The sequence below is a fragment of the Corynebacterium sp. HMSC055G02 genome (assembly GCF_001809065.1).
Classification (GTDB): Bacteria; Actinomycetota; Actinomycetes; order Mycobacteriales; family Mycobacteriaceae; genus Corynebacterium; species Corynebacterium jeikeium_D.
Genome location: NZ_KV795672.1, coordinates 115344 through 197330, shown reverse-complemented (window position 1 = coordinate 197330; position 81987 = coordinate 115344). Strand labels below are relative to the sequence as shown.

Genomic DNA, 81987 nt, shown 5'->3' with positions numbered 1-81987 from the left:
CGACGGTGTCGCCGACCTTCTTCAGCCAGGTGGTAATGGTGCCTTCGGTAACTGATTCACCGAGCTCCGGCATCTCAATAGAGGTCGCCATGTTTGTGCACTCCTCGAAAAGTTAAGAAATCTCGTTTTAAGACGGTTATTACAAATTAGCTTACAGGTTGAAAACTCTGCTTGCCCCGTGGGCTGCGCCCGCTTTCGACTGGTGCGTGGAATAGCTCATTCCAGCCATGATTCCAGCCGGGCGGGACGCAGTCGGATGACCGGCTACTTCGTTGCCAAATCCTCAATCACAGAGAACATCGTCCGAACCGGAACACCAGTGCCCCGCTTCGGGGTATAACCATACTCCCCGGTGGTGTTGAAGGCCGGACCGGCAACGTCGATGTGAACCCATTCAACATCCTCGCCAACGAATTCGCGCAGGTATGCAGCTGCAACGCTCATGCCACCAAAGCGAGAGTTCGTGACATTCCGCAGGTCAGCTACCGGCGACTTCAGGGCCTCTGCTAGCTCAACTGGAATCGGCATTGCCCAACCATTTTCACCAATGCTCTGAGACAGCTCTGCAACACGGTCACGGAACTCGTCGTTACCCAGGACACCCGGGGTGCGCTCGCCAAGAGCGACTAGCTGCGCACCGGTCAGGGTGGCGGTGTCAATCAGGTGAGTCGGATTGTCTTCGCAGGCGCGGACAATGGCATCTGCGAGTACGAGGCGGCCCTCTGCGTCGGTATTCAGAATCTCAATGGTCTTACCGCCGTACTGTGTGATGACATCGCCCGGACGGTACGCCTTACCGCCCGGCATGTTCTCCGCCATTGGAACGGTTGCGGTCACTGGGGTGGATACGCCTAGGCGAGCAGCCAGGACGACTGTGGCAATAACAGCCGCAGCGCCGCCCATATCGGAGATCATGTTCTCCATGCTGGCGCCCGGCTTCAGCGAAATACCGCCGGTATCAAAGGTGATGCCCTTACCGACCAGGCCCAGCGAATTCTCTGCCGACTCATCGCCCTTCCAGATCAGGCGCACCAGGCGCGGCCCGCGCGAGGATCCACCACCCACGGCATTGAGGCCTCCGAAACCGCCGGCGCGCAGAGCGTCGTCGTCAAGCACCTCGACCTCGAGCCCCGCGTCACGGCCCAGCGCTGCAGCAGCGTCAGCAAACGTCTCGGGGTAGAGGTGCGACGATGCTGTATTGACGAAGTCACGCGCGGTGGCAACGGCATCTACAATTGCCGAAGCGCGCTTTACGACGTCGTCATCAGCGCCCAACACAACCACCTTCTGGGTGGCCTCGTTGCTTTCTTCGTCGCTCTTCTGACCGGAGTAAGCGTAAGCGCCCAGCGCAAAGCCCTCGGCTGCAGCCTGCGGATCGATGGCGCCGAGAGTGTTAAAGACCACCTTGGCCTTGGTCATACGGCGCGCAGCGGCGCCGCAGGCACGGCGGATGTCCTCGGCATCCAGGTCCTCAGAACCCACGCCAACGCCCGTGACACTGTCGACATCCAGGCCAGCAGGAGCCGGGATGGTGGTCACGGACTCGGCCTTAGCGCTGGCGGAGACTGCCTCAAAGGAGGCGAGCAGCTGCTCTGCAACCGAACCGATGGCCTCGGGTGCGACCAGCTCGAGGCCATCCTCGCCGTCGATAAGCGCGACGAGGACCGCGTCGGCGTCCGCGGGCAGAGAGTTGTCGGCAGCGATGACCACGCGAGTGCCGATAGCCGGCAGGTAATTGGACAAAACAGCGGCGTTGCGAGAGGCACCGAGCTGTGCCGAATCATTGTTAGCGGGGACTGACATGTAGTTGCATCTCCTTGTAGTCGTACTATGTGGTACACCACCGTATCCCTATTTGCCGGTTCGTGTCCTTCACCCCTGGACAGCGGACTGACGAGCCAGCGCCACGACTATTGGAATGTACCCGCGCCTAGTGCCCGCGACGCTGACATTGCCCTGACTAACACGGTCTTTCGGGGGCGAGTATTGATACGACTCGATCCTCGACGGTTTAGGATGAAAGACATGTCTGCTTTGGAATTTGCAATCGAACGTAACCCGAATCCACTCTCTGATGCCGAGCGCGAGGAGATTTTGGCCAACCCTGGTTTCGGTAAGCACTTCACCGACCACATGGTCCGAATTGACTGGACTGCAGACAAAGGCTGGCATGGCGCCAAGCTGCAGGCATACGGTTCGATTGAAATGCAGCCGTCTTCTTCGGTCCTGCATTACGGGCAGTCGATTTTTGAGGGCCTGAAGGCGTATCGCATGCCGGATGGTTCCATTGTTACTTTCCGCCCGGAGCAGAACGCCCGTCGCTTCCAGCGCTCCGCTGACCGCATTGCAATGCCGCAGCTGCCGGAGGAGACCTTCCTCGAGGCAATCCGCCTGCTGGTTGAAGCCGATGCAGCATGGGTGCCGCCAGCTGGTGGCGAAGAATCCCTGTACCTGCGTCCAATCATGTTCTCCACCGAGAGCACCCTGGGCGTGCACCCGTCGAACTCTTACACCTTCCTGCTCATCGCTTCACCTGCCGGCGCGTACTTCTCCGGTGGCATTAACCCGGTGACCGTGTGGATCTCCCACGAGTACGTGCGTGCCGCGCCGGGCGGCACCGGTGCTGCGAAGTTCGCAGGTAACTACGCAGCTTCGCTGGCGGCTCAGCAGCAGGCAGAGGAAAAGGGCTGCGACCAGGTTGTGTGGCTGGACGCTGTCGAGCGCAAGTACATCGAGGAGATGGGCGGCATGAACCTGGCGTTCATCTACCCGGATGAGACTGCTGACGCTGGTGTTCGGCTGGTGACTCCAGAGCTGTCTGGTTCGCTGCTGCCGGGCATTACTCGGGCATCGCTGCTGCAGGCTGCTCAGGATCTGGGCATGAATGTCGAGGAGCGTCGCATTTCCACCGAGGAATGGAAGAATGATGCCACCTCCGGTGTTATGGGCGAGGCATTCGCCTGCGGTACTGCTGCAGTCATCACCCCGGTCGGGTTTGTGAAGTCCGCTGAGGGCGAGTTCGAGATCAACGGCGGCGAGACCGGTGAGTGGACCATGAAGCTGCGCGAGCGGCTGACCGGTATCCAGCACGGCGAGGTTGAGGACACCCACGGTTGGATTTACAAGCTCGTTGAGGCTTAGTTTCGGCGTAGGTCGGCTAAGAAAAATTTAATAGTGGTTACTAGAATTAGTACTTTCGCAGCCCCTGGTCAGTATTCGCTGGTCAGGGGCTGCGTTTTTGCTTTGCTGGCTCCCCAACGGCTGTGCGATTTTCTGATGGTTCATGAATTGTTCAGACGGCATTTGTTTAGCCGTTAAAAACACCTCTAGCGTGACCGGGGTCACTGTGAAAAACTACCAACACGATTGATTTTTGTAGTTGGGAAAACAGTTTGAGGCGCTGTGATGGTGGTAGTTCAAGACTTTTTTAAAGATAGTTTTTCGTCAAGTAGTTCAAAGCGCCTAAGGGTAACCATCGTCGTCACTCTGTTGTTGGCTGCGTGGACGATTGGGTTTAGTGCGATTCCGGCTCCGGTGGCGGCAGCCCAAGATTCGCCTTCGCCGTCCGGGGTGGAACAGCCCGCTCCTACGGGCGAAGGGGGTACGGGCGAAGCAAAAGCAGAGCTAATCATGGATCTGTCTGGTTCGATGCTTGCCGACGACGCCGGAGGCACCCGCCTCGATGCGGCAAAGCGCGCATCCACGGAGCTGATTGACTCCCTCCCGGATGATGCGCTGCTTGGCATGCTGGTTTATGGCCAGCGCGAATCCAGTGATGAATCCAACCGCGAACGTGGTTGCCAGGACATCGAGGTGCTGTCGCCTGTCCAAAAGGTCGACAAAGAAGGCCTGAAGAGCAGGATTGCCGGGTTGGAAGCTCAGGGCTACACGCCGATCGGCAATGCACTGCGTAAGGCGGCTGATGAGCTTGGCCCAGACGGTGAGCGGTCAATTATTTTGGTCTCTGACGGTATCGACACCTGCGCGCCGCCACCGGTGTGTGAGGTTGCGAAGGAACTGGCAGGGCAGGGTGTTGGCCTGACGATTCACACAGTGGGCTTCAAGGTCGATGAAGAAGCTCGCGCTGAGCTGGAGTGTGTTGCGCAGGTATCCGGTGGACAGAGCATGACTGCGGACGATGCTACCCAGCTTGCAGACCACATGAAGTTCTTGACTCAGCGGTCAGTGCAGGGCTACGAAACCACGGGTACTCCTTTCGAGTTCTCCGAGACTAAGGAAGGCGCGAAATGGCTCGGCGAGGGCAAGTACCAGACGACGCTGGTGCCAGAGGTTGCTCAACACGATCGCACCCCGCTCTACTACCGAATCGCAGTGCCGAAGGGACACAACGCGATTGTTACCTCAAAGGTGTTAGCGAATATCGATGCTGAGGGTAAGGGCCAGCAGGATGTCCGAACTGAAGTTGACGAAATCATCAATGAAACTGGCGGAAAATGCCAGGACGACGGTCGTATGGGGTCGCTGACTGGCGCCGAAGCTAGTGCCGATTCGTGGACTCCAACTTCGGCTGATGCAAGCATTCTTGCATGGGATAGTGACCGCATCGAATCCAGTTGCGATCAAACCAAGTGGCTCGTCGCAAATAACGTGTGGGTCTATGACGGTGATTCAGTAGCGGACTATCGTGATGAACCGGTGAAGGTCGAGGTTAGCGTCCAGTTTGAGCCAGTGCTGAAGAAGCAGGATGCTGACAAACTAAATGAGGGGCGGTCTTCTTCGACCGGCGACAAAGCCTACAAAAAGGCCACTTTTGGAGAGGCCAAGCCCGTAAACGGTGGCAATAACGCAGCCCAAGCGCCGGAAGTTAAATCTGGGGATACCATCTCTGACACAATCGTGCCCGGTGAACAGAAGTTCTACAAGATCCCTGTGGAGTGGGGTCAGCGACCAGTGATTGCTGCCCGCACTGGAAATTCGGAGCGCGATAATGCCGATTCCATGGGAGTTGCCCTGCTGAATCCGTTCGAGGTTTCCGTTGCGGATGGAACAATGCACTTTTATCAGGATTCCGAGGACCTGAACTTGTCAACAGATCGTCCGGTCGAATACAACAACCGAGAATCTAATGTTGGAGGACGACCTGTAGCCAACGCCGGCTACTACTACGCGACTGTCCGAATGGCTAACTATCGCCCGGATGAAGAGGTCAGTGGCATCGATCAGCCGTTCCAGCTCGCATTCCTCCTGGACAACAAGCCAACTAAGGGGCCTGACTGGCGACCGACTGACAAGAACGGCCCGACTCCATCCGATAAGCCGATTCTGGCCAAGGGAGAGTCGGAACAGGAAACGTCAAAGGACTCGTCAGAAGATGCGTCGAATGAATCTGACTCCTCGGATACGGATTCTCAGGCATCCGCATCCTCGTCGGACATGGAAGATGAGGGCATGAGCCCGTTGGTCATTGGCACCGTTGTAGCAGTGGTCGCCGTGTTTATCGGCATTGCCGGCGCAATCGTCTACCAGAACAAGAAGCGCAAGGAGTAGACAAACCGTAAGATCAGGAAGTTCCTGAGCAGGGGGGCAGGGTGGGGAAGGCAGCAAAATTGTGTCCGCTTGGCGTATCGCTGGCGGGCACATTTTTTGCTACTTAGCCGCAAGAACTGACAACTCCAAGAATTATGGGCTGCAGATGTGAAACTGTGTGAGTTTATGACACTTTCAGACCATTTTTCGAGCCATTTTTGACATAAACGCAGTCAGTAACTCGCATTGGCCCGCCGTCGCTAACATAACCGCAGTCACTAGCCCCACTGAACCCAAACCCCACTGAACCCAAACCTGGGAGTGCCACCCCAACAAAGAAAAGCGCGTCCCGTGCATCGCTGCGGCGGGACGCGCTTTTTTAATTAGCTGGGAGGCTAGAAGGTGTGCTCGTTCTTGGCGCCCCGGCAAACGGTCGGCGCAAAATAATTTGGGCGAGCCCCGAAACGAGCCTCCTGTACTCCGCCTTCCCGGCGGTGTGCCCTCAGAATACGTCCGCGTCAAAGCGACCGTCAATAGTTCTTTTTAAAGAAAACCCCAACGGGGGCAATGCGCGCATTTTCCCTGCTAGAACCCTATGGCAAGTGCCACGGCACAGACAGCGCACGCTATCTCAATGACTGCACCAAACACGTCGCCGTTGACTCCGCCAAACCTCTTCACGCAATGCCGCGTCAGCAGCAGTGTAACGCCAAAGCTCAGTGCACAAGCGACTACGCCCACGAGCCCAACCACCCAGCCCGACACAGCGAGCAGCAGTATCCACCAGCAGGTCACCGTGACTGTGGACTGAGTACCGGCAGTCAGAGAGCCGAAGCCGCTGTTCGAAAAAGGCGGAAAGCCGCGCCAGCAGGCAGTCGTTGCTGCCGCGCGAGAGGCTACAAAAGGCAAGCACAGCGCAACCACACCAGGCCACATCTGACCAGCAGACCACTGCGACAGCACACTAGCCACAATCACGGCAAAAGCAGTCGTCGTCGTCAACATCGTCAGCACGATGGAGCCCACGCCCATTGGGCCGGTGCTCGGATCGCGCAGCACCTCCCGCGCCCCCTCCGGCGGCTTATACGAGCCGAGGGCATCCGCCACATCCGCCAGCCCATCCAGGTGCATCGCGCGGGTCAACATCTGTGCCGCCACCATAATCAGGGTGCCGCCGAGGATCGGGGTGACGTCGTAAAGCGTGGGCGTGCCTGACGACGACGTTGCGAACAGCGCCGCCGTGATGAGAACTGCACCCGCGGCAGGAACGAGCCCAGCTACTGGCAGTGCGGCGATGGCGCGACGGCCGGTGATGCGGTCGAACACGCTCGCGCCTTTGAAAGGCAGGATGGTGAGCCAGGACAGGGCAGTGGTGATGGCCTCAGCGACGGCATTGCCGTGAGCAGAGGGATCGCCGTCGAGGTTGTCCTGGCGAGACGGGCCGGCTTTGTCGGACAAGTCGATTAGTCCTTGGTGCTTACGCCTGCGTCGGCGAAAGTAGCCATGTTGCGCAGGACCGATACGCCGGACTTGACCAGCGGTAGGGCAGCGACGGCGCCGGAGCCTTCGCCAAGACGCATCCCGTATTCGAGAAGTGGTTCCTTATCCAGGTGTCGAAGGGCAAGCGCGTGCGCGGGCTCTGCCGACTTGTGGCCGGCGACCCACCAATCGCGGGCGCCCGGAGCGAGCTGGTCAGCCAGCAGAGCAGCGGATGTGACAACCACTCCGTCCAAAATCACAGGAGTGCGACGAACCGCTGCTTGCGCCAAGAACGCGGCCATCACGGTCATATCCGGCGAGGAAATACGACGGAGCACCTCAACCGGGTCATTGCGCAGGCGACGCACGCGGAACATGGCATCGCGTACGGCAGCGACCTTGAGCTTCCACCCCTCGTCATCAATGCCAGTGCCTCGGCCGACGACGACCACCGGTTCGGAGTTGGTCACGGCACCAATCAGCGCCGCGGCTGGAGTGGTGTTTCCGATGCCCAGGTCGCCGGCAATGAGCAGGTCAGCGCCTTCATCAACGGCGGCGTCGGCAATCGCGATGCCCGTGCGGATGGCCTTATCGACCTCCTCCTCGCTCATCGCATCCTCGCGGTCGATAGAACCACAGCTGCGACGGATACGGTATGGCCCTTCGGCATCGTGGTCGAGGGAAATGTCCACACCGGTAACAGTGGCTCCCGCGATGTCAGCGATAGCGTTCACGCCGGCACCCTTTGCCTCGATATTGGCAAGCATCTGAATAGACACCTCGGACGGGTACGCGGACACCCCGCCCTGGGCAACACCGTGGTCACCAGCGAAGACATAAACACGACAATCGTCCAGGTCACGCGGAGGGCATTCTCCCTGACACGCCGAAATCCAAATGCCGAGTTCTTCCAACCGGCCAAGTGAGCCTGCGGGTTTAGTCAACTGCTCATGGCGCGCGCGGGCGGCCTGTTCAGTCTCTTCGTCAGGGCGTGCTACCGGTCCAAAATAATCCGCGTTCATACTCTCAAACGCTACCCGAAAACGATTTGTCTACCGACCATTGGTGCACAGTTATTCGCATTGCTAGGCAGACCGTCATAGGGGAAGCGGCGTGGAGTGAATCTAGTTCGCCGCCTTGACTTCCATGGGGCAGCCAGCCACAACTAGGACAACACGATCACAGACAGCTGCGAGCTGTTGGTTGAGAAGGCCAATTTCATCACGGAAAAGCCGCCCTGAGCGGTGTTCGGGAATGACACCGAAGCCCACTTCGGGCGACACAATGAACAGGTCGGAATCTGCGGGGAAGTTGCGCACGGCGTCGACAAGCGAGTGCGTCCACGGCGAGACGCTGCCCCTCGGCGCCTCCCACAGCCCCTGCACGTCGATGATGTGCGTCAGCCAGGTGCCGACATCGTCCAGCAGCATGCGCCGCTCCGGCGACGCGAGAGCTTCCACCGCATCGACGTCATCAACCGTGTGCCAGGCCACTCCGTGCTCTTTTGCCTGTGCTTGACGACGAATGCGGTGCTCCTCAACCCTGGAGTGAAAATCGCTATCACCGGGCCAGGGCCGTGCTGTTGCGATGTAGTGCAACACCGTTGAGGCTGCAGCATCTGAGGCATCGCCGGTTGAGGCTGCGGCGGTGGCCAGCAGCTCGTGCTCAGCCCATGAGGACTTGCCTGAGCGGGCGCCACCGAGAACCAGAGTGCGCATGGCAGATGAGGCTACTTGATCTCGTCGCCGATGTTGACCTGCGGACGCGGAGTACGCAGACGACGCGGCTGAGAAGCGCGGGAGTAAGCGTAGAAGCCCAGTCCCCAGGCCCCTTCGGTGGTCTTCGGGAAGCGCTCGCGCGTCAGCTTGATGGCACGGCGGCCGATGTAGATGCCCTCGATGATCAGGGCAATGATGAGAACCATAGCGATGAGAGATGCGATGTTGGCCAGCTTCGGCAGGGAAGTGCCAATCATCATAATCAGCAGCAGAATCAGCGCGAACGGGAGGAACACGTTAGCGAGGAAGCGACGGGAATCAACCCAGTCGCGGACAAACTTGCGCTCAGCGCCCTGGTCGCGTGGCAGCATGTAGCGCGGATCGCCGGCGGCCATGCGCTCGTCGGCAATGCGACGCTGCTCACGTCGCTCTGCTCGCTCGCGTGCCTTGGCGGCCTTGAGCTCTTCCTTGGACATGGAAGCCTTGAGCTCCTTGCGGCGCTGGCGAGCTTCCTTAGCGGTCAGCGGCGCCTCGACCGGGCCACGGCGGATGCCGCGTTCGCGCTCAACCTCGTTGCGCTTCGGAGTGGGGCGCCCCTTCTTGGGAGTAAAAGCACCGCTGTGCTTCTTCTCGGGCTGCTGAGACTCCGAAGCGGTGCCCTTGGCCCCGCTGGATGCGGTCGCGTCGGTGGCTACGTCTCCGGCGTTGGTTGCGTCAGCGTTAGCTGCGTCAGCTGCCTTGGACTTTTTGTCATTCTTTTTCCACGGTAGATTCACGACCCCAGATTATAAGGTCTCCAAGGTGCTTCCCTAATTAGGTTGCAGGTTGAGGGTCAGGGGCGGGGCAAGGGCGAGGTTTTGGGGATGACCGCCGCGGGGCAGGCGGGAAGAGTGCGCTTGTGGCGTGGGAAGCCGTGGTGTGGTTGCGATGTGGCGGCAAAAAGACTTTCGATAAAGAGAAAGAAAAAGAGAACCCAGAATTGGGAATTAAAGACTGGCCGGTAAGGTTGTGATAAATAATGACGTAGCCGACCTTGGGGTCGACTCGCATACTTAAACACTTCAACAAGGAGGACACGCGCTATGACTACTGCTCAGAGCACTGGCGTTACCCTGACCGAAGCTGCGGCTGCCAAGGCAAAGGCACTTCTGGACCAAGAAGGTGCCACCGACCTGGCACTGCGTATTTCCGTGGCTCCGGGCGGCTGTGCCGGCCTGCGCTACCAGCTCTACTTCGATGACCGCAGCCTCGACGGCGATGTCGCCGAAGTTTTCGGTGGCGTCAAGCTGGTCGTTGATCGCCAGTCGGTTCCGTACCTGTCCGGTGCCACCATCGACTTTGCTGACACCATTGAACAGCAGGGCTTCACAATCGATAACCCGAATGCCACTGGCTCCTGTGCTTGCGGTGACTCCTTCAACTAAGTCATTAGCTGAGCAGAGCTGTCAGCAGACGCTGTGAAAAGCGTCGGATAGTAAAAAGGCTCGGACCTCACTCTTGTTAACTGAGTGAGGTCCGAGCCTTTTCTATTGGTTGCCCCAGCGATGGTGACAGCCTGCCGGGGCAGGATGGGGCTGAATCGCGGGGACCGTCGTAAAGCGAGCTAGAGCTCGACGGGGTAGTCGCGCTGCTCGATGTCCGGAGTGATGCGGTCTTCGATGAAGATGCCGTGCCAGACCATGAAGGCCAGGATGGTCCAGAGGCGGCGGGAGTGATCGCGCTCGGTTGGGTGGTGCTCGGCGAGCATCTTGAGCACGGCGTCCTTATTAATGAACTCATCGGTCTGGGACTCGCGGATGATGTCCTCGGCCCAGCCGTGCAGTTCGTCGCCTGCCAGCCAGTGGCGAATCGGCACCGGGAAGCCCAGTTTGCGGCGGTTGAGGACGTGCTCCGGAACAATCTGCTCCATGGCGCGACGCAGTGCGTACTTGGTGGTGCCGTGAGAAACACGCATGTCCACCGGCAGCGTCTGTGCAACGTCGAAGACCACACGGTCGAGGAACGGCACGCGCAGCTCCAGGGAGTTGGCCATGGTAATCTTGTCGGCCTTGACCAGAATGTCGCCACGCAACCAGGTGAACAGATCCAAGTGCTGCATCCGAGTCACCGGGTCCCAGCCTTCAGACTGCGCGTAAATCGGTGCCGTGACATCGCTGTGGTCCCATTCCTGCTTGGCCCACGGCAGGACTTCCTGCAGCTGCTCAAAGTTAAAGGAACGAGCATTGCCGTAGTAGCGCTGCTCCAGCGGAGTAGTGCCTCGCTGCAGCAGCGACTTGCCGCGCATACCTTCTGGCAGAGCTTCGCCGACCTTAGCCAGACCTCGCAGCAGGGGAGAGGGAACCTTGTCGAACGGTTTCAGCGACAGCGGCTCCTTATAAATGGTGTAACCACCAAAGAGCTCATCTGCGCCCTCACCGGACAGTACGACCTTAACGTGCTTACGAGCCTCTGCGGCCACGAAGTACAGCGGCACCAGTGCAGGGTCAGCTACCGGGTCATCGAGGTACCACATAATCTTCGGAATCGCCCCGGCGAACTCCTCCGGCGAGACGACCTTCACAATGTGCTCGACGCCAATGGCGGCGGCGGACTCGGCAGCCACATCGACCTCGGAGAAGCCCTCGCGCTCGAAGCCGGTGGTAAACGTCAGCAGGTTCGGGTTGTGGCGTTTGGCCAAAGTTGCAATCGCAGTGGAGTCGATACCTCCCGACAGGAACGAGCCCACCGTGACGTCGGCACGCATATGCTTCTCGACGCTGTCCTCCAGCGCACGGGCAATGCGGTCAAAAACGTCCTGCTCAGTGCCCTTGGCCACTTGCTGAATCGGGAAATTTGGCTTGAAGTAGCGGGTCTGCTTAACTTCGCCACCAGGCGTAACGATGGCAGTGCAACCCGACTCCAGACGAACAATGTCAGTGTGCAGCGACTCCGGCTCCGGAACGTACTGCAGATCGACGTAGTGCTCCAGTGCGCGCTTATTCAGCTTCTTCGCATCGATGCCCATCTCCGGCGCAGCTTCGAGCAGGGACTTCTTCTCAGAACCGAAAATTGTGCCACGCTCTGTGGTGGCGTAGTAGAGTGGCTTAATGCCGAACGGATCGCGCGCCAGGAAAAGCTTGCGCTCGACGCTGTCCCAAATGGCAATGCCGAACATGCCGCGCAAGTGCTTTACGACGTCCGCTCCCCAGTGGTGGAACCCAACGACGATAGGTTCACCATCGCCGGAGGTATTAAAAGCATAGCCTTTCTTCTCCAGCTGCTCGCGAAGTTCGACGAAATTGTAGATTTCGCCGTTGAAGGTCATGGAGTAACGATTCGGCTGATTCTCTGGTCCCCACTGCAGCGGTTGGTGGCTGTGGGCAATATCAATAATGGATAGGCGGTTGAAGCCGAAAACTGCGTCCTCATCGTGCCACGTGCCTGCATCGTCAGGGCCGCGGTGCCGCATGCAGGGCAGGGCCCTTTCGACAACGGGAACGAGCTCCGCTGCGTCAGAATTTGCAGCCAGGATTCCGAGAAGACCACACATGCTTCGTGCGCGCACCTTTCGCTTAGTGTCACTTAATGGATTTTCGACAGCTCCGTAGCTAGCGGCTCAGCGCGACTGGTTGTCGCCTTAACCGGTGGCCGTGAAGGACCGCCGCGTGGCTGAGTAGCTGGGTTGAACCCCAGATTGGCGCCACATAGAAATGCTGCACCTACTTTAATGCCTTTTGGGGAAAAGCGAGAATGTCTGAGTTTGCCGTGTCTAGGGCTCGGGGCAAGGTTGCGCGGGACGGTGTGTGCGTCAGCGCGTGGCACAAACACTAAAAAATTCATAGACTTAGGAGCGTCAACAGGGTGTAACTGGTGAGAATGCCACCCCCGATAGGCGGGTCTTTCTCAGTATTTTATTAGGGCAGATATACTCAAAGGCACCCCACAGCCATATTTATTGTGGAGAAAGCTTAAGAATCGACTACTCTGCTTGGGTAGGACGAAACCTTAATCGGTTATCGAAAATTGTGTGGATCAGGAAGGCAGACACACGTGAATCAGCGTAGAAAGTTCGGAGTCGCCCGTAAGCTCGGCGTCCTCGGCGTTGCCACCGGTAGCGCAGCCTTGCTTGCCGGCTGCGATGTTAATCCTCCGGAGAACGGCTTCTTCAAGCTGCTCCGCTTTGGTTGGCCGGAAGGTGTGACCCCGGAAGCACAGTCCATGGGTAACTTCTGGGTTTGGACCTGGGTTGCAGCTTGGATTATCGGCATCATCGTTTGGGGCGTTACCCTTTACTCGATGGCAAACTTCACAGCTAAGAAGGCTGAAAAGAAGGGCAAGGGCGAGTTCCCGCGCCAGACTGCATACAACGTTCCGGTTGAGTTGTCTCTGACCATTCTCCCGATTCTGATCGTGATGACTCTGTTCTTCTTCACGGTTCAGACTCAGGACAAGGTCACTGCCCTGGATAAGGATCCGGAAGTTACCGTCGACGTCACCGGTTTCCAGTGGAACTGGAAGTTCGGTTACGCCAACATTTCCGCTGACCTGATGGGCGGCGAGGAATACAACGGCCGTATTGAGAAGCCGGCTGATGAGCAGTTCTTCACCGAGGGCGGCCACGAGGTTCCGTCCGCTGAGGATCGCGCAAAGCAGAAGGAGCACCCGGTTCACGGACGCTCCAAGGAGAGCCTCGACTACCTGCACTACGACGAGATTGAGACCCTCGGTACCACCGAAGAGGTTCCGGTCCTCGTTGTTCCGGAAGACACTGCAATCCAGTTCGACCTCGCGTCCGCTGACGTGATTCACTCCTTCTGGGTTCCGGAGTTCCTCTTCAAGCGCGACGTGTTCCCGCACCCGGAGGCTAACAAGTCCAACCGTGTCTTCCAGATCGAAAAGATTGACTCGGACAAGATTGCCAACCGACCAGAGGACAACCCGAGCGACAAGGTCAAGAACGCATTCGTTGGCCGTTGTGCCGAGATGTGTGGTACCTACCACGCAATGATGAACTTCGAGATTCGTGCTGTCTCCCGTGAGGCATTCACCGAGTACATCAAGTTCCGCCAGGAGAACCCAGAAGCTACTAACGCTGATGCTCTGAAGCACATCGGTGAGCCGGCATTCGCAGTCTCCACTTCGCCGTTCAACTCCGGTCGTGTCGACACCCGCGACATGGGTGATCGTGGTGCTAACACCATTGACCTGAACGCGACCGCCAAGTAAACCCAGCAAGATTCTTACTTAAAGGAAGTTCTCAAATGAAGTCTGCAGCAAAGCTCTTCTACGGACTTACCGTGTTCCTGGGGTTCATGGCTGTCGTCTACATCTTCGGCACTCAGTACCTCCAGGACACCGGTAACGTCATCAACGAAAGCCAGGGTCGCCTCGAGTGGGCTGGCGCAACCGGCCTGGTCCTCGCAGCTCTGATGACTCTGATGCTCGGTGGATACTTCCACTTCACTGAGCGCCGCTCCGACATCACCCCGGCCGACTTCGAAGAGGCAGAGATTGCCGACGGTGCAGGTACCCTCGGTTTCTTCTCCGCTAGCTCGATTTGGCCGTTCGTGATGACCATGGGCATCCTCCTCATGGGCTACGGCATCGCATTCATGGCCTACTGGCTGATTGTCCTTGGCGCGGTAATTCTGATCGTCTCCGGCACCAAGCTCAACACTCAGTACATCACTCCGCCGGAGAAGCACTAGTCCGAGTGCAATCAGACTGAACCACAGTCGTAGATAACCGAAAAGTCTCTCCCACTAACAAGGGCGTTAGTGGGAGAGACTTTTTTGTTTGGGCAAGTGGGGGAGAGAGATCCCAACCGGCGTTACTTTGCCGGTTAGGCTCCGCAGTCGGTAGGTGAGTGGTAAGTATGTGATTCCGTATCAAGCGAATTCGACGGGTTTCTGCCCCTTAGGCAGTTCGATGACCTCACCATCAGTCACCTGCAGATGACGCGCTTCGAGCGAGTTAATCATGCGGTGATCGTGGGTAATCAAAATAATTGTGCCCTCTGCAGATGCGATTGCGTCTTGGACCTGCTCAATCAGATCCACACTCAGATGGTTGGTAGGCTCGTCGAGCAGCAAGATCTCCGGCGGGTTGGCTACGACCAACGCTAACGCCACACGTCGTTGCTGGCCGATGGAGAGGCTTCCTACCGGGCGATTGGCATCCTCGGGGCTAAGCAATCCAAAGTCGTCGAGAGGCACGCGGGCATCGGGAGCAAGGTCGTACAACTCACGGGCGGACTTGTTTGGGTTTTCCCAGTCTTGTTCCTGAGCCAGCATGGCTACTCGACAGTTCTCGCCGATACGCACCTCGCCAGCCTGCGTCTCAACTTGCCCCATGATGGTCTTAAACAAGGTAGATTTGCCGGCCCCATTAGGGCCTGTGATAACGACCTTGTCTCCGGGACGAATAGTCAGTGAACCAACTCGAATTCGATCTGGGACGACCACACCGCGCATCTTGAGGTGAAAATCCTCATCGCTTCCCGAAGCAGCGCGCTTGGTCGGTAGGGGCGCCGTCAACGGGGCATCAAAGCCCAGTAGCGCCGGCGGACGCTCCACACCTTCCTCGGTCAGCTCATCCAGTCGCTGCTTAGCCGAACGCACGCGGCGGGCGATCTGCCGCTCTACACGACCGCCACGCCGGTCATAAGCCATCTTGTTATTGTCGGTCATTGCCCGACCTGGTGAAACCTCACGGGCGCCATTCTCGATGGTGTCTTCCAACCGATTGCGTTCATGCTCCTCGGAGCGCCACTGGTGCTCCCATAGCTCACGCTGGTGGCGACGGTGCTTTGCGTAGTCGGAGTAATTACCACGGAACAGCCCAATACCAGGGCGCCCCGGCACCAAGTCTCCAATTACAGTACAAACGGCATCTAGGAAGTCGCGGTCATGTGTTGCCACCACAACCACTCCAGGGTGGTTCTGAATGGTGTCAATTACGAGCTGGCGACCGCGTTCATCGAGATGGTTGGTGGGCTCATCGAGAAGCAAAATCTCTGGCTTTCGAATCAGCGTAATCGCGAGCCCCAGTCGCGCCCGCTGCCCGCCGGAAATCTCCGTGGTTAGTTGCTCTATCAGGGGAGCGCCGTCGGGAGCAGTACCGGTCAGGCCGAGGTGGTCGAGCACAATCTCTGCGTTATGTTCGGCGTTCCAGTCATCGTGAGCTATGACGTCCGAGAAGACCTTCGAGTACGCTTTCTCTGCCGCCTCAGACTCATCTGGGGTCTCTGCTAAGGACATCGCCTCAGCTGCCTCTTCCAACTCCGCTAGACGACGTTTCGAGGGGCCGAGAGCCTCATCGATAAGCATTTGCACCGTGGAGTCGAAAGGAGCTTCCAACTCCTGAGAGCCGAGCACACGCGTGCCAATATGAGTCACCGTACCGCTCGTGGGCCGACGACGACCCGACAGCAGCCAAAGAAAAGTGGATTTGCCGGCTCCGTTGTCTCCAACCAATCCGAGGACATCGCCGTCGGAAAGCGTGAGCGAGACATCGCGCAGAACAGGCGTGGCCTCGTAGTCGAAGTTGACACCGTTGGCGACAAGCTGTGTGGCGTTGTTCGAAAGGTCGGTGGTGGGGGAGGGACTGGTAGACATATGTCCATTTTAGTACTGGTAGACAGCAGATTTGTTATCTGACATATGTGGGGTGCAAGACGAGCGCGCAGGAATCCGGGGAACAAAAACCACCCCGGTCGACATCCGAAGTGGATGCGGACCGGGGTGGTCTTATTTGAGCGCAGTAGAAAACCTACCGCGGAGTTTTACTGCTCGAGCTGGCGACGCTCTTCAGCGTTCTGAGCTTCGAGGTCACGGAACATCTGAGCCTGCTGCTCGTGGTTCTCGTGCTCGATACGAGCTGCCTCTTCGGCGATCTCCGGGGAGTCCGGGCTGAAGAAGCTACCGCGACCCGGGCTACCAGCGGCGCCCAGTTCGTTCATGGTCTTCGGGACGTAAGCACCCTGGTACTCGAGCGGAACGGCGTGGCCGTGCTCGTCGACCGGACCCAGTGGCTGGTGGACCTCGATGAAGGAACCATCAGGTAGCTGGTTGATGATGCCCGTCTCGATGCCGTGCTCCAGGACAGCGCGGTCAGAGCGCTGCAGGCCGATGCAGATTCGGTAAGTGACGAAGTAAGCGATCGGAGGCAGGATGATCAGACCGATACGGCCAACCCAGGTCATCACGTTCAGCGAGATCTGGAAGTGGTATGCGATCAGGTCGTTACCACCGGACAGAGTCAGCAGGGTGTAGAAGACCAAAGCCATGGCACCCAGGCCGGAGCGAACCGGCACGTCGCGCGGACGCTGCAGCAGGTTGTGGTGGGCGTTGTCGCCGGTGATCTTCGCCTCGATGAACGGGTAAGCGAAGAGCAGGACAACCAGAACACCACAGAGCAGGGCGACCCAGAAGACTGCCGGGATCGTGTAAGAGCCCAAGTAAAGCTCCCACGGCGGCATGACACGGGCAGCACCGTCAGTCCACAGCATGTAGATATCCGGCTGGGAACCAGCGGAAACCTGCGCCGGGTTGTACGGGCCAAGGTTCCAAATTGCGTTGATCTGGAAGATACCAGCGAATAGCGCCAGGAAGCCGAACGTAATCAGGCCGAAGGAAACGGACTTGACTGCGAAGATCGGGAGAATACGAACGCCGACGACGTTGTTCTCGGTACGACCTGCGCCAGGGAACTGGGTGTGCTTCTGGTACCAGACCAGAGCCAGGTGAGCGGCAATCAGACCCAGCAGCAGGGCCGGGAGAATCAGCACGTGTGCAATGTACAGGCGCGGGATAATCATGTCACCCGGGAAGTCGCCGTTGAACATCATCCAGTGCAGCCAGGTGCCGATAATCGGCAGACCGATGATGATTGCGGACATAATACGCAGACCAACACCGGAAAGCAGGTCGTCCGGCAGGGAGTAACCCATGAAGCCCTCTGCCACGGACAGCAGCAGGAGGATGGAACCGATGACCCAGTTAGCCTCACGCGGCTTGCGGAATGCGCCGGTGAAGAAGATGCGGAACATGTGCGCCATGATGGACACGGCGAACAGCAGAGCACCCCAGTGGTGAATCTGGCGAATGAACAGGCCACCGCGAACCTCGAAGGAGATCTGCAGGGCGGTCTCGTAGGCGCGAGACATCTCGACACCGTTGAGCGGCGCGTAGGCACCGTCGTAAATGACCTTCGACATCGACGGGTCGAAGAACAGAGTCAGGTAAACACCCGAGAAGAGCAGGACTACGAAGGAGTAGAGTGCAATCTCGCCCAGCAGGAAGGACCAGTGGGTAGGGAATACCTTATTGAGCTGCTTACGCATGCCGCCAGACAGGGTGTAGCGGTCATCCATATTCTTAGCAGCGGTTGCTAGTTTCGTTGGATTACTCATGACTGACGCTCCCAGAATGCCGGACCGACGGGCTCAATGAAGTTGCCCTCTGCGTACATGTAGCCTTCTTCGTCAACGCTGATCGGCAGCTCTGGAAGAGCGCGAGCAGCTGGACCGAAGACCGGCTTGCCGTAGTGCAGTGCATCGAACTGCGACTGGTGGCATGGGCAGAGAATACGGTTCGTCTGCTGTTCGTACAGAGAAGTCGGGCAACCGATGTGTGTACAAATCTTCGAGTAGGCGAAGTAGTCGCCGTAGTGGAAGTCTTCCTGACCCTTGCGCAGGATTGCCTTTTCAGCGTCCTGGGAACGCAGACGGATCAGCATGACCGAGTTGCGGGAGCCGTGAATCGAGTGCATGTGTGCCTCGTAGACATCAGCATCCTTGGAGTACTTGTCGCCGTCGTTGACGTCCTCCTCCGGAAGAGGGAAGACGGTCTCCATGGAACCTGCGGACAGGTCCTCTGGGCGGAGGCGAACCAGGCGGGAAACGCCCTTAGTGGTGTAGCCGTGTACGCCCTCTTCAGCGATAGCGCCGGTGTCGCGACCCAGGTAAACCTTGTGGCCCTTCTCGACGAGAGTCCAGCCAGTGGTCCACAGGGTGCCGTCACCAGTGACGTCAACGTCGTGGCGTGGCTTCCACGGGTTCTTAATCATGCCGCCAAGCGGAAGGATCATGCCGATACCAGCCAGGACGGCGCCGGTACCAAGGAGGCCCTTGATAGCGGAGCGACGACCCAGGGTGGAGGTCTGCCAAGAATCGTTCAGCAGGGCAACGATGGTCTTCTGGTCGACCTCTTCGGACGGACCATCGTGGCGGCGCTGAACCGAAATCTCTTCCGGAATGAAGCGCTTGGTGAACTTAACTGCACCAATACCCAGGGTGACGATGCAGCCACCGATGGTGATACCCAGCAGCGGGGTGTACATAGTGTACAGCCACAGACCCTCTTCGCCGTGCCCCTTGTAGTGCCACGGGTAGAACAGGTAGATGGCGATGAATGCCAGGCCAAGAATGACCGACAGTGCCAGCCAGATGGTGACACCACGAGCCGCGCGCTTTTCAGCCGGGTCGTTGGCAATCGGGAAGCGTTCCTTGCGGTAAGCAATGGTCACGTCATCGAGTTCAGCACCCAGACGAGCGAGATCCGCATTGCTCATCTTCGACAGCTCTTCGGAGCTGTACTTCTTGTTTTCGTTATTACTCATCGGCGGGATCCAATCCAAAGAGCGGCCGCTACGAGAGCGACAATGCCTACAATCCACATGACAAGGCCCTCAGCAACTGGGCCGATGCCACCAATGCCCCAACCACCCGGGGTCGGAGTTTCCTTGGCGTTCTTGATGTAGGCGATGATGTCCTTCTTCTCGTCAGCAGACAGCTGGCGGTCAGAGAACTTCGGCATATTCTGCGGGCCGGTCAGCATGGCCTGGTAGATTTCCTGCTCATTTGCAGGATCCAGGACCGGTGCGTACTTACCGCTGGACAGTGCGCCGCCACGACCGGTGAAGTTGTGGCAGGATGCACAGTTCAGGCGGAACAGCTCGGAACCGCGAGCAACGTCAGCCTTGTCAAGCTCACCGTTCGGGCCAGCGTTCTTACCGCGTAGCGACTCCATAGCGATGGAGCCGTCCTCGTCGCGGACGATGCCGGCGCCGCCGCCATTAGCCTGGACGTAGGCTGCGATAGCCAGCGTCTGCTCTTCGGAGTAACGCGGGGTCTTACGTGCTGCCTGAGCCTCGTTGCGGAGCATCGGCATACGACCGGAGTGAACCTGGAAGTAAACCGAGCCTTCGCCGACGCCGATCAGCGACTTGCCGCGGTCCTTAACGCCCTGAAGGTTGGCGCCGTGGCAAGTAATACAAGCAACGTCGTAAAGCTCCTTGCCCTGCTGAATCATTGCGGCTTCATCCTGCTGAGCAGTAGCCGTCTGTGCATCAGGGGTCAGAGCATTAGCGAGGAAGCCCGCGCCGGTGAGGGCGAGAGCCATAGCCATAATGCCGGAGGCAGTACGGCGCATCTTGCGGCGGCCCTTTGACTTCGGGGCCGCAGCCAAGGACGTGGTGTCCTTGGTTTCGGAGGTAGTGTTTTCCATCTTTTTCCCTTTAATACTGTTCGTGGAAAGTGGATGGGCTGTAGGCCGTACTAAACAAAGGACGGCCAATACGGCCTACTGGATGAAGTAGATGGTGATAAACAGGCCAATCCACACGACGTCGACGAAGTGCCAGTAGTACGAGACCACGATGGCAGCAGTGGCCTGTGCCGGGGTGAACTTCGCCTTGGAGGTACGGATAAGCACCACAACGAAAGCCAGCACACCCGCGAGGACGTGGGCTGCGTGGAATCCGGTGGTGATGAAGAAGACCGAACCGTAAATGGAGTTCTGAATGGTCAGACCGTGGCTAACCAGTGTGAAGTACTCGTAAGCCTGGCCGACGAGGAAGATTGCACCCAGGGCGGTAGACAGTGCGTACCACTTACGGAGTGCGAAAACGTCGCCACGCTCGGCCGCGAACACGCCCCACTGGGCAGTGAACGAAGACGACACTAGGATCACGGTGATCAATAGTGCGTACGGGACATTGAGGTGGCCGGTACCCCAATCCCACGAATCGCCCTGGCCGTTCGCGCGTGACACGAAGTACATCGCGAACAGACCGGCGAAGAACATTAATTCCTGAGACAGGAACACAATCGTGCCGACACTGACCATATTCGGTCGGTTCAGTGTCGCAGCACGACGTGGTGCTGTCATACCTTGATTTTCAACTGCGCTCGTCACAACTAACAGTATGTACTGTTCTTAAGGAGTAGTCACGTTGCAACCCCCGTTTTTGTATAAAAATTCCTAAAATCCCAGGTCGCGAGGAAAGGTTTCTGAGAATTTCACTAATTTTTCCCCCTGATGGGAACTTTCCGGTGTCTTTATCCGACGCGGGCGAATTCGAGGGTTTGGTTGTGCTGAGTTGCGCGGTGTCCATCCCCTGGACTGCCAGGTTCACCTCCGGTGAACCTGGGTTAGCGATACTGCGACATCAGTTGTCGGTTAGTTTATCGCAGGTTCGGCTCTGTTTAATATCGTATTTTTCCAGTTGCCCCAATGGGGGTGAGATTTTCGGTGAACGCAAAAGGTGGACCTGGTGATGCGCTGGATATATGGGGGAGGTATCTTGTCTTATTACGTACATCACGGTGGGGTTTTTTTCAACAGCCCTGTGATGTGGTGCGCCTGGTGGGCGGGATAGCCAGCAGTACCTAGGTGCAGTTGTATTAATAAAGTACGAATACAGACTTGACTATCTAGTGGAAGGGAGTGGCGATGAGCGAGATCGGCGATAAGGGGGCGGTCGAAAACTGGCGCCATGTTCTCTCCACGATTGGCGCTGGCCGCGAAGTTTCCGGTGAGGGCATTCGATTCGCCATGGATCAAATCATGTCCGGTGCTTCCGGAGACGTGCAGACCGCAACGTTTGCTTTCGGTCTCCTCGCCAAGGGGATTACGGCTGCCGAGCTCGATGCTGCGGCTGAGGGCATGCTTTCATTTGCCCGCCCAGTTCATGATCCACAGCTCGCCGGTGTTATTGAGCGCGGTGCAGTCGATATCGTCGGCACCGGTGGTGATGGCGCAAATACCGTCAACATCTCCACGATGTCCATGATTGTTATCGCGGCCAGCGGTGTGCCGGTGCTCAAGCACGGTAACCGCGCGGCTTCCTCGAAGTCGGGCGGAGCTGACATGCTGGAGGCCTTTGGCATCGACATTGAGAACGGTCTCGTTACTTCTCCGGAACATCCGGATTTCTACGTGCGCTTCCTCTTTGCCGCTCGCTTTCATCCGGCCATGCGCTTCGCTGGACCGGTGCGTAAGGAGCTAGCGGTTCCGACAGTCTTCAACCTGTTGGGGCCGCTGACGAATCCAGCACGCCCGCAGGCGAGCTTGATTGGCTGTGCCTTCGAAGATCAGATGGAGACGATGGCGGACACCTTCGCCCGCCGTGGTCAGCGCGCGCTGGTGGTTCGCGGAAGCGATGGCCTCGACGAGATTACCGTTACTGGCCCCACCAAGGTCTTTATTGTGGAAAACGGTGGAGTTGCCGAAGATGCCATCGATCCACATGACTATGGCATGGAGTACTCCGAAATTGACGCGCTGCGTGGCGGTGACCCTGCTTACAACGCTGATGTTGCACGTCGCATTTGGGCTGGCGAGCTCGAAGGCCCGATTCGCGATGCAGTCATCCTTAACTCCGCCGCCGCAATCGCCATTTCGCGTGGTCTGAGTGGCCGTCCGCTAAAGGAAGCTATGGCCGACTCCATTGAAGAGGTCAAGGAAACGCTCCAGTCGGGGCTGTGCTTGGACATCCTTACCGCGGCGATGAAGGGTTAAGGTTCGCGTCGCGCTTCACGACGTGCTTGCTGCGCGTCAATTGCCCACTGAAGGTATTTTCCTGCGCCTAACCTAGGGTAGGAATACTCGCCTCCGGTGGGCTTTATTCGTACCTCCGGGCGCTGCAGCCATTTCCAGATAATACTGAGTTCATCAATCGATGCTCCTTTATATAAGGAATCATCTGGAGTGACTGTTTGGGCTGAACTCTCCATGAGCTCGATGATGTAGTTCATTTCCGCGCCACGTGGTGCGGTGCTGGCGCCGGCCAACCTGCCGTAGCGAATTTCCGCTAGATGCCAGCCGCCATTGCCATCGGGGAAAGCGGCTTGCAGAGATGGGATGGCGGCAAGCATGCTCAGGCGCTGCTGCTTGTCCAAGCTGATAATGAACTCCGCGGCGCGGTCACGTTGCACTGCCGCGCGTTGGAAGCGGTGTGCTTCGGCAAGTGCTGATATCTCTGCAATCATGTCTGCGATCTCGTCTGCGCCGGTGGTGGAGATCTGAGCGGTTGTTATCGCAAAGTCGTCGTTAAGCGCGGAGAACCTGTCGCGGATGGCAGTAGCGGTGTCGCGCGTGCGGAAAGGACCTAGGCTGCGGGCGTCGGTGACTGCCCGGCTAATCTTGGCAGGCCGACCGGGGCTAGTGGGGACGATGTACCAGCCGCGGGTTGGTTCGGTGCGTTGTCGGTTGTAGGGCGGACGGAGTGCAGAGATCAGACGAGCCTCGCGAATTTCTGCAGCGAAGCCGTGCGGGCACTCGATGATCTCGACGCGTTCGGCTAGAGAGACCATTTCCGTAATCTTGCGACGAGAATCAGTACCGTTGAAATACTGCAGAAGTCTACGTCGCAAATCGAGAGCTGTACCTATATATAAGGGGTCGTCATTTCTTGACCGAAAAACATAGACACCAGGGGTGTGCGGAGCTCCATCGGCAAGGTGCCGTTTAGCACGAACCTCTGGAGCGACGGTGGGCGAGTAGTGCACTAGCTCGGACGCTGTTTGTACTTCATCGCCAGCTAGTCTCTCCACGAGGTAGTGAAGGACGTCGACGGTTGCGATTGCGTCGTCAAGCGCCCGGTGGGTGGGGCGATTCGGAGAACCGACGTACCGTGCGAGCTGTGAGAGCTTGAAACTGCCAACTTGTGAGCGGTCGAGGACGCGACGCGCCAACGTGAGGGTGTCTACGACACTGGGGCTCGGCCAATCTAGGCCCAAATCTGTGCAAGCCTGGCGGAGGAATCCAATATCGAACTTGGCATTATGCGCAACCCAGACGCTTCCCCGGGCAAATTCGAGGAACTGAGTAATAACTGTGCCGAGCTGTGGGGCGGTTTCAACATCGGCGGTAGTGATGCCGGTCAGAGATGTGATGTGGTCGGGGATCTCCATACCGGGGTCGATGAAGCTGGAAAAGGTGCCAATTGTCTTACCGCCACGGGTTTTGATGGCCCCAATTTCAATGATGTGGTCGTTTTTGGCCTTCAATCCGGTCGTTTCCAGGTCTACGACGACAAAGGTGGTGTTGAAAAGAGAATCATCGACGGTGCCTTCGAGAGGGAAGTGCTGTTGTCCTGAATCCACGTCAATAATCCTATGCTGAGCGCTCCTAGTGGTGTTAAAACTGTGAAACTTGAGCAAATTGAGCTGTTGCAAGCTGGAGTGTGACATAAAACACGTTTTGAGCCCGCGATAAAAATGTGTCGACTTTAAGGCATTAAGTGTAAAGTTCTCGGCGGACTTCAAAATGCCAGGTAGTGACACGTTTATCAAACTGTTATTATTCCGCTATAGGGGGAGTGTTTAGTTGTAACAGCTTGGTAACGGTTTAGTTCTATCGATGGTAACAACCGGGCCTCGAGCGGTTTTCTGGACAAACGGCTAGACAAAACTTGATGCCATTTCGTAACCTTATCGAGACATTGAAACGGGGCCACTGAGTTGGTGCCGGTCATTGATAAGAAAACACAGAGCCTTATCGAAGGTCCTGAGGGTCTAAGTAGTGAGAGCCTCAGGGGATTCGAGCCGGGGACCCACCTCGAACCATGGGGTGAATCCCAAAGGGAAATCCCGGAGGGTAGGAAGTCTTCCATTCTTCCGAACCCGTCAGCTAACCCGGTCGGCTAAACAGGAAGATTTTGGAGTTTCAAAACAATGGGCAAGCACCACCGCCGTTCTAACTTTGCACGCAACGCAGTCGCATTTGGCGCAACTGTCGCCGGCGTTACCGCTCTCGCAGTTCCGACCGCTAACGCTAACCCGCTGAACGACATCCAGGGCGCACTGAACGGCTTCGATACCCCGCAGGTTGCAGGTATGCAGGATGTTGTTGGCAAGTTCAACGACATCGCAGGTGAGGTTACCTCCGGCAGCGTTGCAAACGTTGCAGCACCGTCCACTGGTTCGGCTATCGTCTCCGCTGCACGTTCCAAGATCGGTTCCCCGTATGTGTGGGGCGCTACCGGTCCGAACTCTTTCGACTGCTCCGGTCTGACCTCCTGGGCATACCAGCAGGTCGGTAAGTCGATCCCGCGTACCTCCCAGGCGCAGGCTTCCCAGGGTACCGCGGTCTCCAGCCCGGCACTGGGTGACATCGTTTCCTTCTACTCTGGCGCTACCCACGTCGGCATCTTCTCCGGCAACGGCAACGTGATTCACGCTCCGCAGTCCGGCGATGTCGTCAAGGAAGCTCCGATGAACTACATGCCGGTTCACAACTTCGTCCGCTTCTAATCTGTTTGAACGGATGACAACCTGCGGGGCCTTGATGCCCCGCAGAGCCTTGGCTCTCTTTTTACCGAGGGGGCACTGAGGCGAGCGCCCGGGTGCTGACGCTATGCGCGTCGTAAAGCACTATAGGGGCACTCGCCTCATTTTTTGTTTTTCTACTGCGGTTACGCAATGCGTGGAGTCGAAGGGCTATCCTGGTTACTCCCTTTGGATACCCCTTTGTGCTGGCGGTTTGTCGGTGTGTTGTTCCGCGGCAAGGCTGCTACAATTTGCTCGAATGCGTCAAGTGGTTTGATGTTTTGTTTTTCGGGGAAGAAATTTGAATACACAACTTGAAAAGGGTTTGGATTTGTCGCGTCACCGTGCCTCTCGCCGTCGCCACAACTCTCGTCGCGGTGTAGTCGGGCTTACGGTCGTGACTGGGCTAACCTTTGGCTCCGTAGGTTTGGCGCCGATTGCCTCTGCGCAGGATGAACAGCCAGCCCCGGATCTGGCTACTGCAGACGGCATTATTGCAGAGTTGGAGAAGATTTCTCGGGATACCGAAGCGGTTTCTGAGGAAGTTACCGAGCTGGATTCTCAGGTTCAGGCCAAGGAAGAGGAACTCCGGCACGCCGAAGGGGAACTGAAGCACTCTGAGGATCAGGTTCTCCGAGCACAGGATAATCTCAAGGCGCTCTCTGGTGAGATTTCCTACTTCGCGAAGAAGCGGATGCGTGGTGAAATCGTCGACCCATTGTCTGCCGCCCTGGGATCTTCCAGTGCTCAGGACGCTATCGACCGTGCCGGCTACATCAACAAGATGTTCCGCGACAACGATGAAGTCGTCAGCCGTGCGGTGCAAGCCCGCAAGGATGCCGAGGATGGCAAGGCCAATGCGCTGCGTCTGCAGGGCGATATCCGCAAGCAGCTCGATGACCTGGCCAAGCGCCGCGATGATTTGGACAAGCGCAGCGCCGAATTTGATGAGCGCGCCGAGCATGTCAAGTCCATGGTTGAATCGCTGAGCCCCGAACAGCGGGAAATCTGGATTTCCAAGAACAACCCAATTACCGAAGGGTTGGACAAACTGCTCGGATCTTCCGCCGCAGTTGATGCCGCGATGTCGAAGCTGGGTTCCCCGTACTCGTGGGGAGCTGCTGGTCCCTCCGCATTCGACTGCTCCGGCCTGATGTACTGGGCGTACCAGCAGATTGGTAAGTCCATCCCGCGGACCTCGCAGGCACAGCTCGCCGGTGGTACTCCGGTGAGCCGCGACCAGCTGCAGCCGGGCGACATCATCGGTTACTACCCGGGAATCACGCACGTGGGCATGTACATCGGCAATGGTCAGATTGTCCATGCTTCCGACTACGGTATTCCAGTCCAGGTCGTTTCCATCGACCAAGGTGGCCCGTACCAAGGCGCTGTCCGCTTCTAACTAGCGGCAGGTGACCTCGCGTCCTTTTAGTCAAGGTAGATAAACTCGGCTCCATGTCTGCGCGCGTACTGCTCATTACGAATGACTTCCCGCCTCGCGATGGTGGAATCGAGTCCTACCTGCGTGATTTCTGTGCTCGTTTGGATCCGGAGAACCTCGTAGTCCTCGCGTCCTCGCGAGCCCCCGAAGAAAAGCTCCGCGCCTACGACGAGTCGCTACCGTACCGTGTTTATCGCATGCGTGATTCCGTGCTGCTGCCACTGCCGCACGTAGCTCGTCGCGCCGCTCAGATTATTCGCACCGAACGCATTGACACCGTATGGTTTGGTGCCGCCGCGCCACTTGGTTTGCTTGCCGACGCATGCCGTCGCGCAGGTGCCACCCGCATCGTTGCTACCACTCACGGACATGAAGTGGGCTGGTCGATGCTGCCATTGGCCCGCCAGATGCTGAGGCGCATTGGTAAGAGCTCCGATGTTGTGACCTATATTTCCCGCTACACCCGTGGTCGATTTGCGGCAGCCTTTGGTCCGCAAACAGCATTTGAACGCCTGCCTTCCGGTGTCGATATCGAGCGATTTTCCCCGGACCCCGAGGCGGGACAGAAGATCCGGCAGCACCATGGAATCGGTGAGTCCCAGCCGCTTATCGTCTGTATTTCTCGGCTAGTGCGCCGAAAAGGCCAAGATATGCTGATTCGCAGCATGCCTAAGGTTCTTGAGCAGCACCCGGATGCCAGGTTGCTGATCGTGGGCGTTGGTCCGTTGAACCGAGAATTGAAAAAGCTGGCAGTAAAGCTCGGGGTCTCCGAGCAGGTTATTTTTGCCGGCAAGGTCTCTTATGATGACCTCCCCGCCTATTACAATGCGGCCAGCATTTTTGCCATGCCCGCCCGAACCCGCGGACGTGGCCTCGATGTAGAAGGCCTCGGCATTGTCTACTTGGAAGCACAGGCCTGCGGTGTCCCTGTCATAGCTGGCAAGTCTGGTGGCGCCCCGGAGACAGTTATCGATGGCGAAACTGGCATCGTTGTCGACGGGGCCTCGAAGCGCAGCGTCGCCACCGGGCTGGTTGAGATTTTGGATAATCCGGAGCGCGCGGCGGCGATGGGAGCCTGTGGTCGGGAGCATGTTGTGCAGTCGTGGACCTGGGAGGTCATGGCTGCTCGGGCTCGCCGAATTCTCCGAACCTGCGCAATCCCTTTATAATCAACTGTTATGTCCACCGATATTCCGATTCATCCGAACTCAGACGAGTCCGACGCCGCTGATCGCCCGGCTATCGGTTTTGATATTGGTGGAACAAACCTGCGCGCTGCAGTGGTCAGCGCTGATGGGCAGGTGCTGTATCGAGTTCAGACCAGTTCTGATGGCAGTGTGGATGCCATTGAACGTGGCATTGTCCAGACATCCGAGCGCTTGGTTGAACGCTTTCCAGATGTCAGCGCCATCGGTTTAGCTGTAGCTGGTTTTTTGGATTCTGACCGCCAGACGGTTCGTTTTGCCCCGCATCTGCCGTGGCGCGATGCGAACGTCGTCAAGCGTTTATCCTTGCTTCTCCCATGTCCGCTGCAGCTTGAGCACGATGCCAACTCGGCCGCCTGGGGTGAGTATCGCTTTGGTGCGGCTCGCGGTGCGGATAATTGGGTGCTGTTTGCGCTGGGTACGGGAATCGGCGGCGCGATGATGCAGGGGGGTGAGATTTACCGTGGCGCGTACGGCACGGCGCCGGAATTCGGCCACCTCACCGTTGTGCCGGATGGTCGTCCCTGCTCCTGCGGAAAGCGTGGTTGCTTGGAGCGTTACTGCTCGGGTACGGCGTTGGTTACCACCGCTCAGGAACTCTCTGAATCCGGTCGCTACTTCTCGCGGCTTACCGACGGGCTCGTGGCCGGCTCGGTAACTGGTACCGATGTCGTCTCGGCTGCTCGCCAGGGGGATGAATTGGCTCTAGCTGCGATTGATGACTTTGCTACCTGGCTGGGGCGTGGCCTGTCGATGGTGGGCGATGTCTTTGATCCGGAATTGATTGTTATCGGTGGCGGTGTTGCCTCGGCGTCTGATCTATACCTGGACAAGGCCAAGGCCGAGTTTGCCCGCAATCTCACCGGCGCTGGCTATCGTCCGGTAGCGGATGTGCGGGTCGCTGAACTAGGTGCGGATGCTGGGTTGATTGGTGCGGCGGATATTGCGCGCAGCGTTGTGGCTGCCGAGGGTGCGACATCGTCGTAAAGCGTCAATTTGGGGATTGCAGGGGAATTCGCCCGCGAAAAGGTGGGGGAATGGCTGCGGAGATGGATCGTCGGACCAACTGAACCTGTATAGTTTTAAACTGTGAATAATCGCTGGTACAAGTTCTTTAAGTACATCCTCATTGGCCCTTGGCTGCGGATCTATAATCGCCCGTACTACATCGGTGGTGAGAAGATTCCTCAGGAAGGTCCAGCGCTGATGGCGTCGAACCACCTTGCTGTGATGGATCACTTTTTCTTCCCACTGGTCTGCCGTCGTCAGCTGACGTTCCTGGCGAAGGCGGAGTACTTCACCACGCCGGGCTTTGTCGGCGGTATCCAGAAGTTCTTCTTCTCCTCGGTGGGGCAGGTGCCGATTGACCGTACCTCTGGTGATGCAGCTCGCGATGCGCTGAACGCCGGCTTGAAGGTGCTGTCACGCGGTGACCTGCTGGGCATTTCCTTGGAAGGCACCCGTAGTCCCGATGGTCGACTGTACCGCGGTAAAACCGGTGCGGCACGTGTCGCGCTGGAGGCCGGTGTGCCGGTGTTCCCAATGGCGATGATTGATACGGAGAAAGCCAACCCGATTGGTTCGTGGATTCCTCGTCCGGTGAAGGTCGGCACGATTATCGGCGATCCGATTGATCCGTCGGAGTACAAAGCCAAGTACAGCGATGAGTATGAAGCGGCCAGGGCACTGACGGATGACCTGATTAAGGAAATTCAGAAGCTTTCTGGTCAGGAATATGTCGATGCTTACGCGACTGATGTGAAGAAGTCCTTGGAGGCCGGCACCGGCTATCCAGCGGGAACCGAACCGGGTGGAGAGCTCACTACTCCGGCTCCGGGGCCGAAGCCGACCCCTCGTCGCTGGTTCCGACGCGCTCGCTAGAATAATTAGGCGCAGATAGTTTTCGCGACAGTGGGGCTGCACACTTCCTATGGCGATTCGGTGCATGGGTAAGATTTGCTCGGTAGGGCTCCACGGTCTTTTGGTCGCGAGGTAGCCGACGCGAGGCCGAGGCTGGAGAGGATTCCACACCGTGCGTTATTTTTATGACACCGAGTTTATTGAAGACGGCAAGACTATTGATCTTGTCTCCATCGGTGTCGTAGCTGAGGACGGCCGCGAATACTACGCGGTGTCTACCGAGTTCAATGAGAGCAAGGCCGGCCCGTGGGTGCGGGCCAACGTGCTCAATCAGCTGCCCAACCCCTCATCTCCGCTGTGGAAGAACCGGGACACGATCCGCGAGGAACTGCTGGCATTTTTCACCGAACCCGGTACGGGCAGCCCAGAGCTGTGGGCTTGGGTAGGCGCCTACGATCACATTGCGTTGGTGCAGCTTTGGGGTGATATGACCAAGCTGCCGCAGTTCATGCCACGTTATACCCGTGAACTCAAGCAGTACTGGGAGATGGCGGGCAAGCCACGGTTGCCGAAACAGACTGCAGGTAAGCACGACGCGCTGGCAGATGCCCAGCACAATCTGCTGAAGTTTCAAAAGATTGCACAGAAGTTGCCGCTTGATTAAGCAACGGAATTCGAATATTTGGTGACCTGACTAACACCCTTCTGGCAGGGGCACTACAATGAACTTCTGTGAGTTGGACTATTGATCTCCCTGTAGATGACCTGCCCGATCTGCCACCGCTTCCCGGAGACATGGCTGAGCGCTTTGCTGATGTCGTATCCCGCCAAGCCCTACAGCAGCCAAGCTGGGATGCCCGCGCCGCTGCAAACGTGCGTCGCATTCTCGAATCGGTGCCGCCAATTGTGGTCGCGCCTGAGGTTCGCAAGCTTCGTCAGGAGCTTGCCGACGTCGCTAATGGTAAGGCCTTCCTGTTGCAGGGCGGTGATTGTGCGGAGACCTTTGAGTCCAATACTGAGCCGCACATCCGCGCCAATGTGAAGACCTTGCTGCAGATGGCCGTTGTGCTGACCTACGGCGCATCCACTCCGGTCGTGAAGATGGCTCGTATCGCTGGTCAGTACGCCAAGCCGCGCTCGAAGGACATCGACGGCGACGGTTTGCTCAGCTACCGCGGTGACATGGTCAACGGTGTTGAGCCGACCGAAGAAGCTCGAGTTCACGACCCAGCTCGAATGGTGCGTGCCTACGCCAATGCCTCCGCGGCGATGAACCTGGTACGTGCACTGACAGGTTCGGGCACCGCTGACCTGCACCGTCTGCACGAGTGGAACCGTGAGTTCGTCAGCAACTCGCCGGCTGGCGCCCGCTACGAGGACCTGGCACGCGAGATTGATCACGCACTGCAGTTCATGGCTGCCTGTGGTGTTGCGGACTCGAACCTGCAGACCGCGCAGATTTACTGCTCGCATGAGGCGCTGGTTGTTGACTACGAGCGCGCTATGCTGCGCCTTTCTGAAAACGATGGCAGCCAGGAGCTGTTCAACCTCTCCGCGCATCAGCTGTGGATTGGTGAGCGCACCCGTGGCATTGAGGATTTCCACATCAACCTGGCTGCCATGATTGGCAACCCCGTCGGTGTGAAGATTGGCCCGACCACCACGCCGGAGGAGGCTGTCACTTACGCCGACAAGCTCGACCCGTTCTTCCAGCCTGGTCGCCTGACCCTGACTTCGCGTCTGGGCAATGACAAGGTTCGCTCCGTGCTGCCTCCCATCGTTGAGGCTGTGGAAGCTTCTGGTCACAAGGTCATTTGGCAGTGCGACCCGATGCATGGCAACACTTACTCGGCCTCCAATGGGTACAAGACCCGCCACTTCGACCGCATCGTCGACGAGGTTCAGGGCTTCTTCGAGGTGCACCGCTCGATCGGTTCACACCCGGGCGGTATCCACGTGGAGCTGACCGGCGAAGATGTCACTGAGTGCCTCGGTGGCGCGCAGGACATTTCCGATGTCGACCTGCCAGGCCGTTACGCATCCGCCTGTGACCCGCGTTTGAACACTCAGCAGTCGCTGGAGCTGGCCTTCCTGGTTGCCGAGATGCTGCGCAACTAGTTGCAACCAGCTCAGCTAGGTACAACTAGCCCAGCTGGTGCAGCGCCGCGTTCAGTGGAGCGCTGCACTTTTTACAGAGTGCTGACCGAAATGCGGTCGCCCGCCGTGGCCTTGGCGCCCGGTCGGGGTGACTGCAATACGATGCGATCCTCCTCGTTCGCAGAGACGTCGATGTCGAGCTGAAGATGCTGTTTCTCCGCTTCACGACGTGCCTGCGCAACAGTTTTACCCAGCAGCTGCGGAACCTTCACTGCTCTGGACACCGTCAGCGTGACAGTCGCATCATTGGGGTTAACCAAACGACCTGCACTCGGTGAGACTGCGTCGACACGGCCGTAGTCGCGCGAGGAGGAGGACGCGTCCTTTACTTCGCTTACCTCAATGCCCTCGCGCTGCAGAATTTGGCGAGCAGTATCCTCCGACTTGCCCACGACATTGGGCACTTCGATGCCGTTGTTAATGGTCAACGTCACAGAACTACCGCGTTCGAGGCCAGTGCCTTCCTCAGGAGACACGGAAAGAACCTCTTCCGGCTCAGCAGAGGAGGAGAACTCCGCCGATACCTCCCGGACTTCCAGCCCGGCCTTGCTCAACAGCTCACGAGCTTCATCCTCTTGAAGCCCCACGATTTTTGGCACCTTCACCGGTGCTGGCCCCTTGGAGTAATGCACAGTCACAACTGAGCCAACTTCGACGGTCTGTCCTGGAGCAGGAACCGCATATACCAAGCCGCCGGTGGAGACATCATCGGAAAAGACGGGGTCTCCGACCTCTTCTTTCAACGTCCGCTTAGCTAGGGCAGCACTGAACACTTCCTTTGAGTGGTTCGCGGGATATGCGGGCACAGTCGGGCGGCCGAGACTGACCAGTACGCGAACATCATCACCGCGGACAACCCGCGCTCCAGCCAGGGGGTCCGAGCCAATAATCTGGGACACTGCGACATCGTTGTCGTAGCGCTCATCAACCACCGGTTCAAAGCCCGCCTCACTGATTGCGGTCATCGCCTGTGGTTGCGACAGCCCAGTGATAGAGGGCACTTCGCCATAACGGCCAGAGCCCAGCCACCACGCGCCAAGCCCCATGCCCAACGTGGCAACCAGGGCGATAATCAGCCACAATGCACATCCACGGCGCGTCCGCTGTCGGGTAGCTCGACGGCTCTTAGGCGTCTGAGTCTGAGCAGATCGCGGCTGCGGATGCTGTGGGTGCTGTGGCCCCTGAGTGTCCGGCGGCAGCGGATATTCCGGAGCGCCTGGAACGTCGGCTGGTACGAGAGCTCCACCAGACGGCTCCGGGGATTCCCAGCCAGTGGGGTTGTACTCGTCATAGCGATCGAAAGTGCGTGTCCGCCCCGCATCCGGGTCGTCGAAATCATCGAAAACGTTTGGTGGTCCCGGTGGTCGGGAAGAAACGGGGCTACCGGGTGCGTCCGTCGAGAAGCCATAGCCGTCGTGACCGAAGCGCTCGGGTGCCGTCTCTGCGGTGCCGTGTCTGTCATCGAAATGGTCGTTGCCCGGTCGGTGGAAGTCCTCTGTGAGCCCCTCCATGGCGGCAGCGTTGGCGGCTGCTGAATTGACGGGCGATGGCACGCGGAATGGTGGCAGCGCGAGTTTGTCCGCAATGTCTTCGAGTGCGTCACCGAATTCCTCGGCCGTCTCAAACCGATCCTCCGGCCTGCGGGAACAAGCGCGGGCGACCAACTCGTCGAACTCCTCGGGAACGCCGTCGATGAGCTCCGAGGGTGGCGGGACATCTTCGTTCAATCGCTTCATGGCAACGCCGAGCGAAGAATCGGCGATGAATGGCGTGGTGCCGGTAAGCAGCTCAAAGAGCAAAATACCCGCCGCATACACATCGGAGGCAGGGGAGATGGATTCACCCGTGACCTGCTCCGGAGCCAGATAAGCGACGGTGCCGACGATGACCGAGTTAGAGGTCACCTTGGCATCAGCGGCCGCGCGCACTAGACCGAAGTCCGCCAGCTTCACTCGCCCGTCCGAGGCAATCAGCACATTTTCCGGCTTGATATCTCGGTGCACCATGCCGCGGGAATGCGCCACCGATAGGGCGCGCAAAACCGAGCGCATTACGACGGCAGCTGCATGTGGAGGCATCGGACCGCGCTGACGGAGCAGCTCGCGGAGGGTCCCACCGTCGACGAATTCCATAATGAGGAAAACATGCCCCGCCGGGTCCGTGCCCTGGTCGTAGACGTTGACGAGCGACTCGTCATTGAGGTGCGCGACCGCGCGGGCCTCACGTTCGAAGCGGATGCGGAAAGACTCGTCGTCGACAAAACGCGGATCCATGACCTTTGCGGCCACCCTGCGATCGAGCCGCAAATCGGTGGCGCAGTACACGGTGCTCATGCCACCGTGTGCGATGGTGGCTCCGATGCGGTAGCGACCATCGAGAATCTGCCCCTCGACAAGCTGCGACATAAACCAGCCTTCCCTGTTCCAATCAGTTGCTTCTAATAAGTATATGGGGACGTACCTACTGCAAGGCCAACGCGCTAAAGTGACCAGTGTGAGAAAGATTCCAACTTGCCACGATGTCCTGAGCGCCGACGAACCCACTCTTGCGCTGCCCGATGCCGCTGACCTCATTGGCGTCACCGTCACCCGAATTCACGCGTTGCTGCAGGAGGGTCGCCTTATTGCAGTCCACCGCGACGGCATTGCACAAATTCCCGCCCGCTTCTTTGAAGATGATGAGGTCGCGCGTTTTGTACCTGGCGCACTCGCATTGCTTGCCGACGGCGGCTACACGCGAGAAGAAACGCTGGAGTGGCTATTCACCGAAGATGAATCTCTGCCTGGACGTCCGGTGGACGCCCTGCACGGTCACCTTGCACGCGAAGTAATGCGCCGCGCACAGGCTATGGCGTTGTAAAGACCCGGACGGCGTCCTACGCCCGCCGTCCTACGCCCGCGATAGCTCCTGTCGTAATCGCCCGGCCACTGCTGTGAAAAGCAGCGGGAGGGCGATTTTTGCTTTTCGAGCGCGTCCCACTTGAGCGCGTTGCGCAAAGACGTTGTAGTTCATGCGCTCAATTTCGCCGAGAATGTCTGAGTAGAGAATCTCCGCGGCACGGATAGCCTGACGCCCTGGCACCTCTAACATGTCCACGCCGCTGCTGGCTTCGGCATAGAGTGCGCGGTTGCGAGCGATGAAGAAGGCCAATGCCTGACGTACCGCCGGGGTCGTCTGTCCCGTGGCGGCACAGTAGCCGATCTCCTCGGTACCCACTCCGAAGGCCTCCCACTCATTCAGTGGTAGGTAAATACGGCCACGGCGAAAATCCTCGGCGATGTCGCGGAGGAAATTCGTCACCTGAAAGGCTTTTCCCAGGAGCTCTGCGTAGGGAGTGGCTTCCTCCCGGGAGACCCCTGTGCGGGTGCCTAGGATGGGCATCATCTCAAGGCCGATGACTGCTGCGGAGCCCCACATATACGAGTCGAGTTGCTCCCATGTTTCAAAATGCGCAATGTGGCACGATGTGTCGGGCACGTCCATCAACATGGAGTGAACAAAGTCCGCAGAGAGCTGTGGATCGATGTCGTAGTCGCGAAAAGTCTGTGCGGCCGCCGAGATGACGGCACGGTCGCGGTCGCGGTGGACGTCGTCAAGCGAACCGATGACGACAGCTGAGTGGAAAAGCTCGCTTAAACGTGTGACCGTGGCTTCGATGTGCGTGGGGGAGCGGTCGGCGTCGGCGGGGCAGTCGACGTAGTCATCGACGATGCGTGCCCAGGCGTAGAGAGACCACACCGCACGCTGTTGGCGGGGTGCCAATAGTCGCGTGGCCAGGGAATACGTGCGACCGTGGGAGGCCATAATATCGCGGCAGAGCTCGTAGGACTGTGGCAGCGCGATGGTCGAGAGGGGCTGTGGGGTGGGCATGGACAACTATGCGACCTCGGTCGACCGCGACAGGGGCGCCACCGTGGAATCCGTGTCTGCGGCGGTTTTATCGTCGCGCCACGGGTACTTCCAGCTGAATTTTCCAGTGGTCAGCCAGCCGACGGCCAGCCAGCCGAGAACGGTAATGATAACCATCCAGGGCACGTCGTAGAAGCGGTGATTGCCGCCGCCGGCGAAGGACAGCGACAGGATGAATGTGAACAACACGGTGCCTTGAACCACCCATCGTGGCGGGCGAATCGTTCCCATGGGAGTCAATAAGCTGGCGTAGTACCAGGGAAGTGCCACGGCATTAAATACGCAGGCCACCACGTAAGCGGCAATCATGCCAGCGACATTGTTACGAGGGGTGGCTCGGAAGTAGAACCAGGAGATCACGAGTCCCACCAGCATGATGATAGAGGAGACCACGCGTGTGTGGCTGACGATGACATTGAAACCGATGTCGTCGTTGAACCACGCCATGACGCCCGAGATCACACCAGCGACCGCTGACGGTGCTGCCAGGGGGTTAATCACCTTGGTATTGCCGCTGATCTCGGAGATCCAGCCCCAGCTCGAGCCGGTCAGCCAGGTCACCACTGCAAGCGTGCCGACGCAGACTGCGACCAACACGATGCCCACACCGGCAATCGCCGGAATCTTGCGCAGCATCTCTTGAACCGTGGCGATGGGCTGGCGCCTGGTCAACACAATCCACACGACGAAGGGCAGCGCCAGGACAGCGGTGGCTTTCAGCGCGACGCCGATTCCGATGAGGACAGCAGCGACCAGGCCACCCCGCATGTGCTCCATGTGCAGTGCGGCGACTAGTGCCAGGCTGACCAATCCGACCATCAGTGCCTCGTTGTGCATACCCGCAATCAGATGCAGTAGCACCAGTGGATTGAGCACACCGAGCCACTGTGCGAAAGCCGGATTTGCTCCAAGCTCCCGGGCGATTCGCGGGATCGACCAGACAATGGCGGCGAAGCCCAGCAGACACACAATGCGGTAGAGAATCACGCCGACGGTGATGTTGTCGCCGACAATCCGCGTGATGACCTCGCCAATTCCCAGATGCAGCGGGCCATACGGGGTGGTGGTATTCCGCCAATCTGCGGATACCTCCAGCAGCATCGGCCCTGGATTGGCTGCAGCTCCCTCAGTGTAGGGATCAAACCCATCGCGGACCATCGCGCCCTGCATGAGATACGAATAGACATCGCGAGAGAACAGCGGTGCGGCCAGCGCGAGGGGAATTGCCCAGGCCATCAGGATTGAATTGAACCGACGCAACGTGGACTCATCGCCGCCAGCGTTCGCTGGAACCGCAGCGTCTGCTGCGTCGCCATCATGGGCAGAACCGGCCACAATGTCCCGGATGGTCCCCTTCGAGAACAGCAGTTCCCGCCCGATGCGCAGCCACGAGATAAGCAGCAGGGCGATACCTACCCAAATCACAATCTCACAGAAAATCTGACCGTGACCGTAGGTGATCCAGTCGAGTCCCAGAGCGTGGACAAGGCCGCCACGGTAGCGATTCGCACCGGAACCGTAGGAGCCCAGAGCAATGAGGATGCCACCGTAGACACCCAGCTGAGCACTCCGCGATAAATTCATGTCAACCTAAACAATCGATACATTGCTGATGCATTAATCCTAGTTGGTCAGTGACCACCGGCAGACATCCGGGAGACATTCATGAGCTAAGGCGTTTCAAACCGCTGTGCCGCAAGTCGTCCCGAAATCATGACCGTCGGCACGCCAACCCCCGGCACCGTCGTCGATCCCGCCAGCGTCAGATTCTTTGGCATCTTCGGAGAGAAGTTGCGGGGACGGAACGGCCCCGTCTGTCGGAACAGATGCGCCAGCCCAAACGGCGAGCCAACGCCCATGTCGCGTTCTTGCCACTGCTGAGGGGTATCGATCCGACCGACTCGCCACTTCGTAGAAATCCCGGTCAGTCCGCGCCGCTCCAGCTCAGCGGTTATTTTCGCAACGTAGTCCCCACCGATTCGTGACCAGATCAGATTGGCCGACTGCAAGTTGGGGCACGGCGCGAGCACACTGACGGGCTCCCACTGCACGCCGTTCGCATCTGTGACAATACGCTCCGGCGCGCTCACCGCAGGCCGGGTGACCAGCAATGATGGGTCCGACATTAGCTTTCCATGACGCGGTGACGAGATCTCCTCAAAGGTTTCGTTCCACTTTTCGCCAAACGAAATCAGGTGATGCCGCTTCGGCCACGTCGCAGTCTCCGAAACCGGAATCAGCCCGTGCGCCACCACCGCCGATGGAGAAAATCGAACTGGGAACAACCGTCGCGCTCCCGTCCGCTTTACGACGCTCCGAAGGCCTCGCCGCTTCGATGAGCTACCGGCGGCAGAGGTAGCCGCGTCGTGAAGCCAGCTCTGCACCACAGGTAAATCGGTCGTAGCGATGACGGCATCGGTGGGACGCTCGCCAGTTGCCGTGGTGATGGCGGAGACAAAGCCTGCTTCGTCAACTTTCAGCCCAGTGACATCAACGCCGAAGTCGATGGTTCCGCCAGCTCGACGGACGGCCTCGGCGAGCAACTCGCTGACGGCGCCTATACCCGAACCAAATGCGGGGGAGTGCGGATAGTAAACCCCCATCGAGGTATCCATGTGGGAAATGCAGCCGTAGACCGCACGGGCCTTAGCGGGAGGCACACCTGCGTAAAGCGCCTGGAAGCTGAAAACGCGAGCGAGATCATTATCTCCGAGGAAGGCACGAATCTTAGGTTCGAGGGCGCCGAAGGCACCGAGTCGGAGGAGCGTAGTGAGGTCGCGAAGCGCGCCGGGCCCGGTGAATAGGTCCGTAACGCGGTCAAAGCTGCGGGACATGAAGTTGTCGAAGCAGGCATTGAAGAGAGTTTGCAGCCACGTGCGAAGTTTGCGGTAACCGGCGACGGTGGAGTCAGAGGCACCGAAGCGCGCGAGTTCATCGGCCATCATGTCTTCGTTGGAAAACACGTCGAGTCCGCCGCGGGTGGCAAATTCCGCACGGTAGGTGGGCGTGATTGGGGAGGCCGAAAAACCCGGGTCGATATCGCGCGCGTAGAGGCCGACGGCGGCGAGGGCATCGTCGACAAGCGAGGGCATGGTCCATACAGTTGCGCCAGTGTCGAAGACTGCGGTGAGCGATTGCTCGTCGATATCGACTGTGATGGGTTCACTGGCGCAGCGTCCGCCGACGAAACTTCCCCGCTCGACAACGGTGACATCGTAGCCATCGGCGATGGCGTAGAGCGCGGCGGTAAGTCCGGACAGGCCTGCGCCGATGATGGTCAGTCGTGGTTTGGAGCCCTTATGAGGACGAGTGACCGCACGTCGCAGACGCGGGGAATTAATGGGGGCACGAGTGGGGGAAGCAGCGGGCATGACTACGCAACACCTGGTCTAATGCTGACGAGCGGTGGCGCGAACGCCCATAGCAATGAGGTTCTCGCGCGACGTTGCAGGCAGGTCGGCATTCTCGATAGTGGAGAAAGCGCGGCTGGTCAGGCGGTCAATTTCACGTTCGACGGCATCGGCAGCGCCGGAATCAGCGATGAGATTTCGTAGCTCATCAATATCTGCAGCAGACGAGACCGCTCCCAGACGTTCATCGATAAAGCGGGCCTTTTCAGGTGCGGAATCGAGGTAGAGGCTTAAAGCCTGGCCGACCAGTACGGTTCGCTTGCCCTCGCGGAGGTCATCGCCGGCAGGCTTGCCCGTGACTTCGGGATCGCCGAAAACACCCAGCTGATCGTCGCGGAGCTGGAATGCCACACCGATATCGCGGCCGAAGCTGCGGTAGGCCTCAACCAATTCCGCTGGGGCGCCGGCAATCGCAGCACCAATGTGGAGCGGCCGCTCGATGGTGTAGGCGGCGGTCTTGAACAGATTGATTTTCTCAGCGGTCTCGACGCGACTGTCCCGGCTGGCTTCGGCCGTGATATCGAGCAGTTGGCCGCCAAGTACTTCAGTGCGCATCGCCCGCCAGGGGACAAGTGCGCGGGTTAGCGCCTCCGAGCTGAGGCCTGAAGAGTGCATCATGTCATCAGCCCAGGTCAGGGCGACATCGCCAATGAGAATCGCGGCGGAAATACCGAAGCGGTCGGCGGCTCCATTCCAGCTATTGGCCTCGTGCTTGGCCTCGAATACCTTGTGGATAGTCGGTGCGCCACGGCGCGTATCAGCGTCATCGATGATGTCGTCATGAATGAGTGCGCAGGCTTGAATGAGTTCCAAGGCACTCACCGCGTTCATCACAGCCAGGGAATCCTCGGCTGGGGAGAAACGGCCTTCGAGGCCGCCTGCCCCCAACCACCCCTGCCAGGCGAAGGCTGGACGCACGCGCTTGCCCCCATTGAGGACGAAGGAGTGGAGCGAATCTATGGCCTCGGTGTACACCGCATCGACCGACGCGACATCGTCGCCACGGCTTTTGAGGTAATTCTCCAGCGTTTTGGTAACAGTAGCTGGTACTTCGCGGGGCTGTAGCGCGGCCAAATCCAGTTCTTCGCTCATGTGAGCCTCTCGTCGATGACGGGTAATGCTGACTCAAGAATAGGACACCGCTTAGTATGAGTGACTATGTCCTCAACAATGCCACTGTCGCCAGGCCGCCAAGTGACAATCCGCCAGGCGCTTTCAATGCCGAGCGCGGGCAGTATTCCCTTCTCGGTCGAGTTCATGCCCCCGCGTGACGACGCGGCCGAGGAACGTCTTCTCCGAGCAGCTGAGGCTTTCCATGATCTTGGTGCCTCCTTTGCATCCGTGACCTACGGCGCCGGTGGTTCTAGCCGCGACCGCACCCTGCGAATCGCCCAGCGCGTTTCGAGGCAGCCGCTTACAACGCTTGTGCACCTGACATTGGTAGAGCACACTGTCGACGAGCTGCGGGAAATCCTGCGCTCTTATCTCAGCGCGGGGCTGACGAATCTGCTCGTTCTGCGTGGTGACCCACCGGGAGACCCGCTTGGCCCTTGGGTGGAGACCGAGGGCGGTCTGCACTACGCCAGCGAACTGATTGAGCTAATTAAGGCCGAGCCGGAGTTCGAGAAATTTGAAATCGGCATTGCGTCGTTCCCGGAGGGACATTACCGCTCGCCGGATTTGGACCATGACACGCAGTACACGCTGGCCAAGCTGCGCGCGGGAGCCGAATACTCGATTACGCAGATGTTCTTCGATATTGAGCACTACTTGCGCCTTCGAGACCGCCTGGTGGAAGCCGACCCAGTGCACGGTGCCAAGCCCATCATTCCGGGGCTGATGCCGATTACATCGCTGCGCTCAGTGCGCAGGCAGGTTGAGCTCTCCGGGGCACAGTTGTCATCCGATTTGGAGGAACGCCTGATTAAGGCAGCAGATGGTGACGAGCAGGCCAATAAAGATGAGATTCGCAAGATTGGTATCGAGTTTTCGACCAACATGGCAGAGCGGCTCATCGCCGAAGGCGTGCCGGGGCTGCACTTTATGACTATGAACTTCGCTCGCGCCTCCCAGGAAGTTTTGCACAACCTCGGCATGGCGCCCGAATGGGGCACCGGCCAGGATATGCTGCGCGGCGGTTTTTAATTGCTAAAAGTCCTGCATGTCGCGAACTCTTCGCGCCCACAGGACACCTAGCACTGAGGCTAGGACACCGGCGGCTGTGGTCACACCGGCAAATAATAGGAATTGATTCCGCTTGGTGGATCCAGCCGGCGACGAAGCCCATACATTATGGTTCTCGCCACTGGCGAGCTGCCATTCCACCTTGTTCGGTTCGGTCTGGCGGCCATTGGAGTCAGTAACCTGCTCCGGGAACGCGACGACGAAATCAACCTTCGCGCCGGGCAGGTGAGTCAAATCCATGTGGCCGTTCATCGAAATCTTGCCGCCACCGGTACGGTCTAGGTCGATGTCTACGCGATCGTCGGAAAGCTGTCGGAGCGTATCGGTGAGTTCAATGAAGTGCAGCTCGTTGAACGAGACTTCCATCTTTCCTGTGGAGGAGTCGATTACTCCCTGCGAGACGCGGTCGGAGAGATCTTCCGGTACTTGCCACTGCTCAAATTGGGAACGGACTTCCTCCGTGGGTGTTACGTGAATTGTGCCCGAGACCCTGTCGTCGCCGGAAATGGTAATGCCAGCCTGTGCGTCAAAGCAGCCGCTGAGCGGCAAGATGGCGGCAATTCCGGCCATTGCTGTGGCAATGCGCAGAGGCGAAAGCCGTCGACGTGGTGTGGAAGGTTCACTCGGTGATGATGTCACGGGGAAGATCTACTCCTAGAACTGCGAAGGGACGGGAGTCCCCTGTGAAATAAAAGTTCCTTAAAACATCCTTGAAACCAAATTGGCGGTAGAGCTGCCATGCCCTATTGGCCTCATTCGGGTATTCCGGGGTTGACAACAGAACTCGCGTCTCTGGGCGGGAATCGACCAACTCGCGGAGCAGTCGTTTACCGAGTCCCCGCCCCTGAAAGCTGGGGTGTATGTGAATCTCAGACAGTTCGGCGTAGTTGCCCAAGAGCTTGACGACGTCCGGTAGCGAGCGCCCGTCCATGAGCAGTCCATCTCTTACCTGGCGATACCACCAGTGCGTGTCCAATCCTGTACGGCAGTAGCCGATGCCAACCAACCTGCAGCGCGGGTCGCGGAGAGCCTGGGCAGGGGAGAGCTCTTTGGGGTGAGCTATGGCTGCAGCAGCCATGAAGCCGGGTTGAGTGGTTTGCTTCTGCCATTCGTGGAGACGACCGGGCAAGATTGCGGGGTTGTACTGCATCGCGGTGATGTAGAGAGCCACTGCTTCTTGCAGGCGGAGATTGAAGTCTCCTGCTGTCATCGGAACCACGCTGTATTTCACAGTGACCAGATTAGCGACTTGGACGAACTTAGTTGTGAGATTACTGCAATAACATCGAGTCGAACAGGTGTGCGAAAGTGCGCATGGCGTAGTCCGGGCTTGGGGATAGATTGCAGTCAATCCCGCTAAGGAGAAGCGGAAAATCCGTGCTCATGTGAATGCTGTGTGAAAGGAGAAGCAGGGTGGTGGCAAGGTCGAACGTGGTGGAGTTTAGGGCGATTTCGCAGTCGGGTTCGGTCGCCCCGGTCGGTGTCTCAAGGCAATCGCTGGAGCTGCTGGGGCGGGCAGAGGCTCTGCTAGCGAATGCTCGGAATGCCAGCTCTGATGAGATGTTGGAGCTTTCCTACTGTGCGGCGCTGCGTTGCGCAGGCGCGCTGTTGAATCGCGACGATGTGTCGGTGGCTGGGGGTTCTGGCTCGGGCGCTCGTTCGGGCTCGGTAGTTAAGCGTCGTCGTTCGGCAACACAGAGTGCCTGGTTGCGTTTAAAGAAAGAGCAGCCCGAATTTGATAGCTGGGTCACCAAGTTTGAGCAGTTCACCGCGCTGCGTGAGGAAGTCCGGTTGGGTATTTCGCGTCGCATTGACTCTCGGCGGGCGCAGGAGTTGTGGGATTTAAGTTGTGCATTCTTGGGGGCTGTCCGGGCTGAGCTGGGTGTTCTGCCCGCGGCTGCGTAAGCCGGTGGGGGCGTGTTAGAGCGTTGCTTTCCTAAATAAATGGGGGATTGTTCGGATTCATGGAACAATAGAGGTGAGTCGCCCGTTGAAGGGGTAAGAATGAAGCTAACGGACGCCGCGTTAGCAGCACGTGGCCTGTAATTAACTTTGTTGTATCGGCATTGTTAGTTGAGGGGTCAAGGCTCGCCAGTATCGCGGTGGGCAATGCTCAAGTAGGCGATGGAGGAATTGTGGGACTATCTGAGCACGAACAGCGGATGCTCGACGAAATCGAGTCTGCACTCTACGCTGAGGATCCTAAATTTAGTTCGACGATGGCCGGAAATGCGTTCAGCTTTCCGGAGGAAAACAGCGCACCTCGTGGGTTTTCCATCCAGGTTTTTGCGCTCATGCTCCTCGGTCTGCTGATGTTGATTGGCGGCGTCGCTCTTTTCTCTGTGAGCAATTGGTTCATTGTGTTATCGGTTGCCGGCTTTGGCCTTATGTTCGGTTCCGGCGTTTGGGCTCTGACCGGCGCCGGTAAGCAGGAGAAGGCTAGTTCTGCTTCGGGGCTGAGCTTTGGAAAGTCTAAGTCCGGGGCGGCAAAGAGTCGTCGAGGGACCTCGGGTAGCCGTGGCTCCTCTGGTGATTCCACGTTGGAATCGCGTTTCCGTGGCCGCTTCGAGGGGCGTTAGGGGATAAGCCTCAAGAATTAACAAGTGAGGGCAAGCCAGCGATGGCTTGCCCTCACTTTTTTGTTTTTCTAGACGTGAATCGTCTCCACAAGATCTCACCCACTTTGCCCCACCCCGAGTCCCCACTTTCCCCCACTTAGCTATTGGGATGGAGGAATTCTTATCTGCGGTCGTTGTTGGTATCTCCGAAAGTTTGGCTCTGGCGACACAAAATTGCAGGTCAACGCACTAAGTCTGGCGACCAGGTTGAATCTGGATGGTTTTTAGCAGGTAAGTGGTGGGTAGTGGGGCGTAAACTGCTTTCTGTTAACAATGTGGTTGGTGTGGCGTCGTTATCGGCGTGGTCGCGGGTGGGTGCCCCACTTTTTATTCGCGCTTTAATTGTCGAGGTGATTCTTTAAAAGTCCAGGTCAATTGGGTTAAAGCAGATGTCCTAGCGGTGGGGTTGCGCTGATGCTGTGGCTATTTTTCTCCTTCTTGTGTTGATAGTGGCAGATAGTGGGGTAAAGTGGGGCATGATGTTGATTGAGGTTGGTCAACATTGCAGAAGTGAATATCCGATTTGCGCTTAAAGTTTGGCGAGATTTTGGCACAGCGGGAAAGCACAGCCCTCCGGCTCTGCTTGAAGGCAACGCCTAAATCCCTGAATTCGGTAAGCGTTTGTGCGTTGACATTGAGGTTGACACGGGGATAGGAGGCCAGTGACGCATGTTTCTGGGCACCTATACGCCGAAGCTTGATGACAAAGGGCGCCTGACGTTGCCGGCGAAGTTCCGTGAGGATCTCGCAGGTGGCCTGATGGTCACTAAAGGGCAGGATCATTCTCTGGCGGTGTATCCGAAAGAGGAGTTCGTCAAATTAGCTCAGCGGGCTACTAAGGCCTCTCGTACGAATGCCAAGGCGCGAGCTTTCATCCGAAATCTTGCGGCGAGCACCGATGAGCAGCGTCCTGATGGCTCGGGGCGAATCACGTTATCGATGGATCACCGTCGGTACGCGAATCTCTCCAAGGAGTGCGTGGTTATCGGCTCTATTGACTTTCTGGAGATCTGGGACAAAGAGTCCTGGGAGGCCTACCAGGCGGAGCATGAAGCTGATTTCTCCGAAGGTGAGGATGACTCGCTGTTCGGCGTTTTATAAACCGCTTGGAATAACCGAAAAGAGGGAATGTCCGCATGGACTCTGCCTGATAGCCCCTGGTGTACTTCCCCGATACCAGGTTCTGTCAGGCGGGGCCCTGTGAACATCCCCGCTTTTTGTTTTAAGCACCGATAGCAGCATTCCCAGTAGTGCTCATGAGGTGCGGTCTGGTTGCTGGCGCGGCACTCGTCGTTAAGCAAACCGGGAATACACTCGATAGATTCTCTGACCAGTGCGAACATACCCGGTGAGGAGGGGAAATGAACGGATCGGCACCTGCGGATGATCGCAAGTCCGGCGAGTTTGGTCATGTCCCCGTTTTGCTTCACCGAGTGACTGATTTGTTGCGCCCGGGCATCGAGGCACTGGGTGACGACGCAGTAGTTGTCGACGGCACTCTTGGTGCCGGTGGGCACACGGAATACCTGTTGGAGCAGTTCCCGAAGCTCTGCGTTGTTGGACTCGATCGCGATGACAATGCATTGCGAGGGGCAGAAGAACGTCTCGCGCGCTTCGGTGATCGCTTTGTATCCTTCCGTGTGCGTTTCGATTCGCTCGCCGAGGTGCTCAGTGGTGAGATTCCTGCAGCCGCTGGTGGCAGTGGCGCGGAGGACATTCTCGCCCGCGCCGCTGAGAAGGGCATTGCAGGTGCGCTTTTCGATCTCGGTGTTTCCTCGATGCAGCTTGACCAGGTCAATCGTGGATTCGCCTACCGAGTCGACGCCCCGCTGGACATGCGCATGGATGCAAGCCAGGGGATTACCGCAGCGGATGTGCTCAATACCTATTCGCACGGTGATATCGCGCGTATCCTATCGACTTACGGCGACGAGCGCTTCGCCGGCAAAATCGCCTCGGCAGTCCTGCGTGAGCGGGAGAAGGAACCGTTTACGACCTCCGGTCGTCTGGTCGAGCTGCTCTACGAAACCATTCCGGCGGCATCTCGCCGCAAGGGCGGACACCCGGCCAAGCGTACGTTTCAGGCTCTTCGTATCGAGGTAAATCGTGAGCTTGAAGCTCTGGAAAATGTACTGCCACAGGTCTGCAATGCACTCGCAGTCGATGGGCGTGCAGTGTTCATGAGCTACCAGAGTCTGGAAGACCGCATCGTCAAGAAGGACTTTGCGGAGCGCGTGAAGTCGACAACCCCACCGGGGCTCCCGATGGAGCTTCCGGGGCATGAACCGCACTTTGCTCTCATCACGAGAGGTGCGGAGAAGGCGTCGGCAAGCGAGATCGAAGACAACCCCCGAGCCGCACCGGTGAGAGTTCGCTGTATCGAGCGAATTCGAGCCGATTGACCCAAACCTTTCAACCGCACCAAACGCACCCTTAACGATCTAAGTACTGGGAGAACTTTCGAGCATGGCAACGACAATCACGGAGCACGCCCCCACCCGGCGCACCTCCCGCGGCGCATCTGCAACCGTCGCCGGTGCCAAGACGAAGACTCGTCAGCGCGGTCGCAGCGCCCGCACGAAACAGGATCTTTATCAGCGCCGGCGGTTTGGGCGCACAGGTTCTCAGCAGGTCATCTCGGTGCGTGGGCGTCGCGTTACGACGTCCTCGAGGGATAACCACAAGTTTGCCGGTGCGGCCGTGATGATCATTCTCGTCGTTGCCGGAATCGTGGCGGCGATGTGGCTGTCGGGTATTTCGACCTCGACATCCTTGCAGCTGGATGCTGCGCAGACCAAGGAAAAGGAGCTGCGTAACCAGCTGGAGGTGCTCGAGCGGGATGTTGCTTACATGAAGTCAACCGGTGCTATCGCGCAGCGTGCTGTGGAAGAGGGCATGGTCAATCCGGAGCAGCCTGCCGTTTTGACGACTGATCCGGAAGGCAAGGTCGTGGAAGTGCGACCGGGCGATGAGAAGCAGCAGAAGATTATCGACCTCAACAGTGAGTCGCCGAATGTTCCGCATGCGCCGTCGTCGAACCCGAAGGACACCGAGAATGTTCCAGGGATGCAGGCACCGGCCATTGAAGAAGCGCACCCACGTCCCAACGGGTTGCCGGCAACCGCTCCGTATGCGCCGCAGAACCATGAGCCCGCACCAGCACCTGCGCCGGCTCCGGCACCCGCGCCTGAGGCTGAAGCTCCAGCGCCAGCTCCGGAAGCGCCCGAAGCGCCAGCCTCGGTGCCGGAAGTACCGGAAGCACCGGCACCCGAGCCAGCTCCAGCACCGTAGGAACTTAGAAACTAAACACGGCCAAACTGGCCAACTGTCCGATATTCTGGCGGTTCCACTGTTTCTGGTCAGGCGACTGTAGACTAATTAATTCAGTACTCGCGATGGCAGGGAATACCGCCTAACGTTATCGCGCGCGGGAGAATCGACTTAGTAGAAAGCACTAGCGCATGATTCGATCTGAAGACGACTACCCCAACCGTGGAGGGGGGTATGACTTCGGCGAACGTGCTTACCGAATTACATCCCGTGAGCGCAGAGACCAAAGTCGAGTTCGGGATGGTCAGCGCAGCCGGAGGCTCGATGCTAATACCAACCGAAGCGTGCCCCCGCGCGAAAAAATGCGCATTAGTAATAAGGACTTCATCCGGCGTCGCAACTGGCTGCAGTTTATAGGCGCTATCGCAGTCGTAGTGCTGGTCTCCCGTTTGGCTTGGGTGCAGCTCGTCGCAGGTCCTGACCTTTCTGCGGCGGCACAGAATCAGCGCACGGTGGAAGTTGTTGATGCAGCTCGGCGCGGTGCGATTCTCGACCGTAATGGAGCTCAGCTTGCCTTCACGATGGAGGCACGCAGTATTACCGTGCACCCGAACACTTTGCGCAAGTGGATTGGGGACGCACATAAGCAGCGCCCGGATGATGTCGCTGCCTACGATGAACGCCTCGAGCAGATCGCCAAGGATTTGCCGAAGCTACTCGACGTGGCCGACATCGACGCGGAGAAGTCGGGAAGCAGTCGCCGTCGTCAAGCGGAACCCGAAACCGAGGAGAACTCGGTGATGAGCGCGCCGTCCCGGGTGAGCTCGAAGGACATTCTAGAGAAGCTGCGCAATGAGGACAGCACCTACGAGGTGCTCGTGCGTAATGTCGATCCGGACAAGGCCGCCGCCATCGTGGAAAAGTATCCGGAACTGGTGGCGGAGCGTCAGGATATTCGCCAGTACCCGAATGGGGCGACGGCGGCTAACGTCATCGGCAAGATTGGCATGGATGGCGTCGGCCAGTTCGGCTTTGAAGCCTCTCGTGATGCCACTTTGCAGGGTATTAACGGTGGCAAGACCATTGATATCGCCTCCAACGGCGTGGCAATCCCGGGATCCACGCGCGATGTTCACGCGGCTGTGGACGGTACGACATACGAGCTGACCCTGGACCTCGACATGCAGTACTTTGTCCAGCAGCAGGTCAACCAGGCGAAGGCCAACTCGGGAGCGAAAGATGCGTCGGCAGTTGTGCTCGACGCGAAGACCGGCGAAGTGCTAGCAATGGCGCAGGCGGACACGGCTAACCCGAATAAGGATATGGGGGCCGAGCTCGAAGAGGGGCGCACTATCGGAAACTCCGCTGTATCGAACCCATTTGAGCCGGGCTCTGTAGCAAAGATCATTACCGCCGCGGCCGCTATCGAAGATGGCAAGACCACACCGGATGAGGTTCTGCAGGTCCCGGGCACGATTGATATGGCGGGTGTCACCGTGCGCGATGCATGGGAGCACGGCACGGAAGCTTTCACGACGACCGGTGTATTCGGCAAGTCCTCCAATGTCGGCACCCTAATGCTGGCAGAGCGTTTGGGTCAGGACCGCTTCGCTGAGATGCTGCATCTCTTCGGGCTGGGGCAGTCCACGGGTATCGAGTTGCCCAGTGAATCGTCCGGCTTTGTGCCACAGCGTCCGCAGTGGTCCGGCGGTACATTTGCGAACCTGCCCATTGGTCAGGGTATGGCCATGACACTGCTGCAGATGACAGGAGTTTTCCAGGCAATCGCCAACGATGGCGAGCGCATCCCGCCGCGTATGATTCGTTCGACAATTTCCCCGGACGGCACGAAGACGGCAACAGAGCGCCCGGAAACAGTGCGTGTGGTTAGCCCGGAGACCGCCCAAACTGTGCGCGCTATGTTTGAAGGCGTTATGCAGTCTGATCCCACGGGGCAGCAGTCGGGTACCGCGGCCGGCAATAGTATTGAGGGATACTCGCTCACAGGCAAGACAGGTACGGCGCAGAAGTTTGACCCCGACACCGGCGCGTACTCGAATTCCAAGTACCACATCACGTTTGCAGGCATCGCGCCTGCCGACGATCCCCGTTTTGTCATTGGCATTATGCTTGACGAACCCCAGCGTGGTGTCCATGGTGACGGCGGTCAGTCAGCAGCCCCACTGTTTAAGGACATCGCCGCTTGGGCGCTTAACCGCTACAACGTACCGCCGTCGCCACCCCGCGAGGGCAAGTTGTTGCTGCAGCCGTAACGAGGTCACCACCACAATGAAGTTACCGCGACAGCACTAATACACAGACTTTTATTACTTTGGTTTCTGCAAAGTGAATCTCTTGAATTTTTCCAACCTGTTGTACACCAACGACTGACTTGAAAGAGGGAACAGCCAATGACCGCCACCCTTGCGAAATTGTGTAACCTCGCGCATGGCCGACTTGACGGCATTACCGAATCCGCGGCGGCAGGAGCGGATATCGCCGCAATCGAACTCAACGCTGCCGAAGTGCCTGAAGGCGGAATGTTTGCTGCCGTCCCAGGTACTCGCACGCATGGTGCGCGCTACGCGCAGCAGTCGGCTGCTACAGCGATCCTGACTGATGAGGAAGGTCTGAAAATCCTGCGGGAAGCAGGGGAGACTCGACCAGTCCTGGTTGTCGACGATGTCCGGGCCGTCATGGGGCACGTTGCTGCAGAAATCTACGATCACCCCTCGGATTCACTGACCATCATTGGGGTTACCGGCACCTCTGGCAAGACCACCACGACCTACATGCTGGAGGGCGCGCTCCTGGCAGCTGGATGCTCGACAGGCATCATTGGTACTACCGGCACGCGCATCAATGGCCGTGCCGTTCCGTCGAGCCTGACTACCCCAGAAGCTCCGGCCCTCCAGCGCCTGTTCCACCAGATGCTCTCCGAGGGGGTGACGCACGTTGTCATGGAGGTTTCTTCTCACGCACTGTCGTTGGGGCGTGTAGACGGAGTCAGTTTCGAGGTCGGGTGTTTCCTCAACCTCTCGCAGGATCATCTGGACTTCCACAAGACCTTGGAAGAGTATTTCCAAGCCAAGGCCAAGCTCTTTGATCCCGCAGGTCCGACACATGCACCGAAGGCTGTCGTGTGCATCGACGACGACTGGGGTGTCCGCATGGCAGATATCGCTGCCGGCGACCCGGATGTCCAAGTCACCACTGTCCATACTCAGCATCGCGTAACCGACAAGACGCCAGCTGCCGAGGTCTTTGCAGAATGGCACGCCGCTGCAGCCACTGTCGCCACCAACGGTGTCCAACATGTGGAGCTAACGCGAAATAACACTGACACAGTTGAGGTGGAAGTTCCTCTGCCGGGTGCTTTCAACGTTGCCAATGCCGCAGTCGCATGGGCTGTGCTCGATGCGATTGGGCATGCCAATCACGCGGCCAAGAGCGGTCTGGCACAGGTGCGTGTGCCAGGCCGCATGGAGCGCATCGATCGCGGACAGGACTTCCTGGCTGTGGTGGACTATGCCCACAAGCCAGCCGCAGTAGCTGAAGTGTTGGCCACCTTGCGTGCACAGACCGAAGGTCGCGTGCTGGTTGTCGTCGGCGCCGGTGGCGACCGCGATAGTGCCAAGCGTCCAATTATGGGAGCTGAGGCTGCATACGGTGCCGATGTCGTCATCATCACCGATGACAATCCACGCTCCGAGGTGCCCTCTGAAATCCGTGCGGCCGTGGTCGCCGGTGCGAAGGAAGCGGTTGCCAGCGGCAAGGCCAGTTCTGACACGGTTGTTGAGGAAATCGGCGATCGCGGCCAGGCAATTCGCCGTGTCGTCGAGCTCGCCCACAGCGGCGACAGCATCGTGGTGGCAGGCAAGGGACACGAAACCGGCCAGAATATCGGTGGCGTAATTCACCCGTTCGATGACCGTGAACAGCTGGCCGAAGCACTCACACAGCGACTGGAGGGATCCGCTGATTGAGATTGCTGAAATCGCTGAGGAAGCGCACCACCTGACATGCCTACCGCGAACCATTCGCGGTAGGCGAATAAAATCAAGAAATCATCCTTTACTAGGCGCCTGGAACTCTAACCAACAAGGACTATAGACATCATGATTGCCCTGACCGCCGCGGAAATCGCTCACATCGTGGGAGGTGAACTCGCCCACGTCAATGATGACGCCACAGTGACTCAGCCCGCAGAATTCGACTCCCGAAAGATTCGCGAAGGCTCGCTCTTCCTCGCCCTGCCGGGCGCGCGTGTCGACGGCCACGACTTCATCGATCAGGCTGTAGCAGCTGGAGCGCCGATGGCACTGGCGGCACGAGATGTTGGGCAACCTGCGGTCGTCGTCAAGCCTCTTGGTAAGCAGGACTCCAATGCCGACGCATTTGCACACGATCCGGATGGTTCCGGGGCGGCGGTGCTGGAAGCGCTTGGTAAGTTGGCGCGTTACGTCGTCGACGAGCTGAAGAAGGATCAGCTGCATGTCGTCGGTGTGACGGGTTCGGCGGGAAAGACGTCGACGAAGGACATGATGGCGACGCTGCTGCGTACCGACGGTCCGACGGTGGCGCCGAAGGGGTCGTTTAATAACGAAATTGGGCATCCGTACACGGTGCTGCAGTGCACTCCGGAGACGAAGTACCTAGTTGCGGAGATGAGTGCGCGCGGAATTGGGCATGTGGCCCACCTTGCGCGCATCGCACCACCGACGATCGGTGCGGTGCTCAATGTTGGTACGGCGCACCTTGGTGAGTTTGGCTCGCGCGAGGCAATCGCGCAGGCTAAGGGCGAGCTCGTGGAAGCGCTGCCGGCTGCGGAGCAGGGCGGTGTGGCCGTACTCAATGCCGACGATGACTATGTCACTGGCATGGCTCCACGTACCCAGGCGAAGGTGGTGTTCTTCTCTGCCGATGAGAACTCCGAACGCCACGCAACTGCGGATTACCGCGCCACGAATGTGCAGCTCGACGATTTTGCTCGTGCGTCCTTTGACCTGCATATACCGGATGGGCGTACATTCCCGATCCAACTGCAGGTCTATGGTGCGCACCAAGTGGCCAATGCCCTGGCGGCGATTGCGGTGGCAGTGGAGTCCGGTATTGATGCTGAGCAAGTCGCAAAGGCGATGGCCGCGCATGTGGCAGCGTCAGAGCGGCGCATGGATGTCCAGCAGCTCACTGGCAATATCGTCGTAATTAACGACTCCTATAATGCCAACCCTGATTCGATGCGTGCGGGGATTGATGCTCTGGCTTGTACAGCAGCTGGCCCAACGCACCAGGACGCCTCATCGTGGGCCGTGCTGGGACAGATGGGGGAGCTTGGCGATTCCGCTGAGAATGAGCACTCGTCGCTTGGCGAGTACCTTGTGGGCCGCGGCATCAATCGACTAATTGCAGTCGGAGAGAGTTCTAATGTGCATGCCCTGGCCGACAAAGCGGAAGAGTTGGGGTTAAATACTTCTAGGGTGCCGGATACATCCGCTGCCGCGGATTTGGTGGCGGCTGAGGTGCGTCCGAACGATGTTGTGTTAGTCAAGGCCTCCTACGCGGACGGTATGTGGCGGGTCGCGGACTCGCTAGCTGCCAAGATTGGAACTGCGCCCGAAGGTGAAAGCGGAGAGGAAAAGTAAGTGATTCAACTTATTCTCAGTGGTGCGATTGCATTTCTGGTGAGTGTCTTTTTAACACCAGTGCTTATTCGCAAATTCTCTGCTGAAGGTCTTGGCCAGGAGATCCGTGAAGAAGGGCCGAAGAGCCACCTGCGCAAGCGGGGAACTCCGACTATGGGCGGCATCGCCATCATCGCCGCAATCGTCGCTGGCTATTTCCTCTCACACCTCGTTACGTATATCCAGACTGGCGTGGGGCCGTCCGCCTCCGGTCTGTTGGTGATGTTCCTGGTTCTGGCGATGGGCGCATTGGGTTTTGCCGATGACTTCATCAAACTCTACAAAGGACGCAACCTGGGGCTGAACAAGACAGCGAAGCTGGTTGGGCAGCTGGCGGCAGCGCTGATTTTCGGCGTGCTGCTGCTGCAGTTCCCGGATGCGTCTGGCTTGACTCCCGGTTCGACGAGCTTGTCGCTGATTCGAGATATTCCGTTCCTGAATCTGGCACCGGGACCGGTGTGGTTCGGCATGACTGTCTTCCTGGTATTTGTCTTCATCGTCATTGCCGCATGGACGAATGCCGTCAACCTCACTGATGGCCTTGACGGCCTGGCCGCTGGCGCCACCGCGCTGCTACTGGCCACCTACACGCTGATTTCCTTCTGGCAGTTCCGTAACTCTTGCGAGGCTTCGCTGGGCAGCGGTTGCTACAACGTCCGCGATCCACTGGATATCGCCGTTATTTCCGTCGCGGGTCTGGGCGCCTGTTTGGGCTTCCTGTGGTGGAATGCAGCACCGGCAAAGATCTTCATGGGAGATACCGGTTCGCTGGCTCTTGGCGGTTTGGTAGCGGGTCTGTCATTTGTCACCAAGACTGAGCTGCTGATGGTTATCATTGGCTTCATCTTCGTGATGGAAGTTGCTTCCGTGGCAATCCAGATCGCGGTTTTCCAAACGACTGGCAAGCGCGTATTCCGCATGGCTCCTCTCCATCACCACTTCGAAAACGGAGGTTGGGCGGAGACAACTGTTGTCGTTCGCTTCTGGCTACTCGCAGGCATTTTCAACATGATTGGCGCAGCCATCTTCTACAGTGACTGGCTCTCTCAGGTAGGCGTATTTCAATGATTAACTCACCAGACCCGACCAACCTCACCGATATCCGAGATCTCGACTTAGTCGCTACGGTGCGCTCTGGTCGAGTTCTGGTGGCAGGAGCCGGAGTTTCCGGTCGCGGTGCCATTGCGATGCTCAAGGACATCGGCTGTCCGGAAATTGTCGTCGTGGATGACTCCGCGCTCGGCGCACTGGTTGCCGCCGACTTTTCGGTTCGGCACGTCACAACCGCAGACGCTCGCGACGAGCTTGCCGACGCGGTTGCGATCGTGACCTCCCCGGGGTGGCGTCCGACCAGTCCGCTGTTCGACGCCGCCGCTGAGGCCGGTGTCCCGGTATTCGGTGATGTGGCGCTGGCTTTCGCCGGCGACTGTGCCCAGCTGTGGGGTCCGAAACGGACCTGGCTGGTAGTCACCGGCACTAACGGCAAGACCACAACCACCTCCATGCTGGCCGCCATGCTCGGGGAGCAGGGCGCAGCTGTGGGCAACATTGGTGTGGCCCTGTACGACGCACTGACTGCTGAGCCTCGTATCGAGGTGTTGGCCGCAGAGCTGTCCAGCTTCCAGCTGCACTGGGCTCCAAACATTCGCCCAGATGCGGGAGTACTGCTGAACCTGGCGGAAGACCACATCGACTGGCACGGTTCTTACGAAAACTACGGTCTGGACAAGACCCGTGCGCTGCGCGGTACTGTCGCAATCTACGGTGCGGATGACGCAGATGTCGTCGAGCACGTGGAAAAGATGCTGAAAAACGACGAGCTCGGCAACTCCGTCGTGGGCTTTACCGATGGTCCCCCGGAGGCACACCAGGTCGGAGTTCGCGACGGCATGATTGTCGACCGTGCTTTTGGCGGCGGCGATGCCGCAGCTGACGACTCTGGTCCGGGCATTGTCATCGCACCGGTAGCGGGAATTTCTCCTCCCGGCCGGGCAGGTGTTCTCGACGCGGTGGCCGCCACTGCGATGGCGCGCAGTATCGGTACCTCACCGGAGCAAATTGCAGCGGAATTGGAGACTTTCGAAGTTCGCGCACACCGCGGTCAGATTGTCCATAAGGCAAATGATGTCGTGTGGATTGATGACTCCAAGGCCACCAACCCCCACGCTGCCGACGCTGCACTGTCCGGTCATGAGCGTGTCGTTTGGATCGTCGGTGGTCAGCTCAAGGGCGCGGAAATCTCGCCGCTAGTGGCGAAGCATGCTCATCGCCTGCAGGCCGCCGTGGTTCTGGGCGTCGATAGGCAACTAGTCAGCGATGCGCTCTCCCGCATCGCACCTGCTGTGCCGGTCGTTGTCATTGATGACACTGACAAGGTCGATGCCATGGCAAAGGTCTGTATGGCAGCTAGTGAATATGCCAACCCTGGGGATGTGGTGCTGTTGGCACCAGCTGCCGCCAGCTTGGACATGTACTCCGGAATGGCTGAACGTGGCGACTTGTTCGCGCAATGGGCGCAGAAGGTGACGTCAACTGATGGATAACTCCCGCAAGGCTCGTAATTTAAGCGCTAGCGCCGCGACGGCACAAAAGGGGACGAAGGCTACCAGTTCACAGCGGCCCTCGTCGTCAAGCTCTAGTGCTCGAGAGCGGCCGGCGTGGGTGGAGCGTTTTAACGACTGGAAGTCGCGTCCGCTGTTCGACTACCACCTACTGATGATCATCGTCGCGCTGCTGACGTCGATAGGCCTGGTGATGGTGCTGTCGGCATCCATGGCCAGCGCGGGTAACGACTCGGGCAGCGTGTGGTCGGTGTTCATCCGTCAGCTGGTCATGGTGGTGGCGGGTCTTATCTCCATGTGGATCGTGCTGCGAATGCGGGTGGAATTGATTCGCTCGCTATCGACAGCAGCGCTGATTTTGTCCTTTGTGCTGCTGGTTTTGGTGATTATCCCTGGTATCGGCATCGGCCTGGAGGAAACCGGTGCGCGTTCGTGGCTGAGTATTGGTGGTATCACCATGCAGCCATCAGAAATCGCGAAGATCGCGCTGGCACTGTGGGGTTCGAAGCTGCTGGCTGAAAAGGTCCGCACTGCTGTGTCCTATACCGATTTGTTCGGGCTGTTCGGTGCGGTCAGCTTCGTGGTATTGGCACTGGTGATGCTGCAGCGTGACCTCGGCATGGTTGCTTCCATGGCGTTCGTCGTGGTGGCGTTGGCGTGGTTTGCTGGCCTGCCGCGAGTATTCATCACCGGGCTGCTTGCCGCTGCGGCTTTCGCCCTGGTGATTTTTACCGTCACCGCGGGTTTCCGTTCGGCGCGAATCAGGGTCTACTTGGACTCGCTGCTCGGTAACTTCAACGATGTGCAGGGAGATGCCTATCAGTCCTACCAAGGCTTTCTTTCGCTTGCCGACGGATCTCTCACCGGTGTCGGTCTTGGTCAGTCGAGCGCGAAGTGGGGATACCTACCGGAGGCGAAGAATGACTTCATTTTCGCCATTATCGGTGAGGAGACTGGTTTCCTCGGCGCGCTGATGGTTATTTTGCTCTACGCAGCGCTCGGCTGGGTGGGACTTCGTATCGCCGGTCGCCAGAACGATCCGTTTCTCCGTTTGCTCGCGGGCACGATTACTGCTGCAACCGTGGTGCAGGCTTTTATCAACATCGGCTACGTCGTCGGTGCGTTGCCAGTGACTGGTCTGCAGCTGCCGCTGATTTCCGCCGGTGGTACATCGGCGATGGTGACGTTGTTCTCGATGGGGCTGCTGGCCACATGTGCCCGCCACGAATCGGAAGCAGTCTCTGCAATGCAGACTTCGGGACGTCCGGGGCTGGACAGGTTCCTGGGTATACCGGAGCCAATCCCGTATGACGAATCGCGTCGCCACGCGCCGAAGGTGCGTGCCCATCGCGATCCGCAACGCTTCGGTCCTCCCGTGGTGACCAGTGGAGCGCGTACTCCACGCGGCGAGGGGGCGCAGGTGCGGGAAACCTACAGTGGCCGAGCTGACCGACCCAATCGGGCCGGCCGTAGTGGAGGCAGCCGCAGTGGTCGAGGTGCCGCCCCGCAGCGTGGCTCCCGAACCTCCGGCAGCTCCGGAAACTCGGGCAGCGTTCGTGGCCGCGAAGTGGATTATTCCTCTCGTAGTGACAACGGACGGACGCGGGGATTTACAGCGAGGTCGCCGCGGGCTGGACGGTCACAGGGCTCCTGGTCGTCGTCAAGCTCAGGCCGGGGCAGTAGGATTCGGGGCGAAGGCCGTGGCGGACAGTCGCGTTCGCGCCAGCGCCCGGGCCGAAACAATAGGAACGGCGGTTCAGCACCGCGGAGGAGGAATCGATAACACCATGGCAGACAAGAATCTGGGCGCAGCCGCTGGGGCGAAAGGCGCTTCGGAGTCTGAGCAGTTTCTCAAGGAAGATGGCTCTGCTCCGACCATTGTGGTGGCCGGCGGTGGTACGGCTGGCCATATCGAACCCGCATTGGCTGTGGCGGATGCGATTTTGAACCTGCAGCCGGAAGCCCGCGTCATTGCACTCGGTACGAATCGGGGGTTGGAGTCAACCCTCGTACCGGCGCGAGGCTATGACCTGGAGCTGATTCCGCCAGTGCCGGTGCCGCGCAAGCCGACTGCGGATTTGTTCAAGCTGCCTCTCAACGTCGCTCGTGCGGTGCGTGAGACCCGCAAGGTTTTCAAGCGTATTGACGCTGATGCGGTCATCGGCTTTGGTGGCTACGTATCGGCACCGGCCTACATGGCGTGCCGTGCGGGGAAGAAGATTCCGTTCCTGGTTCACGAGGCCAACGCCCGTGCGGGCCTGGCCAATAAGCTCGGTGTCGCACTCGGGGGCGTCGGCTTGGCCGCCGTGACTGGCTCTGGCCTGAAGGCCGAGGTTGTTGGCAATCCCGTGCGTGCCAGTCTCGCGGCGTTGGACCGCGACGCCAAGCGTGCCGAAGCCCGCGAGTTCTTCGGTTTACCGCAGGAGGGTCCGGTGCTCTTTGTCACCGGTGGTTCGCAGGGGGCACGTTCCATCAACGAAGCTGTTACCGGTGCAGCCGCAGAGCTCGCCAACGCCGGTGTATCTGTACTGCATGCCTACGGCAAGAAGAATCACGTCGAGGTCGAGGCTATCCGCGAGGACGCCCCCTATGTCGCTGTGCCGTACATCGACCGGATGGATCTGGCGTACTCCGCCGCCGACCTGATTTTGTGCCGTTCCGGTGCGATGACGGTGGCTGAAGTCTCAGCTGTCGGCTTGCCTGCGGTGTATGTACCGCTGCCACACGGAAATGGGGAACAGGCGCTCAACGCCACCGATGTCATCGATGCTGGTGGCGGTATTCTCATCGCCGACGAGTCGCTGACTGCGGCATCAGTTTCGGATATCGTGATTCCGCTGGTCACGTCCCCAGAAAAGCTTGCCGACGGGCGCCGCGCCCTGGCCAACATTGGACATGGTAACGCTGCGGAGAACATCGCCCGTCGGGTGCTGTCTGCGGCTGTGAACTCTAAGAAGTAAAGCGAGCATAAACATGAACGTTAATTTCGATGACTTTCAGCCGGTAACGGGAGAGCTGCCCGCAAGTGTCCACATGATTGGCATTGGCGGTGCCGGTATGTCCGGTATCGCTCGCATCCTGTTGGCGCGTGGCATTCGTGTTACCGGTTCCGATGTCAAGGAGTCCCGCGCGGTGGTGGGACTGCGTGCGATGGGAGCCACCATCGCCATTGGGCATGACCGTGCGAATCTTGAGCTTGCTGGCGAGGGAGAGCTGCCGGACGCAGTGGTCATTTCCTTCGCAGCTATTCCGAAGACGAATCCGGAGCTGGCCGGTGCACATGAGCTGGACATTCCGGTGCTCAAGCGCTCCGATGTGTTAGCGCTGTTGATGCAGGACTCCAAGGCTCTCCTGATCGCCGGTACTCACGGCAAGACCTCGACTACGTCGATGACCGTCGCCGCTTTGCAGGCAGCTGGTTTGGATCCGTCTTTTGCCGTTGGCGGTCTGATGAGCAAGGCCGGTGTCAATGCTCACCAGGGCAGTGGCGATGTCTTTGTTGCTGAGGCCGATGAGTCGGATGCCTCGTTGTTGACCTACCAGCCGGAAGTGGCCGTAATTACCAACATCGAGCCCGATCACCTTGACTTTTTCGGTGACGACGAGACCTACTACGCCGTCTTTGACGCTTTTGCAGAGCGCATTAAGGATGGCGGTCATCTGGTCATCTGTGCTGAGGATCCGCATGCGGCCGCATTGGGCGAGCGCGCGGTGGAGCGCGGCATTAACGTGCTGGCTTATGGTGGGGAAGAAGCCTTGGCTCAACACCCGACGCTGCCGGTCGGTGCCGTTTTGCACGGCTGGACTCCGGTCGGTGGTGGTGCCCGCGTGGAGGCCACTGTTGGCTCGACATCGGTGAGGTTTGAACTTCATCAGCCCGGCCGTCACATGGCGCTCAACGCGCTGGCTGCAATGGTCGGTGGCGACTGCGTCGGGGCAGATTTGGGGCGTATGGCGCGCGGTCTCGGTGAATTCACCGGTGTTCGTCGCCGCTTTGACTACCACGGCAGTATCGGCGAGGGCCCATTTGTTGGCGCTCGTATCTACGACGACTACGCGCATCACCCGACCGAGGTCTCCGCAGTTCTGGGCGCAGCTCGGGAGTTGGTCACCGAGGCCGGTCGTGGCAAGGTCATCGCTGTGTTCCAGCCTCACTTGTACTCGCGTACTCGCAACTTTGCCGAAGAGTTCGCTGCCGCCCTGTCTCTGGCGGACAAGGCCGTATTGCTCGATGTCTTCGGCGCCCGCGAGGAGCCACTGCCGGGCGTCGACGGCGCGCTCATTGCCAACAAAATGACCATCCCTGTGACGTATGAGCCGCATTTCACCAGCGTCCCGGCTCGCGTTCGCGAAATCGCCGAACCGCACGATGTCATTCTGACCATCGGCGCTGGCTCTGTGACGATGCTTGCCGACGAAATCGTGCGCGAGCTCAGCGGCGACAACGACGAACAGGTGGAGTCGTAGCACTGTGAAAACCAGCCGAAAGCAATCTCAGCAGACCGACGGTGCAGGCCGGGGCACAACAGCGTCGCGGCGTCGGCGTTCAGCGCGCGCCCCGCGACGCGGCTGGCTCATCGGCGGTGGCCTGGTCGCGATTATCGCCATCGTTGCAGCGGTGGTGTGGTTTTCGCCGTGGCTGGTTGTGAAAAACATCGATGTTGAGGGCGTCGTCCACGGGGATAAAGACGCGATTGTCGAGGCCAGTGGTATCTCCGAGAATCAAAAGCTCATTCGCTTGGACACGGATGCCTCAGCGCGCTCCGTGGCGGGGCAGCCGTGGGTCGATAGCGTGACGGTCAGTCGTTCGTGGCCGCAGGGCGTGACTATTTCGGTACGGGAATTCACCCCGGTGGTGTTTGTCCGTGCCACTGACGGAGAGCATCTGTTTTCCGCAAATGGTCAGGAGTTCGTCACGGCAGCCCCGCCGGCGGGTGTCATCGAGGTTGTTGATGCACCTCGCGTGGATGAGCCAACAGACGGCAAAGTTGACCCCGAACCGCGCGTTATCAAGGCGGTTTTGAACGTCGTCAAGGCGTTGCCAGAGCCCGTTGCACACCGTGTGGAGCGGATTAGCGCTCCTTCCGAGGCAGAAATCAAGCTATTTCTGACCGATGGATACGAGGTGTACTTCGGGTCCTCGGATAATGCGGCAGAAAAGGCACGCGCGACGGAGATTGTGCTGAACCGTGGCGAGAAGATTTGGAATGTCTCCAACCCCCGACTACCCGCTGCTAAGGGAGAGTAGAGAATGGTGGTGTCTGGAGTGATTTCTGTGGCTAAACACTATCCCTCAAGTGCAGGTTTAAGGTAGCGACACGCGCTAAAAGGTCGCTGAATTATTTGCAGTTTTCGACCACAATGGGGTCAACAGCTTTTCGGCCATGATGCACTTCTTCCGTGCGGTGTCATGGAGAGCTGTACTGCCCGGCGGTGCCAATGCTGTCGTGCGGCCCATGTGCAACGTGGCTAGATGAAATTATTTAGGACCTATAGGAAAGGGCGAGAAACGCGCAATGACCTCCCCGAATAACTACCTCGCCGTTATCAAAGTCGTCGGTGTCGGCGGCGGTGGCGTCAATGCTGTCAACCGCATGATCGAGGAGGGGCTGAAGGGTGTCGAATTTATCGCAGTCAACACCGACTCGCAGGCCCTGATGTTCTCCGACGCTGATGTCAAGCTCGACATTGGGCGTGAGGCAACTCGTGGTCTGGGAGCTGGCGCTAACCCCGAGGTTGGCCGCACTTCCGCGGAAGACCACAAGGACGAGATTGAAGAGACCCTCAAGGGCGCCGACATGGTCTTCGTTACCGCAGGTGAGGGAGGTGGAACCGGTACCGGTGCAGCTCCGGTTGTCGCGAGCATCGCCAAGAAGTCCGGTGCCCTGACCGTCGGCGTGGTAACCAAGCCGTTCGACTTCGAGGGCAAGCGCCGTGCACGCCAGGCCGCCGAGGGCATTGAAACCCTCAAGGAGGTCTGTGACACCCTTATCACCATTCCGAACCAGCGTCTGCTGCAGATTGGTGAGCAGGATCTGTCCATGATGGACGCGTTCCGCTTCGCCGACGAGATTCTTTACAACGGTGTCCAGGGTATTACTGACCTGATTACCATTCCGGGCATGATTAACGTCGACTTCGCCGACGTCCGCTCGGTAATGGCTGAGGCTGGCTCGGCTCTGATGGGCGTTGGCTCCGCGCGCGGCGACGACCGTGTGATGAACGCCGCTACTCAGGCCATTAACTCCCCGCTGCTGGAGTCCACCATGGATGGTGCACAGGGTGTGCTTATTTCCGTCGCCGGTGGCTCCGACCTCGGCTTGATGGAGGTCAACGCCGCCGCGTCCATCGTGGAAGAAAAGGCTGATCCGGATGCCAACATCATCTTCGGTACCATCATCGACGACAACCTCGGTGACGAAGTTCGCGTCACTGTGATTGCTACCGGTTTTGAGCAGGGTAACGGCAACCCGCTGGACAAGCCAGCCGCAGGTGCCGCTGCACGTCCGGATGCACAGGATGCCGAGGCGCGTCCGGCCGCTGAGCAGGCACCGCGACAGGGCAGCGCACTGCCGGGCGGTGACAACCTCGGCGCTCCGGCCCCGCGTGCGGAGGAAGAGCGCCCGGTCGCACAGCCGCGCGAGCGTGAGGACCGCGACCGCTTTGTCCCGCGCACCAACCCGAACAGCGGTGGTCTGTTCACCGACAACCCGACACCGCGTACGCAGGAAAACCGCAACTACCGTGGTGCTCACCGTTACGAGGATCGCGATGACCGCGACGACCGTCGTGGCGGTTACCAGGCTTCCAGCGACCTGCCGGAGTGGGGCTTCTAAGAAATCATGACTGAATCCCGCCGCAGCCGAAAAATTCTGACGAATCGGCGCGGCGGGTTTTCGCTGCCACCATATGATTCCTTCAATCTTGGAGATCATGTCGGCGATGACCCGTCCGCAGTCGAACGCAACCGCCAGCGGTTGGCCGATTCTCTGGGAATCGACCGCGCCCGCTTCGTCTACATGGAGCAGCTTCACACCAACACGGTCACCGTCGTCAACGAACCACAAACCGAGCCTGTCCCGGCTACTGACGCCATCGTCACGACCACGCCGGGTCTCGCGCTGGTAGTGCTCGTTGCCGATTGCGTTCCGGTCTTGCTTTCCGACGATCATGCGGGTGTCGCCGCTGCGGTACACGCGGGGCGGACCGGTGCCCGCAACGGGATCGTTCGTAAATCTGTCGAAAAGATGATTGAGCTCGGTGCCACGCCCGAGAATATCCATGCGCTTCTCGGTGCAGCGGCTTCTGGTCACAATTACGAGGTGCCTGAGTCGATGGCCGATGACGTCGATAAGCACTTGCCCGGAGCGAAGACGCGAACGAAGCAGGGGACTGCCGGTGTTGACGTGCGCGCCGGCTTGATGAGGCAGCTTTATAGCCTCGGTGTGCGGCATGTCAACGTCGAGCCCAACTGCACTATTGACAATGAGCAGTACTTTTCCTACCGGCGGGAGGGGAAAACTGGCCGTCAGGCGGGCATCGTGATCCTGCCTGAGCGGGGCTAAGTTTCAAAGTTGTAATTTTGGCTCGCCAAATTTGCGCGTGTCTATGCGATATTGCTGACCCAGCCGGTAGGTTGTGGGTAGCACAGACTTAAATTCGCACACTAAGAAGGACGTAGCAGAAGATGGCTGATTTCTTCCGTGGGGTTTCAAATTTCTTCGGTCTTACCCCGACTGATGACGCGGCTTACGACGAGCACTACGACGAGTTTGACCGCCGTGACGAGGAGCGTTTTGATGACTCCTATGCCGACTCGCGTCGTGCAGAGCGCCACCGCTACGAGCTGCGTGAAGAGGCTCCACGTGAGGCTGCAAGTGTGAACTCCCGCGAGGAGGACTACCGCTATGGCAACCTGCACTCCGTTGCTGAGACCAAGGAACCAGAGCAGGTCTTTATCAAGCCGGAAAGTGGTTTCCAGGACAAGTACTCCAAGGCTCCGGACATCGGTTCGCACTTCCGCGACGGTGACATCGTCACCTTCGATCTGAGTGGGCTCGACCCATCTGAGGCTAAGCGCTACGTCGACTTCGTTGCTGGACTGGTTTTCGGTCTGCGCGGCCGGATCAAGGCTGACGGCTCCGTGTTTACCCTGTACCCGCACGGCTGCGATGTCAACGAGGGGCAGTTCGACCGGATGTCCGGCTAGTCAGCCGGCTCGCATGACTTGTTAGTGTTTCGTATTTCGATCAATTAGCTAGACTGTTTATTCGTGTCTTCACTACTGCTAGTTCTGCTAATCCTGCTGAAGCTTTTCACCTATCTGCTGTTGGCTCGCATTGTGATTGAAATGATTCAGTCATTTTCTCGCTCCTGGCGACCAGGCAGGGTGTTTTCGTCGATTGGCGAAATTGTCTTTGTCATCACCGACCCGCCGGTGAAGCTGTTGCGCCGACTCATCCCGCCTATGCCGATGGGCAACGTGATGGTGGACATGTCTGTGCTTGTTTTGTTCTTCATCCTTATGATTCTGCGAATGGTGCTGCAGGTAGCTCTCGGCGCAGTGGCGTAAATATCGCTAACTGTTTGCTTGGTGTCCACAATGTGGATTTCGGTGGAGCTGTGTTGTTTTGACTGTCCCGAATGTGATGTTCTCGGGCATTGAATTGCTGCCGGGGGTGTTAATCGGGGGCAATAATAGGAACCCGTTGGGGAATGTAATCCCCAACGGGTTTTTGTTGTGTCGGGGGTAAAGCTCTGTGGCTAAAGGTGCAGGGTAAGGGCGAGGTTTAACGTTTTACTAGAACTTTGCCACTGGTTAGAACGTGGGAGATAGAGTCCTGCCCAAAATAAATGGGGTGAGGACTGTGACTAGAGCAGGTAGGATTGGCCGGGTAAACAGTACTACTGGAAATAATTCTCTTAAGATTTCTTAAGAACTGTCCGCTCAAAGTGTTAGGGGAACTCACCATGCCGTTGACTCCGGCTGATGTGCATAATGTGGCTTTCAGCAAGCCTCCGATTGGCAAGCGTGGTTACAACGAGGATGAGGTCGACCAGTTCCTCGACCTCGTAGAGGACGCACTGGGTGAGCTCCAGGATGAAAACGCTGAGCTGCGCCAGCGCGTTGAGGACCTTGAAGGTCAGCTAGAGCAGGGTGGCGGCGCAGACTATGCCGCTTCCGGTGCTGCCGCTGCGACACCGGCTGTCGATGAGGACAAGCTGCGCAAGGAAATTGAGCAGGAACTGCGCGCTGAGTACAACGAGCGCCTGAGCGCTCAGCAGCAGGAGATTGAGGCTCACTACCAGGATCGTCTGGATGCTCTCGAGAAGCGTGCTTCTGAGGCAGAGGCTTCTGCACAGCAGGCTTCCTCCGCATCTGCGGAGCAGCCGCAGGCAGTTGCAGCAAGCACCGGCACTGAGTCGCAGGAAGTTAGCCTCCGCGCTGCTCGTATCCTGCAGGCTGCTCAGGACACCGCTGATCGCGTCACCACTGACGCCTACGCTGAGGCCAACAAGCTTGTCACCGAGGCTCGTGAGAACGCTGACCGCACCGTGGCAGAGGCCAATGAAGAGGCCGAGCGCACTATCACCAACGCTCGCAATGAGGCAGACGCAACTTTGGCTGATGCCAAGGAGCGCAGTGAGCAGCTGCTGGCTGATGCCCGCAACGAGTCTGAGTCGACCCTCACTGACGCTCGCCAGCGCAGCGAGCAGATGATCAGCGACGCAGACGCTCGCTCTAACGCCACCATCACCGCAGCGCAGCAGAAGGCAACCGCGCTGCAGGATGATGCAGAGCGCAAGCACCACGAGATCATGACCACCGTCAAGGAGCAGCAGACCGCTCTGGAGGGTCGCATCGAGGAGCTGCACATCTTCGAGCGCGAGTACCGCACCCGCCTGAAGACCTTCCTGGAGTCCCAGCTGGACGACCTGAACTCTCGCGAGTCGGCTGCCCCGGCCGACGGCTACAACAACTAATTACGTAGCCAATACGTAGAAAACCACCACGCTCGGCTCCCCTTCCTGAGGAGGCAGAGCGCGGTGGTTTTTGTTATCGTTCCCTGCGAGTCAAGCGCATTCTTTGTTTCGGTCAGGGTTGTAGTAGTTGCCTGAGACACTGCTATACTGACCCTCATACACGCAATGAGCCGGCCATCACCGGGGAGCGTTTCGGAAGAACAGTCCAGCAATAAATGGACCCAGTAGAACCGAACGGTTTGGCACCGTTACAAAGCCTTATTAAATAAGCGGGCTATCGCGTGAAACCGCATGGTTCTTGTTTGCAAGAACCGTCGTAAAGCGTGATGCCAAGCGGGGTGGTACCGCGCGAGACTCCTTTTCAGCGTCACCAGTAACAACGCCGAAGGGGCTAGGCACGCGTCCCCGTGGTGAGTATTAATGATGTTCGACCACGGAAGCGACGTAAAAACGGTGTCTAATTCGAACGATGTAAATGCCTCTGCTGAGGCCACTCCGGCAGGTGGCGCATATCCGCGCACTGCTGACTTTGGTAAGTACACCTCGAGCCCGAAGTTCCCGGAACTGGAAGAAAAGGTCCTGGACTACTGGGGTAAGGACAGCACTTTCCAGGCCTCTATCGATCAGCGTGATGGTGCTGACGAATACGTCTTTTATGACGGCCCTCCGTTCGCCAACGGTCTACCGCACTACGGTCACCTGCTGACCGGTTACGTTAAGGACATCGTTCCGCGTTACAAGACCATGCGTGGCTACCAGGTTGGCCGTGTCTTTGGCTGGGACTGCCATGGTCTGCCGGCGGAGCTGGAGGCAGAGAAGCAGCTCGGTATTAAGGACAAGGGCCAGATCGAGGAAATGGGTCTGGCTAACTTCAACAAGTACTGCGCTGAGTCGGTGCTGCGGTACGCGGGCGAGTGGAAGGAATATGTCACTCGTCAAGCGCGTTGGGTTGATTTCGACGGCGGATACAAGACCATGGACATGAGTTACATGGAGTCCGTGATTTGGGCCTTCAAGGAGCTCTACAACAAGGGCCTGGTCTACCAGGGATTCCGCGTGCTGCCGTACTCCTGGGCAGAGCACACCCCGCTGTCCAACCAGGAGACCCGCCTGGATGACTCCTACAAGATGCGGCAGGACCCGACTCTGACCGTGACCTTCCCGTTCACCGGCGCCAAGGCAGGCTCGGCAGCGGAGAAGACGCTGGCGGACAACCCGGTGCTCGCTGACACTGCAGCTATCGCTTGGACCACCACGCCGTGGACGCTGCCGTCCAACCTTGGTCTGGCCGTGAACCCGAAGGTCACCTACGCCGTAGTTAAGGTCGGCGAGGATTCCTCCGTGCCGGAGTTTGCAGGTAAGACCTTCCTGCTGGCAGAAGCGCTGATTGGTGCCTACGCCAAGGAATTGGGCAAGGAACACGAGGTCGTGGCTACCTTCGCTGGTGCTGACCTGGAAGGTCTGACCTACCAGCCGATCTTCGACTACTTCGCAGATCACCCGAACGCTTTCCAAATCATGGTGGCCGATTATGTCACCACCGAGGACGGTACTGGTGTGGTCCACCAGGCGCCGGCCTTCGGTGAAGACGATATGAACACCTGTAATGAATACGGCATTGATGTCATCATTCCGGTGGACATGGACGGTAAGTTCACTTCGCAGGTGCCGGAGTACCAGGGCAAGTTGGTCTTTGACGCCAACAAGGACATCATCCGTGACCTGAAGGCCGCTGGCCGCGTCGTCCAGCACCGCACCATCGAGCACTCCTACCCGCACTCCTGGCGTTCGGGCGAGCCGCTGATCTACATGGCACTGCCGAGCTGGTTTGTGTCCGTTACCAAGATCCGCGAGCGCATGGTGGAGCTCAACCACAACGAGATTGAGTGGATGCCGGAGCACGTCCGCGACGGTCAGTTCGGCAAGTGGCTCGAGGGCGCACGTGACTGGAACATCTCCCGTACCCGCTACTGGGGATCGCCTATTCCGGTGTGGGTTTCCGACAACGACGAGTACCCGCGTGTCGACGTCTACGGTTCCCTCGATGAGCTGGAGGCGGACTTCGGCGTTCGCCCGACCACACTGCACCGTCCGGAGATTGACGAGCTGGTTCGCCCGAACCCGGACGACCCGACCGGTAAGTCCATGATGCGCCGCGTCCCGGATGTCTTGGATGTCTGGTTCGACTCCGGTTCCATGCCGTTTGCGCAGTTCCACTACCCGTTCGAGAACAAGGAGTGGTTCGAGTCCCACGCACCGGCCGACTTCATTGTGGAGTACATCGGCCAGTCCCGCGGCTGGTTCTACCTGCTTCACGTCCTGTCGGTTGCACTGTTTGACCGCCCGGCGTTCAAGAAGGTCGTCGCCCACGGCATCGTGTTGGGCGATGACGGCAACAAGATGAGTAAGTCCAAGCGCAACTACCCGGACGTCAACGAGGTCTTCGACCGCGACGGCTCCGACGCCATGCGCTGGTTCCTCATGTCCAGCCCGATTCTGCGCGGCGGCAACCTGATTGTCACCGAGCAGGGCATTCGCGAGGGCGTGCGCCAGGCGCTGCTGCCGATGTGGAACGCATACTCGTTCCTGCAGCTCTACGCTTCCAAACCGGCCGAGTGGTCGGTAGACTCCGACAACATCCTGGACAAGTACATCCTGGCCAAGCTTGCAGCAACCGTCCGTGCTGTTACTGAGTGCCTGGACAACACTGACATTGCTTCTGCCACCGATGAGGTCCGTCAGTTCTGTGACGCACTGACCAACTGGTACGTGCGCCGCTCCCGCGACCGCTTCTGGGCCGGCGATGTCAAGCACCCAGAGGCCTTCAATACCTTGTACACGGTGCTGGAGGTTCTCACCCGCGTGGCTGCTCCGCTGCTGCCGATGGCCACCGAGGTCATCTGGCGCTCGCTCACTGGCGGCCGCTCGGTGCACCTGGAGGATTGGCCGGACGTCGACAAGCTGCCGACCGATGACGAACTCGTTGAGTCCATGGACATTGTCCGCAATGTCTGCTCGGCAACATCGCGCATCCGCAAGGCCAACCAGCTGCGTAACCGCCTGCCGCTGAAGAAGCTGACCCTGGCATTCCCGGATGCCGAGCGTCTGCGTGAGTACACCGACATCGTTTCCTCCGAGGTCAACGTCGACAAGGTGGAGTTCACCTCCGACGTGGACTCGGTGGGACGATTCGAGGTCTCCGTCAACGCTCGCGTGGCCGGTCCGCGCCTGGGTAAGGACGTCCAGAAGGTCATTAAGGCTGTGAAGTCTGGCAACTATGAGGTTGTCGACGGCGCGGTTGTCGCCGATGGCATTCCGCTGCAGGAGGGCGAGTACACCCGCAACCTGGTCGCGATCTCGCCGGATTCCACCGCTGAGGTCGACGGCGTCAATGGCCTGGTTGTGCTCGACACTGAGCTCGACGAGGACCTGGAGTCCCGCGGTTGGGCCGCTGACCGCATCCGTGGTCTGCAGGATGCCCGCAAGAACGCTGGCCTTGAGGTCACCGACCGCATTTCGGTGAAGTTGCAGGTGCCGGCCGAGCGTGAGGAGTGGGCCAACCGCCACGCTGACCTCATCGCCCGCGAGGTTCTCGCAACCGCTTTCGAGGTCGTCGCTGGCGGAGAGTCGCTGAGCTACGACGTGGCGGACGGCTGCTCGGCGGATATTGCCAAGCAGTAGGGGAGAGTAATCTCTATGCCGACTTCCGGGCGGTGGGTTCTGCACATCGACATGGACGCGTTCTTCGCGTCCGTCGAGCAGCTCACCCGCCCGACTCTGCGCGGGCGGCCAGTCCTCGTCGGCGGACTGGGCGGTCGAGGTGTGGTCGCCGGTGCCTCCTATGAGGCCCGCGCGTACGGCGCGCACTCGGCTATGCCGATGGCTCGCGCACGTCGTCTCATGCCACCGACCGCAGTGACGGTCAGCGCGCGCAAGGGCATCTACGGGCCGGTGTCGCGCCGCGTGTTCTCTGTAATCCGCGAGCGCGTGCCCGTGGTCGAGCAGCTCAGCGTCGACGAGGCTTTCATGGAACCCGAAGAGCTTCAGGGAGCCTCGAAGGAGCAGGTCATTGCCTGGGCGGAGCAGCTGCGGGCAGATATCCGGCGGGAGACCGGCTTGGCTTCGTCGATAGGCGCGGGCGCGGGCAAGCAGTTCGCGAAAATTGCGTCAGGCCTGGCGAAACCCGATGGCGTGTACGTGCTGGACCCCGCACGCAATCACGAGCTTCTACACCCATTGCCGGTAGAGAAGCTCTGGGGTATTGGCCCTGTCACCGCTGCGAAACTGCACACGCTGGGTGTGGAGACGATCGGTGATTTTGCCGCCATGTCCCAGCGCGATGTCGAGGTTTCGCTGACATCCAAAACCGGCGTGATGCTGTGGCAGCTGGCGCAGGGGACAGATGATCGGCCGGTTAAGGAGCGCGATGTCGCCAAGTCGGTATCGGCGGAGTACACCTATCCTGAGGATTTGGAGTCGCAGGCCCAGCTCCACGCCGCCGTCGATCGCGCGGGTGAGTCCGCTTTTCGACGACTCAAAAAAGATGGCCGTGGTGCCCGCACCATCACTTGCAAGGTGCGTCTGCCTGACCTGAGCATCCATACCCGATCTGAGACGCTCGCCTACGCCACACAGGATTTCGACACCCTTATGGCAGTGGCGCACCGAATCGCGTTCACGCCCGCGGAGGTCGGCCCAGTGCGACTGGTGGGCGTCGGTTTCTCCGGGCTGGATTCGCACATACAAGAAGTCCTGTTTCCTGAGCTCGACCGCGCAATCACCGTCGAAGATCGAGTACCAGCACCTGCGCTTTCCGACGCTCCCGCCGGCCTGGTCGAGCTATCTGGAACCGGTGCGTTGCCGACCGTTCGGCTTTCCGACTCCAAGTGGGCACCCACCTCGGACGTACACCACAGCGAGTATGGACATGGTTGGGTGCAGGGTTCGGGGCACGGGATTGTGACTGTCCGCTTTGAAAGCCGCACCAGTGGCCCCGGGCGCATGATCACGCTGAAGGAGGACGACCCGGAGCTGCGTCCGTGCTCCGCGGTGTGCAGTTTGGACTGGCCGGAGTGGCTGGCATCCGACGAAGCAGCAGCTCTCGACTTGCCGCAACCTGAACGGGAAAGCGAAGACGAACTCGGCCCCGACGCGGATGCGTGATGCGGTTGCCTGCCTCGATGCCGTTCGCGGCGCTCTGTTTATGCGCTGTCCGTAAATTGGGGCACTATGACTACCGAATCCCGCATTGCAGAGCTCGAGGCAGCTCGCCGCGCCTCGTTGCGCAACACCGATCGAGATCCGAATCCGTCGACCACACTTCCCGACGACGGTCTGGATAACCGCCAGCGCATGTTAAACGGTCAGTGGTATATCGCGGACCATCCGGAATCGCAGGCTCTGAACGTGCGAATTGGCCAGGTGGCTGCTGAATTTGAGGTCGCGTTCCGCGAAAACCAGCAGGCAGCACAGCAAGTGCTGGCACCGGCATTGGGGTCTTTCGGAGAGAGCAGCACCGTTCGCCCGCCCATTTACCTGGACTACGGCGATAACATCCACATCGGCGACAACGTTTTCATCAACTTTGGGCTCACCGCACTTGACGTGGTGAAGGTGACAATCTGCGACTACGCGCAGCTCGGGCCCAACGTGCAGCTTCTTCCACCAGTACACCCACTGGGAGCTGAGGCCCGCGCCGCTTATCTAGAGTCTGGAGATGAAATCATCATCGGACGCAATGCCTGGATCGGTGGCGGAGCCATCATCCTGGGCGGTGTACACGTCGGCGACAATTCCGTGGTCGCCGCGGGTGCCGTGGTGACTAAGGACGTTCCCGCGGGCGTAGTCGTGGCTGGAAACCCGGCGAAAATCATCCGCATCATCGAGGCGTGAATTAGAACAGCGTCTGCGGATGCACATTCGCAGCCAGCGCGGCGGCGAGAATGATGCGCGCCTGCGGTGCATGCACGCAACCAGCGCTAATCACACCGTGCCGAGCCAGCGTCGCACCGCCACCGGCACCGCCGTAGGCGGCGTGGACATCACCACGCGGGACGCGCGTTGCCATCACGACGGTCACATCAGCGGCAATGGCCCGGGCAATGGCAGCGGCAAACTCATCGGAGACATTGCCCGACCCCAGGCCTTCTACGACAATGCCGCGTGCACCGGCGGCGACTGCCGAATCCAGCAGTGATCCATCTGCACCCAAGTAGGCGGGGATAATCTCTACCTTCGAGCCCGCCAAAGCCGCCAGAGGCAGCGGATCTGGACGAACCGGCTCCTCCGGTGCATTAGTGGCAAAAGCCAAAGGATCGGTTGTGTGCCACTTCGTCGCACCTCGTACCGGCAAGACTGCGTGGCCAAAGACAATAAGAACGCCAATTCCCTGCGCAGAGGCATCGGAAGCAATGGTCACGGCCTCAAAGAGGTTCCCCGGTCCGTCGGTTTCCGGATGATCATAGGGAAGTTGTGCACCAGTAAAGACAACCGGACGCGAGTCAGCATGGAAAATATCGGCAGCCATGGCCGTTTCCTCCATCGTGTCCGTGCCATGAGTTACGACGACACCGTCCACGGAGTCGTCATCAAGCACTTCGTGAATAGCGGCGAGAACACGGTCAACGTCGGTGAACGCGAGATTCGACGAGTCCAGCATCCCGAGCTCACGAACTTCCAGCTCTAACATGCCCTCTGGATAACGCTGCGCGACCGCTGCGACGAGCTCCGTGCCCGAGATGGTCGGGGTTAGCGCACCGCTGCGATCCGTGGTGCAGGCGATGGTGCCGCCGGTGGTGATGACAACGATTCGGCGAGGGGAGACCGTGCTAGACGAGGCCGAGCTAGCCGGGGAATGATCCTGAGTCGACATGTCCACCATCTTACCCAGGCGATGTTTTGGCCTTGTGTAGGATTATGGAAGGCGTGAAGCCAGCGAATCTTCATGCAGATTTTATTGGAGTAGTGCACATATGAAAGTCCCCTGCAACCAGCGCGTTAGCGGAATGCGTTGGCGCACAGCGCGTGGTGTGACAGTAGCGGCGATTGTCTCGGTCAGCGCACTTGGGCTCGCTGCCTGCGGTGGCGGCAATACTGCAGCGCCGACGACTGAATCGAAGACATCCAGCTCGGCGGAACCCGTCATCATGCTGCCGACGCGCGCAGAGCTTAACGACGTCCTCGCACGCCTTATTAACCCCGATTTACCTATCGAGGAAAAGGCGCTGACCATCGAGGACGGAGATACTGCCGGCGATTTCTTCGACATTGTCACCAATAGTGCCAATGAGCAGGAAATTAGCTTTGATGTCATTGATCCGATCACGCCCGGCTTCACGACGAAGCAGGCCGTAGCCGGTGTCAATATCCTCCGCCCGGAGGAAGATCCGATGCTCGTGGATCAGGTGGACTTCATTTACAGGGATGGCCGTTGGATGCTGAGCAAGGAATGGGCCTGCAACCTGGCATCGACGCTTGATCCGGAGCACAAGCCTGGGTTCTGCCTCGCGCCGGGCGAAACCCCTCCGCCGCCACCTGAGCCGGAGGAAGAAGCCCCAGTTGAAGAGGCTCCGGTTGAGGAGGCCCCAGCACCGGTCGAGGAGCCAGCCCCGGCTCCGGCGCCCGAACCACCCGCTGAGGAAGTTCCGCCACCCGCGCCTGAACCGCCGGCTGAGGAGGTCCCGCCACCGCCAGCTCCGGCTCCGGCGGAGGACGCGCCTCCTCCACCTCCACCGGCTTAGGTGCCGTTGGCCCAGGCATCACAGCCTAGCCCGGTCGGGTGCACTGGGGCAGACAAAAGAAAGTGTCTAGGTTTATGACAGTTCCGCCCATTTTTTGGGAAGAAAAGTGACATAAACCTAGACACTTTCTCGTCTTCTAACCTTGCGCTGGCCAGAGCTATTTCTTCTGGGCTACTTCTTCGACCCGCTGCCGTCCTTAAACTCCAGCCCGCGGTGCGTCTGCTGAGTGATGCGCACATCGGAGTTGCCGTCGCCGTAGGTCACGGAGGTCACAAAGTCGATGTTGCCCTTCATCGGAAGCGGCTTAGTCAGGTCGATGGTGACGCGGTCGGCAAGCATGTCAGTCGTGGCCTCGACAACCTTCAGTGCACCCTCGCCGCCAGTGTCCAACTCCGTGACGGTCGGCACCTGCTTGACATCGACCTTCAAATTAACAATGTCGCCCGCACGGCTGAGCAGGGTATAGGTCACCTTCTGCGTCATCGTGGTCTGGCCTTCGACCTCGCTTTCGACCGTCCAGGTTGCATCCTTTCCGATGTCCTCGGAGGGGAAGACGATAGGTACGGAATGCAGCTGTTGCAGCGCCATCTCCACACCAGCGCGAGCGGTGTCGGTCGCCTTCTCCGGCGCTCCCAGCTTGAGTTCCTTGACCTCACCAGTGGCTGTTGTTGACCAATCAGAGATAAAGCCCTGTGCGGTAGCGATATCCTCATTCAGCTCATCGTTGGAGCCGTGGGGTTTACCCACCTCTGACGTCACCACACGAGTATCGTTATCGCTGGTAACAGTGCTGGTCAGGGGGATTTCCAGGCGGGTGTCCGGGAACGTCTGGTCGCTATCGGCGTTTCCGCCACGCTGCGCGAAGCCCTGCGTCACCGCCACGGTCGACTCCTGCTCTGCACCGTCGTCCTTCCAGCGCACGCTCGCCAGCTCACCGCTACCAGCACTGGTCAATTCGACCTTGGGTTGTGCAACGTCCACGGGTTGCGTTTCCACCGAGCTTTCCGACGAGCACGCGGCCAATGACACCACAGTGGTAGCGGCAACAACAGCGGTGCCGACCCTCGCCAGCAGGCCACGCTTGGTGTGACCAGGCTGGTCGCTGCGGCTAGGTCGACGGAACCACGAGGAGGTGGTGCCTCCTGCACGTCGTAAAGCAGAGGAGGCCGGAACAAACTGAGATTGGAAACGTCGAGTCACACCGGTTAGCGTACCGGTTTCGTGGTGGATATGAACCACCCGGGCGGTGTCAGTTGGCTGAATATGGGTTTGTTAGGCCATTATGGGACAGTGACTAAGAAGGAAACGAGGACATATTTCCCGCGGCGGGGGATTCTCGCTGCGGTTATTGTGTCAGTTGCGATCATTGATCAGCTGACCAAGATTATCGCTTTGAAGACTCTCGATGGCCGTCCTGCGGTGCAGGTCATTGGCGATCTCTTCGAGTTGCGGCTCGTTTTTAACCCCGGTGCAGCCTTTTCCTTTGGCACGAACGCCACCTGGGTTTTTACCACGTTGCAGCTGGTTTACATCCTGGCTGTGATGTGCTTTTCCCATTGGCTGCGCAGTCCTATATCGGCGACTGCAGCGGGGCTTATTGCTGGTGGTGCGCTGGGCAACCTCATCGATAGGCTGTTTCGGGAACCCGGTTTCTACGTCGGCCACGTCGTCGATTTCCTGTCGGTTAAGGGTTTTGCCGTATTTAATATCGCGGACTCCGCGATTACTGTGGGCGTTATTATCCTCGTTATCTGGATGGTTTTTTCCAAGGAGCCGGATCTCTTCGCTGATCAGATTGCAGCGGAGAAGAAATCTGCTCAGCAGGATCAGAAGCAGTCGGCGGAGGGAGGACAGCAGTGAACGACAATGCAGTAAATGGTGGTGCAGCACTCGGGGGAGCGCACCAGCCCGACCGAGAAACCCGGCAGATGCCCGTTCCACCGGGCTTGGCTGGTATGCGGGTAGACGCCGGTGTGGCTAAGTTGTTGGGGCTCTCGCGCACAGCGGTGGCTGATTTGGCAGCGGCTGGGGACATCACGGTCGATGGCGTGAGCGTTGGCAAGTCCGACCGATTGGAAGAAAACGCTTTCCTCTCTGTGTTGTTGCCGCCGGTGGAAAAGCCATTGGTTCCCAAAGAGGAACTCGTCGAGGGCATGGACGTGCTCTACCACGACTCCGATTTGGTGGCTGTTCACAAGCCTGTCGGTGTGGCCGCACATCCGTCAGTCGGTTGGGAAGGCCCAACGGTTATCGGCGGACTGGCGGCTGCTGGTTTCCGCATTTCTACCTCCGGTCCGCCCGAGCGAAAAGGCATCGTGCATCGCCTCGATGTTGGCACCTCTGGCGTGATGGTTGTCGCCTGCTCCGAACGGGGCTACTCCGTGCTCAAGCGGGCGTTCAAAAACCGTGAGGTGTCCAAGACCTATCACGCTCTGGTTCAGGGGCATCCGGATCCGCTGTCCGGGACAATTGATGCGCCGATTGGCCGTCATCCGTCGGCGGGTTGGCGCTTTGCCGTCCGCCAGGATGGCAAGCATGCTGTGACGCACTACGAAACGCTTGAGGCCTTCGCCCCAGCAACGCTGCTGAAGGTGAATCTAGAAACTGGGCGTACGCACCAGATTCGCGTGCACTTCTCTGCGCTGAATCACCCATGCTGCGGCGATCCCATGTACGGTTCTAATCCGGCATTGGCCAAGCGGCTGGGGCTCAACCGCCAGTGGCTTCACGCGGTCTCGCTTGGTTTCCACCATCCGGCAGATGGTCGCTGGATGGAAATCGAATGTCCATACCCAGATGATTTGAACCACGCATTGGAAGTTTTGAGGCAGAGCGCATGACGCAGACCCCATCGGGATCCAAGACCCCACCACGCCGTGAAACTCGTGCGAAAAGCACTGGTGACGGCAGTATTTCGCCAGTGATGGCACTAATCTCTGGTTTCTGTGTTGTCGTATTGGTGATTGTGTTAGCAGTCGCTTCGACCTCCGATCGGGTAAGCAAGCCGCAGAACCTCAACGGCGATGCGCTCGGCCCGGACCCGTGGGAAGCAACCGAGCAGTACGTAGAGCGTGCCGACAAGTCCCTCGAGAATATGAAGAAAGAGGACCACCGGCTAAAGACAGGCCAGCCAGTCGTGGAGGACCCGAAGTTCTGGGCGATGGTGACTTTTGATCGGCTGCTTGATGCGCAAGAAGCGGCACAGGTCTATGAAAAAGAGCCCTCTCTGCGAGTATCGACTGCAATCATCGGCGGTGTGAGCACCCGGTATTTGCCGCAGCCGAGTAAAACAGCTAGCGAAGAAAAGCTGCTGCAAGATCAGCTGGAGTTAGCGGCTGCTTACGCGGACGTCGCGATTGACGACGAACGGCTCGGCTTCAACGGTTTACTGGTCTATGGTGACGCTGAATCGTTGATGGATGTCAAGAAAATGCCCGATGTGAAAGCTGTCGAGGCGCTGCCATCAGATGCGGCGCGTGGCCGCTTTGGTATTCGCCCGGTGCTGAGTTCCGGCTTCACGGATAAAGATCCGCTCTTTGCGCCAGGGCTGAGCCAGAACTAAGCGGCCAGAACTAATAGAAACCAGAACTAAGTGTCCTAAATCCAAACGACTAGGATGAAGCGGCTAGAACTCTGCCGCCAGTACGCAGTCAGTTTCAACAAGAACGAAAAGGAGTCAGTCAACAGTGATTCAGGCATTCGGTGCGTACCTTTTGTGGGCGCTGTTTCCGCTCTATTTCCCCTTGCTGGAACCAGCAGGGGCCGTAGAGATTTTGGCGCACCGATTCGTCTGGACCCTTGTCTTTATGGTCATTGCCCTCAGCTTCATGCGCGCATGGCCAGAGCTGAAGGCCGCGAGTGCCAAGACCTGGGGCACTATTTTTATTGCCGCACTGTTGATCTCCGTCAACTGGGGTGTGTACGTCTACCTGGTCAACAATGGGCAGGTGGCGGAGGCCGCGCTCGGCTACTTCATCAACCCGCTGGTCAGCGTTTTGTTGGCGATGGTTTTCTTCCGTGAAAGCATCTCGCGGTTGCAGCTCGGCAGTGTCATCCTGGCAACCATTGCGGTCATTGTTCTCACAATTGGTGTGGGACATCCGCCGTTGGGTGCGCTGGCGCTGGCGTTCAGTTTCGGTTTTTACGGACTAATGAAGAAGCGGGTATCGCTTTCCTCCGCAGCTTCGCTGACGGCCGAGTCCGCCGTAATCACACCGATTGCTCTGGCCTACATCCTCTGGTTGACCTACAACGGGCAGAGCACGTTTAGCTCCGAAGGAACAGGCCACACGCTGCTCATGATGAGCGCCGGTGTTGCTACCGCCATTCCGTTGCTGCTCTTCGGCGAAGGTGCCAAACGCCTGCCGCTGGCCACCTTGGGTCTGATGCAGTACCTCACTCCGGTTCTCCAAATCACCCTGGCAGTCACTGTGCTGGGCGAGCAGCTCGAACCGGAGCGCTGGATCGGGTTCTTCATCATCTGGGGTGCCGTCGCGCTGTTCATCTGCGACCTCATCTTGAAGATGCTCCGGCAGCGTCGGGTTCGCCGGGAAGTCCGCAAGGCCGGTGTTGAACCGGCCGCGGTTTCCGACGATGCCGCTGACCAGGCGGATGGGGCGGTTACCCGGGACGTCGTAAAGCCGGCAGATAATTAGCAGAAAAGTTCGCGCAGGTGCTCGTTGAGGAAGATTCCCTGCGGGTCGACCTTTTCCCGTAGTGCCTGGACCTCGCCGAACAGCGGATAACGTTCCGCGAAATCCTCCGCGCGAAGCGTGTGCAATTTGCCCCAGTGCGGGCGACCTTCGTGGGCCTTGAAAATCGGCTCGATGAGGTTGAAGTACTCTCGATAATTTTCCTTCCAGTAGCGGTGGATGGCGATGTAGGCACTGTCGCGACCGTACGCAGTGGATAGGGCCACATCATCGGCTTTCGCGGAGCGCACCTCGATGGGGAAGGAGACTTTCATCCTCTTGCGGGCAATCGCGTCGCGGATTTCCCCGAGGACATCGGAAGCGGCCTCGAGCGGGACGGAGTACTCCATCTCGGAAAAACGCACTCGGCGCGGCGAGACAAAGACCTTGTGCGCCTCATTGGAGTAGCTGCGCTCTGGCACGGTGTTGGTGGCAATCCGGTTGATGGTATCGGTCGTAGCGGGAATGGCCTTAGCAATCTCGCAGCACGCCAAGAGTCCCATGTTGTTGACGACTTCGTCGTTAAGATACGTACGCGCGCTGCCCAGGCGCTGCTTCAGGCTATTGCGGCTCGGGCGGCGGTGGCGCTGCGGTTCAATGCGAGTATTGTGCTTGACCAGCGTCTCGCGCTGTCCCGGGAACCAGAAAAACTCCAGGTGGTCAGCTTCTTTGCAGCGCTCGGCGAAACTCTTGCGCAGGGAATCAAACTCTTCGCGGTGCTCGTCGGCGTGCAGATCAAACGCTGGCACGACGGACATCGTGACCTCCGTAAGCACGCCGAAGACACCCAGTCCCAGCCGTCCGAGGCGGTAGAGCTCGCCGTCGATTCCCTCAGCGTCCGGATGGCAGTGCCTGACGACGCCATCCGCGGTGACAATCTTGAATCCTTTCACGGTGCCTGCGAAGCCGGTGAATCCAAGCCCGGTGCCGTGTGTGCCAGTAGAGATAGCACCGGCCAGCGACTGCGGATCGACATCGCCCTGGTTGGGAAGTGCCCAACCGAGCGGGCGCAGAATACCTGGAGTGTCGCGCAGGCGAGTGCCGGCACGCAGCGTGGCGGTCTGGTTGGCGGCGTCGAGTTCGACCAGACCAGAGCAGCGGTCGAGTTGAATGCGGTGCCCATCGGTGGTGGCCACGGAAGTAAAAGAATGACCGGCCCCTAGCGGGCGCACCGTAGTTCCTTCGGTCTTCGCCGCTTTAATTACCGAGATAACGCCCTCATCATCGTGCGGCTGATGAGTGTAGGACGGGGTGCACGATTGCGTGTGCGCCCAATTGCTCCAATGAGAGTTGGCGACGGCTTTTGCCTGCGCACGCCGACGTACGCGTGGTACGCGGGACTCAACTGTAGAGACTGTGAAGCGGGCGTTGTTGCGTGAATTGCTCATGTGAAGATCAATCCCTTTCCTCGGTACGTGGGCCAGTGGGCGATGATGGCGCCATCTCGAACTGCAATGACTTCTTGTGTGTGCTCGGCTATTTCGCCGGCCTTGGCGTGGCGGAACCACACGGGATCTCCCAGCGAAATTGCGTCGGCGGTCTTGCCGAGCAGCGGAGTCTGCACCTCACCTGGTCCTTCCTCTGCCGCGTAGCGCAGGCCAGTGGGGTACCAGGGGGTTGGCAGCCGGTCAGCTCCCGCCGGTCCAGAGGCAATTCGACCACCGCCAGACACCGTGACCACGCCCTTCTTAGGGCGTCGCGTCGCCGGCAACACAAACCAGGACGCCGGGCGCAGATTGAATGCGCGATAGTTATCGAAGAGGGTTGGTGCCAGGAACCCCGACCCCGCCGCTGCCTCGGTGACTGCGGCCTCGGCGCACGTCGACTCCAGCGACCCCGTGCCACCACCGTTGACAAACTCCAGCGGCCCCGCCACTTTCTCGACTGCAGCGACAACCTTCGCGCGGCGCTTTGCCAATTCCTTCTTTGAGACGGCCTGCATCACTCGAATTGCGCGCGCACGCAGGGAGTTTCCGGCATCGCCCACTCCGGCAATGTGTCCCTCATACATCATGATTCCGGCCAGCTGCAGCTCCGGGTGGGCAATGATCTGCTTGGCAAACGCCGCTGCCTGCTTCGGCGAGAACAGGCTTGAGCGCAGCGTACCGATATGCACGCCGGGGAGGGGACGAAAGGATGCGTCGACGTCCATGCACACGCGGATTGGCGCATTTTCGCTTGCCGACGACGCCAGCGCCTCCAGATGCTCGGGACGGTCAACCATGACGCAGATGGCGGCACGCGCTGCATCATCGTCGGCAAGCTCTGAGATAGCGCGGGCGTCAAGAGTTGGGTAGGCGACGACGATGTCGTCGCTAATGCCTTCTCGGAATAGGTACAGCGCCTCTGCCAGTGAATATGCCAGCACGCCCTGGAAACCGGGGAAGGCCAGGACGTGCGAAATAAGCTGTGGAATGCGAATCGATTTCGAGGCCACGCGGATAGGCATCCCGTTTGCACGGCGGAGCATATCGCGGGCATTGGCTTCGACCGCCGCGAGGTCGACGACGACTGCAGGAAGGGAAGTGCAGTTAAGCAGCGTGTCGGTAGCTAGTGGCGGGCGGGCTGTCTGGGGCGTCTGCGGCGGCAGCGCTTCAGGCAGGTGAGACATCGATGTCGGAGCCGGGCGGGATGTGTCCGAGGACTCCGGGGCAGAAGCTCGAGAAAGTTTCATGCCCTAAAACGTAATCATTGAAAACCTGTACTGTCTTTGATTTTGAAAAGAAAGTCAGAATTTTCCAGGTCTGCGCCCTTTTAGACCAGCCAGCTGTAGCGGGCGGCATCCATGTTGGAGGTGATGACATCGCCATCGATGAGGTAGCCGGCGGCAACTGGGCGGCGGTCGATGGTTGCAAGAACCTCGTCAAGCTCGGGCTTGGGGAAGTAGGTGAAGTGGCCATCGGAAAGTGGTGCGAACACTGTATTGCTCCTTTGGTTCTTTGCTCGAGGGCAGTGCGTTTCTTTGTGGCCGCGAGGAAAACATGAGAACTTCCTCACGAACCGTGGTGTCGAGTATTGTTAACTGGTTTTGAAAAGTAAAGGAAAAGTAAGAGTGATGTTGCACACGTCTTTAGCTATAACTGTGCAGGCATAAGGGGCTGCTTCATTTTGGGTGTTCGAAGGAATCTTGTTCAGTCCGGGGGATTGTCTACAATCTGGACTCATGGCTAACTCCTCCTTCGTGCACCTCCACAATCACACCGAGTACTCCATGCTCGACGGTATGGCGAAGATTGATTTGCTCGCCGACGAGGTTGCGCGACAGGGAATGCCTGCGGTCGGTGTCACCGACCACGGCAATATGTTTGGCTCGAATGCGTTCTATCGGCAGATGAAGTCCAAGGGCATCAAGCCAATCATCGGCATTGAGGCATATATGGCGCCGGAGAGCCGTTTTAATAAAAAGCGCATTCAGTGGGGTGAACCGCATCAGCGTCGAGACGACGTCTCGGGTCGCGGTTCCTACTTGCACCAGACCATGTTGGCTGCGAATGCGCAGGGTCTGCGGAACCTGTTCTACCTGTCGTCGATGGCATCGTATGAGGGACAAATTAGTAAGTACCCGCGTATGGATGCCGAGTTGGTGGCAGAACGCGCCGAGGGCATTATCGCGACCACTGGTTGCCCGTCGGGTGATGTGCAGACGCGTCTGCGTCTGGGGCAGTTCGACGAGGCTCTGCAGGCCGCCGGGATGTGGCAGGACATCTACGGCAAGGAAAACTACTTCCTTGAGCTGATGGATCACGGGCTGGATATTGAGACCCGTGTGCGCAGTGAGCTACTGGAGATTGGCCGGAAGCTGAACCTGCCGCCGCTGGTTACGAATGACTGCCACTATGTCACCCGTGACCAGGCCAAGGCTCACGAGGCTATGCTCTGTGTGCAGACGGGTAAGACGCTCAATGACCCGGACCGTTTTAAGTTCGACGGTGACGGCTACTTTATTAAGTCCGCCGAAGAAATGCGCGCGACCTGGGATCACCTAGTCCCGGGTGCCTGCGATAACACGCTGCTCATCGCAGAGCGCGTCGAGGACTACGACGAGCTGTGGGAGGAGCA

68 protein-coding genes and 1 riboswitch (1 of these 69 cut by a window edge) are annotated in these 81987 nt (G+C 58.9%); of the genes, 43 read left to right on the top strand and 25 right to left on the bottom strand.

Features of this window, described 5'->3' with window-relative positions; genetic code table 11:
- Positions 1 to 91 (bottom strand): biotin/lipoyl-containing protein (locus HMPREF2547_RS11125; protein ID WP_141744350.1); only part of this gene is annotated, 91 nt, incomplete at its 3' end.
- 173 nt (positions 92 to 264) lie between these two features.
- The gene (locus HMPREF2547_RS09460; protein ID WP_083296886.1) at positions 265 to 1803 is read right to left on the bottom strand and encodes a leucyl aminopeptidase; all 1539 of its coding nucleotides are present in this window, start codon (positions 1801 to 1803) and stop codon (positions 265 to 267) included.
- A 222-nt stretch (positions 1804 to 2025) separates the two neighbouring features.
- Between HMPREF2547_RS09460 and HMPREF2547_RS09455 the strand changes: the two genes are divergently transcribed.
- Entirely contained in the window at positions 2026 to 3141 is a 1116-nt protein-coding gene (locus HMPREF2547_RS09455; protein WP_049170221.1) for a branched-chain amino acid aminotransferase, read from the top strand.
- A 264-nt stretch (positions 3142 to 3405) separates the two neighbouring features.
- Complete coding sequence (locus HMPREF2547_RS09450) at positions 3406 to 5508, top strand: vWA domain-containing protein (RefSeq protein ID WP_083276390.1); 2103 nt, start codon at positions 3406 to 3408, stop codon at positions 5506 to 5508.
- A gap of 564 nt (positions 5509 to 6072) precedes the next feature.
- On the opposite strand, the gene HMPREF2547_RS09445 is transcribed toward HMPREF2547_RS09450, so the two are convergent.
- From HMPREF2547_RS09445 to HMPREF2547_RS09430, 4 genes are all read right to left on the bottom strand, one after another.
- Complete coding sequence (locus HMPREF2547_RS09445; protein ID WP_049192930.1) at positions 6073 to 6945, bottom strand: adenosylcobinamide-GDP ribazoletransferase; 873 nt, start codon at positions 6943 to 6945, stop codon at positions 6073 to 6075.
- A 5-nt stretch (positions 6946 to 6950) separates the two neighbouring features.
- Positions 6951 to 7988: a nicotinate-nucleotide--dimethylbenzimidazole phosphoribosyltransferase gene (cobT, locus tag HMPREF2547_RS09440; protein WP_049190512.1), complete on the bottom strand. Its 1038-nt coding sequence runs from the start codon at positions 7986 to 7988 to the stop codon at positions 6951 to 6953.
- Positions 7989 to 8090: 102 nt separating this feature from the next.
- Positions 8091 to 8684: a bifunctional adenosylcobinamide kinase/adenosylcobinamide-phosphate guanylyltransferase gene (locus HMPREF2547_RS09435; protein WP_070566886.1), complete on the bottom strand. Its 594-nt coding sequence runs from the start codon at positions 8682 to 8684 to the stop codon at positions 8091 to 8093.
- An 11-nt stretch (positions 8685 to 8695) separates the two neighbouring features.
- Positions 8696 to 9460 carry a DUF3043 domain-containing protein gene (locus HMPREF2547_RS09430; RefSeq protein ID WP_070605656.1) on the bottom strand — a complete coding sequence of 255 codons (765 nt, stop codon included), beginning with the start codon at positions 9458 to 9460 and terminating at the stop codon, positions 8696 to 8698.
- Positions 9461 to 9766: 306 nt separating this feature from the next.
- Here HMPREF2547_RS09430 and HMPREF2547_RS09425 point away from each other — a divergent pair, with 306 nt between their 5' ends.
- Positions 9767 to 10108, top strand: coding sequence for a HesB/IscA family protein (locus tag HMPREF2547_RS09425; protein WP_005512007.1), 342 nt, complete (start codon positions 9767 to 9769; stop codon positions 10106 to 10108).
- Between the two features lie 179 nt (positions 10109 to 10287).
- Here the strand turns inward: HMPREF2547_RS09425 and asnB are convergent, their stop codons facing one another.
- A complete protein-coding gene (gene asnB / locus HMPREF2547_RS09420) occupies positions 10288 to 12213 on the bottom strand; it encodes an asparagine synthase (glutamine-hydrolyzing) (protein WP_070605654.1) in 1926 nt (641 codons plus the stop codon).
- Between the two features lie 500 nt (positions 12214 to 12713).
- Between asnB and HMPREF2547_RS09415 the strand changes: the two genes are divergently transcribed.
- Together HMPREF2547_RS09415 and HMPREF2547_RS09410 are read left to right on the top strand one after the other, a co-directional pair.
- Entirely contained in the window at positions 12714 to 13889 is a 1176-nt protein-coding gene (locus HMPREF2547_RS09415; protein WP_049190506.1) for an aa3-type cytochrome oxidase subunit II, read from the top strand.
- A gap of 35 nt (positions 13890 to 13924) precedes the next feature.
- Positions 13925 to 14371 (top strand): aa3-type cytochrome oxidase subunit IV, encoded by a 447-nt coding sequence (locus HMPREF2547_RS09410; protein WP_016423031.1) that lies wholly within the window; start codon positions 13925 to 13927, stop codon positions 14369 to 14371.
- Between the two features lie 180 nt (positions 14372 to 14551).
- On the opposite strand, the gene HMPREF2547_RS09405 is transcribed toward HMPREF2547_RS09410, so the two are convergent.
- The 5 genes from HMPREF2547_RS09405 to HMPREF2547_RS09385 form a co-directional block, all read right to left on the bottom strand.
- Positions 14552 to 16279: an ABC-F family ATP-binding cassette domain-containing protein gene (locus HMPREF2547_RS09405; RefSeq protein WP_070605652.1), complete on the bottom strand. Its 1728-nt coding sequence runs from the start codon at positions 16277 to 16279 to the stop codon at positions 14552 to 14554.
- A gap of 167 nt (positions 16280 to 16446) precedes the next feature.
- The gene (locus tag HMPREF2547_RS09400; protein ID WP_016423029.1) at positions 16447 to 18075 is read right to left on the bottom strand and encodes a cytochrome bc1 complex cytochrome b subunit; all 1629 of its coding nucleotides are present in this window, start codon (positions 18073 to 18075) and stop codon (positions 16447 to 16449) included.
- Positions 18072 to 19283 carry a cytochrome bc1 complex Rieske iron-sulfur subunit gene (locus HMPREF2547_RS09395; protein WP_049170241.1) on the bottom strand — a complete coding sequence of 404 codons (1212 nt, stop codon included), beginning with the start codon at positions 19281 to 19283 and terminating at the stop codon, positions 18072 to 18074. The genes HMPREF2547_RS09400 and HMPREF2547_RS09395 overlap by 4 nt, the downstream gene beginning before the upstream one ends.
- Complete coding sequence (locus tag HMPREF2547_RS09390; protein ID WP_016423027.1) at positions 19280 to 20170, bottom strand: cytochrome bc1 complex diheme cytochrome c subunit; 891 nt, start codon at positions 20168 to 20170, stop codon at positions 19280 to 19282. The genes HMPREF2547_RS09395 and HMPREF2547_RS09390 overlap by 4 nt, the downstream gene beginning before the upstream one ends.
- Positions 20171 to 20245: 75 nt before the next feature.
- Complete coding sequence (locus tag HMPREF2547_RS09385) at positions 20246 to 20860, bottom strand: aa3-type cytochrome oxidase subunit III (protein ID WP_088611596.1); 615 nt, start codon at positions 20858 to 20860, stop codon at positions 20246 to 20248.
- A 537-nt stretch (positions 20861 to 21397) separates the two neighbouring features.
- Here HMPREF2547_RS09385 and trpD point away from each other — a divergent pair.
- Positions 21398 to 22465, top strand: coding sequence for an anthranilate phosphoribosyltransferase (trpD, locus tag HMPREF2547_RS09380; RefSeq protein WP_070605650.1), 1068 nt, complete (start codon positions 21398 to 21400; stop codon positions 22463 to 22465).
- Here the strand turns inward: trpD and HMPREF2547_RS09375 are convergent.
- Entirely contained in the window at positions 22462 to 24051 is a 1590-nt protein-coding gene (locus HMPREF2547_RS09375) for a DEDD exonuclease domain-containing protein (RefSeq protein ID WP_049170245.1), read from the bottom strand. The genes trpD and HMPREF2547_RS09375 overlap by 4 nt on opposite strands.
- Before the next feature lie 413 nt (positions 24052 to 24464).
- Positions 24465 to 24607: riboswitch (cyclic di-AMP (ydaO/yuaA leader) on the top strand.
- A gap of 14 nt (positions 24608 to 24621) precedes the next feature.
- Between HMPREF2547_RS09375 and HMPREF2547_RS09370 the strand changes: the two genes are divergently transcribed.
- The 7 genes from HMPREF2547_RS09370 (at position 24622) to HMPREF2547_RS09340 (ending at position 31839) form a co-directional block, all read left to right on the top strand.
- Complete coding sequence (locus HMPREF2547_RS09370; protein WP_048731217.1) at positions 24622 to 25200, top strand: C40 family peptidase; 579 nt, start codon at positions 24622 to 24624, stop codon at positions 25198 to 25200.
- Between the two features lie 346 nt (positions 25201 to 25546).
- A complete protein-coding gene (locus tag HMPREF2547_RS09365; RefSeq protein WP_353797117.1) occupies positions 25547 to 26617 on the top strand; it encodes an NlpC/P60 family protein in 1071 nt (356 codons plus the stop codon).
- A 53-nt stretch (positions 26618 to 26670) separates the two neighbouring features.
- Positions 26671 to 27825: a glycosyltransferase family 4 protein gene (locus tag HMPREF2547_RS09360; RefSeq protein WP_049190492.1), complete on the top strand. Its 1155-nt coding sequence runs from the start codon at positions 26671 to 26673 to the stop codon at positions 27823 to 27825.
- Positions 27826 to 27834: 9 nt separating this feature from the next.
- The gene (locus HMPREF2547_RS09355) at positions 27835 to 28848 is read left to right on the top strand and encodes an ROK family glucokinase (RefSeq protein WP_049170251.1); all 1014 of its coding nucleotides are present in this window, start codon (positions 27835 to 27837) and stop codon (positions 28846 to 28848) included.
- A gap of 102 nt (positions 28849 to 28950) precedes the next feature.
- Complete coding sequence (locus HMPREF2547_RS09350; RefSeq protein ID WP_049170252.1) at positions 28951 to 29742, top strand: lysophospholipid acyltransferase family protein; 792 nt, start codon at positions 28951 to 28953, stop codon at positions 29740 to 29742.
- Positions 29743 to 29893: 151 nt separating this feature from the next.
- The gene (locus HMPREF2547_RS09345; RefSeq protein WP_016423018.1) at positions 29894 to 30385 is read left to right on the top strand and encodes a polyadenylate-specific 3'-exoribonuclease AS; all 492 of its coding nucleotides are present in this window, start codon (positions 29894 to 29896) and stop codon (positions 30383 to 30385) included.
- 68 nt (positions 30386 to 30453) lie between these two features.
- The gene (locus tag HMPREF2547_RS09340; RefSeq protein WP_070429538.1) at positions 30454 to 31839 is read left to right on the top strand and encodes a class II 3-deoxy-7-phosphoheptulonate synthase; all 1386 of its coding nucleotides are present in this window, start codon (positions 30454 to 30456) and stop codon (positions 31837 to 31839) included.
- A gap of 71 nt (positions 31840 to 31910) precedes the next feature.
- On the opposite strand, the gene HMPREF2547_RS09335 is transcribed toward HMPREF2547_RS09340, so the two are convergent.
- Positions 31911 to 34283: a PASTA domain-containing protein gene (locus tag HMPREF2547_RS09335; RefSeq protein ID WP_070429539.1), complete on the bottom strand. Its 2373-nt coding sequence runs from the start codon at positions 34281 to 34283 to the stop codon at positions 31911 to 31913.
- A gap of 79 nt (positions 34284 to 34362) precedes the next feature.
- On the opposite strand from HMPREF2547_RS09335, the gene HMPREF2547_RS09330 reads away from it, so the two are divergent.
- Complete coding sequence (locus HMPREF2547_RS09330; protein ID WP_005510311.1) at positions 34363 to 34737, top strand: Rv2175c family DNA-binding protein; 375 nt, start codon at positions 34363 to 34365, stop codon at positions 34735 to 34737.
- 30 nt (positions 34738 to 34767) lie between these two features.
- On the opposite strand, the gene HMPREF2547_RS09325 is transcribed toward HMPREF2547_RS09330, so the two are convergent.
- The 4 genes from HMPREF2547_RS09325 to HMPREF2547_RS09310 form a co-directional block, all read right to left on the bottom strand.
- Entirely contained in the window at positions 34768 to 35748 is a 981-nt protein-coding gene (locus tag HMPREF2547_RS09325; RefSeq protein WP_049170403.1) for a phytoene/squalene synthase family protein, read from the bottom strand.
- 6 nt (positions 35749 to 35754) lie between these two features.
- The gene (locus HMPREF2547_RS09320; RefSeq protein ID WP_049170255.1) at positions 35755 to 37371 is read right to left on the bottom strand and encodes an alpha-(1->6)-mannopyranosyltransferase A; all 1617 of its coding nucleotides are present in this window, start codon (positions 37369 to 37371) and stop codon (positions 35755 to 35757) included.
- A gap of 86 nt (positions 37372 to 37457) precedes the next feature.
- Positions 37458 to 39158 (bottom strand): phytoene desaturase family protein, encoded by a 1701-nt coding sequence (gene crtI, locus HMPREF2547_RS09315; protein WP_048731199.1) that lies wholly within the window; start codon positions 39156 to 39158, stop codon positions 37458 to 37460.
- A gap of 18 nt (positions 39159 to 39176) precedes the next feature.
- On the bottom strand, positions 39177 to 40289 hold the full coding sequence (locus HMPREF2547_RS09310) for a polyprenyl synthetase family protein (protein ID WP_049170256.1): 1113 nt from the start codon (positions 40287 to 40289) through the stop codon (positions 39177 to 39179).
- 66 nt (positions 40290 to 40355) lie between these two features.
- Between HMPREF2547_RS09310 and metF the strand changes: the two genes are divergently transcribed.
- Entirely contained in the window at positions 40356 to 41342 is a 987-nt protein-coding gene (gene metF, locus HMPREF2547_RS09305) for a methylenetetrahydrofolate reductase [NAD(P)H] (RefSeq protein ID WP_070605648.1), read from the top strand.
- Positions 41343 to 41345: 3 nt separating this feature from the next.
- Here metF and HMPREF2547_RS09300 read toward each other — a convergent pair whose 3' ends face one another.
- Both HMPREF2547_RS09300 and HMPREF2547_RS09295 read right to left on the bottom strand, forming a co-directional pair.
- Complete coding sequence (locus HMPREF2547_RS09300) at positions 41346 to 42020, bottom strand: LppM family (lipo)protein (protein WP_016423011.1); 675 nt, start codon at positions 42018 to 42020, stop codon at positions 41346 to 41348.
- Positions 42001 to 42591 carry a GNAT family N-acetyltransferase gene (locus HMPREF2547_RS09295; RefSeq protein WP_048731193.1) on the bottom strand — a complete coding sequence of 197 codons (591 nt, stop codon included), beginning with the start codon at positions 42589 to 42591 and terminating at the stop codon, positions 42001 to 42003. The genes HMPREF2547_RS09300 and HMPREF2547_RS09295 overlap by 20 nt, the downstream gene beginning before the upstream one ends.
- A gap of 206 nt (positions 42592 to 42797) precedes the next feature.
- Here HMPREF2547_RS09295 and HMPREF2547_RS09290 point away from each other — a divergent pair, with 206 nt between their 5' ends.
- From HMPREF2547_RS09290 to HMPREF2547_RS09185, 22 genes are all read left to right on the top strand, one after another.
- The gene (locus HMPREF2547_RS09290) at positions 42798 to 43286 is read left to right on the top strand and encodes an SAV_6107 family HEPN domain-containing protein (protein ID WP_048731236.1); all 489 of its coding nucleotides are present in this window, start codon (positions 42798 to 42800) and stop codon (positions 43284 to 43286) included.
- A 230-nt stretch (positions 43287 to 43516) separates the two neighbouring features.
- The gene (locus HMPREF2547_RS09285; RefSeq protein WP_016423008.1) at positions 43517 to 43960 is read left to right on the top strand and encodes a DUF3040 domain-containing protein; all 444 of its coding nucleotides are present in this window, start codon (positions 43517 to 43519) and stop codon (positions 43958 to 43960) included.
- A 708-nt stretch (positions 43961 to 44668) separates the two neighbouring features.
- On the top strand, positions 44669 to 45100 hold the full coding sequence (gene mraZ / locus HMPREF2547_RS09280; protein ID WP_005510286.1) for a division/cell wall cluster transcriptional repressor MraZ: 432 nt from the start codon (positions 44669 to 44671) through the stop codon (positions 45098 to 45100).
- 260 nt (positions 45101 to 45360) lie between these two features.
- Positions 45361 to 46401, top strand: coding sequence for a 16S rRNA (cytosine(1402)-N(4))-methyltransferase RsmH (gene rsmH, locus HMPREF2547_RS09275; protein WP_070605646.1), 1041 nt, complete (start codon positions 45361 to 45363; stop codon positions 46399 to 46401).
- A gap of 64 nt (positions 46402 to 46465) precedes the next feature.
- Positions 46466 to 47290, top strand: a complete 825-nt coding sequence (locus HMPREF2547_RS10875) for a cell division protein FtsL (protein ID WP_070605644.1) — start codon at positions 46466 to 46468, stop codon at positions 47288 to 47290.
- A 170-nt stretch (positions 47291 to 47460) separates the two neighbouring features.
- The gene (locus HMPREF2547_RS09265; protein WP_083296885.1) at positions 47461 to 49542 is read left to right on the top strand and encodes a peptidoglycan D,D-transpeptidase FtsI family protein; all 2082 of its coding nucleotides are present in this window, start codon (positions 47461 to 47463) and stop codon (positions 49540 to 49542) included.
- A 138-nt stretch (positions 49543 to 49680) separates the two neighbouring features.
- Complete coding sequence (locus HMPREF2547_RS09260; RefSeq protein ID WP_049192947.1) at positions 49681 to 51255, top strand: UDP-N-acetylmuramoyl-L-alanyl-D-glutamate--2,6-diaminopimelate ligase; 1575 nt, start codon at positions 49681 to 49683, stop codon at positions 51253 to 51255.
- Between the two features lie 132 nt (positions 51256 to 51387).
- On the top strand, positions 51388 to 52914 hold the full coding sequence (gene murF, locus HMPREF2547_RS09255) for a UDP-N-acetylmuramoyl-tripeptide--D-alanyl-D-alanine ligase (protein WP_070605642.1): 1527 nt from the start codon (positions 51388 to 51390) through the stop codon (positions 52912 to 52914).
- The gene (gene mraY / locus HMPREF2547_RS09250) at positions 52915 to 54021 is read left to right on the top strand and encodes a phospho-N-acetylmuramoyl-pentapeptide-transferase (protein WP_069359191.1); all 1107 of its coding nucleotides are present in this window, start codon (positions 52915 to 52917) and stop codon (positions 54019 to 54021) included.
- On the top strand, positions 54018 to 55496 hold the full coding sequence (gene murD / locus HMPREF2547_RS09245; protein WP_070429548.1) for a UDP-N-acetylmuramoyl-L-alanine--D-glutamate ligase: 1479 nt from the start codon (positions 54018 to 54020) through the stop codon (positions 55494 to 55496). The genes mraY and murD overlap by 4 nt, the downstream gene beginning before the upstream one ends.
- Positions 55489 to 57297 carry a putative lipid II flippase FtsW gene (ftsW, locus tag HMPREF2547_RS09240; protein ID WP_070429549.1) on the top strand — a complete coding sequence of 603 codons (1809 nt, stop codon included), beginning with the start codon at positions 55489 to 55491 and terminating at the stop codon, positions 57295 to 57297. The genes murD and ftsW overlap by 8 nt, the downstream gene beginning before the upstream one ends.
- Positions 57298 to 57301: 4 nt before the next feature.
- Positions 57302 to 58474 (top strand): undecaprenyldiphospho-muramoylpentapeptide beta-N-acetylglucosaminyltransferase, encoded by a 1173-nt coding sequence (murG, locus tag HMPREF2547_RS09235; RefSeq protein WP_070605641.1) that lies wholly within the window; start codon positions 57302 to 57304, stop codon positions 58472 to 58474.
- Positions 58475 to 58487: 13 nt separating this feature from the next.
- Positions 58488 to 59981: a UDP-N-acetylmuramate--L-alanine ligase gene (gene murC, locus HMPREF2547_RS09230; RefSeq protein ID WP_049170265.1), complete on the top strand. Its 1494-nt coding sequence runs from the start codon at positions 58488 to 58490 to the stop codon at positions 59979 to 59981.
- 4 nt (positions 59982 to 59985) lie between these two features.
- Positions 59986 to 60762: a cell division protein FtsQ/DivIB gene (locus HMPREF2547_RS09225; protein ID WP_049170266.1), complete on the top strand. Its 777-nt coding sequence runs from the start codon at positions 59986 to 59988 to the stop codon at positions 60760 to 60762.
- Between the two features lie 268 nt (positions 60763 to 61030).
- Entirely contained in the window at positions 61031 to 62350 is a 1320-nt protein-coding gene (ftsZ, locus tag HMPREF2547_RS09220) for a cell division protein FtsZ (protein WP_070605639.1), read from the top strand.
- 6 nt (positions 62351 to 62356) lie between these two features.
- The gene (pgeF, locus tag HMPREF2547_RS09215) at positions 62357 to 63079 is read left to right on the top strand and encodes a peptidoglycan editing factor PgeF (RefSeq protein ID WP_070605636.1); all 723 of its coding nucleotides are present in this window, start codon (positions 62357 to 62359) and stop codon (positions 63077 to 63079) included.
- A 122-nt stretch (positions 63080 to 63201) separates the two neighbouring features.
- A complete protein-coding gene (gene sepF, locus HMPREF2547_RS09210) occupies positions 63202 to 63723 on the top strand; it encodes a cell division protein SepF (protein WP_070605634.1) in 522 nt (173 codons plus the stop codon).
- Positions 63724 to 63786: 63 nt separating this feature from the next.
- Positions 63787 to 64086 (top strand): YggT family protein, encoded by a 300-nt coding sequence (locus tag HMPREF2547_RS09205; protein ID WP_038625790.1) that lies wholly within the window; start codon positions 63787 to 63789, stop codon positions 64084 to 64086.
- A 398-nt stretch (positions 64087 to 64484) separates the two neighbouring features.
- Complete coding sequence (locus HMPREF2547_RS09200) at positions 64485 to 65498, top strand: DivIVA domain-containing protein (protein ID WP_049192954.1); 1014 nt, start codon at positions 64485 to 64487, stop codon at positions 65496 to 65498.
- A gap of 420 nt (positions 65499 to 65918) precedes the next feature.
- A complete protein-coding gene (gene ileS, locus HMPREF2547_RS09195) occupies positions 65919 to 69179 on the top strand; it encodes an isoleucine--tRNA ligase (RefSeq protein ID WP_083296884.1) in 3261 nt (1086 codons plus the stop codon).
- Between the two features lie 15 nt (positions 69180 to 69194).
- A complete protein-coding gene (locus HMPREF2547_RS09190; RefSeq protein WP_070605633.1) occupies positions 69195 to 70661 on the top strand; it encodes a DNA polymerase IV in 1467 nt (488 codons plus the stop codon).
- 66 nt (positions 70662 to 70727) lie between these two features.
- Complete coding sequence (locus HMPREF2547_RS09185; RefSeq protein ID WP_080969604.1) at positions 70728 to 71390, top strand: DapH/DapD/GlmU-related protein; 663 nt, start codon at positions 70728 to 70730, stop codon at positions 71388 to 71390.
- Position 71391: 1 nt separating this feature from the next.
- Here HMPREF2547_RS09185 and HMPREF2547_RS09180 read toward each other — a convergent pair whose 3' ends face one another.
- Positions 71392 to 72369: an asparaginase gene (locus HMPREF2547_RS09180; protein WP_070605631.1), complete on the bottom strand. Its 978-nt coding sequence runs from the start codon at positions 72367 to 72369 to the stop codon at positions 71392 to 71394.
- A gap of 100 nt (positions 72370 to 72469) precedes the next feature.
- Here HMPREF2547_RS09180 and HMPREF2547_RS09175 point away from each other — a divergent pair, with 100 nt between their 5' ends.
- Positions 72470 to 73237, top strand: a complete 768-nt coding sequence (locus tag HMPREF2547_RS09175; RefSeq protein ID WP_070605629.1) for a WKL family lipoprotein — start codon at positions 72470 to 72472, stop codon at positions 73235 to 73237.
- 171 nt (positions 73238 to 73408) lie between these two features.
- Here the strand turns inward: HMPREF2547_RS09175 and HMPREF2547_RS09170 are convergent, their stop codons facing one another.
- Entirely contained in the window at positions 73409 to 74437 is a 1029-nt protein-coding gene (locus HMPREF2547_RS09170; RefSeq protein WP_239660000.1) for a hypothetical protein, read from the bottom strand.
- A gap of 90 nt (positions 74438 to 74527) precedes the next feature.
- On the opposite strand from HMPREF2547_RS09170, the gene lspA reads away from it, so the two are divergent.
- The 4 genes from lspA to rarD all read left to right on the top strand — a co-directional run bounded on the left by lspA (position 74528) and on the right by rarD (position 77892).
- On the top strand, positions 74528 to 75097 hold the full coding sequence (lspA, locus tag HMPREF2547_RS09165) for a signal peptidase II (protein WP_049193998.1): 570 nt from the start codon (positions 74528 to 74530) through the stop codon (positions 75095 to 75097).
- A gap of 68 nt (positions 75098 to 75165) precedes the next feature.
- A complete protein-coding gene (locus HMPREF2547_RS09160) occupies positions 75166 to 76077 on the top strand; it encodes an RluA family pseudouridine synthase (protein ID WP_070605687.1) in 912 nt (303 codons plus the stop codon).
- On the top strand, positions 76074 to 76799 hold the full coding sequence (locus tag HMPREF2547_RS09155; RefSeq protein ID WP_049193997.1) for a hypothetical protein: 726 nt from the start codon (positions 76074 to 76076) through the stop codon (positions 76797 to 76799). Before HMPREF2547_RS09160 ends, HMPREF2547_RS09155 begins: the two co-directional genes overlap by 4 nt.
- 124 nt (positions 76800 to 76923) lie before the next feature.
- Complete coding sequence (gene rarD, locus HMPREF2547_RS09150; protein ID WP_070605624.1) at positions 76924 to 77892, top strand: EamA family transporter RarD; 969 nt, start codon at positions 76924 to 76926, stop codon at positions 77890 to 77892.
- Here rarD and HMPREF2547_RS09145 read toward each other — a convergent pair.
- The 3 genes from HMPREF2547_RS09145 to HMPREF2547_RS10870 form a co-directional block, all read right to left on the bottom strand.
- Positions 77889 to 79316 carry a D-arabinono-1,4-lactone oxidase gene (locus HMPREF2547_RS09145; RefSeq protein WP_048734784.1) on the bottom strand — a complete coding sequence of 476 codons (1428 nt, stop codon included), beginning with the start codon at positions 79314 to 79316 and terminating at the stop codon, positions 77889 to 77891. The genes rarD and HMPREF2547_RS09145 overlap by 4 nt on opposite strands.
- Positions 79313 to 80602, bottom strand: coding sequence for an alanine racemase (locus HMPREF2547_RS09140; protein WP_049190443.1), 1290 nt, complete (start codon positions 80600 to 80602; stop codon positions 79313 to 79315). The genes HMPREF2547_RS09145 and HMPREF2547_RS09140 overlap by 4 nt, the downstream gene beginning before the upstream one ends.
- Positions 80603 to 80682: 80 nt before the next feature.
- Positions 80683 to 80847, bottom strand: a complete 165-nt coding sequence (locus HMPREF2547_RS10870; protein WP_016422979.1) for a hypothetical protein — start codon at positions 80845 to 80847, stop codon at positions 80683 to 80685.
- A 244-nt stretch (positions 80848 to 81091) separates the two neighbouring features.
- Here HMPREF2547_RS10870 and dnaE point away from each other — a divergent pair, with 244 nt between their 5' ends.
- Positions 81092 to 81987, top strand: the 5' portion of a protein-coding gene (gene dnaE / locus HMPREF2547_RS09135; protein WP_016422978.1) for a DNA polymerase III subunit alpha. 2662 nt of this gene lie beyond the right edge of the window; the window shows 896 of its 3558 coding nt (coding positions 1-896); its start codon is at positions 81092 to 81094; its stop codon lies off the right edge, out of view.

Excerpts from the sequence above, each read along its gene's own strand:
- HMPREF2547_RS09355 (WP_049170251.1), top strand. The coding sequence starts at position 27,835 with ATGTCCACCGATATTCCGATTCATCCGAACTCAGACGAGTCCGACGCC.
- HMPREF2547_RS09145 (WP_048734784.1), bottom strand. The coding sequence starts at position 79,316 with ATGAGCAATTCACGCAACAACGCCCGCTTCACAGTCTCTACAGTTGAG.
- HMPREF2547_RS09335 (WP_070429539.1), bottom strand. The coding sequence starts at position 34,283 with ATGTCGCAGCTTGTCGAGGGGCAGATTCTCGATGGTCGCTACCGCATC.
- HMPREF2547_RS09320 (WP_049170255.1), bottom strand. The coding sequence starts at position 37,371 with ATGAATTTATCGCGGAGTGCTCAGCTGGGTGTCTACGGTGGCATCCTC.
- metF (WP_070605648.1), top strand. The coding sequence starts at position 40,356 with ATGTCCTCAACAATGCCACTGTCGCCAGGCCGCCAAGTGACAATCCGC.
- HMPREF2547_RS09160 (WP_070605687.1), top strand. The coding sequence starts at position 75,166 with ATGCCCGTTCCACCGGGCTTGGCTGGTATGCGGGTAGACGCCGGTGTG.
- HMPREF2547_RS09450 (WP_083276390.1), top strand. The coding sequence starts at position 3,406 with ATGGTGGTAGTTCAAGACTTTTTTAAAGATAGTTTTTCGTCAAGTAGT.
- HMPREF2547_RS09400 (WP_016423029.1), bottom strand. The coding sequence starts at position 18,075 with ATGAGTAATCCAACGAAACTAGCAACCGCTGCTAAGAATATGGATGAC.
- cobT (WP_049190512.1), bottom strand. The coding sequence starts at position 7,988 with ATGAACGCGGATTATTTTGGACCGGTAGCACGCCCTGACGAAGAGACT.
- HMPREF2547_RS09310 (WP_049170256.1), bottom strand. The coding sequence starts at position 40,289 with ATGAGCGAAGAACTGGATTTGGCCGCGCTACAGCCCCGCGAAGTACCA.
- ftsW (WP_070429549.1), top strand. The coding sequence starts at position 55,489 with ATGGATAACTCCCGCAAGGCTCGTAATTTAAGCGCTAGCGCCGCGACG.
- murC (WP_049170265.1), top strand. The coding sequence starts at position 58,488 with ATGAACGTTAATTTCGATGACTTTCAGCCGGTAACGGGAGAGCTGCCC.
- HMPREF2547_RS09155 (WP_049193997.1), top strand. The coding sequence starts at position 76,074 with ATGACGCAGACCCCATCGGGATCCAAGACCCCACCACGCCGTGAAACT.
- HMPREF2547_RS09360 (WP_049190492.1), top strand. The coding sequence starts at position 26,671 with ATGTCTGCGCGCGTACTGCTCATTACGAATGACTTCCCGCCTCGCGAT.
- HMPREF2547_RS09190 (WP_070605633.1), top strand. The coding sequence starts at position 69,195 with ATGCCGACTTCCGGGCGGTGGGTTCTGCACATCGACATGGACGCGTTC.
- HMPREF2547_RS09425 (WP_005512007.1), top strand. The coding sequence starts at position 9,767 with ATGACTACTGCTCAGAGCACTGGCGTTACCCTGACCGAAGCTGCGGCT.
- HMPREF2547_RS09140 (WP_049190443.1), bottom strand. The coding sequence starts at position 80,602 with ATGAAACTTTCTCGAGCTTCTGCCCCGGAGTCCTCGGACACATCCCGC.
- ftsZ (WP_070605639.1), top strand. The coding sequence starts at position 61,031 with ATGACCTCCCCGAATAACTACCTCGCCGTTATCAAAGTCGTCGGTGTC.
- pgeF (WP_070605636.1), top strand. The coding sequence starts at position 62,357 with ATGACTGAATCCCGCCGCAGCCGAAAAATTCTGACGAATCGGCGCGGC.
- murD (WP_070429548.1), top strand. The coding sequence starts at position 54,018 with ATGATTAACTCACCAGACCCGACCAACCTCACCGATATCCGAGATCTC.
- mraZ (WP_005510286.1), top strand. The coding sequence starts at position 44,669 with ATGTTTCTGGGCACCTATACGCCGAAGCTTGATGACAAAGGGCGCCTG.
- crtI (WP_048731199.1), bottom strand. The coding sequence starts at position 39,158 with ATGCCCGCTGCTTCCCCCACTCGTGCCCCCATTAATTCCCCGCGTCTG.
- asnB (WP_070605654.1), bottom strand. The coding sequence starts at position 12,213 with ATGTGTGGTCTTCTCGGAATCCTGGCTGCAAATTCTGACGCAGCGGAG.
- HMPREF2547_RS09200 (WP_049192954.1), top strand. The coding sequence starts at position 64,485 with ATGCCGTTGACTCCGGCTGATGTGCATAATGTGGCTTTCAGCAAGCCT.
- HMPREF2547_RS09395 (WP_049170241.1), bottom strand. The coding sequence starts at position 19,283 with ATGAGTAATAACGAAAACAAGAAGTACAGCTCCGAAGAGCTGTCGAAG.
- murG (WP_070605641.1), top strand. The coding sequence starts at position 57,302 with ATGGCAGACAAGAATCTGGGCGCAGCCGCTGGGGCGAAAGGCGCTTCG.
- HMPREF2547_RS09260 (WP_049192947.1), top strand. The coding sequence starts at position 49,681 with ATGACCGCCACCCTTGCGAAATTGTGTAACCTCGCGCATGGCCGACTT.
- HMPREF2547_RS09390 (WP_016423027.1), bottom strand. The coding sequence starts at position 20,170 with ATGGAAAACACTACCTCCGAAACCAAGGACACCACGTCCTTGGCTGCG.
- HMPREF2547_RS09185 (WP_080969604.1), top strand. The coding sequence starts at position 70,728 with ATGACTACCGAATCCCGCATTGCAGAGCTCGAGGCAGCTCGCCGCGCC.
- HMPREF2547_RS09405 (WP_070605652.1), bottom strand. The coding sequence starts at position 16,279 with ATGTCTACCAGTCCCTCCCCCACCACCGACCTTTCGAACAACGCCACA.
- sepF (WP_070605634.1), top strand. The coding sequence starts at position 63,202 with ATGGCTGATTTCTTCCGTGGGGTTTCAAATTTCTTCGGTCTTACCCCG.
- HMPREF2547_RS09175 (WP_070605629.1), top strand. The coding sequence starts at position 72,470 with ATGAAAGTCCCCTGCAACCAGCGCGTTAGCGGAATGCGTTGGCGCACA.
- HMPREF2547_RS09265 (WP_083296885.1), top strand. The coding sequence starts at position 47,461 with ATGATTCGATCTGAAGACGACTACCCCAACCGTGGAGGGGGGTATGAC.
- ileS (WP_083296884.1), top strand. The coding sequence starts at position 65,919 with ATGATGTTCGACCACGGAAGCGACGTAAAAACGGTGTCTAATTCGAAC.
- HMPREF2547_RS09295 (WP_048731193.1), bottom strand. The coding sequence starts at position 42,591 with ATGACAGCAGGAGACTTCAATCTCCGCCTGCAAGAAGCAGTGGCTCTC.
- HMPREF2547_RS09460 (WP_083296886.1), bottom strand. The coding sequence starts at position 1,803 with ATGTCAGTCCCCGCTAACAATGATTCGGCACAGCTCGGTGCCTCTCGC.
- HMPREF2547_RS09410 (WP_016423031.1), top strand. The coding sequence starts at position 13,925 with ATGAAGTCTGCAGCAAAGCTCTTCTACGGACTTACCGTGTTCCTGGGG.
- HMPREF2547_RS10875 (WP_070605644.1), top strand. The coding sequence starts at position 46,466 with ATGGCAACGACAATCACGGAGCACGCCCCCACCCGGCGCACCTCCCGC.
- murF (WP_070605642.1), top strand. The coding sequence starts at position 51,388 with ATGATTGCCCTGACCGCCGCGGAAATCGCTCACATCGTGGGAGGTGAA.
- rsmH (WP_070605646.1), top strand. The coding sequence starts at position 45,361 with ATGAACGGATCGGCACCTGCGGATGATCGCAAGTCCGGCGAGTTTGGT.
- HMPREF2547_RS09455 (WP_049170221.1), top strand. The coding sequence starts at position 2,026 with ATGTCTGCTTTGGAATTTGCAATCGAACGTAACCCGAATCCACTCTCT.
- HMPREF2547_RS09435 (WP_070566886.1), bottom strand. The coding sequence starts at position 8,684 with ATGCGCACTCTGGTTCTCGGTGGCGCCCGCTCAGGCAAGTCCTCATGG.
- HMPREF2547_RS09180 (WP_070605631.1), bottom strand. The coding sequence starts at position 72,369 with ATGTCGACTCAGGATCATTCCCCGGCTAGCTCGGCCTCGTCTAGCACG.
- HMPREF2547_RS09370 (WP_048731217.1), top strand. The coding sequence starts at position 24,622 with ATGGGCAAGCACCACCGCCGTTCTAACTTTGCACGCAACGCAGTCGCA.
- trpD (WP_070605650.1), top strand. The coding sequence starts at position 21,398 with ATGAGCGAGATCGGCGATAAGGGGGCGGTCGAAAACTGGCGCCATGTT.
- HMPREF2547_RS09325 (WP_049170403.1), bottom strand. The coding sequence starts at position 35,748 with ATGCCCACCCCACAGCCCCTCTCGACCATCGCGCTGCCACAGTCCTAC.